At 70.8% G+C, this 81,088-nt stretch carries 61 protein-coding genes and 1 pseudogene (1 of these 62 running past the window's edge); 41 read left to right on the forward strand and 21 right to left on the reverse strand.

Going from position 1 to position 81,088, the window contains the following annotated elements; all coding sequences use genetic code 11:
• Positions 1-313: the 5' end (the start) of an acetylxylan esterase gene (locus Vqi01_RS01630; RefSeq protein ID WP_204032271.1), read on the reverse strand. It extends 719 nt beyond the left edge of the window; 313 of the gene's 1,032 nt are visible here — the first part of the coding sequence; it begins with the start codon at positions 311-313; its stop codon lies beyond the left edge, outside the window.
• A gap of 20 nt (positions 314-333) precedes the next feature.
• Entirely contained in the window at positions 334-1,365 is a 1,032-nt protein-coding gene (locus tag Vqi01_RS01635) for a LacI family DNA-binding transcriptional regulator (protein WP_204032273.1), read from the reverse strand.
• A 299-nt stretch (positions 1,366-1,664) separates the two neighbouring features.
• Here Vqi01_RS01635 and Vqi01_RS01640 point away from each other — a divergent pair, with 299 nt between their 5' ends.
• The 5 genes from Vqi01_RS01640 (at position 1,665) to Vqi01_RS01660 (ending at position 8,402) form a co-directional block, all read left to right on the forward strand.
• Positions 1,665-4,052, forward strand: a complete 2,388-nt coding sequence (locus tag Vqi01_RS01640) for a beta-xylosidase/alpha-l-arabinosidase (protein ID WP_204032274.1) — start codon at positions 1,665-1,667, stop codon at positions 4,050-4,052.
• Positions 4,049-5,032, forward strand: a complete 984-nt coding sequence (locus Vqi01_RS01645) for an ABC transporter permease (protein WP_239098106.1) — start codon at positions 4,049-4,051, stop codon at positions 5,030-5,032. Before Vqi01_RS01640 ends, Vqi01_RS01645 begins: the two co-directional genes overlap by 4 nt.
• Positions 5,029-5,964, forward strand: a complete 936-nt coding sequence (locus tag Vqi01_RS01650) for a carbohydrate ABC transporter permease (RefSeq protein WP_239098107.1) — start codon at positions 5,029-5,031, stop codon at positions 5,962-5,964. Before Vqi01_RS01645 ends, Vqi01_RS01650 begins: the two co-directional genes overlap by 4 nt.
• 46 nt (positions 5,965-6,010) lie before the next feature.
• Positions 6,011-7,639 (forward strand): ABC transporter substrate-binding protein, encoded by a 1,629-nt coding sequence (locus Vqi01_RS01655; RefSeq protein ID WP_204032278.1) that lies wholly within the window; start codon positions 6,011-6,013, stop codon positions 7,637-7,639.
• An 82-nt stretch (positions 7,640-7,721) separates the two neighbouring features.
• Positions 7,722-8,402 (forward strand): YesL family protein, encoded by a 681-nt coding sequence (locus Vqi01_RS01660; RefSeq protein ID WP_239098108.1) that lies wholly within the window; start codon positions 7,722-7,724, stop codon positions 8,400-8,402.
• A 98-nt stretch (positions 8,403-8,500) separates the two neighbouring features.
• On the opposite strand, the gene Vqi01_RS01665 is transcribed toward Vqi01_RS01660, so the two are convergent.
• The gene (locus Vqi01_RS01665; RefSeq protein ID WP_204032281.1) at positions 8,501-9,217 is read right to left on the reverse strand and encodes a YoaK family protein; all 717 of its coding nucleotides are present in this window, start codon (positions 9,215-9,217) and stop codon (positions 8,501-8,503) included.
• A 275-nt stretch (positions 9,218-9,492) separates the two neighbouring features.
• Between Vqi01_RS01665 and Vqi01_RS01670 the strand changes: the two genes are divergently transcribed.
• The 9 genes from Vqi01_RS01670 (at position 9,493) to Vqi01_RS01710 (ending at position 17,706) form a co-directional block, all read left to right on the forward strand.
• A complete protein-coding gene (locus tag Vqi01_RS01670) occupies positions 9,493-9,795 on the forward strand; it encodes an urease subunit gamma (RefSeq protein WP_204032283.1) in 303 nt (100 codons plus the stop codon).
• Positions 9,796-9,825: 30 nt separating this feature from the next.
• The gene (locus Vqi01_RS01675) at positions 9,826-10,290 is read left to right on the forward strand and encodes an urease subunit beta (RefSeq protein WP_239098109.1); all 465 of its coding nucleotides are present in this window, start codon (positions 9,826-9,828) and stop codon (positions 10,288-10,290) included.
• A gap of 38 nt (positions 10,291-10,328) precedes the next feature.
• Positions 10,329-12,047: an urease subunit alpha gene (locus Vqi01_RS01680; RefSeq protein WP_204032285.1), complete on the forward strand. Its 1,719-nt coding sequence runs from the start codon at positions 10,329-10,331 to the stop codon at positions 12,045-12,047.
• A 61-nt stretch (positions 12,048-12,108) separates the two neighbouring features.
• Positions 12,109-12,672, forward strand: a complete 564-nt coding sequence (locus Vqi01_RS01685; RefSeq protein WP_204032287.1) for an urease accessory protein UreE — start codon at positions 12,109-12,111, stop codon at positions 12,670-12,672.
• Between the two features lie 22 nt (positions 12,673-12,694).
• Entirely contained in the window at positions 12,695-13,372 is a 678-nt protein-coding gene (locus Vqi01_RS01690; protein WP_239098116.1) for an urease accessory protein UreF, read from the forward strand.
• Positions 13,373-13,431: 59 nt separating this feature from the next.
• The gene (ureG, locus tag Vqi01_RS01695; RefSeq protein WP_204032290.1) at positions 13,432-14,061 is read left to right on the forward strand and encodes an urease accessory protein UreG; all 630 of its coding nucleotides are present in this window, start codon (positions 13,432-13,434) and stop codon (positions 14,059-14,061) included.
• The gene (locus tag Vqi01_RS01700; RefSeq protein ID WP_204032291.1) at positions 14,058-14,978 is read left to right on the forward strand and encodes an urease accessory protein UreD; all 921 of its coding nucleotides are present in this window, start codon (positions 14,058-14,060) and stop codon (positions 14,976-14,978) included. Before ureG ends, Vqi01_RS01700 begins: the two co-directional genes overlap by 4 nt.
• 18 nt (positions 14,979-14,996) lie before the next feature.
• Positions 14,997-16,022 (forward strand): urea transporter, encoded by a 1,026-nt coding sequence (gene yut / locus Vqi01_RS01705; RefSeq protein WP_204032292.1) that lies wholly within the window; start codon positions 14,997-14,999, stop codon positions 16,020-16,022.
• A gap of 28 nt (positions 16,023-16,050) precedes the next feature.
• Positions 16,051-17,706, forward strand: coding sequence for an ammonium transporter (locus Vqi01_RS01710; RefSeq protein ID WP_204032293.1), 1,656 nt, complete (start codon positions 16,051-16,053; stop codon positions 17,704-17,706).
• Between the two features lie 17 nt (positions 17,707-17,723).
• On the opposite strand, the gene Vqi01_RS01715 is transcribed toward Vqi01_RS01710, so the two are convergent.
• Complete coding sequence (locus Vqi01_RS01715; protein WP_239098110.1) at positions 17,724-19,868, reverse strand: alpha-glucuronidase; 2,145 nt, start codon at positions 19,866-19,868, stop codon at positions 17,724-17,726.
• A gap of 175 nt (positions 19,869-20,043) precedes the next feature.
• Between Vqi01_RS01715 and Vqi01_RS01720 the strand changes: the two genes are divergently transcribed.
• Complete coding sequence (locus tag Vqi01_RS01720; protein ID WP_239098111.1) at positions 20,044-20,433, forward strand: DUF2267 domain-containing protein; 390 nt, start codon at positions 20,044-20,046, stop codon at positions 20,431-20,433.
• A gap of 12 nt (positions 20,434-20,445) precedes the next feature.
• Here Vqi01_RS01720 and Vqi01_RS01725 read toward each other — a convergent pair whose 3' ends face one another.
• The 3 genes from Vqi01_RS01725 to Vqi01_RS01735 are packed head-to-tail and all read right to left on the reverse strand — an operon-like array spanning position 20,446 to position 24,691.
• Positions 20,446-20,853 carry a roadblock/LC7 domain-containing protein gene (locus Vqi01_RS01725; protein WP_204032296.1) on the reverse strand — a complete coding sequence of 136 codons (408 nt, stop codon included), beginning with the start codon at positions 20,851-20,853 and terminating at the stop codon, positions 20,446-20,448.
• A gap of 53 nt (positions 20,854-20,906) precedes the next feature.
• Positions 20,907-23,435: a helix-turn-helix transcriptional regulator gene (locus Vqi01_RS01730; protein ID WP_204032298.1), complete on the reverse strand. Its 2,529-nt coding sequence runs from the start codon at positions 23,433-23,435 to the stop codon at positions 20,907-20,909.
• Between the two features lie 5 nt (positions 23,436-23,440).
• A complete protein-coding gene (locus Vqi01_RS01735) occupies positions 23,441-24,691 on the reverse strand; it encodes an Hsp70 family protein (RefSeq protein ID WP_204032299.1) in 1,251 nt (416 codons plus the stop codon).
• A gap of 297 nt (positions 24,692-24,988) precedes the next feature.
• On the opposite strand from Vqi01_RS01735, the gene Vqi01_RS01740 reads away from it, so the two are divergent.
• From Vqi01_RS01740 to Vqi01_RS01760, 5 genes are all read left to right on the forward strand, one after another.
• The gene (locus Vqi01_RS01740) at positions 24,989-25,846 is read left to right on the forward strand and encodes an IniB N-terminal domain-containing protein (protein WP_204032301.1); all 858 of its coding nucleotides are present in this window, start codon (positions 24,989-24,991) and stop codon (positions 25,844-25,846) included.
• Between the two features lie 112 nt (positions 25,847-25,958).
• Positions 25,959-27,806, forward strand: a complete 1,848-nt coding sequence (locus tag Vqi01_RS01745) for a dynamin family protein (RefSeq protein WP_204032303.1) — start codon at positions 25,959-25,961, stop codon at positions 27,804-27,806.
• Complete coding sequence (locus tag Vqi01_RS01750) at positions 27,803-29,254, forward strand: dynamin family protein (RefSeq protein WP_204032305.1); 1,452 nt, start codon at positions 27,803-27,805, stop codon at positions 29,252-29,254. The genes Vqi01_RS01745 and Vqi01_RS01750 overlap by 4 nt, the downstream gene beginning before the upstream one ends.
• 118 nt (positions 29,255-29,372) lie before the next feature.
• Positions 29,373-30,056 (forward strand): RNA polymerase sigma factor, encoded by a 684-nt coding sequence (locus Vqi01_RS01755; RefSeq protein WP_239098112.1) that lies wholly within the window; start codon positions 29,373-29,375, stop codon positions 30,054-30,056.
• The gene (locus tag Vqi01_RS01760; protein ID WP_204032307.1) at positions 30,049-30,777 is read left to right on the forward strand and encodes a hypothetical protein; all 729 of its coding nucleotides are present in this window, start codon (positions 30,049-30,051) and stop codon (positions 30,775-30,777) included. The genes Vqi01_RS01755 and Vqi01_RS01760 overlap by 8 nt, the downstream gene beginning before the upstream one ends.
• 6 nt (positions 30,778-30,783) lie before the next feature.
• On the opposite strand, the gene Vqi01_RS01765 is transcribed toward Vqi01_RS01760, so the two are convergent.
• A complete protein-coding gene (locus Vqi01_RS01765; protein ID WP_204032308.1) occupies positions 30,784-31,335 on the reverse strand; it encodes a hypothetical protein in 552 nt (183 codons plus the stop codon).
• 186 nt (positions 31,336-31,521) lie between these two features.
• Between Vqi01_RS01765 and Vqi01_RS01770 the strand changes: the two genes are divergently transcribed.
• The 5 genes from Vqi01_RS01770 to Vqi01_RS01790 all read left to right on the forward strand — a co-directional run bounded on the left by Vqi01_RS01770 (position 31,522) and on the right by Vqi01_RS01790 (position 38,383).
• Positions 31,522-32,880: a carbohydrate-binding protein gene (locus tag Vqi01_RS01770; protein WP_204032310.1), complete on the forward strand. Its 1,359-nt coding sequence runs from the start codon at positions 31,522-31,524 to the stop codon at positions 32,878-32,880.
• A 788-nt stretch (positions 32,881-33,668) separates the two neighbouring features.
• Entirely contained in the window at positions 33,669-34,964 is a 1,296-nt protein-coding gene (locus Vqi01_RS01775; RefSeq protein ID WP_204032316.1) for an extracellular solute-binding protein, read from the forward strand.
• A gap of 10 nt (positions 34,965-34,974) precedes the next feature.
• Complete coding sequence (locus tag Vqi01_RS01780; RefSeq protein ID WP_204032318.1) at positions 34,975-36,000, forward strand: carbohydrate ABC transporter permease; 1,026 nt, start codon at positions 34,975-34,977, stop codon at positions 35,998-36,000.
• Entirely contained in the window at positions 36,000-36,866 is an 867-nt protein-coding gene (locus Vqi01_RS01785; RefSeq protein WP_204032320.1) for a carbohydrate ABC transporter permease, read from the forward strand. The genes Vqi01_RS01780 and Vqi01_RS01785 overlap by 1 nt, the downstream gene beginning before the upstream one ends.
• A 260-nt stretch (positions 36,867-37,126) precedes the next feature.
• Positions 37,127-38,383, forward strand: coding sequence for an MFS transporter (locus Vqi01_RS01790; protein WP_204032321.1), 1,257 nt, complete (start codon positions 37,127-37,129; stop codon positions 38,381-38,383).
• 68 nt (positions 38,384-38,451) lie between these two features.
• Here Vqi01_RS01790 and Vqi01_RS01795 read toward each other — a convergent pair whose 3' ends face one another.
• A complete protein-coding gene (locus Vqi01_RS01795) occupies positions 38,452-39,474 on the reverse strand; it encodes an NsdA family TPR-like regulatory protein (protein ID WP_204032323.1) in 1,023 nt (340 codons plus the stop codon).
• A 4-nt stretch (positions 39,475-39,478) separates the two neighbouring features.
• Positions 39,479-40,891, reverse strand: a complete 1,413-nt coding sequence (locus Vqi01_RS01800) for an NsdA family TPR-like regulatory protein (RefSeq protein ID WP_204032325.1) — start codon at positions 40,889-40,891, stop codon at positions 39,479-39,481.
• 137 nt (positions 40,892-41,028) lie between these two features.
• On the opposite strand from Vqi01_RS01800, the gene Vqi01_RS01805 reads away from it, so the two are divergent.
• The 4 genes from Vqi01_RS01805 (at position 41,029) to Vqi01_RS01820 (ending at position 43,831) form a co-directional block, all read left to right on the forward strand.
• Positions 41,029-41,166 (forward strand): hypothetical protein, encoded by a 138-nt coding sequence (locus Vqi01_RS01805; RefSeq protein WP_204032326.1) that lies wholly within the window; start codon positions 41,029-41,031, stop codon positions 41,164-41,166.
• Positions 41,163-42,311, forward strand: coding sequence for a helix-turn-helix domain-containing protein (locus tag Vqi01_RS01810; protein ID WP_204032328.1), 1,149 nt, complete (start codon positions 41,163-41,165; stop codon positions 42,309-42,311). Before Vqi01_RS01805 ends, Vqi01_RS01810 begins: the two co-directional genes overlap by 4 nt.
• A 147-nt stretch (positions 42,312-42,458) precedes the next feature.
• Complete coding sequence (locus Vqi01_RS01815) at positions 42,459-42,806, forward strand: PadR family transcriptional regulator (RefSeq protein WP_239098113.1); 348 nt, start codon at positions 42,459-42,461, stop codon at positions 42,804-42,806.
• Complete coding sequence (locus Vqi01_RS01820) at positions 42,803-43,831, forward strand: hypothetical protein (protein ID WP_204032329.1); 1,029 nt, start codon at positions 42,803-42,805, stop codon at positions 43,829-43,831. The genes Vqi01_RS01815 and Vqi01_RS01820 overlap by 4 nt, the downstream gene beginning before the upstream one ends.
• A gap of 132 nt (positions 43,832-43,963) precedes the next feature.
• On the opposite strand, the gene Vqi01_RS01825 is transcribed toward Vqi01_RS01820, so the two are convergent.
• From Vqi01_RS01825 to Vqi01_RS01845, 5 genes and pseudogenes are all read right to left on the reverse strand, one after another.
• Positions 43,964-44,857 (reverse strand): hypothetical protein, encoded by an 894-nt coding sequence (locus Vqi01_RS01825; RefSeq protein WP_204032331.1) that lies wholly within the window; start codon positions 44,855-44,857, stop codon positions 43,964-43,966.
• A gap of 104 nt (positions 44,858-44,961) precedes the next feature.
• The gene (locus Vqi01_RS01830) at positions 44,962-45,678 is read right to left on the reverse strand and encodes a hypothetical protein (RefSeq protein ID WP_204032333.1); all 717 of its coding nucleotides are present in this window, start codon (positions 45,676-45,678) and stop codon (positions 44,962-44,964) included.
• Positions 45,675-46,238 carry a hypothetical protein gene (locus Vqi01_RS01835; RefSeq protein WP_204032334.1) on the reverse strand — a complete coding sequence of 188 codons (564 nt, stop codon included), beginning with the start codon at positions 46,236-46,238 and terminating at the stop codon, positions 45,675-45,677. Before Vqi01_RS01835 ends, Vqi01_RS01830 begins: the two co-directional genes overlap by 4 nt.
• A 62-nt stretch (positions 46,239-46,300) precedes the next feature.
• Entirely contained in the window at positions 46,301-46,459 is a 159-nt protein-coding gene (locus tag Vqi01_RS01840) for a hypothetical protein (RefSeq protein ID WP_204032336.1), read from the reverse strand.
• 47 nt (positions 46,460-46,506) lie between these two features.
• Positions 46,507-46,800: pseudogene (locus Vqi01_RS01845) on the reverse strand (AAA family ATPase); the annotation flags it as partial.
• An 18-nt stretch (positions 46,801-46,818) separates the two neighbouring features.
• Between Vqi01_RS01845 and Vqi01_RS01850 the strand changes: the two are divergent.
• Positions 46,819-47,025 (forward strand): sensor histidine kinase, encoded by a 207-nt coding sequence (locus tag Vqi01_RS01850; RefSeq protein ID WP_204032340.1) that lies wholly within the window; start codon positions 46,819-46,821, stop codon positions 47,023-47,025.
• On the forward strand, positions 47,022-47,702 hold the full coding sequence (locus Vqi01_RS01855; RefSeq protein WP_204032341.1) for a response regulator: 681 nt from the start codon (positions 47,022-47,024) through the stop codon (positions 47,700-47,702). Before Vqi01_RS01850 ends, Vqi01_RS01855 begins: the two co-directional genes overlap by 4 nt.
• A 41-nt stretch (positions 47,703-47,743) precedes the next feature.
• Here Vqi01_RS01855 and Vqi01_RS01860 read toward each other — a convergent pair whose 3' ends face one another.
• From Vqi01_RS01860 to Vqi01_RS01870, 3 genes are read right to left on the reverse strand one after another with little or no spacing between them, the layout of a single operon-like run.
• Entirely contained in the window at positions 47,744-48,376 is a 633-nt protein-coding gene (locus Vqi01_RS01860; RefSeq protein WP_204032343.1) for a hypothetical protein, read from the reverse strand.
• Positions 48,377-48,420: 44 nt separating this feature from the next.
• Positions 48,421-50,841 carry a family 43 glycosylhydrolase gene (locus Vqi01_RS01865; protein WP_204032345.1) on the reverse strand — a complete coding sequence of 807 codons (2,421 nt, stop codon included), beginning with the start codon at positions 50,839-50,841 and terminating at the stop codon, positions 48,421-48,423.
• 33 nt (positions 50,842-50,874) lie between these two features.
• The gene (locus Vqi01_RS01870; RefSeq protein WP_239098114.1) at positions 50,875-53,934 is read right to left on the reverse strand and encodes a beta-xylosidase family glycoside hydrolase; all 3,060 of its coding nucleotides are present in this window, start codon (positions 53,932-53,934) and stop codon (positions 50,875-50,877) included.
• A gap of 254 nt (positions 53,935-54,188) precedes the next feature.
• Here Vqi01_RS01870 and Vqi01_RS01875 point away from each other — a divergent pair, with 254 nt between their 5' ends.
• Positions 54,189-54,527 (forward strand): amphi-Trp domain-containing protein, encoded by a 339-nt coding sequence (locus Vqi01_RS01875; RefSeq protein WP_204032346.1) that lies wholly within the window; start codon positions 54,189-54,191, stop codon positions 54,525-54,527.
• Positions 54,528-54,598: 71 nt separating this feature from the next.
• Here the strand turns inward: Vqi01_RS01875 and Vqi01_RS01880 are convergent, their stop codons facing one another.
• The gene (locus Vqi01_RS01880; RefSeq protein ID WP_204032348.1) at positions 54,599-54,997 is read right to left on the reverse strand and encodes a hypothetical protein; all 399 of its coding nucleotides are present in this window, start codon (positions 54,995-54,997) and stop codon (positions 54,599-54,601) included.
• Between the two features lie 155 nt (positions 54,998-55,152).
• Between Vqi01_RS01880 and Vqi01_RS01885 the strand changes: the two genes are divergently transcribed.
• Entirely contained in the window at positions 55,153-56,499 is a 1,347-nt protein-coding gene (locus tag Vqi01_RS01885) for a glycoside hydrolase family 6 protein (RefSeq protein ID WP_204032350.1), read from the forward strand.
• A gap of 63 nt (positions 56,500-56,562) precedes the next feature.
• Positions 56,563-58,974 (forward strand): helix-turn-helix domain-containing protein, encoded by a 2,412-nt coding sequence (locus Vqi01_RS01890; RefSeq protein ID WP_204032351.1) that lies wholly within the window; start codon positions 56,563-56,565, stop codon positions 58,972-58,974.
• A gap of 1,044 nt (positions 58,975-60,018) precedes the next feature.
• Here Vqi01_RS01890 and Vqi01_RS01895 read toward each other — a convergent pair.
• Both Vqi01_RS01895 and Vqi01_RS01900 read right to left on the reverse strand, forming a co-directional pair.
• Positions 60,019-62,415, reverse strand: a complete 2,397-nt coding sequence (locus tag Vqi01_RS01895) for a CARDB domain-containing protein (RefSeq protein ID WP_204032353.1) — start codon at positions 62,413-62,415, stop codon at positions 60,019-60,021.
• A gap of 53 nt (positions 62,416-62,468) precedes the next feature.
• Positions 62,469-63,854, reverse strand: coding sequence for an alkaline phosphatase family protein (locus Vqi01_RS01900; protein ID WP_204032359.1), 1,386 nt, complete (start codon positions 63,852-63,854; stop codon positions 62,469-62,471).
• 182 nt (positions 63,855-64,036) lie between these two features.
• Between Vqi01_RS01900 and Vqi01_RS01905 the strand changes: the two genes are divergently transcribed.
• The 7 genes from Vqi01_RS01905 to Vqi01_RS01935 all read left to right on the forward strand — a co-directional run.
• On the forward strand, positions 64,037-72,355 hold the full coding sequence (locus Vqi01_RS01905; RefSeq protein ID WP_204032361.1) for a type I polyketide synthase: 8,319 nt from the start codon (positions 64,037-64,039) through the stop codon (positions 72,353-72,355).
• A gap of 19 nt (positions 72,356-72,374) precedes the next feature.
• Positions 72,375-77,015 (forward strand): type I polyketide synthase, encoded by a 4,641-nt coding sequence (locus Vqi01_RS01910; protein ID WP_204032363.1) that lies wholly within the window; start codon positions 72,375-72,377, stop codon positions 77,013-77,015.
• Positions 77,005-77,307: a phosphopantetheine-binding protein gene (locus tag Vqi01_RS01915; RefSeq protein ID WP_204032364.1), complete on the forward strand. Its 303-nt coding sequence runs from the start codon at positions 77,005-77,007 to the stop codon at positions 77,305-77,307. The genes Vqi01_RS01910 and Vqi01_RS01915 overlap by 11 nt, the downstream gene beginning before the upstream one ends.
• A complete protein-coding gene (locus Vqi01_RS01920) occupies positions 77,307-78,926 on the forward strand; it encodes an alkaline phosphatase family protein (protein ID WP_204032370.1) in 1,620 nt (539 codons plus the stop codon). Before Vqi01_RS01915 ends, Vqi01_RS01920 begins: the two co-directional genes overlap by 1 nt.
• A 12-nt stretch (positions 78,927-78,938) precedes the next feature.
• Positions 78,939-79,790, forward strand: a complete 852-nt coding sequence (locus tag Vqi01_RS01925; RefSeq protein WP_204032372.1) for an alpha/beta fold hydrolase — start codon at positions 78,939-78,941, stop codon at positions 79,788-79,790.
• Positions 79,791-79,793: 3 nt separating this feature from the next.
• Positions 79,794-80,771 (forward strand): SDR family oxidoreductase, encoded by a 978-nt coding sequence (locus Vqi01_RS01930; protein ID WP_204032374.1) that lies wholly within the window; start codon positions 79,794-79,796, stop codon positions 80,769-80,771.
• A partial coding sequence (locus tag Vqi01_RS01935) for a glycosyltransferase (protein ID WP_204032376.1) occupies positions 80,771-81,088 on the forward strand: 318 nt, incomplete at its 3' end. The genes Vqi01_RS01930 and Vqi01_RS01935, both read left to right, overlap by 1 nt.

Genomic DNA, 81,088 nt, shown 5'->3' on the forward strand with positions numbered 1-81,088 from the left:
AGGTCAGCCGCTCGTGCGGCAGTCCCCGGCCGCGCCCGTAGCCGACGTACTCGACGATCACCGGCAACGTGCCGCCCACGGCGGCCGGTCGGGTGTACCAGGCCCGGACCGGATCACCGGCAAAGCCCGCGAAAGTGACGTCCCAGGTGTCCAGCAGGCGCAGGTCGGTCGGCTCGGGGCGGACGTCGAGCAGCACCGGCAACGCCGCCGTCGCGTCCAGGGTGGCCCGCCAGAACGCGTCGAAGTCGGCGGGCTCGGTCACCGTGGGCGCGTAGTCGCGCAGTTGGTCGAGGGGCAGGTCGAACATGGGCATGGCTCCTCGCAGGTGATCCTCTAAGGCCGCCGTGGCGGCGCGGTGCTTTCGCGTACCACCAGCTCGGCGACCAGGTCGATCCGGCTGGTCGGCAGGGCCACCCCGCGCGCGAGGTCGAGCAGCATCTGGGTGGCGGTGCCGGCCATGTCGCGCAACGGCTGGTTGACCGTGGTCAGCGCGGGGCCGATCCAGGCCGAGACCGGCAGGTTGTCGTACCCGACCACGGACAGGTCGGCCGGGACGTCGAGGCCGAGCTGCCGGGCCGCCCGCAGCACCCCCATCGCCTGCAGGTCCGAGCCGGCGAAGATCGCCGTAGGTCGGTCGGGCCCGCTCAGCAACTCGATGCCCTGCCGGTAGCCGGCGTCGAGGTGGAAGGTCCCGGAGCGGACCAGGCAGGGATCGACGGGCACCCCGAACTCCTCGTGCGCGCAGCGGAAGCCCGCCGTGCGCGCCCGGGCGCACAGCACGCCCTGCGGACCGGAGATGATCGCGATCCGACGGTGCCCGAGCTCCAGCAGGTGGCGGGTGGCGAGCAGGCCGCCGTTCCAGTTGTTCGAGCCCACGGTGGGCACCGAGGCCGCACTGGCGCTGTCGGTGTCGATCACGACCACCGGGATCGCCTGGCGCCGCAACCGCTGCCGCTGCTGGCCGGTCAAGTTGCACATGACCAGCACGACGCCGAGCGGACGCCGGGCGATCACCGTGTCGAGCCACGACGGTGGCGGTCGGTGCGCGCCGTCCAGCTGCGTCAGCACCACGTTGAGCTGCTCGGCGGCGGTGATCGCTTCGACACCGCGGATGATTTCCAGTGCCCAGTCGGAGCCGAACTCGTGGAACACCAGGTCTATCTGCCCCACACCGGCGGCACGGCGGGCGCGGCGGCGGTAGCGGTGCCGCTCCAGACTGGCCTCGACGCGGGCCCTGGTGCCCGCCGCGACGTCCGATCGTCCGTTGAGGACCTTGGAGACCGTCGCCGACGACACGCCGACCTCCCGCGCGATCGTCGCGATCGTCGCGGAGCCGAGCGCCGTCGGTGGACGGTGTACGGTCATCGGAATCCCTGCAACCGGTCGGCGAAATTTTCGGGGAACTGTAACACGCAGGAAGCCGTCAGTGGTGACATCAGTCGATGGTATGGCGGCGACGGCTGAGCGACAGGCAATCGCTTACCAGCACGGCACCCCCCGTGTGGACAGTGCCTTTCCAACCCTTGACACGGCCTTCTCAGCGCCCTTAGGTTCCCGGACACGGGCGTCGAAGTGGTTTCCGAAATTTTCGATAACCGCCGTGCCGCACGGCGGCTGGCACGGCCGCCGGGGCGACCTCGCGAGCGCGGCCGGAGGGGTTCGGCATGACAAGTCAGCTTCCCGTCGACGATCGACCGGCGGCACCGGACGCCGATCGATGGCGCGACCCGACGCTGCGGCCCGACGAGCGGGCCGACGCGCTCATCCCGCTGATGTCGCTTGAGGAAAAGGTCGCTCAGCTGGTCGGCCTCTGGGTCGGCGCCGACGAGTCCGGTGAGGGCGTCGCTCCCCATCAGAACGACATGGTCGAGCACACCCCACCGTGGTCGGAGGCGATCCGGCACGGGCTGGGACAGCTGACCCGGCCGTTCGGGACCCGGCCGGTCGATCCGGTCCTCGGCGCCCGGTCCCTGGCCGCCTCCCAGGCGCAGATCGTGGCGGCCAGCCGATTCGGCATACCGGCGCAGGTCCACGAGGAGTGCCTCACCGGCTTTGCCGCCTGGCGTGCCACGGTCTACCCCGCGCCGCTGTGCTGGGGCGCGGCGTTCGATCCCGACCTGGTGGAGGAGATGGCCGGCCGGATCGGCCGCTCCATGCGGGCCGTCGGTGTCCACCAGGGACTGGCTCCGGTGCTGGACGTGACCCGCGACTACCGGTGGGGGCGGACCGAGGAGACGATCGGCGAGGATCCCCACCTGGTCGGCACCATCGGCGCGGCGTACGTGCGCGGGCTGGAACGGGCCGGCGTGGTGGCCACGCTCAAGCACTTCGCCGGCTACTCGGCCTCCCGGGGCGGACGAAACCTGGCCCCGGTGCCGATGGGAGACCGGGAACTCGCCGACGTGATCCTGCCACCGTTCGAGATGGCCCTGCGGCTGGGCGGTGCGCGGTCGGTCATGCACTCCTACGCCGAGATCGACGGAGTGCCGGTGGCTGCCGACGAACACCTGCTGACCCGGGTGCTGCGCGAGCGGTGGGGATTCACCGGGACGCTGGTCGCCGACTACTTCGCCGTCCGGTTCCTCCAGACCCTGCACGGCGTCGCCGCCGACGCCGGCGAGGCCGCCGGCCTGGCGCTGCGTGCCGGCATCGACGTGGAGCTGCCGACGGTCGACGCCTACGGCGCACCGCTGGTGGCCGCGGTGCGCACCGGCGCGGTCGACGAGGCGCTGATCGACCGGGCCCTGCGCCGGGTGCTGATCCAGAAAATCGAACTGGGGCTGCTCGACGACGGGTGGCGGGCGCTCCCCACCGACCTCGACGAGCTGCGCCTGGACGACGACGCCGACCGGGAGGTGGCGCTGCGGCTGGCCCGCCAGTCCGTGGTCCTGCTGCGCAACCGCGACGGGCTGCTGCCGCTCGCCGCCGACCAGCACGTCGCGCTGGTCGGCCCGGTCGCGGACGACCCGATGGCGATGCTCGGCTGCTACTCGTTCCCGCTGCATGTCGGGGTGCACCATCCGGAGTACGGCACCGGTCTGGAGATCCCGTCGCTGCGCGCGGCGCTGCACCGACGGCATCCGCGACTCACCCACGTGCCCGGCACCACCATCACCGGGGACGACACCACCGGCATCGCCGCCGCCGTCGAGGCCGCGACCGCCGCCGACGTGTGCGTGCTCGCCGTGGGCGACCGGGCAGGCATGTTCGGCCGGGGCACCTCCGGCGAGGGCTGCGACGCGGTCGACCTCCAGTTGCCCGGAGTGCAGGCCGAGCTGGTGCGCGCGGTGCTCGCCACCGGGACCCCGGTGGTGCTCGTGGTGCTTTCCGGCCGCCCGTACGCGCTCGGCGCCGAGGTGGACGACGCGGGCGCCATCGTCCAGGCATTCTTTCCCGGTCAGCTCGGCGGCCAGGCGTTGGCCGACGTGCTCACCGGCGAGGTCGCCCCATCCGGACGGCTGCCGGTCAGCGTGCCCCGGCACGCCGGTGGCCTGCCCGGCACGTATCTCACCCCGCCCCTGGGCCGCCGCACCCAGGTGTCGTCGGTGGATCCGACGCCTGCCTTCCCGTTCGGCCACGGCCTCGGCTACACCACCTTCGACTGGTCCGAGGCACGGGTGATCGGGGATCCGGCCGGCGACACCGGCGGACCGGTCGGCTGGCCGGTCGACGGAGAGGTCACGGTCGGCATCACGGTCCGCAACACCGGTTCGCGGGCCGGTGCCGACGTGGTGCAGCTCTACCTGCACGACCCGGTGGCGCAGACCACGCGACCGGTGGTCCGCCTGATCGGTTACGCGCGGGTGCCGCTGGAGCCGGGTGCGGCGGCCCGGGTCACCTTCGGGGTCCCCGCCGACCTCACCTCGTTCACCGGCGTACGCGGCCGGCGCATCGTCGAGCCCGGTGACGTACAGCTGCTCCTCGGCCGGTCCAGTGGCGACATCGTCGAGCGCCTCGCGCTACGGCTGGTGGGCGACGAACGCGAGACCGGTCACCACCGGCAGCTCGTACCCACGGTGACCGTCGAGCCGGTCCCGGAGCAACGACGATGAGCAGCCCGACCGTCCTGGCCTCGCCCGCGCCGGCCACGGGACCGGCCACCCCACCTCCCGCGGCGCCCCGGGCCGCCCGCCGCACCTGGCGCCGGGCGCTGCGGCGCGACTGGCAGCTCTACTCGCTGGCAATCCTGCCGCTGCTGTTCTTCCTGATCTTCCGGTACCTGCCGATGATCGGCAACGTGATCGCCTTCCGGCGGTTCCAGCCCGGCGGCAGCATCTTCGGCGAGTACTGGGTGGGACTGCGGTACTTCAAGATGTTCCTCACCGACCCCACGTTCTGGAACGTCTTCACCAACACCCTGGTGCTCGGCGGGCTGACCCTGCTGTTCTGTTTCCCGCTCCCGATCGTGCTGGCGCTGCTGCTCAACGAGGTGCGGGCCCGCAGGCTCAAGCGTTTCGTGCAGTCCGTGTCGTACCTGCCGCACTTCCTGTCCATCGTGATCGTGGCCGCCATCGTCATGCAGTTGCTGTCCATGGACGGCACCGTGAACCAGTTCGTCCGGGCGGTCGGTGGCGAGGAGACCGCGTTCCTGCAACGGCCCGAGTGGTTCCGCACCATCTACGTCTCCTCCGAGGTGTGGCAGACGGTGGGCTGGGGGACGATCCTCTACCTGGCGGCGCTCACCACCATCGACGACGACCTGTACGAGGCGGCCCGGATCGACGGCGCCAACCGGTGGCGGCAGACCTGGCACGTCACCCTGCCGGGGATCCGTCCGACCATGGTGACGCTGCTGATCCTCAACATCGGCACCTTCATGGCGGTCGGGTTCGAGAAGATCCTGCTGTTGTACAACCCGCTGACCTATCCGACCGCCGACGTCATCTCCACCTATCTGTTCCGGGTGGGCTTCACGTCCAGCAACTTCAGCTACGCCGCGGCGATCGGCCTGTTCGAGGCGGTGATCGGGTTGGTCCTGGTGCTGTCGGCCAATCTGATCGCCCGTCGCACGGTGGGGACGAGCCTGTGGTGACCGTCGAGGCCGTCGAGCGGGCCACCGAGGTCGAGCCACGGCCCCGTCGGCGCCCGGGCATCCGGCAGACCCGCGGCTACCGGGTGTTCCAGGTGGTCAACGCGATCATCCTGACCCTCGTGGTGGTGGTGACGCTCTACCCGTTCGTCAACATCGTGGCCCGCTCGATGAGCCACGAGGCGTACATCATCGCCGGGCAGGTGAACCTGGTGCCGCGTGGGTTCACCCTCGACACGTACCAGTTGGTGATGTCCGACCCGCTGTTCTGGACGAACTACCGCAACACGGTGTTCTACACGGTCACCGCGACGCTCATCTCGATCGTGATGACCACCTGCTACGCGTACGTGCTGTCGAAGAAGCACCTCAAGGGGCGCAGCGCCCTGGTGGGCATCGCGGTGTTCACCATGTTCTTCTCCGGCGGCCTGATCCCCAACTACGTCCTGGTCACCAGCCTGGGCCTGAAGAACAGCGTCTGGGCGATCGCGCTGCCCAACGCCATCAACGTGTTCAACCTGCTGGTGATGAAGGCGTTCTTCGAGAGCCTGCCGGTCGAGTTGGAGGAGGCCGCCGCCGTCGACGGGCTCAACACGTACGGCATCCTGTTGCGGATCGTGCTGCCGCTGTCGAAGGCCATCGTCGCCACGATGGTGCTCTTCTATGCGGTGGCCTTCTGGAACTCCTGGTTCGCGGCTTTCCTCTACATGGACCGACAGGAGCTGTGGCCGGTCACCATCTACCTGCGCAACCTGATCGCCGGCGCCACCGGCGCGGAGAACATCGGGGCCATCGCCGAGGCGGACGAGGTACAGGCCGAGGCGACGCTCAAGTCCGTGACCATCGTGCTCACCACCCTTCCCATCCTGCTGGTCTATCCCTTCGTCCAGCGGTACTTCGTCCGGGGCATCATGCTCGGCGCGGTGAAGGGCTGAGACCGGCGTACCCACCCTCCCACCACCGCAGTTGAAAGGATTCGCCATGTTCCGCAGATCGTGGCGTCACGCAGCGGCAGCCACGGCCGCGTTGTTCGCCCTCACCAGCGTCACCGCCTGTGGCGACGACCCGTCCGGCACCGAGAACCGGGCCGGCGCGATGGAGAACTACGCAGTCGGTACGCAGTTCAAGGCCACCGAACCGGTTTCCTTCTCCATCCTCTACAACAACCACCCGAACTACCCCCTCAGTGAGGACTGGCTGTTCTGGTCGGAGCTGAAGTCCCGGACGAACGTCAGCCTCGAGAAGGTCGCGGTGCCGCTGAGCGACTACAACCAGAAGCGCAGCCTGCTCATCGGGGCCGGCGACGCTCCGCTGCTCATCCCGAAGACGTATCCGCCGGACGTGCACGCGTACGTCTCCTCCGGGGCGATCCTGCCGGTCAGCGACTATCTCGACCTGATGCCGAACTTCAAGGACAAGATCGAGAAGTGGAGCCTGCAGCCTGAGCTGGACACGCTTCGCCAGGCGGACGGCAAGTTCTACCTCCTGCCCGGCGTGCACGAGAAGCCCTGGCACGAGTACTCGCTGGTGGTCCGCACCGACATCCTCGACGAGCTGAACCTGGAGGTCCCGAAGACCTGGGACGACGTCTACACCATGCTCAAGGCGATGAAGGCGAAGTACCCGAACATCTACCCGTTCTCCGACCGGTACAGCCAGCCCAACCCGGCGGGTAACCTGCTGAACCTGCTGGCCGTGTCGTACGGCTTGGAGGGCGCGGGTTGGAACTTCCAGCACATGAGCTGGAACGCTCAGGCGCAGAAGTTCGAGTACACCGGCGCCACCGAGCAGTACAAGCAGATGTTGCAGTACCTCAACAAGCTGGTCGCCGAGAAGCTGCTCGACCCGGAGAGCTTCACCCAGACCGACGACCTCGCCCGGCAGAAACTCGCCAACAGCAAGTCCTTCGTGATCAGCGGCAATGCCCAGGCACTGGTGAACGACTACCGGCCCGACCTGGCGGCGACCAACCCGAAGGCCAAGGTCACGAAGATTCCGCTGCCGATCGGCCCGGCCGGTGAGATCAACCCGACCAGTCGACTGGAGAACGGCATGATGATCTCCTCGAAGGCCCGGGAGAGCAAGAACTTCGTGGCCATGATGCAGTTCGTCGACTGGCTGTGGTATTCCGACGAGGGCCAGGAGTTCGCCAGGTGGGGCGTGGAGGGCACCACCTTCGTCAAGGACGCTGCCGGCAAGCACAGCCTCGCCAAGGACGTCGACATGATCGGCCTCAACCCGGGGGCGCCCAAGCACCTCCAGAAGGACTTCGGCTTCGCCAACGGGGTGTTCGCCTACGGCGGCAAGCCCGAGCTGGTGCAGGCGTTCTTCTCCGAAGAGGAGCAGGAGTTCCAGGCCGTCATGAACGCCCGGACGCCGAAGTCGCCGCCGCCGCCCTACCCGCTCAGCGACGAGGAGCGGGAGCAGGTGTCGCTCTGGGAGACCCCGCTGAAGGACCACGTGTACCAGGCCACCCTCCAGTTCGTCCTCGGGCAGCGTGACTTCGCCCAGTGGGACGCCTACGTGGCGGAGTTGAAGAGCAAGAACATGGACGCCTACCTGGAGACGGTCAACAAGGCGTACGAGCGCTACCGCGACAAGCACAACTGATGCCTGGCCGGTCCGGTCGTGTCGGCGCGACCGGACCGGCTGCCACCTTAGACAAAGCCCGCCCGAAGCGATGAGGACACCGATGCGCACACGGGAGTTCGGCGCGGGTCCGCTGTCCCGCGTCGCCGCCCTGATCTACACGCTGCTCGTGGTCGAGCTGCTGCTGGTGCTCTGCGCGGCACCCGGCCTGGTGGCGCTCTTCGCGTTGGAACGACACGCGAGCAACCTGCCACTGGTCGCCGCCTGCGCGGTGCCGCTCGGCCCGGCGTTCTCCGCCGCGCTGTACACGCTGCACCACCAGCGTCTCGACCTGACCGAGCTGCGCCCGTCGCGGCTGTTCTGGCGCGGGTACCGGGCCAACCTGGCCGGTTCGCTGCTGGTCTGGGTGCCGGCGCTGCTGTGGCTGACCGTCATCGCGATCAACCTGGTCAACCTGTCGGCGGCCGGGGTACCCCGCTGGTGGGCGGTGCTGCTGGTGCTGGTCGGCGCGGGGGTGGCCGTGGTCGGGGTCAACGCGCTGGTGATCACCTCGCTGTTCGTGTTCCGGCTGCGCGACGTCGTGCGGCTGGCCGGGTACTTCGTGCTGCGTGCGCCGCAGGTGACGGTCGGCACCGCGTTGCTGCTGGTCGCGGCGACGGTGCTCACGCTGGTCGCGTCGGAGGCGGCGCTCGCTGCGCTCGGTTCGGTGCTGGCGCTGGCGCTGGTCCGCGGCGGCCAGCCGATGATCACCACCATCCGACAGGAGTTCACCCGTCTTGAATGAGATACCCGACCGCTGTTGCGGAGCGGCGCGCCGATCTGCCCGGCGGCCGTGGCGTCGTCCCACATGCCGCCGACCGCGCCTCGGCGTCGGGGGTGGGATCAGGAACGGGTGCGGCTCGGGCGACCGACGAGCAGCGCCACCGCGGTCAGGGCGACCGCGCCCCAGGCCGGTGTCCAGTGGGGTTCGCGCTGAACCCAGGCGCCGACCGCCCCGCCGGCGGCATAGCTGGCGATCGTGAGTAGACCCAGCAGAATGCCGAGCTCGGCCCGGCCCCGGTCGGCACGGGGGTGGGTGAGCCAGCGTACGGCGTACTGGCCGGTCTTCTGCACCGTGCCCGACTGGTAGGTCGTGGTGGTGGCGAACCCGGCCGTGCTGGTGAGCAGTGTCGCGAGTGCTCCCATGGCGAGAGCGCCGCTGGCGGCGAGCACGATCCGGAAGCTCGCGTGGTGCCGGCCGTACGCGAGCAGCACGTTGAGTACCGCCCAGAGCACCAGGGCCGCCTCGGTGATCACCAGGTTCACCCACGTCGCCGCCCGGCCACGCCGCTGTCCGCGCAGCCAACTGGCGATTCCCGCACCCGCCCCGAACGCGACCAGTGCGGCCGCCGACGCCGGCCAGGCCGGGTGCTCCCCGGCGGGCCCCAGGCCGAGGAAGATCGCGTTTCCGGACTGGTTGGCGACGAAGGCGCCGTAGCGCAGAAACGCGAAGGCGTCCATGGCGCCGGCGATGCCGGTGGTGAGCGCCAAGGCCAGCAGCGGATGCCGGAACTCCTGGTACGAGTCCGTTGCGTCGCGCGCGGCTCCGCCAGACGGCATGGGCTCAGCGGCTCGGGCGCCGGTGCCCAGGTACGCCGTACGTCATCGTCTCTCCCAACCCAGCCCATATTTGCCCATAGCCCCAGGAACCTCTGAATAATCGCAAAGCCGGTCGGATCCGGGTAAACCTTCCCTAGAGTTGGGATCGCATCGGAAGGTCAACGAGCTGAGTCGCCGAGCCCGTCCCGAGGCGGTTCGACGCGCCCCCGGCGTCGGTGGTGGATCCACCCCCTGACCGGTGACGTCACTCGGCGACCGCTGAAAAGGATCAGGACATGCATCTCACACCGAGAGAGTTCGACAAGCTCACCATCCACTCGTTGGCGATGGTGGCCAATGCCCGCAGGGCGAAGGGTCTGAAACTCAACCATCCCGAGGCGGTGGCGGTGATCTGCGCCGCTGCCCTGGAGGGTGCCCGCGAGGGCAAGAACGTCGAAGAGGTCATGAACGAGGCGCGCAGCGTACTCAAGACGAACGACGTCCTGCCCGGCGTGGGAGACATGATCCCGATGGTCCAGGTCGAGGCGGTGTTCACCGACGGATCCCGGCTGGTCACCATCCACTCCCCCATTCAGTGAGGCGCCCCCACTCCATAAAGCGAGGAAGACATGGCGAAACAGCATCCCGGCCCGAACTCGAAGCACCTGCGACCCATCGGCGGCTACCGGCTGAGCGACCAGCCACTGGAACTCAACGCCGGCCGTCCGGTGACCGAACTTGCCGTACACAACACCGGTGATCGGCCCATCCAGGTCGGCTCCCACTTCCACTTCTTCGAGGCGAACCGCTTCCTCGAATTCGACCGGGAGGCCGCCTTCGGCAAACGGCTCAACATTCCCGCCACGACCTCGATCCGGTTCGAGCCGGGCGACCGGAAGACCGTGCAGCTGGTGCCGTACGGGGGTCGGCAGCGCGTGTTCGGCTTCAACGGTCTGGTCCAGGGCTGGACCGGTGACGACCCGACACCGCCGGACTACCGGCCCGATCGCGCCCAGTCTCTGCACAACGCGAAGGCACGGGGCTTCAAGTTCAGTGCGCAGCAGCAGGACCAGGGCGAGAACAAGAAGCAGTAGCAGCGACGAGCGCGTACCGAACCTGGAGCGGAAGAGTCATGAGTCAGATTTCGCGGCAAGAGTACGCCGGGATGTACGGCCCCACCACGGGCGACCAGATTCGGTTGGCCGACACCGACCTCTACATCGAGATCGAGAAGGACCTGCGCGTCCTGGGCGACGAGGTCATGTACGGCGGCGGCAAGACCCTGCGTGACGGCATGGGCAGCAGCAGCGAGGCCACCAACGCCGAGGGCGTGGTGGACCTGGTGATCACCAACGTGACCGTGGTCGACGCGCTGCTCGGCGTGATCAAGGCCGACGTCGGCATCAAGGACGGCAGGATCGCCGGCATCGGGAAGGCAGGCAACCCGAACATCATGGACGGGGTCACCCCCGGCCTGGTGACCGGGCCGGGGACCGACGCCATCTCCGGCGAGCACCTGATCCTGACCGCGGGTGGCATCGACGCCCACGTCCACCTGGTCACACCGCTCCAGGTGCAGACGGCGCTCAGCAACGGGGTGACCACCCTGTGGGGCGGCGGCACCGGCCCCTCCGACAGCACCAACGGCGTCACCATCACGCCGGGGCCGTGGAACATCCAGAACATGATGCGCGCCTTCGAGAACCTGCCGATCAACATCGGTTTGCTGGGCAAGGGCAACAGCAGTGGACGGGGGCCGCTGGTGGAGCAGATCCTGGCCGGGGTTCCGAGCTTCAAGATCCACGAGGACTGGGGTGCGCCGCCAGCGGTGATCCGGTCGTGCCTGGCCGTCGCCGACGAGTTCGACGTACAGGTCAGCGTCCACACCGACACACTCAACGAGAGCGGCTACATCGAGGACTCCATCGCCGCCTTCGAGGGTCGGACCATCCACACCTTCCACACCGAGGGCGCCGGCGGCGGCCACGCGCCGGACATCATCAAGGTGGCCGGCCAGATGAACGTGCTGCCCGCCTCGACCACGCCGACCGTGCCGTACGGCATCAACAGCCAGTCCGAGCTGTACGACATGATCATGGTCTGCCACAACTTCAACCCGCAGGTGCCCTCCGACGTCGCCTTCGTGGAGAGCCGCATCCGTACCGAGACCATCGCGGCCGAGGACGTGCTGCTCGACGAGGGCGTCATCTCGATGATGCAGAGCGACTCGCAGGCCATGGGCCGGGTCGGGGAGACCTGGCTGCGCACGATCCAGCTCGCCGGTCAGATGAAGAACGTCCGGGGCAAGCTCGCCGAGGACTCCCCCGACCACGACAACTTCCGGGTGCTGCGCTACGTCGCCAAGATGACCATCAACCCGGCCATCACCCAGGGCGTCTCCCACGTCATCGGGTCGATCGCCCCGGGCAAGCTGGCCGACCTCGTACTCTGGGAGCCCGCCTTCTTCGGTGTGAAGCCCAAGATGGTGCTCAAGAGCGGGATGATCGCATGGTCGATCATGGGCGACCCGAATGCCTCGCTGCCGACGCCGCAGCCGGTCTACTACCGGCCGGCGTTCGGCGCGACCGGGTCCCAGGTCGCCAAGAACTGCGTCACCTTCGTCTCCAAGGCCGCCTACGAGTGCGGCATCGGCGAGCAGTTGGGCCTGCAGCGGCAGGTCATGCCGGTCTATCGGTGCCGCAACCTGACCAAGCGGGACATGGTGCGCAACGACCGGACCCCGAAGCTCGAGGTCGATCCGGAGACCTTCGCGGTCAAGATCGACGGCGTCCACGCGACCGTGCCGCCGGCCAGCAACCTCCCTATGAGCCAGCTCTACTTCTTCAGCTGACGACCGGCAGGACCGCCTCCGCAAGGTCCCGCCGGTGGAGATCGCGCGTGAAAGGAAACAGATGCTTGTCGAAACGGTACTCGGTAACGCGGCCGAGCCGGACTGGGCCGAGCGGCTCAGCCAGTCCAGGGTCGATGATCTGCTCCTCGACCAATGGGAGGCGCAGAAGAGCCGGCTGCGCAAGACGACCAGTCTCGGCACCGAACTCGCGCTCTCGCTGTCTCGCGGAGTACGGCTGCGTGACGGCGACATCCTGGCGTGGGACGACCTCACCGCCACGGCGGTGGTGGCCCGGATCGCGCTCGGCGAGGTGATGGTCGTGCACCTCGACAAGCTGCACGGCGAATCCCTGGACATGGTGATCCGGTCGGCCGTCGAACTCGGTCACGCGATCGGCAACCAACACTGGCCGGCCGTGGTGAAGGGCACGAAGATGTACGTACCGCTGACCGTGGACCGCAAGGTGATGGACTCGGTGATGCGTACCCACTCGTTCACCGGCATCTCGCACGAGTTCATTCCCGGCACCGAGGTCATCGCCTACCTCGCCCCGCACGAGTCGCGGCGGCTGTTCGGCGGGGCGGACTCCACCCCGCACTCGCACCTGCCCGCCGACCTCAACTGAGGAGCGTCTCCGCGTGCCCACGATGGCCGAGACGCTGAGGCTGCTGCAATTCGGCGACTCGGCGTTCCCCGTCGGCGCCTTCTCGTTCTCCAACGGTCTGGAGATGGCCGTCCAGCACGGGATCGTGCACGACCGAAGCAGTCTGCAGGACTTCGTCCGGACGGTCACCCGGCTCGCCGCCACGGGCGACGGCGTCGCCGTGCTCGCCGGCCACCGTGCCGCGGCCGTCGGCGACCTCGACCAGGTCCGGCGGGCGGACGAGGCCGTCCACCTGCGCAAAATCAACGAGGAGATGCGCACCATGTCGGTACGGATGGGCCGCAAGCTGGCCGACGCGTCCAACCGGATCATCGGTGAGTCGCTGCTGAAGAAGCGAGCCAGCGAGACCGACAACCCGGTCCCGGTGACCTATCCGGTGGCCCTGGGGGTGCTCTTCGCCGAACTCGGCATCCACGAGGAGGGTGCTTTCGCGGCCCACCAGTACGGTGCGGCGTCGATGGTGTTGAGCGCGGCCATCCGGCTGCTGCGGGTGGACCATTTCGATGCGCAGTCGATCCTCTTCGCCGTCAACGAGCAGGTCGCCGCCGACTACCAGGAGGTAGCCGGCGCGGGCCTCGACGACATGCAGGGCTTCGCTCCGCACCTCGACATCCTGGCCGGCGCGCACCAGCACACGCACGTACGCATGTTCATGAGCTGAATCGAAAGCGAACCCCCACCCCTCGCACTGCCCACTGATTCGAGAAGGGTCGATCACAGATGAAATCAGCAAGTCGTATCGGCGTCGGTGGCCCGGTGGGCAGCGGCAAGACCGCCATCATCGAGACCGTCGTGCCCCGCCTGGTGGAGCAGGGGCTGCGCGTCCTCGTCATCACGAACGACGTGGTCACCACGGAGGACGCCAAGCACGTCCGACGTGCGTTGACCGGAATCCTGGTCGAAGAGCGGATCGTCGGCGTCGAGACGGGCGCCTGCCCGCACACCGCCGTACGCGAGGACCCGAGCATGAACCTCGCCGCGGTGGAGGACATGGAGGCGCGATTCCCCGACAGCGACGTCGTGCTCATCGAAAGCGGCGGCGACAACCTCACCCTGACCTTCAGCCCTGCCCTGGTCGACTACTTCATCTACGTGATCGACGTCGCGGCCGGTGACAAGATCCCGCGTAAGAACGGCCCGGGGATCTCCAAGTCCGACATTCTGGTGATCAACAAGACCGACCTGGCGCCGTACGTCGACGCTGACCTGAGGGTCATGGCGCGCGACGCGGAGTTGATGCGCAACGGCAAACCGTTCGTCTTCACCAACTGCAAGACCGGTGAGGGCGTCGACGAGTTGGTCGATCTGGTCAGGCGCAACGTGCTCTTCGACACCGAAGTGCTCACATGACGTCATCGCTGGACCTCGTCCCGGAGCTGGCACCGTACCAGGACCAACCAGCTCAGTTGCCCGCCGCCGCGAATGGCAAGGTCGGAGTGCTGCGGCTCGGCTTCGAGCGGCGTGGTGACCGGACCGTCCTGAGCGATCTCTACCGGCAGTCGCCGCTGCTGGTCCAGCGGGCGCTGTACTGGGACGAGGAGATGCCCGGGCTGCCGTGCGTGATGATCCTGACCACCTCTGGTGGGGTGCTCCAGGGCGACCGTCTCCAGATGGACGTCGACCTCGGTGCCGGGGCGCAGGCGCATCTGGTCACCCAGGCCGCCACCAAGATCCAGGAGATGGACGCCAACTACGGCACCCAGCAGCAGAGCATCACCCTTGCCGACGACGCCTATCTGGAATTCCTCCCGGAGCCGGTGATCCCGTTCCGGCACAGCCGGTTCGTCTCCCACACCCTGGTACGACTGGCGGAAACCGCCACCCTGCTCTATGCCGAGGTGCTCCAGCCCGGACGCAAGTACTACCGTGACGGGGAGATCTTCGCCTACGACCTCTTCTCCTCCCAGGTCCGCGCGGAGCGGCCGGACGGACGAGGGCTGTTCGTGGAGAAGTTCGTGATCTCCCCCGGCCGGTTCCCGGTCGCCCGGATCGGGATGATGGATCGATTCCACGTCTTCGGCAACGTCATGTTGCTGACCGATGCCGGGCGGGCCGCGCGCGTCTACGAGCGAACCGCACCCCCCGTCTGGGACGAGGAGACCCCGCTGGCCACCGCGGTCAGCCGGCTGCCCAACGAGGCCGGCCTCGTCTTCAAGGTCCTCGGCCAGGAAACGGAGCCGGTCCGCGCGGCGGTCCGCGCCTTCTGCACCGCTGCCCGCGAAGAGGTGACCGGATGCACCTTTCCGCCGACCTTCAGTTGGCGCTGACCTGACAGGGGATCGACCGTGGCTGCCATCACGCGGAGCTGGAGAGAACTGGCCGACGGCAATCCGTTGGTCCGGTTCGTCGATGCCTGCCTCCGCGGAACGGCGCAGGTGCTGCTCCAGAACAATCCGCTCACCGGCCTGCTGATCCTGATCGCGATCGCCTGGGGCGCGTTCGACAACGGGCAGGCCCGAGTCGTCGTCGGTGCGTTGATCGGGCTGGTCGTCGGGACGCTCACCGCGTTGGCGTTGCAGGTCGACCCGACCTCGTGGCGACAGGGACTGTTCGGTTTCAGCCCGCTGCTGACCGGGATCGCGGTTCCGGCGTTCCTGGCTGATCGCCCGCTGATGTGGCTCTACCTGGTACTCGGCGCGGCGGCGACCACCGTGGTCACGCTCGCCCTGAACGCCGTGTTCAAGCGGTGGGGGCTGACCGCCTTCACGTTTCCGTTCGTACTCACGACCTGGGCGCTGCTGCTGGCTGCGTACCAGTTCGACCGATTCGTCGTGGCGACCCAGCTACCGCCGAGACTCCCCGGTACGGGGACGGTGACCGGCGGCAGCTTCGACTGGGACCTCGTACCCGCTTTCCTGCGCGGGGTCTCCCAGGTCTTCCTGACCGACAGCTGGATCAGCGGGCTGCTCATCGTCGTCGCGCTGATGATCAACTCCTGGCGATCGGCTCTCTTCGCCGTGGTGGGCAGCGTCGGGGCGACCCTGCTGGCGCTCTGGTTCGGTGCCGACGGGACCTCGCTGGAGAAGGGGTTGTTCGGCTTCAACGCGGTCCTGACGGCGATCGCGGTGGGAGCCGTCCTGCACCGGCCCGGCGGGTTGGTGACCGCGTACGCGCTGTTCGGGATCGCCTTCACGCTCGTCGTCCAGATGGCGATGACGACATTCCTCAGCCCGCTCGGCATCCCGGTGCTGACCGGGCCGTTCAACGTCGCCACCTGGCTGTTGCTTCTGCCCGACCGGCACTTCGCACCCGTACCCAACCACGAACGGGTCAAGGAGACCGTGGTGTCCACCGTACGGCGCTCGCTCTGATCCGAACCACGACGAAAGGGGGCGGGTCATGTCCGCTCAGCACGCGGTGAACCCGGGCGACACCGCCTGGGTGCTGGTCTGCGCCGGGCTGGTGCTGTTCATGACGCCCGGCCTCGCCGCCTTTTACGGCGGGATGGTACGCAGCCGCAACGTCCTGGCAATGATGCAGCAGAACATGATCGCCTTGGGCGTCGTCAGTCTCACCTGGGTGCTGGTCGGTTACACCATCGCCTTCGGCGACGACGCCGGGAGTGGGCTTTTCGGCAACCTCGAACTGTTCGGGCTGACCGACCTGAGGCAACCGCCCGCGCCCAACCTCCACGTCGTCGACGACCGGGTCACCATACCGACGCTGGCGTTCGTCGCGTTTCAGATGATGTTCGCGGTCATCACACCCGCGCTGATCACCGGAGCCACCGCGGGTCGGCTGAAGTTCGCAGGCTGGGTGCTCTTCCTGGCGATCTGGTCCATCGTGGTCTACGCACCGGTCGCGCACTGGCTCTGGCACCCCGACGGCTGGCTGGCCGGGTTCGGCACCCAGGACTGGGCCGGCGGCCTGGTTGTGCACGCCAGCGCGGGCGCCGCGGTCCTCGCCGTACTGCTGGTCGTCGGCCGGCGGCGGCACTGGCCGCACGCTGCGGCACCGCCGAACTCGATCCCCCTGACCGTCCTCGGGGCGGGCATCCTGTGGTTCGGCTGGTTCGGCTTCAACGGCGGAGACGGACTACAGGCCAACGGCGTTGCCGCCCAGGCGGTGCTCAACACCCATCTCGCCGCCGCCGCCGCGATGCTGGTCTGGCTGGTGGTGGAACGGGTCAAGGACGGCCACAGCACGGTGGTCGGGGGTGTCTCGGGCGCCATCGCGGGTCTCGCGACAGTCACCCCGACCGCCGGGTACGTCAACACACTGTCCGCCATCGCGATCGGCGCGACAGCCGGCCTCGTCTGCCACCTCGCGCTCCGGCTGAAGTACCTCCTGCGACTCGACGACGCGCTGGACGTCCTCGCGGTGCACTTCGTCGGTGGCATGCTCGGCACGCTCCTGCTCGGCCTCTTCGGCAACAGCGGCATCAACCCGCTCGGTCGCGACGGGCTGTTCCTCGGTGGTGGCGGGAGCCTGCTGTGGTATCAGCTCGTCGGGATACTCAGCGTGGTGGTGTTCTCGTTCGTCCTGACCTGGTTGATCGCCACCGGGGTGCAGGCGGTGATCGGCCTGCGTGCACCCGTCGCCGACCAGGACGGGCTCGATCGGGCGCAGCAGGGCACCGACGCCTACCATCTGGGCGGCGTGACGAGCCTGGCCGCCCCGGGAGGACCGCGACGCCAGCGCGGGCGGGCCGGGTCCGGGAAGGCCACCAGGTCCCCGGTGTCGGCCGGGCACGAGGTCAGACTGGTCAGCGCCCTGCTCGACCCCGCGCGGGTGAGCAACAGCGGGGAACTGCGGGAGGCGCTGCTCAGCGCCGGTGCCATCTCGCTGACGGTCGCCGACGCCGCGGCGGCCACCGACGAGCCGGAGCAGCGGGTACTGCCTCGCGGCTACTGGCAACAGCAGCCCCTCCTGGACAGGCTGCGGGTCGACGTGCTGACGACCGAGGACGCGATGGCGGATGTCGTCGAGACGCTCTCCCGGTTCGAACCGCGTGTGGTGTGGTCGTCGGACGTGGCACCGGTGGTCGTCGAGTAGCACGGGCCGGTGCCGGCTCAGTGCAGCGGGCGGCCCCGCACATCCGGTACGCCGGACTTGCGGTGGAAGTAGGCGTTGATCTGGTCGCACCACTCCTGGGCGCAGCGGAGCTGCTCGGCCAGGCGCTCGCTGACCCGGGCGTGCACGGCCGGGTCGACCAGCCCGGCCAGCGACTCCCACCGGCGGCTCATCTCGATCACCTCCGCCAGCCCCGCGAAGTGGGTGTCGTAGATGTGCTGGATCACCGTGCTGCCGCTGTGCAGCACGTGGTCGTAGGGCACGTGGTGGAAGAAGAGCAGCAGCTCGTCGGGGCACCGATCCAGCGACTCGTACACCTGTGACCAGGGTGGCGGATACTGGCCGGTGAAGCCGGTGCCGGTGGCGCGGGTACGATCCACGCCCACCCCGTCGCGGTCGGCGAAGTGGTACGTGCCCCACGGGGTGTACTCGTACCCGTCCACGTCGGGCCCGTAGTGGTGGCCGGGCCGGACCATGAAGCCCACGCCCAGCGGGGCGGTGTACCGCTCGTAGGTGCGCCACGAGTCGTCCATCACCTCGTGCAGCGTCCGCCGCAGCATCTCGGGGTCGGCCGAACGCGCCGGGTCGAAGGTCAGGTCGATCCACTCATCGAGCACCGCCTCCGGGGCCAGCGCCGGGTCCCAGGCGAGCCGGCCGAAGGCGTACAGGTTGGCCTGGGCCAGCGGGTGCCCGGTCCAGAACCGGTCGTCGCCCACGTTGGAGACCGCGACCAGGTCGCCGCCGTCGGCGGCCACGTCGGCCACCGACCGGCCGCCCTCGCCCCACGGGCGGTACCGCAGCACCTCGCTCCACCACGGGGCCAGGTAGCAGACATGCCGCTGCTGGCCGGTGTACTCCTGGGTCACCTGGAACTCCACCGCCAGCCGGGTGCCCGGCATCGCCGCGATCACCGGGGAGACCGGCTCGCGCACCTGGAAGTCCATCGGACCGTGCTTGACCTGCACGAACACGTTGTCCCGGAACCGGCCGTCGAGCGGGGCGAAGTGGTCGAAGGCGGCCCGGGCGCGGTCGGTCGAGCGGTCCCGCCAGTCCTGCCGGTGGTTGTAGACGAAGGCCCGCCAGTGCACCACGCCGCCGTACGGCGCCAGCGCCTCGGCCAGCAGGTTCGCCCCGTCTGCGTGGTCGCGGCCGTAGCTGAACGGCCCGGGCTGCCCCTCCGAGTCGGCCTTCACCACATAGCCGCCGAAATCCGGGATGCGGGCGTACACCCGCCGGGTGGTCTCGGCCCACCAGGTGCGCACCGCCTCGTCGAGCGGGTCGGCGGTGGCCAGTCCGGCGAGGACGACCGGCGCGGCGAAGGTGACCGAGAGGTGCACCCGGATGCCGTACGGCCGCAGATCGTCGGCGATCTCGGCGACGTCGTCGAGCCGGTCGGTCAGCAGCCGCGCCTCGGTGGCGTGCACGTTGACGTTGTTCACCGCCACCGCGTTGACGCCGCACGCCGCCAGCAGCCGCGCGTACGCCCGCACCCGGGCGCGGTCGCGCCGGGGTCGCCCGTCGCGCCAGAAGATCGAACCGCCAGCGTAGCCGCGTTCGACCTGCCCCATCACCGGATGCTCGTCGACGTTGTCCCAGTGGTCGAGCATCCGCCGGCTCAGCGCCGGGCGGTGCACCCGCACCGGGCACTCGGGGCCGAAGGCCGTGTCGCCGAGGCGGACCACCTCGAACAGTCCGTAGAGGAGCCCGGCGGGCGCGTCGGCCAGCACCACGGTTACCTGGCCGTGACGGGCCAGCGCGAACCCTTCGGCACCGAGCGCCCCGGCGAGGTCGACGTGCGCCGCGCGGACAGCAGCGAGGTCGACGTGCGCCGCGTGGACAGCAGCGAGGTCGGCGCCGGACGCCGCGGTGGCGTCGGGTGCGTCGCCGGGCCGGCGGTCGGCCTCCGGCAGCGCCGGGATCAGGGCGAGCACCAGGTCGGCCGGCCGAGCGCCGGGCTCGTCGGTCGCCCGCCGGACAGTGCCGCCGTGTCCGGCGCAGGCCCGCTCGACCTCACCGACCACCGTGTCGACGAGCTTCCCGTCGCCGGCCACGAGGGTGTGCCGGGAACCGACGGCGCGGAACGCCTCCGGCGGCAGCCAGGCAGGGTGTACGTCGGGAGCGGGCTCGGGCGTGGGCACAGGCATTCGGCGGCGATGGCCTCGCATTGCGCAGATCGTAATGATTGCGTCGAATCCGTCAAGGTGCTTCCGGAAGTCACGCCCCGGCCCCTTCCCGCGCTGTCGCGGCGCCGGGTCGGCCGTTTACCGGTCACTTTTCCCGGGTAGACGCCCGACCCGTGGCGAGAAAGGGGCCGGCGAGGTGAACGACGACCAGTTCATCGACTCCGTGGCGCACCGAACGGGCGCGTCGGCCGAGCAGGCCGCCGCCATCGCGCGGGCCACGCTGACCACCCTCGCGGAGCGGATCGACGGCGGCGAGGCGCGCGACCTCGCCACCCGGCTGCCCGAGGCGCTGCGGGCGTACGCCTTCGCTCCCGATGAGACCGCCGAGCCGTTCGGGCTCGACGTGTTCGTGCAGCGGGTCGGCGGGCGGGCCGATGTCGAACCCGACCTGGCGCAGGCCGGCATCCGGGCAGTCTTCGACACGATCCGCGACACCATCGATGCGCGCGACTACGACGACGTCATCGCGCAACTGCCCGCCGAGCTGTGGCAGGTGGCCAACCCGGCCCCGCCGTACGACCGGTAAGGCAACCCGGAGCTACGAGACGGCCGGTTCCAGATACACCGGCAGGTGGTGCCCGGCCTTTGCGACGAACATGGCCACCTCGTACGCCATGTCCCCCACCTCGGCGTCACCGTCGATGCCGACGGCGAGGACCGCGCCGTTGCCGGTCGTGGCGTGGAACAGGAACGCCCGCGACATCTGCACGACGACCTGGTGCAACTCGCCGTCGCCGCACACCCGGGCGGCGGCCAGGCCGAGTGCCTGGAGGCCGCAGACCATGCTGGACAGCTGGCCGGCGAGCTCGTCGTCGATGCCACGGGACGCCCCCAGCAGGAGCCCGTCCGGCGAGAGCACCACCGCGAACTGCGCACCCGGTACCCGGCCGACGATGTCGTCGAGCGCCCGACCGAGGTTGTCGGCGGTGGCCACAGCAGGGGTCATGGAGTTGTCCTCTCCGATCGGCGGTACTGACGACTGCGGAATGCTCTCGCGGCTCACGTGCCGCCCCGTCGCGGCCAGGGCTGCCCGGTCGGGGCGGCGGACCGGTCGGCCAGGATGGTGCGCAGCAGGGCCAGCAGCTCGGGGCGGTTGGCGCAGTTGAGCCGGGAGCGCATCCGGGCCACGTGGTGCTCGACCGTCTTGGCCGAGATGAACAACCGGTCGCCGATCTCCCGGTAGGTCAGCCCGGTGACCATCAGCTCGGCCACCTCCCGCTCCCGGTCGCTGAGTCGCTGGCCGGCGGCGCCGGGCGGTGGCGTGCCGGTCCGGTCACCCCACCCGGCCTGGAGCGTGCGCGCGCAATCCAGCAGCGTCGTCATTGCCCGGCGGTCTGCGGTGCGGATGGCGGCCTGTCCGGCCAGTCGGGCGCCGTCCCAGCACAGGCCGATGTCGTACAGGCCGCGCGCGGCGGTCTCCACCCGGGCCGGGTCGACCATGCCGCGCAGCACCTCCACCCAGCACGCCGCGGCACCGGCCACCACCGCGCCGTAGCGGCTGTGTCCGGCGGCGGCGGTCAGGGCGGCCACATGGTCGTCGGCGGTGGCCGGGTCCTCGGTGAGGATCGCGGCGTGCAGCCCGCTCCAGTGCAGCGGTGTGCGCCACAGCGGCGGGTCGTCGAGCCGCCCGAGCAGGAGCCGAGCGGCCCGCAGGTACGGCTGCAGGCGGCCCAGGTCGCCCAGCCGGGCACCGGCGATGGCCAGTTCGCCGAGCGGAAGAAGGGTGAACAGGTCGACCGGGTGGCGGACCAGCGCCTCCAGCGCGGGCACCCAGCCGCGCCGCAGCGCGCCGAGGTCGCTGGTACGCCGGGCGATGCCCAGATTCAGTCCCACGGCGAACAGGTCGTCGCGGGACTCCAGCGGGCCACCGGCGGTCACCGCCGCGAGCTGTTCGGCGGCGGCTGCCGTGCGGCCCCGCACCATGAGGATCCAGGCCCGCAGCAGCCGGTGTCGAGGAGCCAGCAGCGGACCACCGAGACCGCTGGTCAAGGCCCGGTCGAGAAGCCGCTCGGCGATGTCCAGCTCACCGCAGTGCAGCGCGGTGAGGGCAGCCAGGGCGGCCGGGCTGTCCGGCAGCAACACCGCCCGACCGTCGGGTTCCAGCAGCGCGGCGGCCTGCACGAGCGTGGACAGGGCGTCGGCCGCGGGGCCGTCGACGCTGTGGCGTACCCCGTCGGCCATCAGCCGGGCGGCGCTGGCGTGCAGCGTCGGCGGCTCGTCCCGGTCGGCGCGGTTCGGTTCGGTCCGCTCGGCGGGGCAGGCGGTGGCAAGTGCGCCGAGGGCGGCGAAGGCGGCGGCCGAGGCCCGGCCGGACCACTGGTACAGCTCTACGCTGCGGTCGGCCTGGCCACGGTGGGCCAGGGCGGTCGCGGCGACGACCGCAGCTTCCACCCGCTGCGCCGACGAGGCCGTGGTGAGTAGTCGGCCGGACAGCCGCAACGCCAGGTCGAGGTCGCCGGCGAGGGCCGCCGCCGCGGCCTGCCGGGCGACGGCGGGCCGACCACCGGACGCCGCCATGGCGAACAGCCGTGCCGCGAGCGCCGGCTCCGCCGCCAGGGCCTCCTCCGCCGCCGCTTCCAGCGTGGCGGCCGGGCAGTCGCCGGCCACCCCGGCGGCGAGCAGCGAGCGGACCAGGGGCAGCACCGATGCGCCGTGAGCCAACCGCAGTTGGGTGAACCGGCGCCAGAGGGCGGTGCGGTCGGTGGCCGGGCTCAGCAGGGTCACCGCACGCGCGACGATCGGGGTGAGCTGGCCGTCCGCGCCCACCAGGCCGGCTGCCCGGGTCTCGGCGAGCAGCGCGTCGATTTCCGCCGATTCGCGGCCGAGCAGGGCACACAGCTCGTCGACCGGCAACGGCACATCGGCGGCCAGGGCGATCAGCAGCCGCCGGGCATCGGGGGCCAGATCCTCCAGGTCGGCACCGAACCGCAGCAGCACCTGGTGCGGCGGCTCGGTTGGCGGGCCGGCAGCGGGCTCGTGCTCGCGCACTTCTCGGACCAGCCACTCGACGTGGCGGGGCACACCGCCGGTCTGGGTGTGCACGAAGTCGACCACGTCGGGGTGCCGGCCGAGCCGGGTCGTGGCGGCGAGGTAGGCGGCGGTGCGGGCGCGGGTGAACGGGGTGAGCGGGATCAGGCGCCCGTCCCGGCGCAGCGCCTCGGTGAGCGCGACCAGACCCGCCGGTCGGGGCCACGGCCGGTAACTGACCGCGAGCCGGTGCCGTCGACCGGCCACCAGCGCGTGCAGGGTGCGCAGCCGGGCGTCGTCGAGCAGGTGCGCGTCGTCGACCAGGAGCACCGCGTCCGCGTCGAGGGCAGCCCCGTCGGTGGGCACGTCGGTGTGGACGACGACCCCGGCGCGGCGGTAATGCCCGGCCAACTCGTGCAGGTACGTGGTGCGGCCGTGACCGCCGGGACCGGTCACACCCAGCGCCAGCGGGACCGCCGGGTCGGCTGCGACCGCGTCGAGCAGCGCGCGCGGCTCGGCCTCGATCATCAGGGGACTTTCGGACGCACTGATCGTGGTCATGGGGGTCATCCTTCGCGCCCTCTGCTGCGAGCCAGCCTGCGGCGAGACTTCGGCAGGTCCAGCGGGGTGAATCGGACTGGTGGGCGAGGCGGGGGCTCGTCACGCGGACGGTCGTCGCGCGGGGGTGGCTGCGGTGCGGCGGCGGCTCGGGCGACACCGGCGGCCACGGCGGGTGGCCCCGCCGGCAGCGGACGCGGCATCAGGATCTCGGCGGCGGCGACGGCCGCCCCGAGCGCGTCGGTCACCTGCGGATCGGGGGCCGTCTCGACGGAAAGCCCGGCGGCGGCGAGCAGCTCCGCGACCAGCGGGACCCGGCTGGCACCGCCGGTGAGCAGGACGCCGTCGAGCCGGCTGGGCGTCAGGCCCGCGGCGTGCACGACGCACAGCAGCGACTCGACCGTGGCCCGCACGGCGGGGCGGATCAGCTCCTCGAACTGCAACCTGGTCACCGGTACCCGCACCGGGCCGGTCGGCAGACACAGCTCCACGTCGGCCGTCGGGTCCACGGTCAACCGCTGTTTGGCCTGCTCACAGCTTATGGGCAGCGCGCGCAGCGTGGCGCGGGCCGCGGCGCCGGTGGCGGCGAGTTCGCGGGCGAGCACGATCCGCACGTGCTCGGCCAACGCCTCGTCGAAGTAGGTGCCGCCGAGGCCGGGCAGCCCCTGCGGTACGCCGACCGTCTCGAACCGTCCCCGCGAGTTGCGGCGGACCAGCGCGGTTTCGAAGGTGGCACCGCCGAGGGCGTACACGGCGACCAGATCGCCTTCGACACCCCGCGCCGCGTGGCCTTCGGCCACGGTGATCGTACGGGGCAGCAGGGTCACCTCGCCCACGCCGCGCTCCCACAGGGCGCGCCGCAGCAGCTCACGCCGGTGCCGGCCCCACCCTGCGGGATGGCTGAACACGATCGCCTCGGCCGTTGCGCCGGTTGCCTGGCGGACCCGCTCGACCACGTCGGCGGCGAGCAGCGCGACCAGTGTCTGCGGCGGGTACGGGACTCCGTGGAGCACCGCCTGCACGTCGTCGCCGACCCTGCTCAGTACATTCTGGACGGCGCAGTCCGCGTCACCTTCGTCACCAGGCGTGACGGCGCTCTCGGGCGACAGCAGGGCCGACAGCAGCCGGGCCGACGACAGCCGCGCCGACCCGGGCCCCAGCGCGACGACCTCGGGTCGGCCCCAACCACCGTCGCGGCGGTGGGCCACCGCCGCGACGACGCTGGTGTTGCCGATGTCGATCCCGAGGGCGTACGGCATCTGCCTGCTTTCTTGATCGCTCGAGCGTCGGCGGTACTGATGGACGCCCGACCATACGGGGATGCCCCACGGGGATCCCGTACGGGCCCTACGTTCGTACCAGAGATCACCATCGCATCAGGAGCCCCAAATTCAGCCGATCCCCGCCCCCCAATCCCCCTAACGTACGAGGGGACGCTGGTCCCTAACCGGGCGGGGCGGATTGCGGAATCACCCCCGATGACCACTGCCGCTCACCGACCGTAGCGTCGTCGGCGATCAGTGGTCACTGACCCATGACTGAGGAGAACCACCAAGATGGACCAGACACTGCACGACTTCGTGCTCAACCTGCTCGTCGACGCCGACGCCCGCTCGGCTTTCGACCTCGATCCGGAGAGCGCGCTGCGGGCTGCGGGGCTGAGTGACATCACGGCCGCCGACGTGCAGGACGTGGTGCCGCTGGTGATCGACTACGCGCCGGTGCACGGGTTCACGTCGGCGGCTCCGGCAGCCCCTCAACTCGGCGTCGAGTCGCTGACCGGTGACAGCACCGACGTGATCGGGCAGTTGCAGAGCGTGGCCCAGCAGCTCGCGCCCGGCGGCTCCCAGTCGGGGGTGGACCTCAACGCGGGCTCGCTCGGCGCGCTCGCCGTGGATCCGTCGACGGTCACCCTCGGAGGGAACGTGCTGCCCGGCGTCGGCCTGGGCGCGTCGCCCACCGGCGTCGGCGTGGGCCTCGACGGCGTGCACGACGTGGCGAACACCCTGGACGCGGGGGTTGGTGAGGCGATCGACCGCACCACCGGTCCGCGGATCGATGACGCGGTGGATTCGGTGGGTGACCCGGTGTCCGTCGTGGATGGTGCCGGATCCGGGCTGCTCGACACCACGGCGGGCCTGCTGCCCAGTACCGCGAGCCACGCCGGTGACCTGGTCGGTTCGCTCGGGGTCGACGACACGCTGGGCGGGCTGGGCCTGCAGGAGACGGCCGGCGGCGTGGTCGGGTCGCTGGACGTGCCGTCGACGGTGGGCGGGGTGACCAGCCAGGTGGACGGTCTGCTCTCCGGCGTCACGGGCGGCGCGACGGGTGCGGTGACCGGTGACGCGACGGTCTCCGGCGAGGCGTCCACCTCGACCGGCGGTCTGCTGGGCCTGGGCGACGGCCTGTTCTAAAGCGTGCGCCGGTTCTGAAGCGCGCACCGGGGCGGAGATCGGACGGTAGTCGGCCCGATCTCCGCCGTAACCGGCTCTTGATATTTGCGCAAAAATCAGCAAACTCGGTGCGGTGGTAGCGGGGATCTGGCTGGATGTGCTCGACGACATCGCCCGCACCTGTCAGGAGCACAATCGCAACGACCTGCTGCAGGCGGTCCGCCTCAAACGCGCCCATCTGCTCGATCCGACGCTGACCGTCCTGATCGTGGGCGAGGCGAACCAGGGCAAGAGCCAACTGGTCAACGCGATCGTCACCGCGCCGGTCTGCCCGGTCGGGGACAACCGTACGACGGTGCTGCCGACCGTGGTGCGCCACGCGGAGGCGATCTCGGCGACCGTGGTGCAGACGCCGGTGCCCGCACCGGGAACTCTCGCCACCGTCGCGACGACAGTGGAGAGACATCCGGTGCCCACCGAGCAGGTCGCGGCGGGGGTGGCCGGTGGCGTCGGCCGTCGGCCGGGCGGCGGCCCCGCGTACGTCGAGATCGGCGTGCCCCGGCGTCTGCTCGGCGCGGGTGTGGTGCTGGTGGACACGCCCGGTAGCGACGACCTGCCCAGCGCGAACACCGGCACCCCGGTCACTTCGCTCGCCCGCGCGGACGCGGTCCTGCTGGTCACCGACTCCACCCGGGACCTCTCGGCCACCGAACTCACCATGCTGCTGCACCTCACCCGCGCGCACGCCAATGTGATCGTGGTGCAGACCAAGACCGACCTGGTGCCGGACTGGCGTGCCGTGGCCGACCGCAACCGGCGGCACCTGGTCGACGCCGGGGTGCCGGCCACTCTGATCCCCGTGTCGGCGGCGCTCCGCCTGCACGCCGCCGCCACCGACGACCACGCGCTCAACGCGGAATCCGGGTTCCCGGCCCTCATCGCCCGCATCCGGCACGACCTGGCCGGCAAGTCCGATCTCCTGGCCCCGGCATCGGTGGCGATGATCGCGCGCACCGTGATCGAGCAGCTGGCCGCACCGCTGCGAGCGGAGCTGGAGAGCCAGCAGTCCACGGAGGAATCCGCCCCACTGGCCCGGCTGCACGCCGCGCAGCGGGAGGTCGACGAGCTTCGTCGCTGCTCCACGCGCTGGCAGAACACACTGACCGACGAGATGGCCGACCTGCTCTCGGACATCGAGTACGACCTGCGCGACCGGACCCGGCACATCCTGAAGATGGTCGACGAGGCATTCGAGACCGCCGACCCGCTGGTCGCATGGGACACCGTCCAGACGTGGCTGACCCGAAGCCTGGTGGAGGCGGCGGAGGCGAACCGGCAGTGGCTCACCCTGCGTTGTGAGCATGTCGCCCGGCGGGTCGCCGAGGCCTTCACCCGGTACGGTCACGGAGTGCTACCGCCCTGGCCGCTGGTGACGCCGCCGGCACACAGGGCACCGCCACCGGAGATCGAGCGACCGACCGTCGAACGGTTCACCGTGGGCCAGAAGGTGTTCACCGGGATGAAAGGCTCCTACGGCGGCCTGCTGATGTTCGGCCTGGCGCTGACGCTGGCCGGCATGCCCATGATCAACCCAATCTCGATCTCAGCCGGCGCGCTGTTCGGCGGCAAGAGCATCCGCGACGAGGGACGGCAGTTGCTGCGCCGCCGCCAGGCCACGGTCAAGGCGGCGGTCCAGCGTCACGTCGATGACTTTTTCGTCCGGGTGAGCAAGGAGAGCCGGGACACCGCCCGCCAGGTGCAGCGCGTCCTGCGCGACCACTTCGCCGCGCTGACCGACGAGTTGCAGGCGGGCATCGTCGAGTCGCTACGCACCGCCAAGAAGGCGGCCGACACCGACGCGGCGGCACGTGAGCGGCGGCAGCACGAGATCATGCGGCGGATGAGCCGGCTGGCCGCCGTCTACGAGCAGGCGCAACAGGTGGCCGGCACACGCCCTGCGCCGCTGGCGGCCCGGCCGTGACCGGCTCGTGGCTGGACACGTCGGTTCGGGGTCTGTTGCATCAGGCGCTGGACGTCTACCGGGACAATCCGCGCGCCACCGGTCACATACATGACCATTTGGCCCGGCTCGACCAGCCGCTGCGGGTAGCGGTCGTCGGTCGTTGGCGCAGCGGCAAGTCGACGCTGCTCAACGCGCTGCTGGGTGAGGAGGTGGCACCGGTCGACGGGAACGCCTTCACCTGGTACGAGGACGGGCCGCAGCCGGACGCGACGGCCTACTCGGCCCACCATCCACCGCAACGGTTGGCGGTGCTGCGCTCCGGCACCGGGATGCGCGTCGACCTCGCCGGCTGGCGCACCGGCGAGCTGAGCGACATCGTGGTGCGCTGGCCGGCCCGCTCGCTTCGGCAGGTCACCCTCCTCGACACCCCGCCCGTCGGCGTCGACGAGCACGCGCGGGACCCGGTGCTGGAGCGGGTGCTGCGGGAAGCCGACGCGATGCTGTACCTCACTCGTGACGCGCGCGGCGCCGACCTGCGCGTACTTCAGCGGACCCGGGAGGGCGCCGTCGGGCAGGCCGCCGCAGTCCACATCATCCTGGTCTTGTCCAGGGTGGACGAAAGCGGGGGCGGGCGGGTCGACGCCCTGCTCGGCGCCCGGCAGCGCGCCCGCCGCGCCCTGCGGGACCCGCACCTGGACGCGCTCTGCGTCACGGCGGTGGCGTGCAGCGGGCTGCTCGGGCTGGCCGGTCGAGTGCTCGGCGAGGCGGACTTCGCGGGGCTGGCGGCGCTGGCCCAGGTGCCCCGCGCCGAACTGGAGCCGTACCTCCTCTCGGCCGAGCGGTTCGCCCGCAGCGAGCCACCCGTGCCGCTGGACGCGGCGACCCGCAGCGCGCTGCTGGACCGTCTCGGGGTGGTCGGCGTACGCCTGGCGACCACCCTGGCGCGCACCGGTCACCGCAGTCGGACCGCGCTCTCGGCGGAGCTGGTCCGGCACGCCGGGCTGAGCGAGCTGCGCGAGTCGATCAACCGTCTCCTCGTCGACCGGCGCACGGTGCTCAAGGCCCGGTCGGCGCTGGTGGGAATGGAAACGCTGCTGCGCGGTGAACCCGCCCCGGGCGCCGAGGAACTGCTCGCGACGGTGGAGCAGATCCTCGCCGGCGCGCACGAGTTCCAGGAGTCGCGCCTGCTGGCGGCGCTGCGGTCCAGCCGCCTCGGGTTCGACGCTGAGTCGACCCAGGAGGCACGGCGACTGGTCGGCGGCGACGGCGACAGCCCGGCGGCCCGGCTCGGCATCGCGCCCGATGCGCAGCTCGCGCAGCTGTGGGAGGCCGCCGCCGACGCCCGGTGGCGTTGGCAGGAGCGCGCCGTGGATCCCGCGCTCCCGTTGGCCCAGCGTCGAGGCGCACAGGTCGTGGCCCGCAGTTGCGAGGGAATGCTCGCCGAACTGGCCGCCCACGCCCGCTGACCGGCCGGGAGCCGGTCGCCGCGGAACGGCCGGGCGGGCCAGCTCGGCACCGCTGCGGACGGGGCGAACCGATCAGCTCGCGGACGGGTCAGGCGGGTCAGCTCGCTGCCGCCAGGCCGTGCAGCCCCAGCAGGCCGGGCACGGCGACCCGGCCGAGTTCGCCGCCGCTGGCCGAAGTTCCGTCCCGCGACAGTGGAACCGGCACGACGTCAGCGGTGTCCAGACAGTGACCGCACCGGAGGTTCCACTGGACGACGAGGAGTTCGTCACCCGAGCTCAGGCAGGTGACCTGGAGGCGTACGCGTCCCTGGTCGCCCGGCACACCGCGTCCGCGTACCGGACCGCGGTGCTGCTCGGCGCGGGTTCGGACGCGGAGGACGTCATCCAGGAGGCGTTCGTGAAGGGGTACCGGAAGCTGTCCCGCTATCGCGGCGACTCGTCGTTTCGTTCCTGGCTGTTGGCGATCGTGGCGAACGAGACCCGCAACCTGCACCGGTCACGGGACCGGCGCCACGGGTTGGTGCTGCGGGCCGCGCGGGTGGCGCCGGGCTCGGAAGTCGCCGAGGACGAGGCAACCGGCGCGGTCCTCGCCGGGGAACGGCGGGACGCGCTGGTCCGGGCGCTGCGGCTGCTGCCGGAGAAGGACCGCGAGGTGATCGTCTGCCGCTACTTCCTTGACCTGACCGAGGACGAGACGGTGGCCATGCTGGGCTGGCCTCGGGGCACGGTGAAGTCGCGGACTTCCCGGGCCCTGGTGAAGCTGCGCGGTCTGCTCGACGGCCAGGAGCTGAGCCGTGGATGACCTGGAGCGGGAGCTGCGCGAGCTGTCCGGGTGGCTGGAGACGCCCGAGCCGCCGGACGTGACCGCCCAGGTGCGCGCCCGGCTCGCCGCCACGAGCGCCCTGCCCGCCCGCCGGCGCCGATGGCGGTACGTCCTCGCGGCGGCGCTGGCCGCCCTGCTCGTCGCGCTGCTGCCGCCCGGCCGGGCCGCCGTCGCCGACACGGTGACCGGGCTGCTGCGTTTCGCCGGGATAGTGATCAGCACCTCCTCCGCACCGGTGCTGCCGACCGGCTCCCCGTCGCCGCTGCCCGCGCAGCGGCCGGTCGGGCTGGACGAGGCCCAGCGGTCGGTACGGTTCCCGATCCGGCTGCCGGCCGCACTGGGGCCGCCCGATCGGGTGCTGGTGGCCGACCCGGACGACACCGGCGGCCATCGGGTGGCGAGCCTGCTCTACCAGGGCGGCGAGCTGCGCCTGGACGCCTTTGACGGTCGCCTCGACCCGGTCTTCTTCAAGGAGGTCGCCAGCGCGGGAACGGAGTGGACGCAGGTCGGCGCCGCATCGGCAATCTGGCTCGGTGAGCCGCACCCGGTGTCGTACCTGGACCGCGCCGGCACGCTGCAGCAGGAGAGCGCCCGACTGTCCGCCGCGACCTTGATCTGGGAGAACGCGGGGGTGGTCTACCGGCTGGAGGGCGAGTTGACCATGACCGAGGCAGTCGCGATCGCGGCTTCGCTGGAGTGACGCACGTCAGATCCTGGCTCCCGAGAGCACACTACGGTGGTCGTACTCGCAGTCGACATACAGTTCGAGAATGTCGAGCTTGCCGGCGGTGAAGTCGTCGCGCTGGCTCTTGGACAGGCGCCAGTCGTTCGGGCGCTCGAGGTCCCGCAACGCGTATCGCGAAAGTTCGACGCGGCAGCGACCAGATTGCTTGCCTTCGCCGTGGCCGGAGAGCACCCTCTGCCACCCGTTGCGGCTGGAGACGGAATCGGTAGGCGTCAGCGGCGCGAGGGCAAGGTCTGGGCCCTCGAATATCTGGCCGGGATCGACGTCTGCCGGACCCACATAGTGGTAGGCGAGATTGCACTGGCAGTTGCCTTCGCTACCCCAGCCAATATTTTCGTATCCCTGATTGGCCTGCACCTGGTCGAGGTAGTGCCGAGCGTGGCCGCTGCGAGGGAGGTCGAGTGCCGCCCAGGCGACATCGACTGCGACTCGCACGCCCGGGACGACACAGAACAGAGCCCACGCGGCCGCCAAGGGCACTGCGATCAGCCAGACCCAACCGCTCTTGATCACACGGCTATCCACAGGCCTCCCGCCAACGGACGACACAGGCCGGCTGGGCTGCGCCTCCGTCACGATACAAGCCCGCCTCGGACACCACGCCCCCTGACTGAACTGGAGCAGACGTTGGCGGATCAACACATTTACTTTTAACAAAGTTAACGATAGCCTCCGGTTCCATCGATGAGGAGGCATGCCATGCGACGTCGTCCCGTGTCATCCGCCCTGCTGGTCACCGCCGCCCTGGTCGCCGCAGTCGCGGCGTTACCGGCCGCCGGCAGCTTCGCCGCAGCCGCCATCCCGGCCGCCGCGCCGTTCGCTGCCTGCACCGCACCGGCCTGGGCCGAGGGCAACACCTACCAGGCGGGCAGCCGGGTCACCTACGCCGGCCGCACCTACCAGGCCCTGGTGACGCACACCGCGCACGTCGGCGCCGGCTGGAACCCGGCGGCCACCCCGACGCTCTGGACCGACCTCGGCCCCTGCGACGGCGCCCCGCCCCCCACTGCGACCCCGACCCTGTCCCCCACTCCGACCCGGACGCCGACCTCGCCGCCCACGCCCACCCCGCCGCCCACCGGGACTCCCCCGCCGGGCTCGGACACCTGCCCGCTCAAACCGAGGCCGACCGGCAAGGTGCTCCAGGGCTACTGGGAGAACTGGGACGGCGCGGCCAACGGCGTACACCCGCCGCTGGGCTGGATCCCGATCACCGACTCACGCATCCCCGCCCACGGCTACAACGTCATCAACACCGCGTTTCCGGTGATCCGCGCCGACGGCACCGTCCTCTGGCAGGACGGCATGGACGCCACGGTCAAGGTGCCCACCCCCGCCGAGATGTGCCGGGCCAAGGCGTCCGGCCTGACCATCCTGATGTCGATCGGCGGCGCCACCGCCGGCATCGACCTCAGCTCCACCGCGGTCGCCGACCGGTTCGTCGCCACCATCGTGCCGATCCTCAAGCGGTACAACTTCGACGGCATCGACATCGACATCGAGACCGGGCTCACCGGCAGCGGCAACATCAACCAGCTCTCCACCTCGCAGGCCAACCTGATCCGCATCATCGACGGAGTACTGGCCCAGATGCCCGCCGGCTTCGGCCTCACCATGGCCCCGGAGACCGCGTACGTGACCGGAGGCAGCGTCGTCTACGGCTCGATCTGGGGCTCGTACCTGCCCATCATCAAGAAGTACGCCGACAACGGCCGGCTCTGGTGGCTGAACATGCAGTACTACAACGGCAGCATGTACGGCTGCTCCGGCGACTCGTACCCGGCCGGCACCGTGCAGGGCTTCGTCGCCCAGACCAACTGCCTCAACACCGGCCTGGTCATCCAGGGCACCACCATCCGCGTCCCGTACGACAAGCAGGTCCCCGGCCTGCCGGCCCAGGTCGGCGCGGGCGGCGGCTACCTGGCACCATCGGCCGTGGCGCAAGCCTGGAACACCTACAACGGCAGCCTCAAGGGCCTGATGACCTGGTCGATCAACTGGGACGGGTCGAAGGGCTGGACCTTCGGCGACAACGTCAAGGCACTCCAACGCCGCTGATCAGACGAGCAGAGGCGGCCGGCGAAACCCTCCCGCTGGCCGCCCCTCCGTTTCGGCGCTCGCGGTGGTCGCGGTGGTCGCGGCCTGGACCGCCCCGGGTGTCCTCAAAAACGTAAGTGACATCACCCTCCCCAAAGGAGGCTCAACCTCCCTCTCCCCCGCTCTCCCCCACCCGCTCCAACCTCGGCGATCATGAACTTTCGGTCGCCGATTTGCACCTTTTCATAGCTCTTGCCGTGACAGAAAGTGCAAGATCGGCGGCGAGGGGGTGGGGGGAGGGGGCGTGGTGGTCGGGGGTTGACGCTCGCGGCTGATGGCGGTTTGCGGGCAGCGAACGGCGGCAGAGTACTACCGAGAGTTTTCCGATAGCAACATGCCGGACCCGGATCACCGACGCGGGTTTGGCGGCCGTCAGCGTTGCCTATCGGACGATTCGGACCAGTTATCCTCCGGGACCCGTCATGCGCCCGCCCGTCATGCAACGCAAGCTCCACTTGGCGGGGAGCCGCCGCGCCAGCGCCGCGGCCCGGGAGGCGTTCCCGATGCTCGACAGCCACGTCGGAAGTTTCGGAAACGTGTCTTGTATTTTTCCGTTTGGTCTGCGACTGTTTGGCCGTCGGTGGCCCGGGTCGTTCCGGTCGACCGCGATGTGGCCGCGAGCCGAGCACCGGACCAGCGCCTGCCGACCGGAGGGAAGAACTCCGGCCTGCCTCGATGAACGCCCTGGTCGGTGGCTCCGTTCGCCGGAGGGAGTTTCAGGTGGACAGTCTCGGCAGAGAGGAAGACTGATGAGGGCGAGAAAACTACTTGCTGTGTCGGTGGCCCTGACGATGGGCGTGCTGGGCACGGCCGCCTGCGGTGGAGATGATGAGGGCCGCAGCAGTGACGGCAAGGTCACGATGAGCTTCTGGCACAACGCCACCACCGGGCCTGGCAAGGCCTTCTGGGAGAAGACCGTCGCCGACTTCGAGGCCGCCAACTCGAACGTGAAGATCGAGATCCAGTCCATTCAGAACGAGGACCTGGACGGCAAGCTCCAGACCGCGCTCAACTCGGGCGACGCCCCCGACGTCTTCATGCAGCGGGGCGGCGGCAAGATGGCCGCAATGGTCAAGGCCGGCCAGCTCCTGGACATCACCGGCTCGATCACCGACGAGACCAAGAAGGTGATCTCGGAGGGGTCGTTCACCGCGCAGACGATCGACGGCAAGGTCTACGCGATGCCGGTGGCGGTCCTGCCCGGTGGCTTCTTCTACAGCAAGGACCTGTTCGCGAAGGCGGGCATCACCCAGCCTCCCGCCACGCTCGCGGACCTGCAGGCCGCCATCGGAAAGCTCAAGGCCGCGAACATCCAGCCGATCGCCCTCGGCGCGAAGGACGCCTGGCCGGCCGCCTTCTACTACTACTTCTTCGCGCTGCGTGAGTGCAGCTCGGAGACGATCACCCAGGCCGGTCAGACGATGAACTTCGACGACCCCTGCTGGCTCAAGGCCGGTCAGGACGTGCAGAACTTCGCCGCTACCCAGCCGTTCAACAACGGCTTCCTGACCACCTCGGCGCAGCAGGGCGCCGGCAGCTCCGCCGGTCTGCTCGCCAACCACAAGGCGGCGATGGAGCTGATGGGCGCCTGGAACCCGGGCGTCATCGCCTCCCTGACCCCGGACGAGAAGCCCCTGCCCGACCTGGACTGGTTCCCCTTCCCCAGCATCGAGGGCGGTGCCGGTCAGCCCGGCGCCATTCTCGGCGGCGTCGACGGCTACTCCTGCTCGGCGCAGGCACCCAAGGCGGAGTGCACCGCCTTCCTGAACTACATGGCGCGCACGGACGTGCAGAAGGCCTACTACGAGGCGTTCAACGCGCCGCCGGTGAACAGCGAGGCGCAGGCCGCGGTCGAGGAGCCGCACCTGAAGTCCATCCTCGCCGCCTACAGCCAGGCGCCGTTCGTCTCGCAGTGGCTCGACACCGTCTACGGCCAGAACGTCGGCAACGCCCTGAACACCGCCGTGGTGAACATGCTGGCCGGCAAGGGAGACCCGCAGAGCATCGTCGACGCGGTCAAGACCGCCGCCAAGAGGGCGCAGTAGTCCGACCGCCATGTCTGAAACGCAACACGAGAGCGTACGGCTCGCGCCGGACCCGTCGCCGGGTCTGACGAAGGTCGGGGGTGACACGCCTGTCGTGTCGCCCCCGGCCGGGCGCCGCCGCGTACGCAAGGGCATCGGCTGGCCGGCCCGGCTGGAAATCGCACTGATGACAGGGCCGACCCTGATCGTCTTCCTGTCCTTCGTCATCCTTCCCGTGGCCATGGCGGCCTACTACGGCTTCTTCAGCTGGCAGGGTTACGGGCCGGCCGAAGACTTCGTCGGCTTCCGTAACTACCTGCTCATCTTCGAGGACAGCACCTTCCTCGCCGCGCTGCGACACAACGGCGTGATCGTGGTGCTGTCGCTGCTGCTCCAGGGGCCGGCGGCCATCCTGCTCGCCCTGCTGCTGAACCGGCAGATCCGGGGGCAGACGCTCATCCGGGTGCTCATCTTCGTCCCCTACGTGATCTCCGAGGTGGTCGTCGGCACCGGTTGGAGCCTGATGCTGCACGGCGACGGCGTCGTCAACGCCATCCTCGGGAAGATCGGGCTGGGCTGGTTGCAGAGCGAATGGCTCTCCGACCCGAAGATCGCGATCTGGACGCTGATGGGCATCCTCACCTGGAAGTACATCGGCTTCGCCGTGATCCTCTTCCTCGCCGGGTTGCAGGGCATCCCGGAGGAGCTGACGGAGGCCGCGGCGATCGACGGGGCGTCGTACTGGCAGATCCAACGTCGCATCACGCTGCCGCTGCTCGGGCCGACGATCCGCATCTGGGCCTTCCTGTCGATGATCGGCGCGCTGCAGTTGTTCGACCTGGTCTACATCATCTGGGGCCAGTACATCGCCGACACCGCCGGCACGTCGACGATGGCCACCTACATGGTCGCCAACGGCCGGACCGCCGGAGAGTACGGCTACGGCAACGCGGTCGCCGTGGTCCTGTTCCTCATCTCGCTCGTCGCCGCTCTGATCTACCAGCGGTTCATTCTGCGCCGGGACACCGAGGGCGCGATCACCGGAGGGAGGCGCTGATGGCCGCGACCGCCGTGTTCGGGCGCCGGGCGAGGCGACCCCGCCAGCGACTGGCGTGGGGAAGCCCGTCCGTCTACTTCGTCGCGCTGCTGCTCATCGGGGCGATGCTGGCGCCGGTCGTCTACATCATCCTCGGCGGATTCCGCACGAACGCGCAGATCACCACCGACCCGGCCGGGTGGCCCAGCCCGTGGAAGATCGAGAACTACGCCGATGTGCTGACCGGCGGGACGTTCTGGCGTCAGGTGTTCAACTCCACTCTCGTCGCCGTGTTCACCACGCTGGGTGTGGTCATCCTCGGGCTGATGACCAGCTTCATCATCGCGCGCTACCGGTTCCGGGGCCGGGGTGCGATGTACTCGCTGTTCGCCGCCGGCCTGATGTTCCCGCTGACCGTGGCGATCACTCCGCTGTACATCCTGATCAAGAACCTCGGACTGATGAACACGCTGCCGGGAGTGATCCTCCCGCAGATCGGGTTCGGCATCCCGATGACGATCATCATCCTGGTTCCGTTCGTACGGGCCATCCCCGACGAGATCCAGGAGGCGGCGTCGATCGACGGCTGTGGCCGACTCGGCTTCTTCTGGCGGATGGTGCTCCCGCTGGCCATGCCGGGAGTCATCACCGTGGGCATCCTGACCTTCATCCAGAGCTGGAACGGATACCTGCTGCCGCTGTTCATCCTGAACCGGGAGGAGACCTTCACTCTGCCCCTCGGCGTGCAGGCCTTCGCCTCGCAGTACTCGGTCGACACGGCCAAGGTCCTGGCGTTCACGTCGCTGTCGATGATCCCGGCGCTGGTCTTCTTCAGCCTGTTCCAGCGGCGAATCGTCGGCGGACTGACCGGAGCCGTCAAGGGGTGACATCGGGCGACGCGCCGCCGGCTGGCGGTCGGCGGCGCGTCGCCCACCTGACCGAAGGCTGCGCACCGCCGTATGCTGCCCACGTCATCGAGCCATAGATAGGAGCCGAGATGCGCCTCGACATGGTGACGGTCCCCGCTTCGCCGCGAGAGCACGCCGGGCACTGACCGGTCCACCGCTGGGCCTACCGGCGGTGCGCTGCTCCTCGCCGCGGAGCGGTCCTGTGTCGACCGTTTCTCTTCCTGGCTCGAGGAGCTCTTTTGCGTGCTCTTTTCTCCGCGCGTCTCGGCGCGGACTTCACCAAACTGTGGGCCGCTTCGGCGGTGTCCAACATCGGCGATGGAGTCGCCATGGCGGCCGGCCCGCTGCTGGTGGCCGCCGTCAGCGACGACCCGGCCCTGATCGCCGGTGCCGTCTTCGCCCAACAATTGCCCTGGCTGCTGTTCGCCCTGGTCAGTGGCGCGTACGTCGACCGGCTCGACCGGCGCCGGCTGGTCGTGGCGGTCAACCTGACGCGTGCCGCCGCCCTCGCCGCGCTGGCGTTGACCATCACCACCGGCACCGTCACCGTGGCGGTGATCTACGCGGTGGTCTTCCTGCTCGGCACCGGGGAGACCCTCGCCGACACCGCGATGGGCGCCCTGCTGCCGTCGGTGGTCACCGCCGACCGGCTGCCCGAGGCCAACGCGCGGCTGGCCGCCACCTTCACCATCGGCAACCAGTTCGCCGCCAAACCGCTGGGCGCCTGGTTGTTCGTCATCTCCGCCGCCGTACCGTTCGGCCTCAACGCCCTGACCTTCGCCGTCTCGGCGGCGCTGATCGCGACCCTACGGCCACGGCAGGCTGAGCCAGCCACGCCCGCGCACGCCCCGCCGGGCAGGTCGTTGCGCGGCGACATCGCCGAGGGGGTGCGGTGGCTGTGGCGGCACCGCCTGCTCCGCACTCTCGCCCTCAGCATGGGCCTGGCCAACGTCGCCTTCTGCGCGGCGTTCGCCGTCTTCGTGCTCTACTGCCGGCAGCGACTCGGCCTTTCCGATCTCGGGTACGGCTTCCTGCTGACCGCGTTCGCGGTCGGCGGGCTGGCCGGCACCGCGGTCGCGGCCCGGCTCGGGCGGGCGCTCGGCAACCGGGCGCTGCTGCGGGCGGGTCTGCTCATCGAGGTGGCCACCCATCTGGTCCTGGCGGTCACCACGACACCCTGGGTGGCGGCGGCCACCATCATCGTGTTCAGCCTGCACGGGATGATCTGGGGCGTCACCGTCGCGTCGATCCGGCAACGACTGGTGCCGGCTGAGCTGCGCGGCCGGGTGGGCAGCACGTACGCGCTGCTGGACCTCGGCGGCGCCGCGCTCGGTTCCCTGCTCGGCGGCCTGATCGCCAGCGCGTGGACACTCACCACACCGTTCTGGATCGCGGCCGGAACGGTGGCGGTCGTCGCCGCCCTCGCCTGGCGCCCGCTGGGCGAGGCAGAAGCGGCGAACGAGGTGACAACGGGTAACCCGGCGGGGAGCAGATAGCCGAAGAGTCGTCATGTCACACCGACATGAATGTATCGGTGTGACATGACGACTCCAGGACAGGTACGTCAGGTGGTGATGAGGTCTCGTGCGTCCTGGCAAAATCGGCGGACGGCGGGCGTACGCCGGTATGGCCGCAGGGTGCTGACCAAGTTGCGGACATGCTTGATACACCTGGCGGAGGTGACCTGGCCGGTGAGGGTCTGCACGGCCTGGTCGCCAAGGGCGATCGCCCTGTCCAACTCGGGCTGCTCCTGCTGAACGTACGTGGTGGCGAGCAGGGCGTTGCGCAGCGCGCCCTCCCGGGTGAACTCGTTGTCCTGTAGCCGCAGCGCGGTCCGCAGGTGGTCACGGGCACGCGCCCAGTCTTCGAGCTTCACGTAGCAGTAGCCGGCCTGGGCGTGGGCCTGTGCCTCGTTGATCCAGTAGGACCAGTCAGGATCGCCATGTTCCGGCCGACTGTCGCTGAACCGGTCGAACGCGTTGTCGAGCGCGCGGCGGGTGTCGATCTCCGAACGGTTGTTGGCGTACGCCTCGGCAGCCCGCAGGTCGAGAATCACCGAGACTTTCGGACTGGTGGCGGGGTACGTGGTTCGGGCGGTCTCGGCCAGGGTCACCGCTTGGCGGAGTTGCCCAAGATCCTTGGCCTGGCAGGACATGAAACCGAGTATGTTCGCGCCGAGGCCGCGATCACCAGCGGCGTTGGCCTGGTAGAGGCCCGCGATCCAGAAGCGTTGTGCCTGCGTGTGCTGACCTCCGTCGAAGGAGAGCCAGCCGGCGAGGCGTAGTAACTCACCAGCGGTGGCGTGTAGGCGTCGACCGACGCTGTCGGGATAGCTTCGCTCCCGCAGGACACCGACCACGGTGCGCAGGTGTTGGCGGACCAGTCCCAGTGTTTGACCACTGCCGAGATGGTCGTCCATGCGTCTCAGGCTGGCAGTGATGGCGTCCAAGTGATCGACGACCTCACCGGCCAACGGACGTCCGGTTGTCGACGCGACGTCCTGCGGCGGTTGAGCGAGCATCCACTCGTGCGCTGGCGCGGTCAGCCCGGTGCCGAGCAGGGCGAGGAACGTCCGTCGATGCATCATTCCCTCAGGTTCGTTCACCACCTCGCCCTGCCGCCTCGCGTAGAAAGACCGCAGCTCGCCGATCGAGTTGCTGTGCGAATGCGGGGAGGCGGGGGCCGAAGCTGCCGAGACGGGTTCGGATGTTCTTCACGGCGACGGACGCTCGGCCGGATTTGACGCCTGCCATCGCGTTCATGGCATGGTTCCAGTGGTCGGTCGCCTCGCGGAGACGTCCTTGGGCGCATTGCACATCAGCGAGATTGGCCAGGGTCAGACTGTGAATACGCCGATACGCCTCAGCATTCCGAGTGACGATCGATCGGCGGAACTGGGCTTCGGCCGCAGGCAAATCACCGAGATCGCGGAGGGCCTGGCCGGCTTGGCTGGCCAGGGAAGTCTCAGTGAACCCGCTGGTCCGGATCCAGATCGGCTCGTCGTCGGGCTCGGCGTTAGCGAGGTGGGTCTCGGCCGCCGTTATCGCCGCCGAGGCGCGGGCCTTGTCACTTGTCGCTGCGTGACCACGCGCCGTCAGAATGGTGAAGAGTGCCGTCGCCGCCGGGGTCGCTCTGCCCCTCGACCATTCGAGCGCGGCGGTAGCGAGCCGCAGGGCTTCCTGCCCGTGACCGAGGTCAACGGCCTGGTGTGCCATCGCTCGCAACGTGAAGCCAGCAAGCGGTCGATCGTCCGCCTCGTTCGCCAGGCGCAGCGCTTGAACGTAGTACCGCTGGGCCAGCCCGTGTAGCGACGAGTCGAAAGCTTTCCAGCCGGCGAGGTAGGTCATCTCAGCCGCAACGCTGAACATGGCTCTACGGTCATGGTCTGAGGAGAAACGACCCTGGAGGTAACCAGCCACGTCGGAGGTGAGGTACTGAACGACAGCGAGGCGAGCATGACCTCCGCCAAGTCGCTCGTCAGCCCTGCTGAACACGGCCAGCATGTCCCGTACGGCGTCGATCTCGCGCGGACCCACGGCGATCCCCCCGCCCTGAGCGCGCCGCCCTCGGTCCGCGATCTCCTGCCATTGGTCGAGCGGGACGGCCAGCGCTGCCAGCGAATACAGGGCGGTGAGCCCGAACTCTCGTCGCTCCAAATCGGCTCTCCCGACTGTCAGGAGATCGGTGGCCGGTGCATGCTTCCACCAATCCAGGCCGCCAAGGTCAGGCTTCAGATTACCGCCTTTGAGTAGACCGAGATCGATTTGATTCACCACACGGCCGAGTCTGCGAGAGATCGCTTCGGCCAGAAATCGGCACGTTCTGTCGTTGGGCTTCACTCCGGCGACCCAGTGTCCGATGTGGGAGCGATCGCAGGAGGAAAGATCGTCGCCGTTCTCGCGGGCGACCAGGCGAATGGCTGCGGCGCAGGCTTCGTACGACCACCGACACTCTCTGACGGCTGCCAGCAACTTCTCGTTGCGCCGCCTCGGTGCCCGCGCCATTTGCTGGTCTTCCCCTTCCGATCTGCGTTCAACGCGTTCAACATGCCCGATGGCCCCTCGGGCTACCGAGCGCCACAACGAGTCACTTCACTTTACGTAGACCTTACGACACAGGAGGTGAGGGACTCGTGGCTTCGATGGCCGTGTCGGTTGTGCTCGGTGGGCTGGTGCCGGGTTTCCTGCTCGGGCTGTTCGCGTTCAAGGTGAAGGCGCGGTGGTGTCCGCGCTGCGGGGAGTCCACCGACGCCATGCCACCGGTGGAGCGGGACCGATGAACCGCCCGCACCGGCGCGACCACAACGCCGTACCACTCGGCCGGCGGGTGGCCGAGCTACGGGCCCGCCGGGGCATGAGCCAGCAGGCCTTCGCCGACCGGCTCGGCAAGTCGAAGAGTTGGGTCGACAAGGTCGAACGCGGCGTACGGAAACTCGACCGCTACTCGGTGATCCGGGAGATCGCCGACGTGCTGCGCCTCGACCCGGCAATCCTGCTCGGCCCCCGCCAACCTTCGCCGACCACGACACCGGACCCGGAGGGGATCGACGTCGTCCGCGCCGCTCTCGCCAGCTACCACCACCGACCTACTCGGACCGTCACCGCAGACCAAGCCCGCCGACAGGTCGCGCACGCGTGGATGAGCTACCAGCATGCTCGCTACACCCAACTCCTGAACGCCCTGCCCGCGCTGCTCGACGCCACCCACGGCACCCGAGGCCTGCTCGTCTCCACGTACCGGATCACCGCCGCCGTGCTGGTCAAACTCGGCGAACCCCACCTCGCCTGGCTCGCCGCGGACCGCGCCGTCACCACCGCCGCCGGCGGCCCCATCCTCACCGGCACCGCCACCATCGTCGTCACCCAGGCCCTGCGCGCCCTCAACCAGCACCACCTCGCGCTCACCGCCGCGCTGTCGGTGACGGGCACCGGAGACGACGACACGGTACGCGGCACCCTCTTCCTCCAAGCCGGCCTCGCCGCCGCCGGCACCGGGGACCGCCGCAAAGCCCACGACCTGCTCGACCACGCCGCCGACCTCGCAGACCGGCGTACCAGTCACCCGGACCCGCACCACACCAGCTTTGGGCCCGTCGCCGTACAGTTGGCCCGCTCCCTCGCCGCACACCACCTCGGCGACATCACCGAAGCCGTACAGCGGCATGAACACGCTATCCGCCACCACGACTGGCGACGGCTACCCCCAGAACACCGCGCCGCCCACCTCATCGAGTCTGCCCGCGCCTATCTCGACACCGGCGACCTCGTCAAGGCGGGACAGAAGCTGGTTGAGGCAGACGGCCTCGCTCCCGCCGAGGTCCGCTGCCGTCCCGCCGCCCGTACCCTCCTCACCGAACTCACCCAACGCGGCCCGGCGCCGGCCGGCATCGCCCGACTCACCAGCGCAGTGAATCTTGGACGGTAAACGCCCTCCGGGGGGCAGTTTTCGCACCAAGATCCGTGATCGGAAGCGTGATGGCGTAGACGAGCCAGCCCGACAGGGCATATGTGGGGAGCAGGTCGCCCCGTTCACATAGTCACGATATCTTGCGCAACAGGATATGGTGAGGGCATGAGTTCTCGGGCGATGAGCGAACCGGCCTTCTTCATCCTCACCGCGTTGGTCGACGCCACCCGTCACGGGTACGGCATCGTCGCGGAGACGGCCGAACTCTCCCAGGGTCGGGTACGGCTGAAAATCGGCTCGCTCTACGGGGCCCTGGACCGGCTCGTCGGGGAAGGGCTGGTCGAAGTAGACCGCGAGGAGGCTTGGCAGGGACGGCTACGCCGGTACTACCGGCTGACCGAGCGCGGTCGCCATGCCCTCGACGCGGAGGCCCGACGGCTGGCCGCCAACGCGCACCTCGCCTCGACCCGACTGGTCAACTCCCGGCGACCGGTCACGGGAGAATCGTCGTGAGCCGCCTGGAGGAGCGCTACCGCCGCGTGCTGCGCCTGCTGCCCGCCGCCTACCGTCAGGAATGGGAAGACGAGATGGTGGCCGCCTTCCTGGAGAGCATGCACACCGGCGATCCGGAGACCGACGAGTACCTGGCGGACTACGGTCGGCCGAGCCTGTCGGAGGTCTCCAGCGTCCTCTCCCTCGCCCTCCGGCTGCGGCTCGGCGGGGCTGACGCACCGCCTCGCGCGTACGCCTGGGGGCAGGCCGTTCGGTTGGCGACGCTGATGGGGGTGCTGGCCAACGCCGTGCTGGCCACCGCCGGCATCGCCATCATGCTGTGGCAGGCCGGGCGGATCGCCTGGCTGCCGGCGCCGGCGGCGGAGTTGACGCTCACTCTGCCCGAGCACAGTTGGAGCCCCGCCTGGCACCTCGCCGGCTACGCCTGGCTGCCGGCCTACCTCGCGCTCGTCCTGGGGCATCGGCGGGTGGCCCAGGCGGTCGCCCTGGTCGCCGTCGTGCCGCCCGTCATCACCGCAGTGATCGAGGCCGCCGGTGACTCGCCACTGACCGTGGCGCCCTGGGCGATGCGGGTGACCGACATCGTGCTGCTGCTCGCCATGTCGGCCTTCCGCGCCGACACCCCTGCGGTGCCGCGCCGCCCCTGGCTCCTCGCGCTGCCGGTCGGCATCCTCCTCGTCCCGGTGCCGCTGTTCGTCGCCCAGGCCACCACTCCGGCGCTCGAACTGCTGGACTGGCCGGGTCTGGCCTGTGCGGTGGTCGCCGCCGCTCTCGCGGTCCACCTGGCAGGTGGCGCGATCCGCCGTACGCCTCGCGCCGTGTCCTGGTCGCTGGCGTTCAGCCTGCTCGCCGCGGCAACGCTCGTCACGCGGATCGCGACCCTGGTCGACTACCGAGGCCAGGTGCAGCACGCCACCCTGACCACGATCGGGGCGATCGAAGTGATCGCCGTGGCGGCGATCGGCGTGCCGGTGGCCGTACTCGCCGCCCGAGGCCTCAGAGCAACCGCCCCCAGTAACCGCTGAACACCGATCGGTGGCAGCGTGGCTGCACGACACGCCGGCAACAGGTACACCTGGGCTGCCACCGATCGGATGAGCCCCGCCATGGGCTGGCGTGGGGCGGCCGGTGGCTGTCCGACCGCCCGGGCGCTCCGGTCAGCGGCTGTTCGCGAGGTCGGTGCAGTCGGTCTCGTCGGGCAGCAGCGGCCGCAGGGTGACCATCCACCGTTTGCCGTCCGAGACCCACGGGGTCAGCGCGTTGGCGCTCGCGGCGGCGGTCAGCAGTTCCCGCGCCTGGTCGCCGGTGACGGTCACACAACCGACCCCCAGGTCCTTGCCGAGATCCGCGCCGGGCAGCGCCGGCCCGGGCCAGGACACCTCGGACGGCTCACCGAATTCGGTGTTGGCGACCCACGGCTCGGCGACCGCCGCCACCGCGGTGGGCGCGTACGCCTGTGCGCCGGCGTGTGCCGCGGCGAGCGGGCCCGAGTCGCTGGTCAACGACTCGGCGAACTCGCGCAGCTTCTCTCGGGCCGTCCGCTGGTCAGCGGTCAGGCCCTGCTCGGCGGCGGGGTCGTCGCCGGCGGGCACCATCAGAGCATCCACCTCCAGCTCCGCCACGCCGTCAACACCGAAGACGGTGAACCGGGTCGACGGGACGTCGGCGACCGGCGGGGTGCCGAGGTCGCTCACCGTACCCACCCCGGCGGCGCGGGCCAGCTCGACCAGCTTCTCCACATCTCCTGCGCTGATCGTGCCGAGCTGGAGGTTGGGCAGCGCCGGGCCGGGATAGGCCAGGGTGAGCGGCCCTTCGGTGATCACGCGCCCGTCGCCGTAGACGCTGACGGATGGTAGGCGGGCCGCCCGCATGGCCGGGGTCACGAACCCGCCCACGTGATCCATCCGGAACACCAGGGTGTCGGCGGAGTAGGACATCTCGGCCGCTCCGGAATCTCCGGCGCCATCGGCGCCGGCCTGCTGGCCGCAGGCCGACGCCGTCAACATCAGCAGTGGTACGAGGGCCAGCCACCGGCTTCGGGAAGTTCTCATGCCGCTTCGACGTACGTGGACGGAACTTGGTTGCGTCCGACGGACAGGTCGACAGCCGGATGTTGTACGGCGTCGACCAGGCGGGCCCGGGGTGCGCGGTGCCCTCAGGCGTCCCGATGCAGGAAGGCCGTCACCGCCACGGTGCCGACGGCGAGCAGCCACCCGAGCAGCACGACCAGCCCGGTGGCCGGGGTCAGCACGTCGTCCGACCCGGGCCGGTAGAGCAGGCCGCCCGCGACGTCCGGGAGATACCGGGCGTGCCCGGTGACGCCGCGCAGCACCGGCGTCAGGACGAACACCAGGCACAGCATCCCGACCAGGGCGGGCAGAAGCGCCCGGGTGAGCACCGCGAGGAGTTGGGCGAGCAGCCCGATGAGCACGAGGTAGGCGCTCGCGCCCACCACCGGCCACCAGGCGTCGGCGGTCGGGCCGCCTCGCCCGGCCAGTGCGACGTCGGCGGTCAGCAGCCCGGCGAGCACCGTCGCGACGGCGGTGCCGGCGGCCCAGGTCAGGTAGGCGACCAGCTTGCCGGTCAGCACGGACCAGCGGTCCGGCACGCAGATCAGGGCCGTCCGGATCTGGTCGCCGGTGTACTCCGTACCGACGGTCAGCACGCCGAGCAGGATCATGCCGGCCTGTAGGTACGGCACCGCCTGGAACAGGATCGCGGCGGGCTGGTCCGCCCCGACCGGTGACGCGGCCAGCGCCCCGGTCATCACGACCGCGACGCCGACCGTGCCGAGCGCCGTGGCCACGACCGCCGGCAGGCCACCCAGCTTGACCAGTTCCGCCGTGACCGCCTGCGGAATTGCCCGACTCATGCGTCCCGCCGGACGAACACGACACCGGCGAGGATGAGCAACCCGGCCGTCCAACCGGCCATGACCAGCCCGCCGGCAAGCGGGGCGAGCGCGTCGTCGAGGGCCAGCAGGTCGCCGGCGAACAGGCTCGCGCCCGCCAGGTCCGGCAGGTATCTGGCGAGCGGGGTGAGGTGGGACAGCAGGTACGAGACCGACACGAGCGCGCTGTTGACCACGAGCACGATGACCGGGATGATCCCGCTGCGGGTGAAGACCGTCACCGCCAGCGCGATCAGCGCCGTGAGCGCCCAGTAGACACCGGCGCCGACCAGGCGGGACGGGGCGTCGGTCGGGGCGGGCGCGCCGTCGGCGCCGAGGATCCCGCCGGCCAGCGCCAGGGATGCGGGGATGGCCACGCCGGCCGCCGCCGCGACGAGCAGCACGACCGCGGTGGCTTTCGCGGCCAGCACGGCGACCCGGTTGGGCGTGGCGGTGAGGGTCGCGGTGATCTGCCGTCCCCCGCCCGTCCTGGTGCTGTTCGTGGTGTATTCGCTGCCCACCGCGACGACGCCGAGCACCACGGCGCCGACCGTACCGAGCGGGACGGCGGAGAGGACCGTTTCGGCGGCCGTGCCGTACGCGGTCAGCTCTGATCGTCCGGCCCGCAGCGCGCTGCGACGGACAGGGCGTTGAGCACGGTTATCCCGACCGGACCGAGCACCGCGACGGCCAGCGCCACGAAGGTCGCGGGCAGGGTCAGGGTCTTGCGGACCTCGGCGGCGACGACGTACGCGAACCTCATCGCGCACCCGCCGAGTCGGGCCCGGTGAGGGCGAAGAAGGCGTCCTCCAGCGTCGGATGTCCGGCCGTGACCGTATCGATCGGGCCGGTGGCGACCACCCGGCCTCCGGCGATGACGACGAGATCGTCGGCGATCTCGGCGACCTCGCCCATCAGGTGGCTGGAGAGCAGCACGGTGCCGCCGGCGTCGGCGTGTGCGCGCAGCAGTTGCCGCAGCCAGCGGATGCCCTCCGGGTCGAGCCCGTTCACCGGTTCGTCGAGCACCAGCGCCTCGGGCTCGCCGAGCAGCGCGGTGGCCAGCCCGAGGCGCTGCCCCATGCCCAGCGAGAACCGGCCGACGCGGGCCCGACCAGGGTGTGGGTGAGCGTGACGCGCGACGACGACGCGATCGTGGTGAGTGTCCGCGACGACGGCCCTCGCGCCGGCTGGCTGCCCAACCCCGGGGCGGGCCGGGGCTTGGACGGGCTGCGCGAGCGGGTGGCCACGCTCGGTGGCGAGGTCTCCGCCCGGCCGGCCGGGCAGGGTTGGCACCTCACGGCACGCCTGTCCGATCGGGAGCCCGGATGAGCGTCGAGCCAGCGGGGCCCGGCATCCGGGTCCTCATCGCGGACGATCAGCAGCTCCTGCGGCACAGCCTCGCGATTCTCATCGACAGCACTCCCGGCCTCACCGTCGTGGGTCAGGCCGCCACCGGCAACGACACCGTGGCGCTCGCCCTGGAGCGCCGGCCCGACGTCATCCTCATGGACATCCGCATGCCCGACGGCGACGGCATCGAGACGACCCGCCGCATCACCGGGCATCCCGAGCTGCGGCACACCAGCGTCGTCGTGCTCAGCATGTTCGCCCTCGACGAGTACGTGTCCGCCGCGCTGCGGGCGGGAGCCCGTGGCTTCCTGCTCAAGGACGCGCATCCGGACCGGCTCATCGACGCCATCCGCCGGACGCAGGCGGGTGAGTCGCTCTTCGCCCCGAGCATTCTGACCCGCTTCGTCGCGCACTACCTCGACCGTCCCGGCCCGCCTCCGGGCGGGCGGATCGGGGTGCTCACCGTACGCGAGACCGAGGTGCTCTCCCTGGTGGCGCGCGGCCTGTCCAACGACGAGATCGCGCGATCGCTCACCATCTCGGTCAAGACCGTCAAAACTCACATCGGCAATCTGCTCACCAAGCTCGGTGCCCGCGACCGGGCACAACTCGTCATCGCGGCCTACGAGAGCGACCTGGTGGCACGCCGGCGGTGACGGGTGGGGGCCGCCCGGCCGGGCGGCCCCCACCACGGGTGTTACTCGAACAGGGACAGGGTCAGCGTCGAGGCGTACTCACCGGCCGCGACATCCGCCGGCGTACGCAGGAACAGCTCCGCGTCGACCGTGTACTCGCCACCGGCCACCGCACCCGAGTCGAACGTGGAGACCAGCAGCTCCTGATCCACCAGACCCACGTTGTTGCCCGGCTGCGTCGGCTCGTCGAGGACGGTCACGACCTCCTCACCCTCGGCTACCAGACCGGTGTCGCCACCGTCGAGCAGCCGTGGCCGCCAGCCCAGGTGCCCGGCGTCGATCGGCTCCTGCCCGGCGGCACCCACGAAGTCGGACGCCGAACCGAGCACCGCCCACGCGGCGCCCGCCGGCACCTCGTCCGCCGTGCGGGTGTCGGTCACCGTGACCGTCGGCAGGGTGCCGACGAACTGGCGGACCAGCAACGCCGACCCGTCCTCCGACAGGGCCACCGAGTCCGCCGCGACCGAGAGCGCCAGCACCCCCGGCTCCCGGATCTCCTCGATGTCGACCGTCACCGACACATCGCCGTTGCCGTCCGGGTCGGCCGACGCCGGCGACGCCACCGCCACCGACCCGGCCACCATCGCGCCCGCGGCCGCCGCCGCGAACAGGCGCCTGCGATTACTCGTACTCATTCCCACGCTCCGTAGTCATTGTTGATTGGTGGACACAGGGCAGGTCAGCCGGCGCAGTTGACGCCGGAGTAGTCGACGGTGAAGACGCTCGTCACGTCCCGGCCGTCGATCGACCCGCTGGCGCGTACGGTCGCCGTGCCGTCCTCGACCGCAGCCGTCCGAGTGGTGAACTGCTGGAAGGCGTTCGCGCCCGGGGCCACGCTCGCCACCGACCGCTCGCCGTACGCGGTCCGCAGGACGATGTCCAGCGGCGCGTCGTGGGCGTTGCGGGCCTGCACCGCGACGTACGCCTTGCCGGCGACGCAGCGCACCTGCGCGCTGACCTCGACGGGCAGCACGGTGGGCGACCCGGCTTCGAAGGCCCAGGTGTCGAGCTCGAACAGATCCTCGCCCTGCGGTCCGGAGTAGGTGAAGTACACGTCGTGCACTCCGCTGACGCCGTCGAGCTGGGCACTCAGCTCCGTCCACTCACCGAGCGGCGCGTCGACCGAGATGGTCCCGACGACCGGTCCGGTGAGCTCGTCGAGCCGAACCTCGATCTTTCCGCCGGCCACGAGCGGACGCACCTTCGCCGTCACGCTGCCGGCACCCTCGCCGAAGTCCACCGACGACAGCGCGGTCCAGTCGCCGTTGTCGATGTCACGCACCACCAGGTTCGGGGCCTCGGCGCCGAACTGGGCGGATCCGCCGTCGATCTTCTCGGTCGCGATGCCCTTGCTCCAACCGAACGTCTCCGCCTCGAAGACCCGGAACGGGTCGAAGTTGCGGACCTGCTCGACGCCGGCGTAGGTGCCAACGACCTGCTGGATGGTGCCGTCCGGGTTGAAGGTCATTTCCTGGATGTGCGGGCTGCGGTAGCCCTGGGTGTTGTTGCCGGTGATCCGCTTGTTCAGCGTCGGGGCGTGGTACGTGAAGTAGTACTTGCCCTCGTACTCGAACGCCGACTGGTGGTTGTTGCCCCCGGTGCCGCTGCCGAAGAACTGCGACTGGTTCGGGAACAGCACGCCCGCGTAGGTCTCCTTCGGCCAGGACATCGGGTCCTCGGAGATCATGTAGCCGATCTGGCCACCCTCCGGGTAGCCGGGCAGCCGAGTCTGGTTGCCGCCGAAGTCGTTGCCGCCGAAGTGCGACGAGTACGAGAGGTAGTACTTGCCCTCGCGCTTGAACACCTGGGCTGCCTCGAAGGCCACCGGGGCGTCCACGACCGCCGACGTACCCTCGGTCGACACCATGTCGTCACCGAGCTTGATCACCCGCAGGTTCTTCGGGTTGTTGAAGCGCTCCTCCGGCGGCATGTTGGTCGAGGCGGGACCGCCACCGTAGTAGAGGTACGCCTCGCCGTCGTCGTCCACCAGCGGAGCCGGGTCGAACTTCCACGCCACACCCTCGGAGCCGGGGGTGCGGCCGTCGATCAGCGTGCTGGTGCGCTCGCTGGTCCACGGGCCGAGCGGCGAGGCACCCGTGATCACGTTGCTGGAACCGCCGCCGTTGGCGTAGTAGAGGAAGAACTTCTCCTCACCGTTCACGACCTTCTTGGCCATGCCCGGCGCCCACGAGTTGCCGGTGAACGGCGCCACACCGTTCGGGCCCGCGACCTGGATCTCACCGTGGTCCGTCCAGTTCACCATGTCCGTCGTGGAGATCAGGGTGATCTGGTTGATGTGGCCGTAGTTGATGCCGGGCGAGATCCCGGTGACCGGGTCGGGCTTGTACCCCTGGGTGTCGTTGGTCATGTACATGTACACCCGGCCGTCGTGCACGAAGCCGAAGCCGTCGGCGCCGAACTTGTGCCCGATCAACGGGTTGTGCTCGCCGGGCAGCTTGCCGACGACCTCGATGGTCCGCGACGCCGGCGGAGGCGGCGGGGCGCCGACCACGGACACGTCGTCGAGCTTGAAGTCCATCAGGTGCAGGTTCGGGTTCGCGGACGGGTTACTCGTCCACGGCGTCTCGAAGAAGAGCCGCGCCATCGTCACGTTCTGCCCGGCGGGGATGGTGAATTGGCCGTTGAACTGTGCCCACTGCCCCCTGGTCGCGGTCACGCTGACCAGGTTGGTGTAGGTGCCTCCGCCGTAGTGCATGGTGGCGAAGAACTCCTTGGTCGCGGGGCTGTCCGGGTTCTCGTACTTGATCCGGGCGGTGAGGGCGTACGTCTGCCCGGCCTGCACCTTGCCGGAGAGGTCCTGCATCGGGCCGGACCCGGTCGTCTGCCGGTCGGTCACCAGCGCGGCGTTCGAACCGGTGTGGGCGTCCGTCGTCAGCGACAGCGTCGCACCGTCGGTGGCGTTGCCGTTGTTGACGAACCAGCCGTCCAGGCCGTTCTCGAATCCGCCGTTGACGATGAGGTCGGTCTCGGCGGCCTGGCCGGGCGCCGCCGCGACGGCGAGCCCGGCGGCCACCATGGCGCCGACCGTCGCGATCGCGGCGACCCGTCGCCGGGTCGAGCTTCGGAAACGGTGTATCACTGAGCAACCTCCTTGGGGGTTTTGGGTTGGCGTTTACCGGACCTGCCGGGGACCGCAGTCGGTCGCGGGGTATTCGGCGGTGCGGACGGTGGTGACGTCGCGGCCGTCGACGGTTCCGGTGACCCGGACCGTGGCCGAGCCGGCCTCGACTCCAGCAGCACGGGTGGTGAACTGCTGGTAGGCGTTCGCGCCGGGCGCCACGTTCGACACCGAACGTTCGCCGTACGCGGTCTGGAGGGTGATGTCCACGGGCGCGTCGTGGTCGTTGCGCGCCTGCACGGCGACGTACGCCGTGCCGGTCACGCACCGGGCCTGCACCGTGACCGTGACGGGCAGCCCGGAGGCGCTCCTGAGCACGCCGAGCCGGGCAAGCTGGTAGCTGAGCGCCCGCTCCGGCGCGTCGATCTGGTTCTGCGTACCGAACTCGCCGGCCCGCGCCGCCGTCGCCTCGGCGAGCGCGGCCCGCATCGCCGCCCAGGCGTCCGCCGGGTAGTCGGCCTCGTGCAGCGTGCCCGCGTACGCGATGGCCGCGTCGAGTTCACCGGTGTCCAGCGGCTGGCCCTGCGCGGTCAGCGTGTCGCTGAGCAGGTAGTGGTCGAAGTCGACGTGCCCACCCTTCTGCTGGGTGGCGTAGTTGAAGAGACCGACCCGGTGCCCCATGAAGTGCGAGAGGCTGCCGTCCAGGGTCTGCGGGCCGACGCGGTTGCCCAGTTGCGTCCAGGTCAGCCCGTCGAGGCTGTAGTAGAACGTCGTCCACAGCTGCCCGACCGGCGAGGCGAAGTCGAGGTCCGCCTTCAGGTGCACCTCGGTCGCGTCGCCCAGCGGCACCGTCGTGCCGGGCAGGAAGTTCTCCAGCGTCGCCTGGTCGAGGTCGACTGCGAAGGGCTGCCCACGGTTGACCACGCCGAGCGTGTTCACCCCGTCGACCCGCTTGACCGCCACGTACGAGAAGCCCCGGTTGTAGGCGGCCAGACCCGCGACGTCGCCGTCCTTCATCGCGGAGATGTCCATCTTGGTCTCGGCGGACTGCCGCGGGCCGAACGTACGCTGCGAGAGCGTGTTGCGGGCCTCCTCGAACCAGGCCAGCTCGGCCCGGTTGGCGAGCTTGGTGTAGACGTACTCGCCGGTGACCACCTTGCCGGTGGTCAGCCGCAGCCAGCCCTCACGGTCGGTCAGCGACCAGTAGCGGTTGTCCGGGGCGTGGTTCCACTCCCAGGCCATGTCCAGTCGCGAACCGTTGGGCCTGATCTCGCCCTCGGTCGGGTGCTCGCTGGTGAGCGGCTGCCCGACGATCGAGACGTCGTCGATCAGGTACTCCACGCTGGAAGAGGGCGGCTGCGGGTTGGCCCACGGCGTCTCCACCGCGAACTTGAAGTTGTTCAGGTTGGCCGTGGCCGGGACGGTGTACCGGCCGGTGACGGTCGTCCACTCCCCGACCGGCACGTTCGCGAAGGTCATCACCTGCACACCCGAGCCCCAGTCGGCGACGAGGTTGAACCGCACGCTGCTCGGACCCGAGGTGTATTTGATCTTCGCCGACACGGTGTAGGTCACCCCGTGCTGCATCTTGCCGTTGAGGAACTGGTTCGGGCCGGAGCCGTTGAGCGTACGGTCGCTGACCTTCAGCGCCGTCGATCCGGCAGCCGGGTCGGTCGAGTCCAGCGCCAGCGTCGCACCGAACTGCGCGGCCCAGGGCGAGAGCGCCCCAGCCTCGAACCCGGGATTCTCCAGCAGCTCCACGCCGATCAGCGACTCGTCGATGTCGGGTGCCGCCGGGATCGTCCACTCCTCGTCCATGTACGCCTTGTGCGGGGCGTCGTTGGCGAAGTCGTCTGAGACGACGATGCTCTTCTGACGCTCGTACCGTTCCTCGGCCGGGCTGAGCCGGATCGGCTTGTCGAAGAGCCCCTCCACCGGCACCGCGCCGTTGTTGCCGAAGGTCGGCCACCCGTCCTGCCAGGTCGCCGGGATGAGCGCCGGGATGCGCCCGATCGGGAACGTGTCGCGGAAGAACATGCCGTACCAGTCGGTGCCGCCGTCGGAGCGCGAGATCGGCACCAGGCTGCCCTGGGCGAAGCCGTTGGAGTTCAGCACGCCACGCGCCTCGTAGGTGTTCACACCGCCGGGCGAGGTGTAGCGGCCGAGCAGCTCGGGTGAGCGGAGCATGACCACCTGCCGGCCCTGGCCGGACGGCCAGGTGATGACGACCACGTAGTAGTAGCCGTCGATGTAGTAGAACTGGGCGCCCTCGAAGAGGCCGCCGATGAAGGGCTGGCCGGCGTAGTTGTTGGCGCCGAAGACGTTCGGGTAGTCCTGCACGATGGCGGTCAGGTCGGCGTTGAGCCGCACCGCGCTGATGTTTCCGTTGCCGTGGAAGATGTAGGGCGTGCCGTCGTGGTCGAAGAAGAGCGACGGGTCGTGCAGCCCGCGGCCGAGGGCCGTACGCTGCCAGGTGCCGTTCTCGATGTCGTCCGTGCGGTAGATGTACGCGCCGCCGAGGTTGTTGGTGTTGAAGGCGACGTAGAACATGCCCTCGTGGTAGCGCAGGGACGACGCCCACTGGCCCTGGCCGTACGAGTTCTGGCCGTTGCGCAGGGAGAACGAGTCACCGATGCTCGCCCGGTCGAAGACGTAGTTGACGATCTCCCAGTTGACCAGGTCGTAGGACTTCATGATCGGGGCACCCGGGCTCAGGTGCATGGTCGTACTGATCATGTAGTAGATGTCGCGGCCCTCGTCGTTCTCCGCGGCCGGCACCCGTTCCACGCCGATGTCCGGCACGTCGGCGCGGAGCAGCGGCACCGAGTAGCGCCCGTCTCCCCGGTCCGTCGAGGTGTACGCCGCCCGGGGTGACCATTCGTCGGTGGTCGGCGCAGCACCCTCGGTGGCGTGCGCCGCGCCGCCGGTGGTCACGATGCCGGCGCACAGCAGCGCACCGACCGCGGTGAGCGAGATCGCGCGTCGCCGACGGGGCAGGCTCAGCACAGCGGCAAACCGTTTCAGCGTCGCGCCGACTGCCGGCAACCCGGCTACCCCTCGGGTCAGTCTGGACCCGGAGGGTGGATCGGAGACGGCAGCGATGGGCACCTGCATGGGGGAACTCCAAACGCGAGTGCTGCGGGGGCCCCCTATGTTGTTAGCGTTAACATGGATCGTCAAGACCTCCCCCGCGACTCGTCCGAAATATCCGTGTAACGAAACGTCTCTTGTCCGATGCGAGCGCTCCCACGGCCGCCGGCTCAGCACAGGTCGATCGTGTACTGCGCGGTGTGGACCGTCCCGCCGACCTGGAAGTCGCCAGCGGCCCCTACGGGCTGGCTCCCAGCAAGGGATGCCAGCATGGCGGCATGGATATCTACGAGGACGACCGGACCGTGTCGCGGGCGGATCTGGCCGCGTGGCTGCGGCAGGTGGCCAACCAGTTGGAGACCGGGCAGATCTTCTACGGCGCCGCGGGCACCATCGCCGTGGCCGACCAGGTGCACTGCGAGCTGGAGATCGAGCAGGAGGGCAAGGACGAGTTCTCGATCGAGATCGAGTTCTCCTGGGTCAACCCGAAGGCCTCCGCGCCGGCCAAGCCCGTAGAGGAGGTGGAGAAGGCCGACGACGCGGAGAATACCGACGAGGCCGGTTCGGCGGAGACCGACGTGAACGAGAAGCCAGCGGCGGCCCTCCCCGCGGCGTAGCGACACATCAAACCGCTCGGGGCGCCCGTCGGGCGCGCCCGGGCGGAGCCCGTCGCCCGCGCTCGGCGCGGTCAGCGCAGCCGACGACGCCCGGTGAACCAGTCCCGGGAGGCCCGGGTGTTGAGTGCCCAGAGCACCCAGGCCAGCAGCGCGAGACCGACGCAGGTGACCGCGCCGAAGAGGCCGAGCGAGGCCGCGGCCAGCAGACCCGCCAGGGCGTACGCGCAATAGGGCGCCCAGGACCGGCGGCCGACCAGGCCGAGCGCCACCAGCGCGCAGGCCGCCGCCATGACGGCGAAGAAGACGGGGGCGCCGAACGAACTGCCCTCGGTCAGCAGGCGGTGCGCCACCGCCAGCGCGAACAGCAGCGACAACAGCGTGAAGGCGAGCACGGTGAGCCGGAGCGGGGTGGGCATCGCGGGATGTCGGAACATATCCCCGTCGCCGCCACCGGGGGCGCGTACGACCATACGGACAACGATGGTTGCCTACCTCTGCCGCACGGGTGGCACTGTCGGCAAGGCGACACTTCCGCGTCGGCGTCCGGGTGGATCCCCCGACACACTTGCGTTCGCCCCAAAGATGACAGTCAATGAAAGGAGTCGGTCGGACACGGGGAGTTCACATGCCTGTCCCGGGAAGAACCCGCCGCCTGCTCGCCGCCGCCACGGTCGCGGCGCTGGCCGGCACGGCGGTCGTCGCCGAACCGGCCTGGGCCGGCGCCCGGCAAGCACACGTCGAAAATCCGTACGCCGGGGTGCCCGGGTACGTCGATCCGCAGTGGCGGGACCGGGCGGAGAGCGTTCCGGGCGGACACCGGGTGTCGAACACCCCGACCGGCATTTGGCTGAACCGGGTGAGTCAGATCGCCGGCGAGCCCGGAGAGCGGGGGCTACGGGCCCACCTGGATGCCGCGTTGGCACAGCGCGCCGGGTACGTGCAGGTGGTGCTGAACAATCTCCCCGCCCGCGACTGCGCCCGGCTCTGGCCGAGCAGCGAATTCGCCGTCGGCGAGGTACACCGCTACCAGCGTGAGTTCATCGACCCGATCGTGGCCATCGAACGTGACCCGCGATACCGGCGATTGCGGATCATCAACGTGATCGAACCCGGCGCCGTACCCGCACTGGCCGCCAGCATCGGTTACAGCCAGCTATGCGAGGGCGTGGTGCGCAGCGGCGACTACGTCACCGGCATCCGCTACGTGCTGGACAAGCTTCACCCCTACGCCAACCTCTACGCCTACCCGGGCATGGGCCACCACGCGGAGCTGGGCTGGGACGAGACCCGGTCGACCGGGGTACGCCTGCTCACGGAAATCGTCGGCGGCAGCCGGGCCGGCGTGCACGGCGTCGACGGCATCATCGTCAACACCGCCGGGTACGGCGCGCTGGTCGAGCCGTACTTCAGCGCGGACACCACCATCAACGGGGTGCCGGCGCGGCAGACCCGGTGGGTGGACTGGAACAGCTTCGTGGACGAGTTGCCGTACGGGCAGCAGTTGCGGCGGGAGCTGATCGCGGCCGGGTTCCCGGAAGGCGTCGGTGTGCTGATCGACACCTCCCGCAACGGATGGGGCGGCCCACGCCGACCGACCGGTCCGAGCACCGCGCAGGAGGTGAACACCTTCGTCGAGCAGTCCCGCGTCGACCGGCGTACGGCGGCGGAGAACTGGTGCAACCAGTCCGGTGCCGGTCTCGGTGAGCGCCCTGCCGTGGCGCCACAGCCCGGCGTCGACGCGTACGTCTGGATGAAGCCGCCCGGCACCTCCGACGGCACCGGCGATCGGGCGCAGGCCGCCGACCCACACAGCGGCTTCGACCCCAAGTGCGACCCGGACCACCAGCCGCCGACCACCTCCGGGTGGCCGCCCACCGACGCGCTGCGTGACGCACCGCCGGTCGGCGCCTGGTTCCCCGCACAGTTCGCCGAACTCATGGCGAACGCCCACCCGCCCCTGCCGTCGGCCTGACCCGATCACCTTCTCCGAGTACGCAGCGCAGCCGGGTCTGACCGTCGTGGCATCATCGGCCACATGCCGCACGTGCTCGACTCGTCACGCACCGCGCCGTCGGGCCGCCGGCCCGAGCTCGCGCGCACCGAACCGGACCGGTTCGGTGCGCTGCTGCGCCGACACCGCACCGAATCCGGCCTGACGATCGACGAGTTGGCCGCCGCCTCGGGAGTCAGCGTCCGGGCGATCAGCGACATGGAACGCGGTCGTAGCCGGGTGCCGCAACGGCGTACCGTCGAGGCACTGGTCAAGGCGCTGGAGCTGCCGGCAGACGCGGCCACCGCCCTGCGCGACAGCGCCCGTGCCGGGCGGCGCGACGCGCCGGCGGCGCCCGCGCTGGCCCCGCCGCGTAGCGTCGCCGACTTCACCGGCCGACACGACGAACTGACCTGGGTGGGCGACCTCGTCGCCCGCAGCGCCGAACCCGCCGACCGGCAGGGCGCACCGGTGGTCGCGGTCGTCTCCGGGCCGCCCGGGCTGGGCAAGACCGCGCTCATGGTGCAGGCCGCGACCCGGTACGCTGCGTCCTTTCCCGACGGCGTGCTCTTCGTTGACCTGCGCGGCCTGGACGTCGAGCCGCCCCGCCCGGCCGATCTGCTGCTCCGTCTGCTGATCGCGCTCGGTGTGCCGGAGAGCCGGGTGCCGGCCGACCAGCACGCCCGCAGCGCCCAGTACCGGGCCCTGCTGCGCGAGCGGCGCAGCCTGCTGCTGCTCGACAACGCCGCTGACGAGGCGCAGGTCCGCCCCCTGCTGCCGGGCGCCGGCAGCACCATGACGATCATCACCAGCCGGCGTTCCCTGGCCGGGTTGGAGGCGGTCGACCGGCTCACGCTGCCGGCCCTCACCGCCGGTGAGGCGGTCGCCCTGCTGCAACGGATCATCGGACCGCAACGCGCCGCCGCGGAGCCGGAGGCCATGCTGCTCGATCTCGCGCGAGCCTGCGGGCACCTGCCGCTGGCACTGCGGATCGCCGGCAACCGCCTGCTCAGCCGGCCGGGCTGGAGCATCCGATACCTACTGTCCCGGCTGGCCGACCAGGACGACCGGCTCGACCTGCTGGTCGCCGGAGACCTTCAGATCGCGGCGCCGTTCATGCTCTCCTACCGGCAACTGTCCGCCGCTGCGGCGCAGACCTTCCGGCGGCTGGCGGTGCTGCCCGGCCCGGACGCGGGTCTGGAATTGGCCGCGCAGGCCGCCGGACTGGACCCACCGGAGGCCGAGGCGGCGTTGGAGGAACTGGCCGAACTCGGGCTGCTCCAACCGGCCACCGACGGCCGCTACCGGTTTCATGACCTGATACGGCTGTTCGCCCGGGCCCGACTGGCCACCGAGGAGACCGCAGCAGCACGACGGCAGGTCGAAGAGCGCGTGGTCACCTGGTTGCTCGCCACCGCGGTCGCCGCCGGCCGCTGGTTCGAGCCGAGGTACGCCGCCGCGCCCGCTGCCGGAGCGTCTCCGGTCGCAGGTCGTGCCTGGGCGACGGCGCAGGACGCCGGCCGCTGGATCGAGCAGGAGGGCGACAACTGGTTCGGCGCGCTGCGATCGGCCGCCGCCGCCGGCCGGCACGCCGAGGTGCTGGCCGTCGCGGACGCCATGCACTGGTTCTCCGACCGGTGGACGCACTGGGAGCACTGGCTGGAGGTGTACCAGATGTCGGCGGACGCGGCCGAGGCGCTCGGCGACCCGGGTGAGCGGGCGGTGCACCTGAACTACCTGTCCTGGGCGTACACCACCTGCGCGCACCGGCCCGACCTGGCCGAGGCGCCGGCCCGGGAGGCGCTGCGACTGGCCGCCGCCGCGGGCGACCCGAGCCAGCAGGGCTGGGCCTGGACCTACCTCGGGCTCGCGGCCCGGAGGCGGGGTGACGCCGCCGGGGCACAGGTGGCGGCCGGGGCGTCGCTGCCGCTGTTCGAGGCCGCCGCGGACTGGGACGGGTACGCGCAAGGGCTGGCCCTGCTGGCCGGCAGCCTCGCCAGCGCCGGCCGGCACCGCGAAGCCATCGCACAGTACCGGCGGTTGGACGCGCTGCTGGCCGACCCGGACCGGGCACCGTCCCCGCTGGTCGGTGAGGTGACCGCCGGGCACGTGCACCTGAACATCGGGCTGAGCCTGCTGGTGCTGCGGCGGTGGACGGCCGCCGCGGCGAGCTTCCGGGCCGCGCTGCCCCGGCTGCACCGATCGGGCGTACGGCAGAGCGAGGCGCGCTGCCGGTACGGCCTGGGCAGCGCGCTCGCCCGGTTGGGTCGCGCCGACGAGGCCCGCGCCGAGCTGCGCCGGGCGGTCCGTATCGCCCGCCACGTCGGTCCGGCCGATCTGGTGGACACGGCGCTGCACCAGATCGCCGAGCTGAACCCGCCCACGGAGCTGAACCCGCCCACGGAGCTGAACCCGCCCACGGAGCTGAACCCGCCCAGCGAGCGCCGCGTGGGCTGAGATCGGCCCGCTCGACGACCGAGGTTAGTTTGACCAGGTGTAGCCGGCCAGATCTGAGACAGCCTGGGTCTGGCCGAGACTGACCAGAGCGACCGCTCCGACGGCAACCAAGACGACAGCGGCAACCACAAACACGGCACGCAGACGCACAATGACCTCCCGCGCTGATCGAGCTACTCCGATGCCGTGAGGGTACCGCCATTCAATCGGCGGCCGATCCTGCACCAACGATGCTGCCCGATAGTGCAGGTAGGTCGAATACCTGCTGCTTTTTTCGGTGGAGGTCCGCTGAGGTGTGCCGGTCTCAGGTTCGTTGAGTCGATGGCGAGATCGGCAGAGCTGACACCTTCTCGTTCGGGCCCTGTCGAGCTGAACCGTTTGCGCCATCACCAGTGCGAGCACCTGGCCGAGCAGGGGTGGGCCCTGGCCGCACCCTGGCCCCGCCCTGCTGGCCCGCCCTGCTGGCCGCGCCCTGGCCTGGCCCCGCCCGGGGCCGCCTCGCTGATGGTTCTCGCCGCGATTCGTTTGCGCTATCAGGTCGACAGGGCCGACATGCCCATCTGCTGACTCAGCCCGGCCACGATCGGTGCCAGCTCAGCCCGCGCAGGGCCGGAGCCAGCTCAGCCCGGGCAGGGCCGGAGACAGCTCAGCGCGGCGCGGCCGTCCACATGCGGGTCGTCGGCGTCGTGACTGGGTCGAGAACTGGATCCCGGAACCGGGCACGGGCGGTGGCCACACCCGCAATCTCGGCCCGGCCCAGGCCGGGGGGCCCAACCAGTATGCGATCAACTACGCCAACGAGGGCACGGACTCGGAGCGGTCTCGGCCCCGGCGGCGGGCAGTGCAAACACGAGCGCCGCGAACACGGATGCGGCGGTTCGCCGCGGGATCCGGGAGCGGGCGAAGAAGACGCTCAACGAACTGGTTGGGCGGTTCCCAGGCGCGACGGAAGTTGACCGCCGGCCGGTCCTGATCCCGCACCCCGCCGTGACCATCAGACGGAGGGCGGCGGCAAGAAAGCCGCCGCCCTCTGCGACCGGTCCGTCACTCGCCCGTCCCGGCGGGCCGTGACTTCTGGTCGAGTACGCGCCGGAACTCGACCAGCGTCTTCTTGTCGGCCTTGGGCAGGGATCCGGCCTTGGCGGCTGCGCCACGGTTGAGCCGCTGGTCCTGAGCCTGCGCCGCCAGGGCCGAGGCCGGCACGTTGCTGCTCACCACCTCCACCTGGAGGGTGGCCTGGAAGCAGCGCGGCGCGGTGGCGCAGTCACCCTGTTGGCCGTCGATGGTCTGCGTACCGAGGGTCCGGTACGCGGGCGGGAACGACAGCAGGCTCGCGAAGCCCAGGAACTGCGGTGCCAGCGGGCTGTCGTCCTCCAGCACCGTCACCACGGCGGCCAGCGGGGCGGCCTCCTCCAAGGTGACGACGATCGACCGGTTCGCCGGCAGGTCGACCTGGGAGTTGTCGTCGACGTCATTGTCGGCGAAGGTGAAGCACCGCACGTCGGGCACGGTCTGGCCGAGCACCGTGCAGGTGGCGGTCGGGTCGAGGACGCCGACGATGATCGGGTTCCACTCCCCCGTACCGGCGAGGCCCTCGTCCCCGTCGGCGAAGGAGCGCAGGCTCGCCAGCGTGACCCGCAGAGTCGTACGCTGCGGAACCACGGTGGCCGAGCGGGTCACCGTGTTGTTGTTCTCTCCGCCGCCCGGCTCCACCACCTGGTTGAAGACGTCGACGACGGCCGAGGTGGTGACCGTGCCGGTCTGGAGGTACGTCCCCTGGAGGGTTACCGTCTGCGACTCACCGGCGTTGAGGCCGCCGATCCGGGCCGTCGGGCCGATCGGGTCGCTCTGCCGCAGTCGCCACTGCACCCAGAACGGCCCGGTCGCGATGGGACCGTTGTTGCGCACCGTGATGCGGGCGGTGGTGGCCAGTCCGCGTACCGGCGAGGCCGGGTCGAGGGTGAAGCTGGTGATCACCAGGTCAATGGGCGCCGGCTGCACCGTCACCGCACGGACGAAGCGGTTGTTCGCCTCGTTGGTCTCCGAGACGTTGTTGAAGGCGTCCACCCTGGCCACCGTGTTGAAGTTGCCGGCCCTCGGGTAGGCGAACGTGAACGTGATCGTGGTCGTCGCTCCGGCGCCCAGGCCGTTCACCTGCTGGGAGACGGTCGACAGGCTCGGGGTGCTGACGAAAAGGGCGTCCGGGTTCCACTCGACCAGGAACGGACCGGCTGCGGTGTTTCCGGTGTTGCGGATCCTGATCGACACGGTCGCCGGCGCCGCCTGGGTTGGTGACGACGGGTTGATCGTGACGTCCTCGATCATCAGGTCCACGGTGTTCGGTGCCACCACGACCTGGAGCTGGAAGGTGTTGTTGGTTTCGTTCAACTCGGTGACCTGTCGGTCCGGGTCCACCGTCACCGTGCCGGGGAAGGTGCCGGCGAACGGGTAGGTGTACGCCAACTGCACGGTGGTGGCGGCCCCGGCGGCGAGGCCGGCGACCCGGATCGACACCGGCGGGGCGAGCAGCCGAGGTCGCCACTGCACGCGGAACTCGGTCGCCGCCGTGTTGCCGGTGTTGGTAACCGTGATCGACGCGGTGGTGCTCTGGCCCACGACCGGGGCGGAGGGCGTCAGGACGACCGCCGAGACGACCAGGTCCGCCCGGGGCAGGTCGACGTTGAGCGTACGGGTGAGGGTGTTGTTGCCCTCGTTGCTCTCCCGTACGGCGTTGGCGCTGTCCACGGTGACGGTGCTCGGCCAGGCACCGGCGACCGGGAAGGTGAAGTCTATCGATATGACTCTCGACTGCCCGGCGGCCAGGCCGCTCACCTGCTGCGTCAACGTGGCTGCCAGCGGCCAGGGCCGCCAGGACACCAGGAACGCGCCGGCGGCGGTGTTGCCGTTGTTGGTGATGGTGATCTGGCCGGTGGCGACCCGCCCGCTCACCGGGCGCGCCGGGACCGTGTTGAGGGAGGTGACCACCAGGTCGACCGTGGCGGCGACCACGGTCACCGGCAGCAGCGCCAGGTTGTTCGCCTCGTTGGTCTCCGCCACGCTGTTCGCCGAGTCCACCACCGCAACCGTCTCGAAGTTGCCGGCGGTCGGGAAGGTGAAGGCAAAGGTGAGGGCGGTCGAGGTGTTGGCCGCGAGGCTCGCCACCGGGGTGGACGGTCCGCTCGGCGCTAATGGGTTCTGTCGCCACTGCACGACGAATCCGGGCGCCGCGCAGGTTCCGGTGTTCCGTACGGTGACGGTGAAGGTCGCGGGTTGGCCTTGGACGGGCTGACTCGGTGTGACGCTGAACCCGGTGATGCTGAGATCCGCGCAGGGTTCCTGGGCTTGTGCCGCCTGCGGACCGGTCAGCGCGAGACCGAGCCCGAGCAGGACGGCCGTCGCCGCCCCGAGAAGGCGACGCAGTGGGCCATGTTGTCCTGACATGATGCACCTACCTCTTTTGGTGCCGCCCCGCGGTGATGCGCCGCCTGCCGTGCTCAGGCGAGCGCCCGCCCGCGTTGCTCTGGAACTGCGGGAAGGCCCAACAACGACTGAATCGTGGGGGCCACGTCGAGAAGTGACATTCCGGCACGGTAACCGGCATCCACCCGGTCTCCGGCCATGACGAGGACGCCCTGCTCGGCGTGGTTGGCGTCGTCGGGGCCGGTGTCGTTCTCGAAGCTGTAAAGGTCTGTCGCCGGCCCGATCGTCCCCGCAGCCCGCCACCGCAGGTCGCCGAAGTACACGATCAGGTCCGGCGGTACGCCTTCGATCTGTGGGTACACGTCCTCCGGACGGAAAGCCCGATTGCCCATCGGCCTTCCCAGGTGGTCGGCGAGCGCCTCCAACTCGGCGATGAGCAGGTCGCGGACCTGCTCGTACTCGCTCGGGGGGACCATCCCCTGCGGCTCGCGTCCCGCCACGTTGATGAACAGGCGCCCGTAGTAGCCGCCCTCGGCCCAGGCCGTCGTCCGCGACCAGTCCACCCGGCACTGCGAAATGGGCATGGCCGTGGACGGCTGCTCGGCGAGGACGAGCAGGCCACGGCGACGCAGCCACTCGTTGACGTGGAAGCCGCCCAGCATCGGCTGGGCACCGTGATCACTCGCGATCACGACGGTGGTGTCGTCGTCGAGCTCGGCCAGGAAGGCAGCGAGGTGGCGGTCGAGCGCCCGGTAGTAGTCACGGAAAATCGTTTCGAAGGCATTTCCCGCCTCGTACCCGGGATGCTGCGGATCGCAGTACCGCCAGAATCCGTGGTGCAGCCGGTCGGGGCCCATGTCAACGAAGGAGAAGAACGTCCAGGGGCGGGTCCTGGCCAGGTGCCGGGCCACGGTGAACCGCTGCTCGGACAGGTCGAAGATCTGCTGGCTGATCCGGGGCTTGTCGTCGGTCCGGAAATCCGTCACGTCCAGCAGGTAGCCGTTCGTCAACCGGTGGATCTCACCGGCAAGCTCTCGGGGCCAGGTGTAGTCCGCGCTCGTGGACGGTGCGAGAAAGCACGAGACGAGGCAGCCCTTGACGGCGCTCGGTGGGTACGTCCCTGGCACTCCGAGGATCACGCTGTCGCCGCCCGCCGCCCCCACCATGTCCCAGATGCGGGGTACCCGGACGGACCGGGACGTGGCGATGCTGAGGCGGTCGTAGCTGTGGTCCGCCCGGTTCCGGAAGCCGTAGATCCCGATTTCCCCGGGCGACCGGCCCGACATCATGCAGGACCAGGCGGGCACTGTGATCGGTGGGACGACGCTGGTGAGCGGACCCCAGAGCGATCGTGCCCGCAACGCCGTCAAGGTCGGCATGTCGTCCGCGTAGCGGTCGAAGACCAGCTGGGGTGCCACGCCGTCGAGCCCGATCACGGCGAGCCGACCGGTCCTGTTCATCACTGCCTCCGCATCTCTCCCGCCGCCGCGGCGGCGCGAGTCGCCCGCCGCTCACCCTGACAGCGGGGCGTCACCCACCCGTCAACGCCGCCCTGAACGGATACGACGGCGCGATGACGGAGCGGGAGTTTGCTGGAGCCGACATCCGATCCCGTTGTCCTGCCCAGCCATGAGGTGGTGGCGTGCCAGCCGAGACGTACAAAACAGTCCTGGATTTTCTCGTCTTTTCGCCGCCCGGATTCACGGATCCGGCACCTGCCATCGCCGCGAGTCGCGCTGGCGCCATCGGAGTGTTGAACCTCGAGTTCACCGATGACCTCGACGCGGCGCGGGCCGGGGCACGGTTGCTGGCCGGGCAGGCGCGCGGCCGGTGGGGGGTGCTGGTCGACCACGCGGGAAGGTTCGTGGAGCCCCTGCTCACCATGCCTGCCCAGCGGCCGGACGTCGTCGTGCTGCCGGCGGGCGTACCGGAACTGCCGGCCGTGGTGGCGCAGGTCCGGGCGGCCGGGTCGGCGGTGTTCGTGGTGGCGACCGACCTGGCGGACGCCCAGCGCGCGGACGACATCGAGGCCGACGCCGTGATCGTGAAGGGCAACGAGGCCGGCGGGTGGGTGGGTGAGGAGACCTCGTTCGTGCTCGTGCAGCAGTGCCTGGCCGCGCTCCGGCTGCCCGTGTGGATGCAGGGCGGGATCGGCCTGCACACCGTGGCCGCCTGCCAGGCAGCCGGCGCGGCCGGCGCGGTGCTCGACGGCCAGGTGTTGCTGGCTCGGGAGTCGTCGCTACCGCCGGCCTGGCGGGCCCGGCTGTCGGCGGCCGACGGCGCGGAGACGCTCTGCCTGGGTACGGAGGTCGGCGCCCCGGTCCGCGTCCTGTGCCAGGGTCCTGCCCCGGAGGGCCTGCTGCCGCCGTCGGATCCGGACGACGGGCCGGGGGTGACGGACGACGCGCGACGCCGGTGGCGCCGGAGCGTCGTGGCGTGCGCCGGGCGGCCGATGGAGCCCGGCGGGGTTCTCGCCGTCGGTCAGGACGTCGCCTTCGCGGCTGACCTGGCCCGCCGCTTCGTGACGGTGGGCGGGATCGTCGGTGCCCTGCGCGATGCCGCCGTGGCCGGGTGCCGCACCGCGCGGGCCAGCAACCCGCTGCGGGCGGACAGCCCGCTGGCGCGTTCCCACGGCACCCGGTTTCCCCTGGTGCAGGGGCCGATGACCCGGGTCAGCGACCGGACCGCCTTCGCGGCGGAGGTGGCGGAGGCGGGTGGTCTTCCGTTCCTCGCGCTGAGTCTGATGCGTGGACCGGACGTCGCGGCGCTGCTTGAACAGACCCGCGCCCGGCTGGGCGACCGCGCGTGGGGCGTGGGAATTCTGGGCTTCGTACCCCCGGAACTGCGCGAGGAGCAACTGGCGGCCATCCTCGCCGCTCCGCCGCCGTTCGCCCTGATCGCGGGCGGGCGGCCGGACCAGGCGCGGGCGTTGGAAGCGCACGGGATCGCCACCTACCTGCACGTGCCCTCCCCGACGCTGCTCTCGATGTACTTGCGCGACGGGACTCGACGCTTCGTCTTCGAGGGCCGCGAGTGCGGCGGCCACGTCGGCCCGCGGAGCAGCTTCGTGCTGTGGGAGTTGGCCGTCCGGACGTTGCTGGCGGAGATTCCCGCCGGCGCGGACGCCGGCGAATACCACGTCCTGCTGGCGGGTGGGATCCACGACGGCAGGTCGGGGGCGATGGCGGCGGCGATCGCGGCCCCACTCGTGGAGCGCGGGATACGCGTCGGCGCGCTGATGGGCACCGCGTACCTGTTCACCGGGGAGGCGGTCGACTCCGGTGCCATCACCACAGATTTCCAGCAGGCCGCGATCTCCTGCCGGGACACGACCCTGCTGGAGAGCGGGCCCGGCCACGCCACCCGGTGCGCGCGGTCGCCGTACGTCGACGACTTCGCCGCCCGCAAAAACCAGTTGCGGCGCGACGGCGCCAGCCCATCGGTGCTGCGGGACGAACTGGAACGGCTCAACGTGGGCCGGTTGCGCATCGCCACCAAGGGCATCGAGCGGCGTCCCACCGCCGAAGGGACGGAGACCGAACTGGTCACCGTGGACGTCGCCGAGCGATGGAACCAGGGCCTCTACATGATCGGCCAGATCGCCGCGCTACGCGCCGAAGTGAGCACGGTGGAGGAACTGCACCGCGACGTGTCCGAGGGCAGCGATGAACGGCTCGGGTCGCTGGCGACTCCCCCGGCCCGCACCGAACCCGTACCGGCCCCGGCGGACGTGGCCGTCATCGGAATGGGCTGCATTCTGCCCGGCGCCCCGGACATGCCCACCTTCTGGGCCAACATCCTCGACAAGGTCGACGCCATCACCGAGGTTCCCCCGCGTCGCTGGGACTGGCGCCGCTACTACGACCCGGACCGGGCCGCCCGGGACCGGGTCTACTCCCGCTGGGGTGGCTTCGTCGACGAGGTCCCGTTCGATCCGGTGGCCTTCGGCATGCCGCCGCACTCGCTGCGCTCGATCGAGCCGTTCCAGCTGCTCGGGCTCCTGGTGGCGCAGGCGGCGCTGCGGGACGCGGGATACCTCGACCGGCCCTTCCCCCGGGCGCGTACCGCCGTGCTGCTGGGCGCCGGCGGGGGCGGCGGCGACCTCGCCGGCGGCTATCTGGTGCGCTCCGCGCTGCCCGGGCTCTTCGGCGACGCCGCCGCCCGCATCACCGCCGAACTCGGATCCGCGCTGCCGGAGTGGACCGAGGACAGCTTCCCAGGGCTGCTGCTCAACGTGGCGGCCGGCCGCATCGCCAACCGGCTCGATCTCGGCGGCAGCAACTTCACCGTCGACGCGGCCTGCGCCTCGTCGCTCGCCGCGATCCACCTCGGCGTCCTGGAGCTGACGCAGTACCGCAGCGACCTCGCCATCGTCGGTGGCGTCGACGCGATCCAGAGCCCGTTCGCGTACCTGTGCTTCAGCAAGACGCAGGCGTTGTCGCCCAGTGGCCGCTGCCGCCCGTTCGACGCCTCGGCGGACGGCATCGCCATCAGCGAGGGATTCGCCGCAGTCGTGCTCAAGCGGCTGGCCGACGCCGAACGCGACGGCGACCGGATCTACGCCGTCATCCGGGGGATCGGCACCGCGAGCGACGGGCGCGACCGCAGCCTCACTGCGCCCCGACCGGAGGGGCAGGTCCAGGCGCTGCGGCGGGCCTACGCGCAGGCGGATCTCCCCCCGGCCACCGTCGGTCTGGTCGAGGCGCACGGCACCGGCACGGTGGCGGGGGACCTGGCGGAGTCGCAGGCGTTGACCGGCGTGTGGGCCGAGGCCGGCGCCGGCCCGCAGTCCTGCGCCGTCGGTTCCGTCAAGTCGATGATCGGGCACACCAAAGCCACGGCCGGGGTCGCCGGACTCATCAAGGCCGCACTCGCGCTGCACCACAAGGTGCTGCCGGCCACGCTCGGCGTGACGACACCAAACGCCAGGGCCGGGCTCGCCGCCGGGCCGCTCTACGTCAACAGCGAGAACCGGCCCTGGCTGGCGATGCCCGACGGCGCACCGAGACGGGCCGGAGTGAGTTCGTTCGGTTTCGGCGGGACCAATTTCCACCTCGTGCTCGAGGAGTACACGGGGGCTTTTCTGCCCGCGCCGCCGGTGCGGGAACGCTGGCCGGCCGAACTGTTCGTCTGGCGGGCCCGGAGCCGCGACGAGTTGGCCGACGCGGTCGGGCACCTGCTCGGCCGGCTCGAGTCACTGCCACCGGCCGAACTGCCCCGGCTCGTCGACCTGGCCGCTGCCCTCGCCCACCGCCGGTCCAGCCGGGAGTCGCCGGTACGCCTGGCTCTCGTCGCCACCTCGCCGGCCGACCTGGTCGCCAAGCTGCGCCGGGCCCGTGGCGTCGTCGCCGGGCCCGACCCACGGGTGCACGCTGCGGACGGCCTGCACTTCGTGGCCGACGGCGGGCAACTGAGCGGCGGGCGGCTGGCCTTCCTCTTCCCTGGGCAGGGCTCGCAGTACGTCGACATGGGACGCGACATCGCCCTGCTCTTCCCCGACGTGCGGGAGAGCTTCGAGCGCGCGGATCGCCTGTTGGCGAAGCGGTGGGACGAGCCGTTGAGCCGTCGCGTCTTCCCCGCGCCGGTCTTCACACCCGAGCAGGCGCGGGCGCAGAGCGAGGCCCTCGCACGTACCGACGTCGCCCAGTCCGCGCTGGGGGTCATGGAGCTGGCGTACCTGGGGCTGCTGCGTCAGGCCGGTGTCGCGCCGGACCTGGTCGCCGGGCACAGCTACGGGGAGTTCGTCGCCCTGGCGGCGGCGGGCTGCCTGCCGGAGGACGACCTGCTGCGGCTCTCCGAGGCTCGGGGCCGGTTCATCCGCGAGGAGTCCGCCGACGGCGCGATGGCCGCAGCGCACGCCACGCCGGACGACCTGCGTCCCCACCTGGACGGATCGGACCTGGTGGTGGCGAACCTGAACTCGCCGACGCAGACGGTCGTCTCCGGCCAGCGGGCGAGCGTCGACGCGTTCGTTGAGCGATGCCAGGCGGCCGGCATCGCCGTGCGTACGCTGCCGGTGTCGTGCGCCTTCCACTCGCCGCTGATGGCGCCGGCACGGGACCGGCTCGCCGAGTTGCTGCGCGCCACCGAGTTCGCCGCCCCTCGGATCCCGGTCTACGCCAACACCACGGCCGCCGCCTACCCGGGCGATCCGGCGGAACTGGCTGACCTGCTCGCGGAGCACCTGGTACGACCGGTGCGCTTCGTCGAACAGGTCGAGGCGATGTTCGCCGCCGGCGCGCGGGTATTCGTCGAGGTGGGCCCCAGAAACATCCTCTCCGGACTGGTGTCGGGCATCCTCGGCGACCGACCGCACCTGGCCGTACCGATGGACGTGCCGGGCCGGCCGGCTCTGGCCACGATGCTCGACTGCCTGGCGGCGCTCGCGGTGGAGGGTGCGCCCGTCGACGTACGGCGGTGGTTCGACGGGCGGTCCACGGGCGACCTCGGCCTCACCACGCTCGGGACCCGTTCCGCCCCTCGCCCCGGTCTGTGGCTGGTCGACGGCGGGCGGGCCCGGCCGGCGTCCGCACCGGCCCAGCGGCAACCGACGGACGGCGCCGCCGACCGTCTCGACGAGTTCGACCCTGGAGGGCAGCAGGTGACCGAGAGCGCGACGCCATCGCCGAACGGCAACCGGATCGACCACGCAAATCCGGCCCAGGTCCTCGGCGTGCCGGACGCCGACCCGGCACCAGGGCCGGCGGCACCCGCCCGGCTCGCCGAGGTGCCGGCGGTCGGCCGGACGGACCAGGTGATGGACTCGTACCACCAGGTGATGCAGCAGTTCCTCGAGACCCAGCGCAACGTCATGCTGGCGTACCTCGGGGTGCAGGGCGACCTGCCCGGTCCGGCCGGTCCGGTCGTGGTGCCGCCCACCCGCGAACGGCCCGCCATAGCCGGGCCGGCCCTGGTCGGCCAGGACGTGACGGGCCGGGCGGTGACGCCGCCGGCCGTGGCGGTGCCGGCCGTGGCGGTGCCGGCCGTGGCGGTGCCGGCCGCACGGACCGCACCGGAGAGGGCGACGGTGTCCATGGAGGACGCCGGGCTCGCGGCACCGGTCGACGCCGCGCGACCGCCGGCCGGGCCCGAACCTCCGGCCGGGCCGAGTGGCCAGCAGGTGGGCCGGGAGGAGCTGACGAATCGGCTGATCCAGGTGGTCAGCGACCGCACCGGCTATCCGGAGGAGATGCTGTCACTCGACGCCGACCTCGAGGCCGACCTGGGGATCGACTCGATCAAACGGGTGGAGATCGCCGGCCTGATGCTCCAGTCCCTGTCGTTGCCGGAGGGCACCGACCCCGATCTGGAGAGCATGCGCAGCGGCCGCACCCTGCGGCAAATCGTGACCGCTTTCGAGCAACTGACCGGCACCGGCGAGCCCGGACCGCAGCTGACCGGGACGGGCACCGAGCGCCCTTTTGATCCGGTGCCGACCGACAACCGGCGGATCGGTCGGCACCTGCCCCGGGTGGTCACGGCACCACCCCCGGGCACGCCGGGTGAGCTGGCGGACGGCGCAGTCGTCGTGGTCGACCGCGGATGTGCGGTCGGCGCCGCGACGGTGGACCGGCTGCGGGCCGAAGAACGACCGGTGCTCCGGGTGGTCATCGGGCCGTCCGGCACGCCGGGCGCGGACCTCGTCGTCGACGACCCCGCCGAACCGCAGGCCGTGTCGCGCCTACTGGACGACCTCCGGCAGCGCACGGATCGCGTCGCAGGGCTGGTGCACCTCGCCGCGCTCACCCCGCCCGACCCGGCACTCGACGCTGCGGTGGACCACGTGTGCGGGCTCTTCCTGCTGGTTCGTGGGCTGGCCGCCGACCTGGAGACGGCAGCGCGGGCGGGCGGTGGCGTGGTGCTGGCCGCCACCGGACTCGGCGGTCACCTCGGTCTCGACGGCGTCGGTCCCGGTGGACCGGCCAGCGCCGCCCTGCTCGGCTTCCTCAAGAGCCTCGCCCACGAATGGCCCATGGTACGGGTCAAGGCCGTGGACGTGCCGCCAGGACCGGCGGAGCAGGTCGCCGGCCACCTGCTCGACGAGTTGACGGCGGACGACGGCGTGGTCGAGGTCGGCTACCGCGACGGCCTACGCCACACGGTCGCCGTGGCCCCGGCCGACCTGGTCGGCCGGGATCGCACCGAGCCCCTCGGCCCGGACGGCGTACTGCTGGCCACCGGTGGGGCTCGCGGGATCACCGCCGAGGCCGTGTCGGCGCTCGTCGAGCGGTGTCCCGGCGGCACCGTGGTCCTGGTGGGGCGCTCCGCCGTCGGCGAGGAAGACCCGGCCACGGCCGGGCTGACCGACCCACGCGAGCTCCGCCGCGCGCTGCTGAAGCGGGCGCAGGCCGCCGGCGAACCGCACAGCCCGGCGGCGGTGGAGGCAGCGTACCGGCTGCTGCTCGGCGCGCGGGCGGCCGCCGCCACCGTACGGCGCCTGCGGGCGGCGGGCGCCCGGGTGGAGTACCTGGCCTGTGACGTGCGCGATCCGGTCGCGTTCGGTGCCCTCGTCGACGACGTGTACGCCCGGCACGGGTGCATCGACGGCGTGATCCACGGCGCGGGCGTCGTCGAGGACCGGCTCGTCGGGGACAAGGAGCTGGACTCGCTGCGGCGGGTCCTGATCACCAAGCTCGCCCCGGCCGAGGTGCTCGCAGCCAGGCTGCGGCCCGAGCAGCTCCGCTTCGTCGCGTTCTTCAGCTCCGCCACCGCCCGGTTCGGCAACGCCGGCCAGACCGACTACGCGGCGGCGAACGAGGTGCTCAACAAACTCGCCACCGAACTGGACGCCCGATGGCCCGCCCGCGTGGTCGCCATCGGCTGGGGACCGTGGGAGTCCGGAATGGTCTCGCCGGAGCTGCGGCGGCGCTTCGCCGAGCGCGGCGTGGCGCTGATCGGCGTCGAGGTGGGACGCCGGTGTTTCGTCGACGAGTTGACGTACGGGCGCAAAGGCGAGACCGAGGTGATCATTGGCGGAAGCGCCTGGAACCCGACGCCGGGACGCATCGTCGCCGGCACCCCGCCCCGGCCGCTCGCCGCCCGGGCAAGGGCCGTCACCGGCGACAGCCTGCGGTACGCGTTCGACCTCGCCCACGACACCTACCTGGCCGACCATCGGCTCGACGGCCGCCCGGTCGTCCCGTTCGCGATGGTTCTCGAGCTGGTGACCGAGGCCGCGGAGGCGTTCTTCGCACCCCGGACCGTCACCGGCGTGCGTGACCTGCGGCTACGGCAGGGCATCCTGCTGCCCGCCGGGCCCGAACCCGAGCCGGTCGAGGTGCTCGTCACCGCCCGGCTGAACGCAGCGGCCGAGGCCAGCGGCCCGAGCGCCGGCGTCCTCACCGCCGAGGTGACCGTCGCGGCGGCGGCCCGGCCGGCGCAGGTGTACTACCACGCGACGGTGGAGTTGGCCGCCGCGATGCCGGCACCGCCCGCCGAGCCCGCAACGTCCCAGCTGGACGGGTTGCCCGCGTTCCCGGTCGGCGTCGCCGAGGCGTACGCGACGATGCTGTTCCACGGTCCGGTCTTCCACGCCATCGCCGAGATCCACGGCATGGACCGGCGCGGCGCCCGCGCCGAGCTGCGCCCCTCCGTGCCGGCGCGGTGCGTGCGGGCACCGGAGTCGGCCCGCTGGGTGCTCGACCCCGTCCTGGTCGACGCCGCCCTCCAGATGCAGGTGCTCTGGGCGCGGATCCACTGGGACATGACCCTGCTCCCCACCGAACTGGGTCAGCTGAGACGGTACGCCGACCTGGCGCCGGCCGGCGGCCCCGCACCGATCCGGCACGAACTGCGAATCCGGTCCGCGAGCCGGCCCCCGTTGTGCCGCGCGGACCACTACTTCCACGACGGCGAGGGCCGGCTGCTCGCCGTCATCACCGACATGGTGGGCGTCGGTAGCCGGGCGCTGCACCGGCTCGCGGACTCCCAACCCGGCTCGTCGTCTGCGGCGGTCGGCTGAGATGGACGGGAAGACCCGAGTGAACGATGCCGAACAAGCCATTCCCGACGGGCCGGCCGGTGTCGCCATCATCGGCATGTCATGCATCTTCCCGGCCGCCCCGGATGTGGACACTTACTGGAGCAACATTCTGCGCAAGGTCGACGCGGTGACCGATCCCCCGCCGCAGGCCTGGGACAGCGGCATCTACTACGATCCCGACTTCGGCGACGAGGACAAGGTGTACTGCCGGCGCGGAGGCTACCTGGGGCCGCTCGCGTCGTTCGACCCGCTGGCGTACGGCGTACCGCCGGTGGCGGTGGGCGGGGAGCCGGACCAGTGGCTGGCGCTGCGACTGGCGCGCGACGCGCTGGCTGACGCGGGCTGCACCGACCTGCCGGCGAGCGTGCGGCACCGGACCGCAGTCGTGCTGGGCAAGGGCACCTACCTCAACGGCGGCAACGCCACGGCCGTCCAGCGTGGTCTCATCGTCGGTCAGACCGTCGAGCTGTTCCGTCAGCTGCACCCCGGCTGTTCGGCCGAGTGGTTGCAGCGGCTTCGCCGGGAGCTGCAACGGGTCCTGCCGCCCCTGGGGTCGGACGTCGTACCGGGGCTGATTCCCAACATCATCGTGGGCCGGATCGCCAACCAGCTGGACTTCATGGGGCCCACCTACACGGTCGACGCGGCCTGCGCCTCCTCCCTGGTGGCGGTCCAGTTGGCGATGCGGGACCTGCTCGCCGGCGAGTGCGATCTGGCGGTGGCCGGCGGATCGCAGGTGTGGATGCCGGTCCCCGTGCTCAACGTGTTCTGCCGCCTCGGCGCGCTGTCGCCAACCGAGCGGATCCTGCCGTTCGACGAGGACGCGGACGGCACGCTGCTCGGCGAGGGCATCGGCATGCTGGTCCTCAAGCGGGTCACCGACGCGGTGCGCGACGGTGACCGGATCTACGCCGTGATCCGGGCTGTGGGGGTGGCCAGCGACGGGCATGCGGTCGGCGTCATGGCGCCCCGGGCCGAGGGCGAGGAGCTGGCCCTGCGCCGGGCGTACGAGCAGGCCGGCGTCGATCCCCACACGGTGGGTCTGCTCGAGGCGCACGGCACCGCCACCCCCGTGGGCGACGCGGTCGAGATGGAGGCGCTGCGGCGGGTCTTCGGGCACCGGGGGGACGGGCCGCCCTGGTGCGCCCTGGGCTCGGTCAAGTCCATGATCAGCCACACCATCCCGGCCGCCGGGGTAGCGAGCCTGATCAAGGTCGCGCTGGCGCTGCACCAGAAGGTGCTGCCGCCCACGCTGTGCCGCACACCCAACCCGAAGCTGGGCCTGGACGACAGCCCGTTCTACCTCAACACGGAGACGCGACCGTGGGTGCACGGCGGGCCCCATCCCCGGCGCGCCGGGGTCAACGCCTTCGGCTTCGGCGGCATCAACGCGCACGCCGTGCTGGAGGAGGCGCCGGGCGAGGCTGACCCGGTGCGGCTGCCGGCCTGGGACAGCGAGGTGTGCGTCCTGGAGAGTGACTCGCCGCGCGGGTTGGCGCAGCTCGCCACCCGGCTGGCCGAAACGCTCACCGGTACGGCGCCGTACACCCTCACCGACCTCGCCTACTCGTTGAGCACCCGCCTGGGCCGGGTGGAGCAGCCGCTGCGGCTGGCCGTCGTCGCCACGTCGCTGACCGATCTGGCCGGCAAGCTGACGAAGGCGACCCGACGGCTGACCGAGCCGGACTGCCGGCGCATCCGGACGGTGACCGGCACCTACTTCGCGGCGGATCCGCAGGCCCGCGCCGGCACGCTCGCCTTCCTCTTTCCCGGCGAGGGCGCCCAGTACGCCGGGATGCTGGCCGACCTGTGCCTGAACTTCCCTCAGGTGCGGGAGGTCTTCGACCGGGTCGACCGCCGGCACTGGGGCGCGTCGGGTGGCGACCGGCCGAGCGACCACATCTTCCCCCGCCCCGTCTTCTCGACGGCCGACCGGGCCGCCGCCGACGCCCGCCTCAACGACATGGACACCGCCGTCGACGTGGTCCTCGCCGCCAACGCGGCCCTGCTGGTGCTCGCCCGCGAGTTGGGGCTGCGGCCCGACGGCGGTTGCCTGGGACACAGCTCGGGCGAGTACTCCGCGGCGGCCGCTGCCGGGGTCCTCGCGGTGCACGACGAGACTCGGCTGGGTCGCTTCGGCGCGCGGCTACGCGCTCTCTCCGCCGAGGCGCGGGCTCGCGGGGAACTGCCGCACGCGGTGTTGCTGGCGGTCGCCGCCGATCGCGACCGCGCGGGGCAGTTCGCCCGCGAGGCGGGTGGACTGCACCTGGCCATGGACAACTGCCCGCACCAGGTGGTGCTGGTGGGCGACCGGGCCGCAGCCGACCGGGCCCGGGAGTTGGCCACGAGGGCCGGGGTGCTCTGCGACGAGCTGCCCTACGACCGGGCGGTGCACACTCCCCGCTTCGCCTCGTACGCGGCCGGGCTGCGCACCGTCGTCGCGGACATGGAGATTGCCCCGGCGCAGGTGCCGCTGTACTCGGGTGCCACGGCGGCGCACTACCCGGCCGACCCGGACGAGGTGCGCCGGCTGCTCGTGGAGCAGTGGGTCCGTCCGGTCGAGTTCCGGCGCGCGGTGGAGCGGCTGCACGCCGACGGGGCACGGATCTTCGTCGAGGTGGGACCGCGCGGCAACCTCACCTCGTTCGTCGAGGACATCCTGCGCGGCCGCCCGTTCTGCGCGGTGCCGGCGGACCTGCCGCGCCGCACGGGCACTACCCAACTCAACCATCTCGTCGGGCTCCTCGCCGCCGAAGGGGTGGCGGTGGACCCGTCGATCCTCTACGCCCGTCGGAGACCCCGGCTGGTCGACCCCACCGCGCCCGATCTGCCTTCGGTCACGGGGCGCCCCAGCGCGGTGGTGCCGCTGGCGACGGGCTGGCCGATGCTCCGGCTCTCCGCCGACGCGCTCACCGCGCTCGCCGACGCCGCCGGTCCCCCGCCGACGCCGGGACCGGCCGCACCGGCACCGGCGCAGCCCGAGCCCGCATCGGCGCCGGCGCTGCCCGAGCCCGCGCCGGCGACTCCGGCGTTGGCACCCGGTGCCGGGACCGCGCCGCCCCTGCCGGCGAGGTCGGCGCCAGCGCCCGGTCCCAGGATCCCGCCGCCACTGTCGGCGGCCTCGGCGTCGGACGCGGTGATGTCCGACCACCTGGCCACCATGCGGCGGTTCCTCTCCGTCAGCGAGCACGTGGTGCGGGCCTGGCTGGGCGATTCGGCGCAGGCCGGCACCGGGCGACAGTGGCGGCTGCTCGGTACGCCGGTGCGGTGGTCGCCCGGCCGGGAACTTGTCGCCCGGCGGGCGGTGGACCCGACGCGCGACGAGTACCTGCGCGATCACGCCCTGGGGGGCGCTGTGTCCGTGCTCGATCCCGACCTGCGCGGCCTGGCTGCCATGCCGCTGACGATGAGCCTGGAGATCCTCGCCGAGGCGGCCGCCCGCCTGGTGCCTGGGCACACCCTGGTGGGCCTGCGCGACGTGCGGGCCCACCACTGGCTGGCCTGGGACGACCGGCCGCAGACGCTGGAGGTGAGCGCGCGCCGCCTGGCACCGAGCCAGGGTCGCGAGCGGGTCGAGGTGCAGCTGCGCAGCCTCGCCGGTGACGCGTCGCGTACCGTGCCCGCCGTCGCGGGCACCGTGCTGTTCGGCGTACGCCATCCGCAGCCGCCGCTGACGACGGACCCGTCGCCGGAGGCCACCCGGTCGCGGTGGCGGGCCGACCAGCTCTACACCGACGGCATGTTCCACGGTGCCTGCTGGCAGGGCGTCGCAGCGATGGAGCTGACCGGCCGGCACGGCTCGACGGCACGGCTGCGGGTGCTCCCCCTCGACCGGCTGCTGCCCGACGCTCCGAACCATCCGTTCCTCCTCGACCCGGTGGTGCTGGACGCCGCCGGTCAGGTCATCGGCTTCTGGGCGGCGGAACAGCTCGACACCGCGGCGGTGGTCTTCCCGTACGAGGTGGGCGGGCTGGACGTGTTCGGTCCTCGCCCGCCGGTCGGCACTGAGCTACGGTGCACCGCCCGCACGGAGTTGGTCGGCGACCGGGTGGTCCGCTCCGACATCGACGTGAGCACCGCGCGGGGCGAGGTGTGGCTGCGCCTGACCGGGTGGGCGGACCGCCGTTTCGACCTGCCGTCCGAGCTGCGTCCCCTGCTCCTGCCGCCGGAACGGGCCGGGCTGTCCCAGCCGTGGTCGTCGCCCGGGCTCGCCGACGACACCGCCGTGGTCTGCCGGCGCGTTTCAGCCGCGCTTCCCGGCGATCGGGACTTCTGGCTCCGGGTCTGGGCGGCCCGGGTCCTCGCCCCGGCGGAACGCCGCCGATTCGCGGCGCTGCACCTGTCCGAGAGCGGGCGTATCGAATGGCTCGCCGGCCGGACCGCGGCCAAGGAGGGCGTGGCGCAGCTGCTGGCCGACAGGTTCGGCATCCGGCTTCTGCCGGCCGACATCGAGGTGGCGACGGATTCCCGGGGCCGCCCGCTCGTGCGCGGGGGCTGGCAGGAACACGTGCCGGCGGTGCCGGTCGTGTCGATCGCCCATACCCCGGAGGGCGCGGTGGCGGTGGCCGCGCTGCCGGAGATCTCCCCCGGATCACCCACCGTTCCGCAGCACGCCGAAAGGGAGTCCGATGTCCGCTGACCCGAGCATCCTCGCCGACGTCATCGCCCTCGTGGGGGAACTGGCCGGCGACTGGGAGTACGACGACCCGATCACCCCCGACACCCGGTTCCTCGCCGACCTGGGTCTCGAGTCGTTGGATCTGGTCGTGCTGGGCACCGCGCTCCAGCATCGCCACGGGCCCCTGCCGTTCGCCGAGTTCCTCGCCGAGCTGGGCCGTCGTCCGGTCGACACCCGCGACGTCACCGTCATGGAACTGGTGGAGTTCCTCGGCGCGCACCAGCCGGTGTCGGCCCCGGGGGGTGCGCTCTGATGGTGCAGACGCTGCTGATCGGTCTGGACGGGGCCACCTTCACCGTCCTTGACCCGCTGATGCGTTCCGGTGTCATGCCCGCTCTGCGGGACCTGTCCCAGCGCGGGGTCCGCGCCCCGCTGCGCAGCGTGATGCCGCCGCTGACCCCACCCGGCTGGACGTCGCTGGTCACCGGGCAGCGGCCGGGCCGCCACGGCGTCTTCGACTTCTTCCGCAAGGAGTCCGCCGACGGCGAGTACTTCCGGCTCACCACCGCCCAGGATGTCGCCACACCCTCGATCTGGTCGTTGGCCAGCGCCCACGGCAGGAAAGTGGTGGCGCTGAACTTCCCGGTCATGTTCCCGCCACCGGCGGTGCACGGCTACGTGGTACCAGGCGGCTGGATGCCGTGGCGGCAGCTGCGCCTCGGCTGTCACCCGCCGGCTCTGTTCGACCAGCTCCGCGAGCTGCCGAGCTTCAACCCGCGAGAGCTGGCGCTGGACATGGCGCTGGAGGCGAAGACGGTGGAGGGCTGCCCCGACGACGAGTACGCGGACTGGGTGGACCTGCACGTCCGGCGCGAGCAGCGGTGGTTCGAGGTGGCGCGGCACCTGCTGACCCGTGAGCCGGCCGACCTGGTGGGCATCGTCTTCGACGGTGTGGACAAACTCCAGCACCTCTGCTGGCGCTTCCTCGACCCGGCCGCGCAGGCAACGCCGCAGGCCGGCTGGGGTGCGGACATCACGGCGCGCTGCCTGCGCTACTTCCGGGAGCTGGACGGCCACATCGCCGCGCTGGTCGACCTGGCCGGTCCCGAAGCCACCGTCATCCTGGCCTCGGATCACGGCTTCGGTCCGACCACCGAGATGTTCTACCTGAACGCCTGGCTGGCCCAGGCCGGCTATTTGAGCTGGGCCGACTGCGGCGGCCACGCGGACAGCGCCGCCCCGCGCGTCGGCTTCCACGACATGACCCGGCACGTCCAGTTGCTTGACTGGAACCGGACGCTCGCCTACGCCGCCACACCGAGCAGTCAGGGCATCCACATCGTCTCCCGGGAGCCGGGCACCGACCGGCCGCTGCCGGCGTCGCGTCGCCGGCAGATCCGCGACGATCTGGTCGCCGACCTGCGCGCCGCCCGGCATCCGGTCACGGGCAACCCCCTGGTCTCGCGCATCTGGACCGCCGCAGAGGCGTTCGCCGGGCCGTTCGAGAATCTGGCACCGGACGTCTCCATCGAGCTGTACGACGGTGTCGCGATCTCGATCCTGCGATCCGACACCGTGGTCCGGCCGCATCCACAGCCAAAGGGAAACCACCGGTGGGAGGGCGTCTTTCTCGCCTGTGGCCCGTCGATCCGCTCGGGGGTGACCGTGCCGGAGCTGCCGATCGTGGACGTCGCACCGCTGGTGCTGCACAGCCTGGGCGTGCCGGTGCCCGACGACCTGGACGGCCGACTGCCGGTGTCGGTGCTGGTGCCGGGCGCGGCCACGAAGCGTCCCGCGCCGCCCACCGCCCCGCTACCACCACCGCCACCGGCTCAGCCGGTGGCGACCACCGCGCCGACCGAGCCGGTCTACGACAGCGACTCGGAACTCGTGATCGTCTCGCGCCTACGGGCGCTCGGATATCTGGACTGAGGGAGGGATCACATGCCGAAGGTAACCCTTCCGAGCGGAGTCAGGCTGCACTACCAGCGGATCGGCTCGGGGCCCGACATGGTCATGGTGCATGGCCTCACCGGCAACCTCGCCGTCTGGCACCTGCGGATCGCGTCCCTGTTGATCGACCGCGCCCGACTGCTCACCTACGACCTGCGTGGCCACGGCTACAGCGACATGCCACCGTCCGGCTACTGCCTGGACCAGATGGCCGCCGACCTGCTCGACCTGCTGGACGCCCTCAACATCGAGCGGCCGTACGTCGTCGGGCACAGCTTCGGGGCGGACATCGCCCTCTACTTCGCTCACCACCATCCCGAGCGGGTACGCGCTGTAGTCGCCATCGAAGCCGTCCTGCCGGCCATGATGTACCTGCGGTCCGGGGACGACTGGCAGGGCTGGTCGGACTGGGCGGCCGTGCTGGAACAGTCCGGGCACCCCGTCCCGCCGGAGCGCCGCACCGACCTGGGCTACCTGCTGCGACTGAGCCTGAAGGTGCCCAAGCGGTGGGGACCGTTGCAGGGCCTGCCGCGCAACCCCGCGCCGTTCCTGCGGCTGCTGGACGAGACCACCATGGCGTCCGAGGTCGCACAGGTCGGCGGGCTGCCGGCAGAGGCCATCCCGGAGATCCGCAGCACCGTCACCCTGGTCTACTGCGAGGGCTCTGCCTTGCTGGGCACGTTCGACCATCTGCGCGAACGGCTTCCGGACGTGCACCCCGTGCTGCTGCCGCGCACCGAGTGGGGGCACTTCGGGCCGCTTGAGCAGCCGGACGAGGTGGCCCGGCACATCCTCGGCGCCCTCGGCCGCACCGAAGCGTCGACCACGACCGCGCAGGGCTGAGCCGTGAGCAGTCGAACTCGGCAGCGGATGGCGGGCCCGGTCCTGGTGACGGGCGCGTCCGGTGGACTGGGCCTGGAGACGGCCCTGTACCTGGCGGAGCAGGGGCTGCCGGTACACGCGACGGTGCGCGACGACGCCACCCGACAAGACGTCCTGCGCGCGGCGGCCGAGCGAAACGTCGGGCTGCGCGTCCTGCGCCTGGACCTGACCGATCCCGCAAGCATCGACCAGGCCGTACGCACGATGGTCGAGGAGGCGGGCGGAATCTACGCCCTGGTCAACAACGGCGGTGTCGGGCTGCGCGGCTGCCTGGAGGACCTGTCGGACCGCGAGGTCCGGCACCTGTTCGAGACGAACGTGCTCGGCACCCTGGCCGTGACCCGGGCGGTGCTGCCGCACATGCGCCTCGCGGGCCGGGGCCGGGTGGTGACGATCTCGTCCGTGGGCGGTCGGATCTCGTCCTTCGGCGTCGGGGCGTACTGCGCCAGCAAGTTCGCCCAGGAGGGACTCGGCGAAGCGCTGGCCCTGGAGGTGGCGCCGTTCGGCATCCGGTCGGTGCTCATCGAACCGGGGATCATCAAGACGACCCGGTGGACCACGAACCGGGGGATCGCGGCCGGCGCCCTGGATCCGGGCAGCCCGTACCGGGAGATGTTCGACGCCGCCGAGGAGGTGGCGGACCGGATCGTCGACCGGAGCCGCACGCGCCCCGTCGACGTGGCGAAGGCCGTGCACCGGGCGATCACCGCCGAGTACCCGAGGATGCGGTACGTCGTCGGCCGGCCGGCGTCCGTGGTGATCCGGATGCGCAGGTTCCTACCGGAACCGATCTTCGAACGTGTCTACTTCGGCCCGTTCCTGCGCCGGCTACGACAGGCGCGGACCGGCGCCGCCACACCACCGGCCGCCGGTCCACAGACCGGCAGCGCCGCACCACCGCCCGCCGATCCGCGGACCGGCACCCGAGGAGGAGGTGCCTGATGGCCCGCTTCCTGGTCACCTGCTGGCCGTTCGAGGGGCACGTGTTCCCGCAGCTGAGCATCGCCACGGCGCTGCGCGAGCGCGGCCACGAGGTGGCCTTCTACACCGGCGAGAAGGCCCGGCCCACGATCGAACAGGCCGGCTTCCCGGTCTTTGCCTTCAACCGGGTGCCGGCCGACCACTGGCAGGTCGTGCAGGACATGGAGCGGCGGCGCAACACCCGCCGCCAGTCGCGCCGGGTGGCGTACGAGGCGTTCCGGCACTGGTTGGTGGAGTCCATCCCGGACCAGGTGGCCGACCTGGAACCCGTGCTGCGG

Origin of the sequence: Micromonospora qiuiae (assembly GCF_016863555.1) — a bacterium.
Lineage (GTDB): Bacteria > Actinomycetota > Actinomycetes > Mycobacteriales > Micromonosporaceae > Micromonospora > Micromonospora qiuiae.

Coding starts and splice junctions, on each gene's coding strand:
- Vqi01_RS01635 (WP_204032273.1), bottom strand. CDS start 1,365: ATGACCGTACACCGTCCACCGACGGCGCTCGGCTCCGCGACGATCGCG.
- Vqi01_RS01640 (WP_204032274.1), top strand. CDS start 1,665: ATGACAAGTCAGCTTCCCGTCGACGATCGACCGGCGGCACCGGACGCC.
- Vqi01_RS01645 (WP_239098106.1), top strand. CDS start 4,049: ATGAGCAGCCCGACCGTCCTGGCCTCGCCCGCGCCGGCCACGGGACCG.
- Vqi01_RS01655 (WP_204032278.1), top strand. CDS start 6,011: ATGTTCCGCAGATCGTGGCGTCACGCAGCGGCAGCCACGGCCGCGTTG.
- Vqi01_RS01660 (WP_239098108.1), top strand. CDS start 7,722: ATGCGCACACGGGAGTTCGGCGCGGGTCCGCTGTCCCGCGTCGCCGCC.
- Vqi01_RS01665 (WP_204032281.1), bottom strand. CDS start 9,217: ATGCCGTCTGGCGGAGCCGCGCGCGACGCAACGGACTCGTACCAGGAG.
- Vqi01_RS01670 (WP_204032283.1), top strand. CDS start 9,493: ATGCATCTCACACCGAGAGAGTTCGACAAGCTCACCATCCACTCGTTG.
- Vqi01_RS01675 (WP_239098109.1), top strand. CDS start 9,826: ATGGCGAAACAGCATCCCGGCCCGAACTCGAAGCACCTGCGACCCATC.
- Vqi01_RS01680 (WP_204032285.1), top strand. CDS start 10,329: ATGAGTCAGATTTCGCGGCAAGAGTACGCCGGGATGTACGGCCCCACC.
- Vqi01_RS01685 (WP_204032287.1), top strand. CDS start 12,109: ATGCTTGTCGAAACGGTACTCGGTAACGCGGCCGAGCCGGACTGGGCC.
- Vqi01_RS01690 (WP_239098116.1), top strand. CDS start 12,695: ATGGCCGAGACGCTGAGGCTGCTGCAATTCGGCGACTCGGCGTTCCCC.
- ureG (WP_204032290.1), top strand. CDS start 13,432: ATGAAATCAGCAAGTCGTATCGGCGTCGGTGGCCCGGTGGGCAGCGGC.
- Vqi01_RS01700 (WP_204032291.1), top strand. CDS start 14,058: ATGACGTCATCGCTGGACCTCGTCCCGGAGCTGGCACCGTACCAGGAC.
- Vqi01_RS01710 (WP_204032293.1), top strand. CDS start 16,051: ATGTCCGCTCAGCACGCGGTGAACCCGGGCGACACCGCCTGGGTGCTG.
- Vqi01_RS01715 (WP_239098110.1), bottom strand. CDS start 19,868: ATGCCTGTGCCCACGCCCGAGCCCGCTCCCGACGTACACCCTGCCTGG.
- Vqi01_RS01725 (WP_204032296.1), bottom strand. CDS start 20,853: ATGACCCCTGCTGTGGCCACCGCCGACAACCTCGGTCGGGCGCTCGAC.
- Vqi01_RS01730 (WP_204032298.1), bottom strand. CDS start 23,435: ATGACCACGATCAGTGCGTCCGAAAGTCCCCTGATGATCGAGGCCGAG.
- Vqi01_RS01735 (WP_204032299.1), bottom strand. CDS start 24,691: ATGCCGTACGCCCTCGGGATCGACATCGGCAACACCAGCGTCGTCGCG.
- Vqi01_RS01740 (WP_204032301.1), top strand. CDS start 24,989: ATGGACCAGACACTGCACGACTTCGTGCTCAACCTGCTCGTCGACGCC.
- Vqi01_RS01770 (WP_204032310.1), top strand. CDS start 31,522: ATGCGACGTCGTCCCGTGTCATCCGCCCTGCTGGTCACCGCCGCCCTG.
- Vqi01_RS01775 (WP_204032316.1), top strand. CDS start 33,669: ATGAGGGCGAGAAAACTACTTGCTGTGTCGGTGGCCCTGACGATGGGC.
- Vqi01_RS01780 (WP_204032318.1), top strand. CDS start 34,975: ATGTCTGAAACGCAACACGAGAGCGTACGGCTCGCGCCGGACCCGTCG.
- Vqi01_RS01785 (WP_204032320.1), top strand. CDS start 36,000: ATGGCCGCGACCGCCGTGTTCGGGCGCCGGGCGAGGCGACCCCGCCAG.
- Vqi01_RS01795 (WP_204032323.1), bottom strand. CDS start 39,474: ATGATGCATCGACGGACGTTCCTCGCCCTGCTCGGCACCGGGCTGACC.
- Vqi01_RS01800 (WP_204032325.1), bottom strand. CDS start 40,891: ATGGCGCGGGCACCGAGGCGGCGCAACGAGAAGTTGCTGGCAGCCGTC.
- Vqi01_RS01805 (WP_204032326.1), top strand. CDS start 41,029: ATGGCCGTGTCGGTTGTGCTCGGTGGGCTGGTGCCGGGTTTCCTGCTC.
- Vqi01_RS01810 (WP_204032328.1), top strand. CDS start 41,163: ATGAACCGCCCGCACCGGCGCGACCACAACGCCGTACCACTCGGCCGG.
- Vqi01_RS01815 (WP_239098113.1), top strand. CDS start 42,459: ATGAGTTCTCGGGCGATGAGCGAACCGGCCTTCTTCATCCTCACCGCG.
- Vqi01_RS01825 (WP_204032331.1), bottom strand. CDS start 44,857: ATGAGAACTTCCCGAAGCCGGTGGCTGGCCCTCGTACCACTGCTGATG.
- Vqi01_RS01830 (WP_204032333.1), bottom strand. CDS start 45,678: ATGAGTCGGGCAATTCCGCAGGCGGTCACGGCGGAACTGGTCAAGCTG.
- Vqi01_RS01840 (WP_204032336.1), bottom strand. CDS start 46,459: ATGAGGTTCGCGTACGTCGTCGCCGCCGAGGTCCGCAAGACCCTGACC.
- Vqi01_RS01855 (WP_204032341.1), top strand. CDS start 47,022: ATGAGCGTCGAGCCAGCGGGGCCCGGCATCCGGGTCCTCATCGCGGAC.
- Vqi01_RS01860 (WP_204032343.1), bottom strand. CDS start 48,376: ATGAGTACGAGTAATCGCAGGCGCCTGTTCGCGGCGGCGGCCGCGGGC.
- Vqi01_RS01870 (WP_239098114.1), bottom strand. CDS start 53,934: ATGCAGGTGCCCATCGCTGCCGTCTCCGATCCACCCTCCGGGTCCAGA.
- Vqi01_RS01875 (WP_204032346.1), top strand. CDS start 54,189: ATGGATATCTACGAGGACGACCGGACCGTGTCGCGGGCGGATCTGGCC.
- Vqi01_RS01880 (WP_204032348.1), bottom strand. CDS start 54,997: ATGGTCGTACGCGCCCCCGGTGGCGGCGACGGGGATATGTTCCGACAT.
- Vqi01_RS01885 (WP_204032350.1), top strand. CDS start 55,153: ATGCCTGTCCCGGGAAGAACCCGCCGCCTGCTCGCCGCCGCCACGGTC.
- Vqi01_RS01890 (WP_204032351.1), top strand. CDS start 56,563: ATGCCGCACGTGCTCGACTCGTCACGCACCGCGCCGTCGGGCCGCCGG.
- Vqi01_RS01895 (WP_204032353.1), bottom strand. CDS start 62,415: ATGTCAGGACAACATGGCCCACTGCGTCGCCTTCTCGGGGCGGCGACG.
- Vqi01_RS01900 (WP_204032359.1), bottom strand. CDS start 63,854: ATGAACAGGACCGGTCGGCTCGCCGTGATCGGGCTCGACGGCGTGGCA.
- Vqi01_RS01915 (WP_204032364.1), top strand. CDS start 77,005: ATGTCCGCTGACCCGAGCATCCTCGCCGACGTCATCGCCCTCGTGGGG.
- Vqi01_RS01920 (WP_204032370.1), top strand. CDS start 77,307: ATGGTGCAGACGCTGCTGATCGGTCTGGACGGGGCCACCTTCACCGTC.
- Vqi01_RS01925 (WP_204032372.1), top strand. CDS start 78,939: ATGCCGAAGGTAACCCTTCCGAGCGGAGTCAGGCTGCACTACCAGCGG.